The sequence below is a fragment of the Nonomuraea sp. NPDC049607 genome, assembly GCF_040675375.1.
In the GTDB taxonomy this organism is placed as follows: domain Bacteria; phylum Actinomycetota; class Actinomycetes; order Streptosporangiales; family Streptosporangiaceae; genus Nonomuraea.
Map to the genome: position 1 here is coordinate 338,748 of NZ_JBFAOV010000001.1, position 108,513 is coordinate 447,260.

A 108,513-nucleotide genomic window follows, 5' to 3' on the forward strand; every position below is an offset into this window, starting at 1 on the left:
GGGGCGCGACAACGTCGCGGACATGGTGGCGTTCATGAAGCTGATAGCGCCAAGACTCCTCACCAACAACGCAACGCCGTCGCCGGGTCCATCGCCGAAGAAGCGGAGCTGAACCGATGCCGGATATGGTGCCCAACCCTCTGCGGGAGGCGTTACAGGAAGCCCTACGGACGATCGAGCCCTTGATTCACGAAATGCGGGACGCGCTCAACACCCCTGCCAGGAACTTCCACACCGGCAGGATCTGGACAGGACCGGTGGCCAAGGTCTTCGATGGAGAACTCGACCGACACAACGGCAGGGTCCTGTACGCAGGCGAGACCATCCTCAACGATCTCCGCTATCAGATCACGCGCACCGCAACCGAGGTAACCGAACAGCAGGCACAAGACATCAGCCGCCGCTACGACCTGTAGCGACAGCACCTCTTAAGCGGTCAACGCATGCCCCCGAGCCTAGGTGTGCTGTGGGACCGCTCTTGCCGATGAAGGCGCAACAACCGCCTTGGACGAACGTGGACGGAACTGGAGCCGAAGCCTGGCAAGAGGCCGTTCAAGCAGACTGTTCTGCTCGCTGTGGATGCTCGTGGACGTCCTTGATCCTTCTAGCCTCATGGCTGGTGAATCGCGCTATCTCGTTTCACCTGATCACGACTGACTCGCCGCCGCCTCTACCCAGAAGGGCAAAAGTCCGAGGAGCGCCTACGTGTCAACACTCGATCTCGCCGAACTACCGCTTGACCGGACTGTCCTTCAAGTCGAACAGGATCTTGCTTAGCAGGTTCCTGATCTCTTCCAGATGTCCCGCGGTCTTCTTCGTGGCCTCGGCCTGCGCAAGAGTGGCCCAGACGAGGGCAGTCTCGGTGTTCCCCTTCTGCAAGGCTTTCCGAGCTTCGGTCTCATACCCGTTTCTTGCGAACGGCTCCATGGAGCCTCCTCTCAAGGCGCCGGACGCTGCCACTGTAGGTTGCTCAGCCCATGAGAACTACACGCTCGTTCGAGGCAAGACCCTGTCCCGTCGGCGAGTACGTACAGCTCTTGACTAGGTCTCCAACCCGCGTGTGAACCTAGGCCACGGAGAGTGCTGTACAGCAGCGCCGTACAGCAACACCGTCACATCCGACCACGCGGCACCGGCCCATATTCACCGCTTCACCAGGGCGGGAGGCCGCTGACGAGACATCTGCCCTTCCCTACGGATCAGAAGGTTGGGGTTTCGAGTACCTCCGGCCGCACACATGCGAAAGGTCCGCAACCAGGGGTTCCTGGGAGCGGGCCTTTCTGTTTGTCAGGACAATCTAGGGATCTTGCTAACACCTCTGCTAACACGGGTCCTTCTCACTCACCGATGGCTTCAGCGAAGATGTCCGCCGCTGATGCTTCGACGGCGCGGATCACGTGGCGTGAACCGGAGAGTGATTGACGGGTCAGTGTGTCCGAGGCGGGCCGCGACGACATGGACGGGGACGCCGGCCAGGAGCAGGATCGTGGCGTGAATGTGGCGTAGGTCGTGAAGCCGTGCATGGCGCAACGGCGTGCGGTGTTCGCTTGGTCATGCCGCTTGATCAAGATTGGGACGAGCGAAACGCCGAGCGCAAGAGGCGAGCTGTGTCCGCCGCAACTGGTGATGGTCAGATCATGCGTCCGGCGGGATCTCCGGCCCCGAGATGATCATTTCGCGAAGTTGAGCGTTCGAGTTGGTTGAGGTGGATGCGTGATCACCTCGCACACCATCGATCCAGGCAAAGCCCAGCGGACCGGCTCCTCCGCAGCAAGCCCGTGACAGCAAGGCCCGGGCCACCATGTGAGCGAGTCTCCACCGAACCCGGGATGATCGACATGCCTGGCCGTCGAGCAGTTGGACATCGCCGATCTGGATGTTGCCGTACGCGGTGTCGGCCTGGATGCCGACGAGGGCATATGGTCAATGACGGAATGTGTGGCCGGTATGGCTCAGCGGGACGTGGCTGGGCGGCCGCCAATGCATCGTCCGGTCTGCGGGGCGATGAAAGCGACAGTTGCCGCTATCAAGCCTCGCAAGTCATCCCTTGGGTCCTCGGTTGGGGCCCAAGGCGTGACCTTCGCCGCCAGAAGAGACGTTCGCGGAGGTCATACCCTGGCCAGGAGGGATGTCAGGAGGGTCCGGCGGCGCAGAATTCGGCTTCGAGGACGTTGGTGAAGGCGGCGATGGGGTTGTTCCAGTCGCCGTTGACGTTCTGGACGAGCATGCGTGTGGCGTCGCGGGTGCCGTAGGCGTATGACCACGAACCCGCGAGTGCGCCGCCCATGCCCCAGACCGTTGTGCCGCAGGACAGTTTCACCGACGACATGCCGAGGCCGTAGGTGGTGTTGGGTATCCACTTTCCGTCGGGGACCGGATTGGTGGCGAACATCTGGCGCTGCTGGGCCTGCGGCAGGAGCCGGCCCTTGAGCAGCGCGGCGAAGAACCGGTCGAGGTCGGCGGCGGTGGAGATGATGTTGCCGGCCGCCCAGCCGGCGGAGGGGTTCAGCTCGGTCACGTCGTAGATCGTGGGCTTCGGCTCCTGGGAGTACAGCGTGGAGTAGTGCCGGGCGTGGGGGCCGCGGATCCGCACTTCCTCGCCTCCGGGCACGTGGGTGCCGGTCAGGCCGAGTGGGCGGATGATCCGCTGTGAGACCTGTTCGGCGTAGGTCTCGCCGGTCGCCTTCTCGACGATCATGGCGGCGAGGACGTAGCCGGTGTTGGTGTAGGTCCAGCCCTGGCCTGGCTTGAAGTCGGGTGCGTTGGCCGTGCCGATCTTCACCAGTTGCTGGGGCTGGTAACGGTCATAGCGGTGTTTGAGGAAGCCAGGGCCGGCGAGGCGGGCCAGCATCTGCTTGTCGTTGAGGTGGTTGAACAGGCCGCTGGTCATGTTGAGCAGCTGCTTGATCGTGATGCGGCGGCCGTCGTTGCCGTTGCCGCGCACCAAGCCGGGCAGCCATTCTTCCACCGTGTCGTCCAGGCTGAGCTTGCCTTCGGCCGCCAGTTGCAGCACGACGGTGGCGGTGAAGGTCTTGGTGATGCTGCCGACGCGGAACCGCTCCTGCGGCAGGCGCTTGCGACCGGTTCGGGTATCGGCCACGCCTGCCGTACCGAACCACTGGTCATCGCCCTTGCGGACCGTCGCGAGGATGCCGGGAAGGCCGGTTTCGGTCACGGCCCGATCGAGCGCCTGCTGCACTCCGGGGTGGTCGGAGGTGGGGCCTGAGCCGGCCGCGGCTGCGGGGGCGGGTGCGGCCATGGCAGCGCCCGCAACCGCGGCGGCGGCGAGCAGGCCGATACCCGCCTGGGTCGTGCGCGAGCGGAACGCCTTGGGGTCGAAGGTGGTCATCTCAACTCCTTGTGGGGGCGAGTAAGCGAGTTCTCGCCTTGCCGATGGCGAACACGCTATATCGCGTTCGCTATTCATTCAATGCGAAAGTCCTTCACTCTGAATGAAATTCCAGGTAGAAGCCCATACTTTCTTGCAATGAGGTCGCAGTTAATGCACAATATTGGCGTCTTTGCAATGAGGTTCGAGTTAATGCATACTGTGCGGCAACACAGCGGCAGCGAAGGGGGCCACAGGTATGCCGGGAGACAGGCTGACCTACCAGGAGCGCCGGGACATCGCCGCCGGCTTGGCCGCAGGATTCACCTACTCCGTGATCGCCAGGGGCCTGCAACGCCCGGCCTCGACCGTCACCCGCGAGATCATGCGCAACGGAGGGCCCGTCGGCTACCGGGCAGACCAGGCCCATCAGGCCACCAAGCGGCGTGCCCGGCGGCGTACATCGGCCCCGCCGACACCGTCTCCGGCGCCACCAGCCGCCGCCGCGTATGGACGGACCGCCGAAGCCATGCATGATTTCCGGGAGCGCTTCGCCGCCGTGCTGGGCAGGGCCGGGATCCCGTCCATGATGAGCAGAGTGCTGGCCTGTCTGTACGCCACCGACACCGGCAGCCTCACCTCAGCCGAACTGGTCCAGCAACTGCGGGTCAGTCCAGCCTCGATCTCCAAGGCCATCGGCTACCTCGAAAAACGAGAACTGATCCAGCGCGAACGCGCCCCTCAGCGAGGGCGCGAACGCTACATCGTCGACAATGAGGCCTGGTATCAGGCGGTGCTGGACAGCGCCCGCGTGAACGCCGAACTGGCCGACATCGCCGAGCTGGGAGCCAAGGTCCTTGGCGCCACCACGCCCGGCGGCGCCCGCCTGCAGGAGGTGAGCCAGTTCCTCGGACACGTCAACCACGACATCGTCCACTCAGCCAACCACTGGCGGCGGCAGATCCACTTTCGCCGTACGACAGATAGTCAGAGCGGCAGAACGACCAACACAGCCAATGGCCGACGTATCTCATGAGCGGCATCCACCGCGCTGTGGCACGGCTCTCACAGGCAGGGGAGGGGTATTCGGCTGCGGCGGACATCGACGGAGGACGCGCAGCCGGTCTGCGGACCGTCTGGAGCGATATCGCAGCGTAGCGACAGCATCTCGCGAACAGTCAACGGCTTACTCCTGAGCCGGGCTCCCTCCGAAGTCGATCCTGCTAACGCAGGCGCTAACAACGGTCTCGGATGAAGGTGGACGGAGTTGGAGCAGAAGTCCCACGGGAGCCATTCGAGCAGGCTTTTCTGTTCGCTGTGGATGCTCGTGGACGTCCTTGATCCTGCTACGGATCAGAAGGTTGGGGTTTCGAGTACCTCCGGCCGCACAGCAGGTCAAAGGCCCTCCGGGATCATCCCGGAGGGCCTTTTTCGTGGGCGTACAGCAGCGCTGTACAGCAACGTGGGTTCGCGCAACCGGTCTTCCATAGGCACCGCGCGAAGACGACGAATCCCGTAGCGCCCTCGCGCTACTTGACGATCTCCAACGCCAGTCGGAGCTTCTGCCTGACCCAAGCCACCAGCGCGCCCATGCATCCGCTATCGGCCATATCAACGTGATCTTCTCGTACCGACCATGCAGGCGCTCCAACCCGGCCCCAGCATCCGCCTCCGGGCATACCCGCGATCAGCTTGTTCAAGGACACTCGGCAGGCTGCGCGATCATGTGGGCATGGTTCTCTCTGCCCCCTCCGAACGTCTCCCCACAGAGCCAGGCTTGATCAAACTGTGGTTTCAGTTCGTGCCCCGGGAAGGTTGGCTTCCCTACGACACCGAAGGACTTTGGGCCATGCCCTTAACCGAGGACACCGCCCGTGTGGCGAACGTCCCATTTCTGCAGGACGGGGTCGCCGAAGGCGACGTGGTGCGCTTCATCACCAATGATGACGGTCGCCACTGGGCCTGTGAGTGGGTGGAAGCATCGGGCAATTGCACGATCCGGGTTTTGCCGTCACCCAATGGACCGCTGGGGCGAAGCGCGCAGGCCGTGTACGAGCAGTTGGCACCGTTCGGCCTGGGCGGGGAATCCTTCAGCTCGGAGCTTCCCCTGGTCGCTTTTACTGTGCCGGCGGGCGCAGGGCTCGGGCAGATGAAGACGCTGTTGACGCGTGGCCAAAGGGATGGCTGGTGGCACTTCGAGGAGGCCTGCATCACCGACGCCTGGCGAAGCGCTTAACGATGGGTTCGTTTCACGGGCCGCGGAAGGTGCCAGCCTTGCTCAGGCACCGCCGAGGCCCTCCCGAAGACGGTGCACCCAGTCTGCGGGGAAGACCTGCTCAAGCCGCTCTTTGCTGATCTCCAGCATCCCTTCCTGCGCCAGGGGAAGAAGAGCGCCGTCCTGGACGGCCTTGTGATCCTCAGGTGCCGGGCAGATCAGAACGGCGAGGATCCGGCACGTCCGTTGGAGCTCCTCGATCCCGGCCGTATGGATCATGCTCTTGATGGGCTCCCACGCTGTCCGCACAGCGAGACCCACCAGAGCATTGAGGAGGGCTCCGCGTCCCTCGTTCTGCCGGGACTGCATAATGACCGTCGTCACGTACTCCGGAATTCGGTTCAGAGATTTCGAGAGCTTCTCAATGGCCTCGGCCATGGCAATGAGGAGATCGCACCAGAAGTGATTGGTGAGCTGCCTTCTCGCTTCTCTCGGCTCGCCCCCACCGAAGCTCTTATCGAGCTCCTGAACCACAGGGCCAGCAAGGGCATCTCCGATTTCTTGGATAAGGTCGATGGCGTCGGGGTTTTTGGATAGCCAGTCAACGAGGTCGACCGTGGCACTATCGGTGGCGGCTGCCTTTCGCTCCTTGAAAGGCTTTCGTCGCCCCATGGGAGGCCGACTTGCGGCCCAGGCCGCGTCGCTAGTGTCTCTCGCCGCTTCACGAGCCGCGGTCGAGGGGTCGCGAGCCAGCGAGAGAGCGTGCGTCCAGCCGTGCTGTGCCCCGCCGCACGCAGAACAGCCGCAGTGATGTCCCTTGGCCCGCTCGCAATTCACAGGGTGCGTCATTCGCCCTCCGCTACGTCTGGCAGGAGATGACCTGGCGCCTCACTGGAAGCCCCCATCCCTTTGAACCACATGCAACGAGATACGAAATGACCAACGCAGCTAGTGCTGCATATCCCTTAGGCTATGAGACAACCCCATGAACACGCTTAGGCCCTTTTGGGATACCCCAAGAGGACCTAAGTTTGGTACCGAGAGATTAGTTATGACTCGCTTGAGCGGTCGAGGCTCTGATTGAGCCTGTCTAGCGCCTTACGGGTTTCGGGACTGGGAATCTGGGTGTAGGCGTCCATGGTCATCGAGATCTGCGAGTGGCGCAGGATGCGCATCGCCACACGCGGGTGGACGTCCAGGGCGGCCAGAAGCGAGGCGCACGTGTGCCGGGTGTCATGCACACGGATGCGCGGGACGCCCGCTCGGCGGCAGTGGTTCTCGAAGGCCCGGTTGAAGTTGCGCGGCTCGATCGGCGTGCCGCGTGAACGTCAGGTCCGAGGTCTTCCATGCGTCCCCGGCCATCTTGCGGGCCTCCTACTGGACGCGCCGACGGTGCCTGAGTGCGGAAACGCACAGGCCGAAGAGCGGCAGCGAAGCCGTCGAGTCCTCTGTCTTGGTGGTGAGCTGGTGGGAGATCCAGACCTGTTAGCCGACGAGATCCACACACGTGAGACCAAGGAACGTAGCCTGCCCAGCCGTTCTTGTACGGGTGATCGAGCTTTCGTTGTTGGCCCGGGTACGACGGCCCGTACGCGGACGCTTGGGCTCCTCCGGGGAGGCGAGCGCGGTCATGGCGGGCATCAGACTGCCTCCTCACAGAGTCGGGTGACGTAGTCGTTCAGGGCGGCTTGAGGAATGCGGCGGCAGCGGACGCCTACGATGACCGAGCCCAGTTCGCCGGAGCGGATGAGGTTGTAGAGGGTCCACCGGCTGACCTGCAAAGTGGCCATGGCTTGCGGAACCGTGAGCAGTTCAGGCGTCATGCTGTTCCCCAGGTTCGGCACGCGGTGACCTGTGATGGCGGCGCGGAGTTCGCCGAGGGTGGTGGAGTAGTGGCGGCTCTTGGTGGAGAAGTGACCGCGGAAGCCGAGCATGTGAGCCCATTGGATGAGCCGCAGGTCGGCCAGGTCGGCGTTCTCGCCAAGGCGCATGCAGGCGGCGATCAGCCGGCGGGCGTGGTCGCGAACGGGTAGGGCGTCGAGATTGTCGAGGGGTTGGATGCGGCGATCCAGCGTCCCTACACATTCGGCGGCCTTGATGGCGTACTTGGCGATGTAGGCGGCGACGGCCTGCCCCCTCAACAGCCGCATCACCGGCGACACCTGGTGGGAAGCTATCCACGGCACCTTAAAGGCGCTGGTCCGGCTGTCGTTCGACGAGGATGGGCCCGAACAGCTTCGGTCCTAGACTCGGGTCATGGACAGGACTGACCGCGCCAGCCGGCTGATCGCGGCACCACCGGCGACTGTCTATGGCGCCCTCCTCGACCGGGAGGCCCTCGAAGCCTGGTTGCCGCCGGACGGCATGCGCGGGCGGATCGAGCGGTGGGATCCCCGGCCTGGTGGCGGGTTCCGGATGGTCCTCACGTACCTCGACCCCACCGACAGCCCCGGCAAGACATCAGACGCGACGGACGTCGTCGACGTCGGGTTCGCCGAACTGGTTCCACCGGAGCGCGTGGTGCAGCGGGCGGTGTTCGAGGCCGAGGACCCGTCGTACGCGGGCACCATGACGATGACCTGGCACCTAACTGCTGTCGGCGAAGGGACCGAGGTATCTGTCACCGCCACGGACGTACCACCAGGCATCAACCAAGCCGTGCACGAGGCCGGGATCGCCTCCTCGCTGGCCAACCTGGCGTCATACGTCGAAGAGGCCGGCTGAGTCAGGTCGGCTTGGGACCGAGGGGCCAGCCCCAGCCTGACCAGCATCGCCAGCACGAGAGAAGTCAACAAAACAGCAGGTCAGACGGAGTGCCTTACGGCCGGATGAGAACTTTCCCTACGGTTTTTGAGGCGAGCCGCCTTCGGCGTCTCGCCGCGCGTCGGGCGCTCGCTGGCCGCGCTGCGGCTCTTCAGCCAGTCGCGGCCAGCACCGCCCACGCGCTTTCGTTCACCAGGCGGTGGACCTCATGAGCTGAAAAACTCTTCGCCGATGTTGTTGTGGTGGCAGCTGTGACGATCGCTCACTTTGACGCGAGCCGTAGCCGGTCGGGGCGATCGACTGCCGCGCCGCTTCCGGTCCTCGGCCGTAGCCGGCCTGCGGTCCGGGTCGGCTTGCCACCGAGCGGTCGGGGTCGGCTTCGGCTTAGCTGCCGGTAGATGGCGACGGCCTCCTGCTCCACGGTTGCCGCCTCGGCATGGCGGTGCAGCCTCTTCAGCGGCCAGCTGAGGTTGTGCAGCGATACAGCTCACAGCCGGGCGCGGGCTGGACAGGACGCCCCGATTTATGCGAGGTCATCGGCTGCGGTGTTGAGGCGGGTGATCTCCGCTTCGTCAAGCGTGACGGCTGGTGCTGCCAGGAGCTCTTCGAGCTGCGCACGGGAGGTGGCGGAGGCCAACGGTGCCGTGACGGCCGGTTGGTGCATCAGCCAGGCCAGAGCGATCGTGGCGGCCTGAGCGTGATGGTCGTGGGCGATCGCGTTGATGGTGTCGAGCAGGTGGAGGCCCTCGGGCGTGAGCAGAGGTCGCACGCCGGCTCCCCTGGCTCGGTCCTCGGTGTCAGCCTCGGTGCGGTACTTGCCCGACAGGAATCCGCCACCGAGGGCCCGGTAAGGAAGTACCGCAAGACCGGCCTCGCTCGCAAGCGTGGCGAACTCCCCCTCGAACGGCTGGCGATGAACCAGGCTGTAGTGCGGTTGGAGCGCGACCGGTGCGGCGAAGCCGCCGCTGCCGGCGGTGTCGATCCACTCACGGACGGCGTCGGCGGTGAAGTTCGAGAGTCCGATGGCCCGGATCTTGCCGGCCTGGACCAGAGCGTCGAACCCTGCCACGCTCTCCTCGATCGGCGTCTGGTCGTCCTGGTGGTGCGCGAAGTACAGGTCGATGTAGTCGGTGCCCAGTCGACGCAGCGACTCTTCGACAGCAGCGGCCACGGTGGTCGCGGACAGTCCCTCGAAACGCGGGTGGTTGCCGCCCTTCGTCGACACCACCATCTGGTCGCGGTTCTTCCGGTCACGCATCCAGGCTCCAATGATGGCCTCCGATGCTCCGTCGGAGTAGGTGTCGACGGTGTCGACCAGCGCACCTCCGGCTTCGGCGAACGCATCAAGGACCCGATGGGATGCAGCGGCGCCGCGATCACATTTTCGCTCGCGCAAGAGTTCGTACTGCTCGTGGTGATGGCGCGGAGCGTCCGGCGGTCGAGCGACCACTCTGCCGCCCACCGCCCACGTGGACCGCTCCGATGAGCGGATCACCGCCCAGGATGTCCTGCAAGACCAGCGCCGTCATGCCGCACTGATCGCGGGCTGGGTTCCGGGGAGAACCCTCCTCCCGGCTGTCGGGGTAGCAGGTGTCGGCGCCGCACGCTGCTCGGAAGTATGGACGAAGCTCAAGTGCCATGCCGGCCGAACTCCTCAAGCGGTGGGCCACTGACCCCTTGGGGTTGATCACCCAAGGCCCGCCAAATTGGCAGGAGCCTCAGGGGCGACCGGTCGTTCGTGAACTGCGCGACCCTGATGACGGCGAAGACGAGTAGCCGGGCCTGGCGCTGGCTGGGGTGTTGGTCAGTTGCCTGGACGGCGGTGGCTGATCGACGGCGGCGATGCGGGCGGCGTAAACCCGGTGCGCCTTGCGGACGGGCGGTCCGGCGGCGTGGTCGGCCAGGGCGGCGCTCTGTTGTGGTGCGGCGTTCTGGCCGGCCTTTGATGGCCTTGCGTGCGGCTACGCCACCGGCGAGGTTGGGCCCTCACGCCACGAGCCGTTCGACGCCCGCCAACCCCTGGTCAGGATTTTCGCGATCGATCTGGTCCAAGAGCTCGTCCGCGCTGGGCGCGATCAAAGAGGTGGAGGCGCAGTCGCCGCGAAACTGTCGTGCTGTCGGATTGCTGACGACCGGCGTCCCGGAAATTCTGCAAGAAGTCCGGGAGGCGGTGTCGGATCGGGGCGGTGGCGTTCGTAGCAAGGGTGAGGCCGCCCGCAAGGGGGCGGCTCCGAGGCAAGGAACCGCGATATGAAGCTGACGACCATGACCCAGGTCACCATCGATGGCGTGATGCAGGGAAACGGCGCCGCGTCGGATGACCGCAGGAACGGATTCGAGCGCGGCGGATGGGCCCGGGGGAAGGGTGACGACGAGACCAGGACGTTCATCACGCAGGCATTTCAGCGCGCCGAGGCGTTCCTGTTCGGCCGGCGCACTTATGAGCTGTTCGCCGGCTCTTGGGGGGCAATCGACCAGATGCGTGCACATCCCATCGGCGTGGCCTTGCACGAGGCCCCCAAGTACGTTGCCTCGACCACGCTCACCGCCCCGCGTTGGCAGGACACGACCGTTCTCCGCGGTGACCTCGCGGCGGCCATCAGTGAGCTGAAGGCCAAGCCCGGGGGTGAGCTGCAGGTGCACGGCAGTGGCATCCTGATCCAGTGGCTGCTGGAGAACGACCTGGTGGACGAGATGACGCTGATCACCGTCCCGGTGGTCGTCGGCCAGGGCGCGCGCCTGTTCCCGGCGACCGGCCCGGACCTTGCGCTCGACCTGGTCGAGTCGCGGGTCGACTCCAAGGGTGTGTCGATCCAGGCCTTCCGGCCGGCCGGGCGCCCGCGGTATGCGACGGCCTGAAGTCCCTGGCCGTCGGACCACGCTGTCGTGACATCACAGGAGTTGATCTACAGATGCGGTACCTGGTTTCCGTGATCGAATGACAAGAGCGATCCCGGCAGCACGGACAGGCGGCCCGCCATCAGCGCGTTCAACGAACGGCTGATCGCCGAGGGCTACTGGGTCTTCTCGGGCGGACTCACGATCACACGCTGACACTCGTCAACTGCCCTCTGAGCTGGGCGACGCAAGGTCCAGGTGGTGACTGGCCCCCGTTCGCAGGCAGGAGTGAGGGACGCCAGTTCAAAGAAGAGCGCCCACCGCTCGGCGGGGAGATTCAGGAGGGAGAATCCCTCCAATCGTCCGGGCCCCCTGTCTCGTCTGCGGAGGGGGCGGCGATATCGGTCTTGGCACCCCAGCCTGTCAGGCGGGCGTCTACGACGTTGGAAAACGAGCGCTTGCCGATCTGTTCAGGCCAAGAGGTCAGGACCCGGCGTACCAATTGATCCTCTCCGAGCCAGAGTTTCCATGAGAGCTCTGTCTTCGGACTGGATGCCAGGATCTCATCAACGTTCACGGCGTCACGGAAGGCCTTCCGAAGCGCGGCCGCCCGTTCTCGCCGCCGTCGGCCCTCAGACCCCGGTACAGCTTGGTGATCGCGGCAGCCCGAACGGCCCGCAACCGCGGGTGGCCGCGCACCACTGCCCACCGACCGCACGTGGCCAGGCTCGGTACGTGCGGTCGGGGCGGCCCCTCGTCAATTGGCCAGAGGCCTACTCGGCATCGCAGGTCGTGGCCTCGGATCCGGTCGGTTCCGTAGACCTCGTGCCAGCACTCTCGCCTTTCCTGCCCGCCTCGATGGAGGCGTAGCGCCGCTGTTGGAGCTCGTCGCGTTCAACATCCGGGATTGTCATCGACTCGGCAAGCACAGCGGCAAGTGCGTTCACTTGAGTCTTGTCGGTGTCAGCGTGGAAGAGCCACCGGATGTTCTCGTCGCGCGTGATCAGGTCGATCGCCAAGCGCCCGCTTCTGTCCTGTGTGGTCGCTGCTCGGACGTATCGCACCCGGTCGATCGGGATGTCCTGACGGATCTCGCCTTGCTCAAGGAATGCGTTCGTCTTGGCCATGAGGATGCGGCGATCCGTGACGGCGACCAGTGTCTTTGCTGCCATTTTGTCCCTCGCTGCCGCCAGCTTCTCCTTCGCTCCGCTGAAGATCGCAGAAATTGGGCCGAGGGCGTCAAGCTGCTCGGGGAAGCCGAGGACACGTAGGGTCTCGCCGTCCTCGAAGAACCATCGCAGGATGCGAAGGTACGGCTCGAGATCCAGCGATTTGGTTGCGCAGACGACGCCCGGAGCCTCTAGCGGAGGGGCCGGCGGATGGAGAGCATCGGCAAGAGGCTCGATCGCCTCTAGAAGACGGACGGAGGTTCGGCGGGCTGCCTGCGCGTCCTTCCGCTTCCCCGTCAGTGACTGTGACAGTGTGTCGCGTCCGGGAAGCTCAGCGATGATTCGTAGCTCCCGCGTCAGCGAGTCGACGAGGCTCGTCGTCTCGGCCAGAGCAAAGTCGAGCTCCGTGCGAGTGTCGCGCGCAATGATGTCGACGAGACGTGCCTCGTCAGCGTCTTCGCGTCCGGCGGCTCTCGCCTTCGCGGCGCGGAGTGCCTGATACCCGGTCCACGCCTTGACGGAGGACAGAAGGGCGTTGGCGTCGAAGAGGATCGCCTCGGCGTTCGTCTGGAGATACTCGCGGCGGCGATGCGTGTCGGGCCGATCGATCTGCCCGACGTGGCCGCGGACGTTCCGTCGGTACAGGTCAAGCTGCTTATGCAGCGACGCTTCACTACCCGCGACGCTGTCCCACAAGGAGGTGGGGACCGATCCGACCTCTCGCGCCTGGTCAACTGCGCGATCGATGGTGGCGACGAGTCCCGTCAGTTCGGCCCACTGCTCGTTGCGGATGGTTGTGAGCACCTGGCTGGTCAGTGCGACGTTGGTCCTGACAAGGCTCGTGACCTCACTCAGCTGCATCTGAAGGGCGACCATGGCCAGCGCCGGCCCGACTGCGGCCGCGGTCTGCGCCGCGCTCACCGCAGTGACGGGGATGAAGCGGGCCTGAGCGAGGCCACTGGAGGAGATCACTGTTCCGAGTTTCGCGCCATCCTTGACGGCGAGCATTCCGCCGGCCTTCAGCAGGGCCTGTGTCGCATCGCTGATCCTGTAGAGCCCCTGCGCGCCGGCTAATGCGTTTCCGAGGTTGCCGGCCACGGTCGCCGTGTCTCCGATCGAGGCGAGGACTGTGGAGATCTGCTTGCGGTCGGCGGCCGACACGAGCCCAAAGTCGATCAGATCGGGCTTGAGTTCCGCCGGGAACTCACCGAAGACGACAGCAACCCCTGGGAGCACCTCCGCCAGCACCGTTGATGCCGTCGTTGAGCCGAGGTCCGAGTTGGGTGTCGGATCGTCCACAACAGGTGAGTCGGTGGTGTTGCTCCGGCCGTTCTCCTCAGGCTCGACGATCTCCATCGGGTCCGAAGGGTCCTGCATGCGATCTCCTCCCCCGGAGGGCGGGCAACCGCCGGACATCGTCGGCGTTCACTGCCGAAGTCTAGGGCTCGACGCCCTGCGGTTCAGTGGCAATCCACGTCCTGTCGCCCGCGTACGTCAGGATTCACCCGTGCCACGGCCATGCCGCATTCCGCGCCAATATCGAGGTGCGTGATTCCGCGAACGAACCGCCCGCGTCTGCCGCGAAGGCTTCGTGGGGCGTGCCCGGGGCGAGACCGGTAGCTGGGATCGTTGGTCAGGACGAGAACCGCACCGCTCCATCCCGGCTGCCGGTCAACGAACCGTTGACCAGACCGTGATCGTTGACGCATGGAAGACCTCCTGGAATCAGCGAGGCGTGGCAACCCGTTGAGGGTTACCCTGCGTCCGGGCCGTTTCGAGTCCCAGCGCGTGGTGCGGAAGTTCTGCTGGTTGTGTTCCTGGATGGTCGGTCAGCTGATCCTCTGCACGGTCGCACCCTGTCGGATGGCGCGGGGGATCTCGGCGACGGAGTCCACGATGTCGATCAGGTGGGTGATGCTCTCGGCTGGAGCAGTGGAGCTGACGTCGACGGTGTAGGTGATCCCGGTTGACCGCCAGCTCTCGGTGTCGAAGCCGCCGGCTGCGGAGACGCGCACTCCCAGGAGTTCGATTCCCAGTGCGGCGGCCTCCCGGTAGAGGTCGTTGAGGACGCATCCCGCCGCTGCGAGGTGAAGGAGATGTCCTCCGGTGAAGTCCGCTCTGACGCTCACGCCCTCGGGCGTCCATCGATGAGGGAAATGCACCGCGTGCTCGTCCGTCACCTTCAGCGATCCTGCGCTCACGATCGCGTTGAAACGATCATCCATGATTCGGCTCCCGGCACCTCGGGCGTACGGACATGATGACAAGAGCCGTCCTACACGTCGCAGCCGCCAACCGGCAACACCGCACTCGCTCGCATGGGGACAGCCGCTCATGCCGATGGGCCCTCTGACGGACGCGCGTGGCCGGTGACATTGGCCGTCACCGGAGATGTCTGATGGGATTGACACATGAAGACACGAGGACATGACATCGAGGTCACGCCTGCGTCGGACCATGTCGTGGTACGGGTCAAGGGCTCGGTCGTCGCGACCTCCTCCCGGCCGCTCGTACTCACCGAGACAGGCTGCCCACCGCGGTACTACCTGCCGCCGGACGATGTGAACATGGATCTGCTCCGGTCGTCGACGACGACGTCGCACTGCCCGTTCAAGGGTGATGCCGTCTATTGGTCGGTGGACACCGGTGACGGTCTGGCCGAAGACGTGGTCTGGTCCTACCCGGAGCCGTTTGCGGGGGTCGAACAGATCGCGGGACGGCTCGCCTTCTGGGCGGAGAAGTCAGGCGTCACCCTTGAGGTGAACGGGCAGAGTGCGTAAGCGTCGCCCGGTCCGGGAGTCGAGGAACGCTGCATGCGGCCAGACGTTCCTGCCGCAGTCGCTCAGCTGTTCAGGCAATCTGGGGATCACGTCAACAGGGGCTCGGCTCGGCCGTCGGCTACGCCTCCCGAACCATGGCTACGACCGCGTCCGTGACCTCAAGACTCGGCAGGATGTGGACAGCGCCGGCGTCGCGCAGGTCATCGGCGGAGCTTCGCCCTGACGCCACCGCGATCACCGGTACGCCGTTTTCCAAACCGGCCTCGACGTCGGCCGGAGTGTCTCCGATGAGCACCGCCTCGCCAGGCGCGACCGGCGCCCCGAACAGCGCGGCTGCCCGGCCCAACGCTATGCGCACCAGCTCGGCCCGCACGTCGTCGTCCTCTCCGAACGCGCCGATGTCCCAGCGGATACGCCCGTCCAGGCCGAAGACCTGGAGCTTGATCTCCGCTACGCTGCGGACGTTCCCGGTCAGGACGGTCTGCAGCACTCCGGGGGTGGCGCCCAAGGCGTCCAGAGCCGCGGCGGCACCGGGGAGGGCGTGACCGCGCTTCCGCAGGTCGGCAGCCCGCGCCAGGTGGGCCTTGGCGAGGGCCGCGGCGAAGCGCTCGAAATCGTACCGGTCGGTCCGCAGGCCATGGAGCTTCGCAGTCTCTCGGAAGATCACCGATTCGGTGAGGCCGTCGATCTTCGCCTGCTTGACCATGGGGACGTCCGTCACTTGCTCGAACGCCTGCGCCGAGAGCTCACGGCCGACACCTCTGGTGTCGATGAGGGTGTGGTCGATGTCCCACAACACGATTCGGCGACCCGCCATCGAATCCCTCCGCCCGTCGCCGCCCTCGCGGGAGGCAAATAAGTTCGAGCTGCACGGTGGTCACGGCTCGCACGCATGCGGTGAAGTCTGCCTCAGTCCACTGACATGGGATGTCAGTGGAACCGAAATAACGTCCCACACGTGGACATCGACATTGATATCGACCAGTTTGTCAACCGCTACGTCGCTGTATGGAACGAGACCGACCCGGTTGCGCGCCGAAATGCCATCGCTGGACTGTGGGACGCGGACGGCACACAGGTCACCGAATCCGCCCGATACCACGGTCATGACGCCCTTGAGGCCCGGATCACCCAGGCACACAACGATCTGGTGCGGGACGCAGGATTCGTCTTCCGGCCCGCGGGCGACGCGACCGGCCACCACGACACGGTCACCTTCACCACCCACATGGTCCCCGCAGCAGAAGGGAACATCGCCTGGGCCGGCCGGATCTTTCTCACCCTCGGCGGAAAGGGGCTGATCCGGCACGAGTACCAGTTCACTATGAGCACGCCGAACCAGGCGAGCACTCGTGCCACGACGGAGGAGTTCCTTCGCCGGCTGGGCGAGGGCGATCCGGACCGGATGGCCGAGTTGTTCGCCGAGCACGTCGACTGGCAACTGGACTGGCCGGAGGACGGCCATCCGGCGGTGCCGTGGATCCGTCCCCGGTACACCCGCGCCGACGTCGCCGACCACTTCCGGGAAATAGCCGCCTTCCACGTCCCCGAAGAGTCGGCCGGAGAGGTGTCCCGCGTCCTCATCGACGGAACGGAAGCGGCGGTGCTCGGCGACATCAAGCAGATGGTGAAGGCCACTGGGAGGCGATACGTGGCCCTGTGCGCGCTTCACCTCACCGTCAAGGACGGGCTGATCACCCGATATGCCGTCTACGAAGACAGCCTCACCGTCGCCGAGGCCCTCGCCGACCAGTCGGTCCACCCCTGAGACACTGGCCGATCGAGCACGGATGGCCAAGCCATGGGGACGACCGACAAGGGCGTTCCGCTGGAGCTGTCGAACGTGGGCAGCAGCGTGCCCGATGCCCCCGACCGGGGCGTGCGGCTGGGTGAGCGACGCAAGGGGCGGCATGCGGTGGAGGCCAGACAGCTTCGGCCTCTGGGTGAATGAGCCGGCGTTCCCGCTTCATCAGGGGCGCCGGTGACTGACGAAGCGTCCGCACTTCCCTGCCGATCAGAGGGTCAGGTGTCGTCCTGGCCGTCCCACGGTTCGTAGAAGCCGATGTTGTCCGGGTGGAACGGCGTCGAACACGACGGTGGTGAAGCCGCCCATCCGCCCGGGGCCGGAGACGCCGATGCCCAGCAGGCTCCGGACGGTGGAGTTCGCACCGTCGGCGGCGAGGACGTACCGGGCGCGCAGGCGGGTCCGGTCTCCGGGTCGAGAGCCACGAGAGGCACCGAGAGAACCACCGTGAGAGCCGCCGTGAGAGCCGCCGATCAGGGCCGCGACGCCGTCGGCCTCTTCGGTCAGGTCGACGAGCCCGGTGCCGAAGCGGACCGGTGACGACGCCCCGGCGAGCAGGATCGGTTCCAGACGGTCCTGGGAGGTGACCACGCCGGTCACAGGGCTCTCGGGCACCGGCGCGTTGATCCCGATCATCGCCGCCGTGGCGAAGTCGCGGTCCCGCATGGTGTCGCGGAAGCGGATGCGGCCGTACTCGGGGGTGAAGGCTGTGGCGGTGATCTCGGGAGCGAGGCCGAGCAGGCGGTAGATCTCCATCGAGCGCACGTTGAGCAGCCGGGCCCTGGGAAAGGGTGACGGCTCGCGGTGTCGCTCGACCAGCAGGGTCCGCACGCCCCAGCGTTCGAGCAGCGCCCGTGCGGTGAGCCCGACCGCGCCGCCACCGACGATCAGCACCTCCACCTCGTCGTCCGCCACGGGCACGCTACGAAGCCGTTCCACACCTCATCGTAATCACGCCGGTCAGAGCGGGCGGGCGCACCTCCGACGCGCCCGACGCGTTGCGCCGGCGCGCGTCGGCGAAGATGCGGTTGAGCAGTTTCTGCGCGGCGCATTGCCCCAGCCGGCAGCTCCGGTCCTTCCGAACCGTGGTCGGCGCGTCCCGCCAGGAGGCCACCACCGGGGCGAACGGCCTGCTCCTCACGTCCAGGAGTTCGTCGTTCACGAGTGCGGTCGCGTCCTGGACGAAGACGACCTCCTTGGGAAGCCCTTGTCTGTCCAGATGGGGCAGGATCGCGCCGGCGCCCGCTCCCGAGATGGTGACGTACAGCATGGGACGGCTTTTCACGGTGGCCACGGCGGCGCCCAGCCAGGGGTTCGCCGCCATGGATCTGGCGAACCGGTAGACCGTGCCCTTGAAGGCGTTCAGCAGCGGGGTGCTGTCGTCGGGGCGGATGAACGGGATCGTGTACCGGTCGATCGAGCCGTCGCATCGTTCGCAGACGCCTTTGTCGACGAGGCCGTCGGCACCGGCCGGGCGAAGGCGGTCTGAGTGTCGAGCGGGCAAGGCGTTCCGCTGGGCCGCGTGCCGGAGGCGGCACGGGCCGGTGAATCGTCCGTAAGCTGAGGATGTGTCTCCCTCACTGGTCCTCCTCGACGGCGTCCGGTGGCGCGGCGCGCACGTCGTGAGCGACCGCGCGCACACCCTGCTGGCCGTGCTGGCCCTCCAGGGACGCGCGGGGGTCGGCGACGACCGGCTGGTCGAGGAGCTGTGGCCCGACGGGCCGCCGGCCAACCCGACCAAGGCGTTGCAGGTGGTCGTCTCCCGTACCAGGGCGGCGACCTGCCCCGACGCCGTCGTGCGCGTCCCGCGCGGCTACCGGCTCGGGCTCCCCGCCGCACAGGTCGACGTGCTGCTGCTCGGGACGCTGGTGGAGCAGGCGCGGGCGGCGCTGGGCGAGGACGACACGGCGCTGGCGCGCCGTCGTGCCGAGGAGGCCATGGACCTCGTCGTGGCCGGCCCCGACGGCGCCACTGGCCCGCTCGCCGACCTGCGCGCCGTCGCGGCGAGGCAGGTGGCCGAGGCCAGGCGCGTGGCGGCGATCGCGGGCAGCCGCAGCGGCGCGCACGAGAGCGCGCTGCCGCTGCTGGAGGAGGTCGCGGCCGAACGGCCGCAGGACGAGGAGCTGCTGACCTGCCTGCTGCGCAGCGAGGCCGCCGTACGCGGGGCCGCCGCCGCGTTGGAGCGCTACGAACGTCACCGTTCGGGGCTGATCGACCGGCTCGGCACCGAACCGGGCCCCGGCCTGGCCCGCGTGCACGCCGAACTCCTCCACGCGGACCGGCCGGTACGCGTGGGCATCCAGTTCGACGGTTCCTCCCTGCTCGGCCGCGAGGACGACATCCGTGCGATCCACTCGCTGCTGCCGACCAACCGGGTGGTCTCCGTCATCGGCCCTGGCGGCCTGGGCAAGACGAGGCTGGCTCATGTCGTCGGCCGGAACGCCGCGCAGTCCGTCGTCCACTTCATCGAGCTGGTCGGCGTCTCCTCGCCGGAGGGCGTGGTGGGCGAGGTGGGGTCGGCGCTCGGGGTCCGCGACTCGGTCGGCGGCCGTCGTACCCTGACCGCCGAGCAGCGCGCCGACGTACGGGCCCGGATCGCCCAGCATCTCGACCAGGCTCCGGCGCTGCTGATCCTGGACAACTGCGAGCACGTGATCGAGGCCGTCGCCGACCTGGTGGCCTTCCTCACCGTGACGGCCCGCGACCTGCGGGTGCTCACCACCTCGCGGGCTCCCCTGTCGATCCCCGCCGAACGCGTCTACCTGCTCGGCGAGCTGCGCGCGGACGACGCCGCGGAGCTGTTCCGCCAGCGTGCCACGGCCGCCCGTCCGGGGGTGCGGCTGGACGGGCAGGCGGTCGGGGAGGTCGTCGCCCGCCTCGACGGGCTGCCGCTCGCGATCGAGCTGGCCGCGGCCAAGGTGCGGGTGATGTCGGTCGAGGAGATCGCGCGACGGCTGGCCGACCGGTTCGTCCTGCTGCGCGGCGGCAACCGTACGGCCCCCGACCGCCACCAGACGCTGCTCGCGGTGATCGACTGGTCGTGGAACCTGCTGGACGAGCCCCAACGGCAGGCGTGGCGCTGGCTGGCGCTGTTCGGCGACGGGTTCACGCTGGCCGCGGCCGAGCACGTACTCGGCCCGGACGCCCTGCACGTCGTGGACGCGCTCACCGAGCAGTCCATCCTCAGCGTCCGCGAGACGGCGTACGGCCTGCGCTACCGCATGCTGGAGACGGTCAGGGAGTTCGGCCGGATGCGCCTGAAGGAGGCCGGCGAGGAGGCCGCGGCCCGGACGGCGCAACGGGAGTGGGCGACGGCGTACGCCCACGCGTACGCCTACAAACTGTTCGGCCCCGAGCAGTACACGGCGGTCGACGCGCTGTGCGCGGAGGAGGGCAACCTCGCCGACCTGCTCCGGCAGGCGCTCGCCGAGTCCGATCCGGTCACGACGGTCCAGTTGCTGGCCGGTGTGGGCGCCCTGTGGTCGATCCGCGGCGACCACTCCCGGATCTTCGTCCACCGGGAGGCGATCGGGCAGGTGATCAAGGGTTGGGCGCCGCCGCCGCACCTCGTCGAGGTGACCCGGGCCGCCCTGCTGATCTCGCTGATGAACACCATCGCCGTGAGCGACCGCGCCCACGACCCTCTTCGCCTGCTCCTGTGCGAGCTGCCGGAGACCGGCGAGACCGATCCCCGCCTGGGGGCGATGAGCACGGTGGTGCTCTCGTGGGACCGGGACGACGCCTTCCGCAAGCTGATGGTGCTGCGCCGGAGCCCCGACCGCGACGTGGCGCTGGCGGCGGCGCAGGCGAGCATCCACGTCCTGGAGAACGTGGGAGCCGTGGACGAGGCGATCGAGGCCGCCGAGCAGACGCTGTCGTTGCTCCGCGGCGACGAGGGGCCGTGGATCTCCGCCATCACGCACACCGTGCTGGCCCATCTGGTCATGCAGCTCGGCGACCGCGGACGCGCGGTCGGCCACGCGCGGACCGCCATCCCGGTGCTGCGCCGGCTCGGCGCCGCCGACGACGAGGCCCAGCTCCGCTCGGTCCTGCTGGTCTCGGCGCTGGCCGACGGCGATCTCGACGCCGCCGAGGCCGAGCTCGCCGGCATCACCGGGATCAACGACGGTGACGCGATACTCGGCGGGGCGGCGATCGACCTGCTGTGCGCGGCCGAGATCGCGCTCGCCCGCGGGCAGACGGCCGCGGCGCTGGCGGAGTACCGCAGGGCGGTCGAGCGGGCGGGCGACCTGCGTCCGCCGGGGGTACCGCCCGAGGAGACCACGCCCTGGTCGATCGTCACGGAGGCGATCACGCTGACGGCGTACGCGCATCACGCCGGGCCGCGGGACGTCCGGTTCGGCGAGGAGCTGTTCGCGCGGGCGCGGCGCTACGACCTGCTGGTCGTGGAGAACCCCGTCCTCGACTTCCCGGTGTGCGGCACGATGTTGTTCGCGTTCGGGACCTGGGGGCTGCTGCGGGAGGCCATGGCGGCGCGCGACGCGATCAGGCTGCTGGTGCTGGCCGAACGGTTCACGTACAACAGCACGATGCCGAGCATGAGCTTCGAGCGGATCGTGCCGTACGCGGAACGGGCCGCGCCCGGCATGCTCGCCACCGTCCGCTCCGAGTACGGCGACCGGCGCGGACCGGACCTGCTCGACGAGGCGCGGCGGCACGTCGAGCAGGTCTTCGGCCCTGACCGGCGGCGCTCACATGTGCCGCTTGTAGCTGCGTACCGACAGGGGAGCGAAGATCGCCATGACGGCCGCGCAGGCCAGGAGCGTCCAGGCCACCTCGCCGCTGAGGGAGGCGCTGTTGGCGAGGTCCCGGGCGGCGGTGACCAGGTGTGAGACCGGGTTGACCCGGACGAACGCGGCCAGCCAGTCGGGCAGGGTCTCCACGGGGACGAACGCGTTCGACAGGAACGTCAACGGGAACAGGATCATCATCGAGATGCCCTGGACGGCCTGGGCGCTCCGGGCGATCGTGCCGACCCAGGTGAAGATCCATGCCAGCGACCAGCCCGTGAAGATGGCCAGCAGGATCGCGGCCAGGACGCCGACCGCGCCGCCGCCCGGCCGGTAGCCCATCACCAGGCCCATGCCGAAGGTCAGCGTGGCCGCGATCGTGTAACGCAGCAGGTCGGCCACCATCGGGCCGGCCAGCGGCGCGATCCGGGCGATCGGCAACGACTTGAACCGGTCGAAGACGCCCTTCTCCATGTCCTCGCGGAGCTGCGTGCCGGTGGCCATGCAGGTCGTCAGCACCGTCTGGGCGAGGATGCCCGGGATCATCAGCGGGAGGTAGTTCTGCACGTCGCCGGCGATGGCGCCGCCGAAGATGAAGGCGAACATCGCGGTGAACAGGATGGGCTGCAGCGCCACGTCGAAGAACTGCTCCGGGTTGCGGCGCATCTTCTTCAGCGCCCGCCAGGCCATCGACAACGTCTGGGCGACGGTCTCCCCCATGGTCACGCGCCGCCGGGCGGCCTCCACGCGGTCGGCGGCCCGTACCCGCTCACGGGTGGGGGCGATCATGGTGCTCATCGGTTCTCCTCCGTGCCGGTCGCGGCGTCGCCGTCCGTCTCGTGGCCGGTCAGTACGAGGAACACCTCGTCCAGGCTGGGCTTGGCCACGCTCACCGAGGAGATCGACACCCCGGCGGTACGCAGCGCGATCAGCACCTCGGCGGCCAGGTCCGCCTGGTCGAGCGCGACGTTGAGGCGGCCCTGCTCCGGGCTGAGCACCGGGTCGGAGCCGAGGACGCGCCGCACGACCTCGACGGCGGCGGGCACCTCGTCCGGGTCGGCGAGCAGCAGTTGGAGGGTCGAGTTGCCGACCGCGCTCTTCAGCTCGTCGGGGGTGCCCTCGGCGACCTTGCGGCCGTGGTCGATGACGGCGATGCGGTCGGCGAGTTGGTCGGCCTCGTCCAGGTACTGGGTGGTCAGCAGCACCGTGCAGCCGTCGGCGACCAGGTCGCGGATGGCGTCCCACATCTGGCCCCGGGTGCGCGGGTCGAGGCCGGTGGTGGGCTCGTCCAGGAAGATCAACGGCGGCCTGGTGATCAGGCTGACCGCCAGGTCCAGGCGCCTGCGCATGCCGCCGGAGAACTGCGAGATCGGCTTGTCGGCGGCGTCCTCCAGGCCGAACTGGCCCAGCAGCTCGGTGGCGATGCTCCGGGCGCGCGGCTTGGCGATGCCCTGGAGGCGGCTGAACAGCCAGAGGTTCTCGCGGGCGGTCAGGTTCTCGTCGACCGAGGCGTACTGCCCGGTGACGCCGACGAGCTGGCGGATCACGTGCGGGTTGGCGGCCACGTCCACGCCGAAGATCTCGGCGCGGCCGGCGTCGATCTTCAGGAGGGTGGCCAGCATGCGCAGGGTGGTGGTCTTGCCGGCGCCGTTGGGGCCGAGGACGCCGAAGATCTCGCCGGTGCGTACGTCCAGGTCGATGCCGTCCACGGCCCGGTGCGCGCCGAACGTCTTCACCAGCCCTTCGGCGCGTACGGCGAGTTCGGTGGCCCCGCTGAGGGGTGGGCCGACCCCGGTGTGCCCGATTTCTGTGATGCTCATGGCTCCACTGTCGGGGACGCCGGTTTCACGGTGCCCTCGACAAGGTTTCACCGGTTGCCGGGAGAATGGACGGATGCGTGCAGCGCCGTGGATGATCCTCATCGGTCCCGCCGCAACAGGCAAGAGCACCCTCGGCGAGGGCATGGCCTCACCGACCGGCACCTTGGCCACGACCGTCCTCCACACCGACGGCGAACCCCCTGCCCAGACCCTCGCCCGCCTCCTGACCAGCTGCCGTACGGGCTACCGCTCGGAGCCGTAGCGGTAGACCGTCGAGCTTCTGGCCCGGAAGCCGAGGCGCTCGTACAGGCGGTTGGCGGCTTCGCGGTCGGGGCGGGAGGTGAGGTCGACCGTACGGGCCCGCGCCTGTCCGGCCAGGTGCAGGGCGTGCCGGGTCAGCTCGGCGGCGACCCCGCGCCCTCTTGCCGAGGCATCGACCACCACGTCCTCGATGCGGGCGCGCATGCCGGTCGCCACCGGGAACAGGACCAGCGTCAACGTCCCGACGATCCGCCCGTCCAGGCGGGCGGTCAGCACGGTGATCGCCTCGCTGCGCACGACGCGTTCGAGCGCCGCCCGGTCCAGCGGCTCGGCGGACGCGGAGAGCTGCGGCAGCAGCACCCCGAAGGCGTCCACGAGCTCCTGGTCCACCTCACGCACCACACCCACCTCGACACCCATGCGCCCGACCCTATCGACGGCGTTCAGGCACCCGGGACGGCCTGCCGTTCCTGGCGGATGACGGACTGGATGTCGAGGTCGTAGTTGCACAGGATGACCCCCACCCAGTCGCGGTCGAGGTAGATCGACCAGTTCGTGTTGCCGCCGGCGATCCCGCCGCCATGGCCGATGTGCCGCTGGTCGCCGGTGATCACGGCGATGGGCCCGTACGCCTGGAAGGCTTCGGCCGCGGGCGCCGGGCCGGGGCCGGCGAGGGGTGGGCCGGACATCTTGGGGCTCAGGTAGAGCTGGGTGTAGGCGCGGTTCAGCAGCTTGTCGCGTTGCAGCGCGAGCGCGAACCGCACCAGGTCGGGGGCCGAGGAGAAGCCGCTGCCGCCGCCTGAGCCGATGAAGGCGCGGGCGGCGTTGGTGCCGGGCCCGCCGTTCAGACACGGCCCCCGCCTCCAGGTGGCGGACGCCGTCGGTTGCGCCGCACGTACTCGTGGAAGGGCAGCCCGGACAGGGTGGCGACGAGCTCGCCGAGGATCTCGTAGCCGGAGCTGCTGTAGGTCTTGTCGGTCCCGGGGGTGTAGGCGGGCTTGAGCAGGCGGGTGCGCGTACTGATGAACCGGGTCTGCTCCTCGACGCTGTGGGTGACCCGCTTGACGTCGTCGGGGTCCTGGACGGTGAAGTCCGGCAGGCCGGAGCTGTGGGTGAGGAGCTGGTGCACGGTGACGTGCCTGGCGACCTCGTCGGGGAACCCGTCCAGGGGCACGGCCCCCAGCAGGCCCAACGTCGTCCGCCGTGACGGCTGCGGGAATCCGGCTCCACTCATTGCACACCTCTCCTCGGGCGGTTCCAGGAGAGGAATGCAAGCGCCGGCGCCGTTTCCCCGGCGTTTCCAGGCGCGATAGTCTCATCGGAAAATAACCGCCTGCATTAATGTGGCGACTGTGAGTCATGGGCCCGTTGTCGGTACGCCCCCACGTCGCCGTACCCTCACCCGAGTCCTCCGCCGCATCGGGAGGCGGGGCGCCTCCTTGACGTTCGTCGGCCTGCTGAGCCTGGCCATCGCGGCCTCGCTGGCGTTCGTGCCGGGCAGCCAGCGCGGCACCCCCGGCTACGCCACGCTGGCCGTCATCGCCCCGCTGCCCGCCTGGGCGGCGGTCTGGTGCGCGCTCGGCCTGCTCTGCCTGACGCAGGCGTTCATGCGGTCCGACCGGATGGCCTTCGCCGCCGCGACCGCGGTGCTCCTCACGTACGGGCTGATCTATCTGCTCTCGACCTTCACCGGCGACAACCCGCGCGGCTGGGTCGGCGGGGCGGTGTGGCTGGCCTTCGGCGGCTGGATCGCGCTGATCGCCACCTGGCCCGAGGCCGTCGTGATCAACCGCCTGCCGGGCCGGCGCGCCGCGTCGTCGACGGCCGTCATCGTGGCCGACTCCTCGGGGACGATCCAGTCGTGGAACCCGCAGGCCGAGGCCCTGTTCGGCTGGGACACCGACGAGGCGGTCGGCAGGTCGCTGACGATCCTGATGCCGCCGCGCTTCCGCGACCCGCACACCGACGGCCTGGCCCGGGTGCTCTCCGACGGCCACTCCGAGCTGGCCGGCCGGATCATCCCGCTGGTCGGCCTCCATCGCGACGGCAGCGAGTTCGCGATCGGGCTGACGGTCAACGCCTGGTACAGCGACGACGGCGTCACCTACACAGGGGTGATCCGTCCCTTGGGGGGCCACCATGTCCGGTCTGAGTGACATCCTGGTCCAGCTCGGCGTCGGCGTCGTGCCGCTCGGCGTGGCCTACCTCGCCTTCCGGTCCGCGACGGACGCCAGCAAGAAGTCCCAGCAGAGCGCGTTGCTCCAGGTCGAGCACCAGGCCGAGGTCGAGCGCTCGAAGGTCGACGCCGAGGCCTTCATCCGCGCCAAGACGATCTACGAGGACGCCCTGGCGCAGATGGAGAAGCAGATGACCAGGATGCAGGGCCAGGCGAGCCAGCTCGGCGCGGAGCTGGTCGACGAGCAGAGCAGCTCGGTCGCGATGCGCGACCAGATCCGCCGGTTGCAGGCCCAGATCCGGGCCCTCGAACGCACGGTGCTCGCGTTGCGCTCCCAGCTCGTCGACGCCGGCTTGTCGCCCGCGCCGCCGTCCGACCTGACCGGGCCTCACCTGCTGAGGCCGCAGCGCTCGGCCGACTAGGAGGCGGCGCCCGCGAGGCCGTGGGCGGCGGCCAGCAGCTCGATGGAACGCAGCCACGCCTTCCTGTCGGGCGCCGAGGAGACGACGATCAGCTCGTCGGCCTGGGCGTGCGCGGCGAAGCGGGTCAGATAGTCCTCCACCTCGGCGGGCGTGCCGACGGCGGAGTACTGCATCATCCGCAGGATCTGCTGCCCGGCCGCCGATTCGAGCACCATGTCGGCCTCCTCCGGCGTGAACGTGCGTCCGCGCCCGAGGAACCGGCTCACCCGGTACCGCTTGGCCGTCAGCAGCTGCTCCTGCGCCTCCTCGCCGGTGTCGGCGGCGATCACGTTCACCCCGGCGATGACGTAAGGCTCGGCCAGCTGCTCGGACGGCTTGAACTCGCGCCGGTAGAGCGCCACGGCCTCCTCCAGCGCGTCGGGCGCGAAGTGCGAGGCGAACGCGTACGGCAGCCCGAGCGCGGCGGCGAGCTGGGCGCCGAACAGCGACGAGCCGAGGATGTACAGCGGCACGTTCGTGCCCTTGCCCGGCGTGGCGTCCACACCGGGGATGCGCGACTCGCCGGTCAGGTATCCCTGTAGTTCGAGGACGTCCTGGGGGAAGGTGTCGGCGGCGCCGGGGGTGCGCCGCAGGGCGCGCATGGTCTGCTGGTCGCTGCCGGGGGCGCGGCCGAGGCCGAGGTCGATGCGTCCGGGGTGGAGGGTCTCCAGGGTGCCGAACTGCTCGGCGATGGTCAGCGGGGAGTGGTTGGGCAGCATGATGCCGCCCGCTCCGAGACGGATCGTCCTGGTGTGGGCGGCTACGTGGGCGATGAGCACGCTGGTGGCCGAGGAGGCGATGCTCGGCATGTTGTGGTGCTCGGCGTACCAGATGCGGTGGTATCCCAGTTCTTCGGCCCGCTGGGCCAGGCCCACGCTCGCGGCCAGGCTCTCGCTCGCCGTCTCTCCGTCGCCGATGTGCGCCAGATCAAGGATGGAGAGTGGAACAGTCATGGGGTACGAGCCCTTTCGCCTGGACGGTGGCCATCGGCGAGTGCAACCGTAACGGCTCTCCGCTTATTTCCCCGCCGGTTTCCCCGGCGCCCCTCGCGACGGTGCGCGAGGGGCGTGGGCGGGCGTCAGGACGCGGTGCAGGTGAGCGCGGGTGGGGTGCTGGTGGCGGCGTTGCCGTTGGCGAGGAGGCCGAACGTGGTCGTCGCGCCGCCGGCCAGGGCGCCGTTCCAGCTCAGGTTCGTCACGGTGGCGTTGCCGGACAGGGTGCCGTTCCAGAGCTGGCTGATCGTCTGGCCGCCGGGGAACGTCCACTGCACCTTCCAGCCCGCGGTCGGCGACGAGCCGGTGTTCTTGACGGTGACCTCGGCCTGGAAGCCGCCCTGCCACTGGCTGGTCACCTTGTAGGCGGCCGAGCAGCCGGCCGGGCCGGTGGTGGGCGTGACGGTCGGCGTCACAGTGGGAGTGACCGTTGGCGTGACGGTCGGGGTGGCGGTCGGTGAGGGCGCGGCCATGGCCAGGTCGTACGCCCGCTGCGGCACGAACTGCCCGGCCGCCGCGATGCACCCGTCGGCCTCGCCCGGCGGCTTGACCCACAGGTAGGCGTCGATCGCCGGGTCACCGGTGTTCGTGGTGCTCCAGAGGCCGGTGGCCCGGCCGGCGGGGTCGCACCACTCGCTGCCCGCCGGGCCGTTGCCGTTGCGGCTGGTGTCGATGACCGCCTTCAGCCTGGAGACGCCGGTCGCCGCGATGACGCTCTTGGCGTACGACACCAGCCCCGGCGTCGAGCGGTAGTTGGACGTGTTGAGCGCGATGCCGTCCGCGCTGCCCCCGACGTCGGCGCCGTTGAGCCTGGACGCGGCCTCCGAGGCCGACAACCACGCGTCGTGACCGATGTCGAAGTACACCTTGACCTGCGACGACGTCGCCTTGAACTTCTTGCCCGCGTACGCCATGGACGCCTTCACCTCGGCCTGCTGCGAGGCGTTCATGCAGTTCGTCATGATGGCCAGCGCGTCGGGTTCGAGCACCACGGTCGCGGCCCGCCCGCCCAGACCGGCCGCGATCTGGTCGATCCACGCCCGGTAGGACGCGTGGTCGGGCGCGCCGCCCGCGCTCGCGCCGCCGCAGTCGCGGTTGGGCATGTCGTACACGACGACGATCGGGACCTTGCCCGCCGCCGCGGCGGCCCCGACGTAGGAGTCGACCTCGCTCCGGACCGTCGCGGGGTTGTACGTGGCGAACCATCGGCCCTGGGGCACGGCGGCGATCCGGTCCCTGATCACCGCCGTACGGCTGTCGCCCGGGTTGGCGGCGACCCACTTGGCGGCGTTCGTCAGGGGATCCACGTAGAAAGCGGAGTCGGCGGCCTGGGCGGTGGACGAGGCGAGGACGACCGCTCCCGCCGCGGCCATGGCGGTGGCGGCGAGGAGCGCCGCGAGCGCGGGCTTTCTGCGAGACATGAGGTTACTCCGTCCGTAGTGTGGGAGTGGGAGCGCTCCCACGATGTCTGGATCGTAGGTAGCCCGGCTGTCCCGCAGAAAGACATCGGACCGCTGCGAACCGGCTTTTCCCAGGCCACAGCCGGTCAGAGCGATGAAAGTTTCACTCCGCCAGACACGCCTCGAACACCGCGGTCAGCCGCTCGACGTCGGCCGCCGTGGGCTGCTCCGGGCCCAGGCGGCGGCGCATCGCGCCGATGCCCAGGAAGACGGCCGTCGCCATCCTGGCCCGCGCCTGGACGTCCGGGCCGTCGAGCTGCGCGGCCAGCGGATCGAGGATGGACGTGCGCAGGCGCTCGCGCACGACGTCCTGGATCTCCGGATGGGCGGCCGAGCGTTCGAGGGTGCGCAGGACCGGGCTCTCGGGGTCGTGGTGCATACGCTCGGCCGCGTATTCGGCCAGGCGGCGCGGCAGGCTCCCGGGCTCGCCGGCCAGCAGGGCGACGAACGTGGGCTCGCCTTCGAGCACCGCGCCGAAGAGCCCGGCCTTGGAGCCGAAATAGCGGCCGACCAGCGCGATGTTGGCCTCCGCGGCCGCGGCGATCATGCGGACGGTGACCTGCTCGTACCCGTGCTCGCCGAACAGCACGCGTGCCGCGTCAAGGATGCGCTGCCGGGTGGCCTCGCGTCCGCGGGGCCGGGCGTCCGTCGTCTGGGCGTCCATGTTTCGAACTCTACTCAGGAATAAAGTCACTTGCCGCGCGGCTAGTAAACATGCGTATACTCAATCTTGGACAAGTGCGTATGAAGGGGATGTGGTGTCTTGGTAGCCCAGGCACAGGCCGCTCCCCCCGCCCGAAGGCAGTACACCCACCGCGAGATCCTCGAGGTCATGTCCGGGCTCATGCTCGCCATGCTGACGTCGATGATCTCCACTTCCGTGGTGGGCACCGCGTTGCCGACGATCGTGGGGGAACTCGGCGGTCAGGACCAGTACTCATGGGTGGCCAGCGCCACCATGCTGACGATGACGGTCTCGACGCCGTTGTGGGGCAAACTGTCCGACCTGTTCGGACGGAAACTGCTCTTCCAGACCGCTCTCGGTCTGTTCGTGGCGGCTTCACTGGTGGCCGGTCTGTCCCAGAACATGGGACAGCTCATCGCGGCACGTGCCGTACAGGGCCTGGGTGTGGGTGGTTTGTCGGCCCTTGCGCAGGTGATCCTCGGAGACATCGTCTCGCCGCGTGAACGCGGCCGGTACTCCGGTTACATGGGGGCCGTCTTCGGGATCTCCACCGTCGCGGGACCGCTGCTCGGCGGGTTCATCGTGGACACCGACTGGCTCGGCTGGCGCTGGTGCTTCTACGTCGTGGTGCCGTTCGCCATCGTCGCGTTCGCGGTGGTGCAGAAGGTGCTACGGCTGCCCAAGGTCAAGCGGAACACCTCGATCGACATCTGGGGCGCCACGACCATCACGGCCAGCGCGGCCTCGCTGATGCTGCTGCTGACGCTGGGCGGCACCGAGTTCGAGTGGAACTCGTTCTGGACCTACTTCCTGGGCGCGTTCGCCGTGCTCATGCTGGCCCTGGCGGTGCTCGCCGAGCGTACGGCGCGCAACCCGATCCTGCCCCCGCGGCTGTTCAGGAACCGCACGTTCGTGCTCACCAGCGCGGCCTCGCTGTTCGTCGGCATGGCCATGTTCGGCGCGATGATCTACCTGCCGCAGTACCTGCAGATCGTCAAGGGCCTGAGCCCGACGAACTCGGGCCTGATGACGCTGCCCATGGTGGTGGCGCTGTTCCTGGCGGGCGTGATCTCCGGCAAGATCGTCACGAACACCGGCAAGTGGAAGATCTTCCCGGTGGCGGGCCTCGTGATCGTGGCCGTCGGCCTGTTCCTGCTCTCCCGGCTGCACGTCGACTCCAGCGAATGGCTCATCGGCTTCGACGTGGGCGTGCTGGGCATCGGCCTCGGCCTGTCCATGCAGATGCTCATCCTGGCCGCCCAGAACGGCTCCGAGCTGCGCGACATGGCCTCGACCACGGCCGGCGTCTCGTTCTTCCGCTCGCTCGGCGGCGCGATGGGCGTCGCGGGCTTCGGCGCGATCCTGACCAACCGGCAGGCGAGCGAGTTCGCCGACCTCGTGGCCAAGGCCCGCCTCCACCTGCCCGGCACCGGGCAGAAGCTGGGCAGCCCCGCCGCGATCCAGCACCTGCCCGAGCCGCTGAAGGGCATCATCCTGGAGTCCTTCACCCGGGCTCTGGAGACGGTGTTCCTGGTCGGCGTGCCGATCGCGCTGCTCGGGTTCATCGCGGCGCTGTTCCTGAAGGAGCTGCCGCTGCGCGGCACGACGATGCCGGCCGGCCCCAAGCCACTCGGCAAGGACGACCTGGTCCTGGCCGGGCTGCTCCTGGAGCTCATCGCCCAGCGTGTCGAGCGGTCGAACGGCCAGCCGTCCGCGCTGCTCTCCGCGGTCGCCAGGATGGCGCCGCCCGACGGCCGCCCCGAGCGCGAACGCGCCTGGACGGTCGCACAGAACGTGCTTCGGCCCACCTCGCGCGCCCTCATCGCGCAGGCCAGGCCGGCGCAGCAAGACCTCGTATCCGGAGGAGTCTCTCAATGATTCGCAAGTTCGTGGGCGCCGTAGCGGCGGCCCTGGCGGTCATGGCCGGCCTGTGGCTGATGATCGCCCCCTTCGCCCTCGGCACGCAGCCCGAGAACGCCGACTGGGCCGACCCCACCACGACCGAGTTCTTCTCGGGCCTCGGCGTGACCGTCTTCGGTCTCGTGGGCGTCGTCGGCTTCGTCCTGGCCATCCACGAAGAGCTCGTGGTGCGCGGCCTGGTGGCGGTCAAGCAGCGCGTGAAGCCGGAGCCCGAGCCCGAGCCCGTGCCCGTCGCGCCGCAGGCGTCCTCCGCCGAGCTGGCCAGCCTGCTCGCCCCGCTCGTGGAGGCGCTGCGCGAGGACATGCACAACCCGAGCCGCGGCGGTGAGCACCGTCAGAACGGCAAGACCACCCTGGTGGGTCTGGAGGAGTCCCGATGAAGGCCAAACTGGGCATCGCCGCCCTCGTCCTGCTGTTCCTGACCGGGTTGTGGCTGGTCGCCGCGCCGTTCGCGGTCGGCTACCAGCCCCGGGGCGCCTCGTACGCGAACGCGACGGTCAACGACCTGTGGGTCGGTGGCGGGCTCGCCGCCGTGTCGTTCGTCGCCCTGGTGATCTACGCCGCCGACTCCCTGCGCGAGCTGGCCCGCCGTGGCAAGCACGCGGACGCCTGACGCGAGTCATGCCGTGTTCGGCGGTAGCACAGACTCCGGCTGGGAGCCACTGGAGGGCCGGCTCCCCGCGGGGCAGTTCGAGATCGGCAAGGACGGCGCCGGACTGCTCGTCGTCGGCTTCGACGGGTCGGACCCCAGCCGCAACGCGCTCGCGTACGCGGCCGGGCTGGCCCGTCGGGACGCCGCCGCGCTGCTCGTCGCCTTCGTGGAGCCGATCAACAGCACCACCATGTGGTTCTTCGCCGGCTCTCCGGTCATCCCCGACTCCGCGGCCGACCTCACCGACGACCTTCGGGACGAGCTGAGAGGCGCGGGCGTGCCCTGGCAGTTCGTCAGCGTCCGCGGGGACACCGCCCGGGAGCTGGAGGCACTGGCCAGCTCCTACCGGGCCGACGCCATCGTGGTCGGCAGGTCGCGCTCCTCCTGGCACGCCCTGGGCGGCTCGGTGGCCGTCGGCCTGGCGAAACGGGCTCGCCGTACCGTGCTGATAGTCCCCTGACCTGGCATGACGTCGCATATGGTGGCCAGATGAAACGTACAGCCGCCATGGCGTTCGTGGTGCTCACGTCCGTTTCGTGCGCAGGGCAGGAGCCCGTCGCCTCGTCCGGCGCCACGCCCACGCCTTCCGCGCCGGCATCCGGGACGATCTCGCCCACGACCTCACCGACGAGCGAGCCGAGCCCGACGGCTCCGCCGCCGTTCACGTCGAAGGTCACGAAGGTGGCGCGCGAACGGCTGCCGTACTCGTGGCGGCCCGGGTGCCCGGTCTCCTACCAGGACCTCCGGCTCGTCACCATGTCGTTCTGGGGCTTCGACGACAAACCGCACACGGGCGAGCTGGTCGTCCGCAAAACGGTCACCGACGACATCGAGACCGTCTTCCGCAAGCTGTACGACTGGCGCTGGCCCATCAGGCAGATGAAGCTGGTCGACGTCTACAAAGGCGACGACTTCGCCTCCATCGAGGCGGACAACACCTCGGCGTTCAACTGCCGTCGCGCGACCGGCTCCAGCAATTGGTCGAACCATGCGTACGGCCAAGCCATTGACATCAATCCCCGCGAGAACCCATATGTCACTGCAAGTGGTGGCACCGCACACCAAAATGCCAAGAGGTACACCGAGCGCCCACTGAAGGGTAAAGGTGTGGTAAACCCTGGAGACAAGGTCGTAAGGGCCTTCGCCGACGTCGGCTGGGAGTGGGGCGGCTACTGGGCGGGTGCCAAGGACCTGCAACATTTCAGTAAGGGCGGAGGCTGAGACAATCCCTCATGGCGGCTAAGGACGGCGACGGCTGGGCCGAATGCGGGCTCGGACACAGACATTGGGGCATCCACGGAGCATCGGGCCTGCTCCTCGTCCATCATGACCCGCTCGGCGTGCCCCACGTGCTCATGCAGGAACGCTCGCTGTGGAGCCACCACGGCGGCACCTGGGGCCTGCCCGGCGGCGCCCGCGACAGCCACGAGGACGCCGTCACCAGCGCGCTGCGCGAGGCCCACGAAGAGGCAGCCCTCGGCGGCGACGGATTCCGCGTGCAGGGCGTCTACCTCGACGACCACGGAGGCTGGACCTTCGAGACGGTGATCGCCGAGTCCGCCGAGCTGGTCCCGGCCAGGCCCGCCAACAGCGAGAGCACCGACCTGCGCTGGCTGCCGTTGCCCGAACTGGCCGGCCGCAAGCTGCACCCCGGCTTCGCCGCCACGTGGGACCGCGTCCAGGCCGCCATCCGCCCCGAGACGATCGTGCTCGACGTCGCCAACATCATCGGCGCGCGCGCCGAGCACGGCTGGTGGAAGGACCGGCTGGGCGCCACCACGCGCCTGCTCACCGAGGTGGCCGAGCTCAGGCTCACCCATCCGGTGTTGTCGCAGTGGTTCCCGCGGGTGGTCGCGGTGGTGGAGGGCGCGGCCAGGAGCACCCCCGAGATCCCGGGGCTTCAGGTGGTCGCGGCCACGGGCAGCGGCGACGACGCGATCGTGGACATCGTGGGCCAGGTGAAGCCGTGGGAGCGGGTGCTCGTCGTCACGGCCGACCGCCGGCTCAAGGAGCGGGTGGCCGAGCTCGGAGCCGAGACCGAGGGCCCCCGCTGGCTGCTGTCACAGCTCGGCCGAGGCTAGACCGCGAGCACGCCGTCGGAGGCGGCCGCTCGCAGACCGGTCGGAGCGCGCGCCTCGACCTGGGCCTCCGGATCCGCCGCCTCCTGAACGTACTCCCCTGCCACCACAGCCGCTATCGTGGTGTGCGCACAGGAGGGTTCGCATAGTGGACGAGTGCAGCCGCCTTGAAAGCGGCCAGGTCAGCGATGGCCTCGTGGGTTCGAATCCCACACCCTCCGCTCACTCGCGCATCCCCGCGAACCCGTCGCCCACGCTGGCGGCGAGCTGCAGGTAGGCCTCCCTGGTCGCCTCCTGGAGCCGGTCGAGGTCGATCTCCGCGCCCTCCTCCAGGTGCGGGTCGTACGGCACCCTGATCACCGCGCGGCACCTGGCGGCGAAATGGGCCTCCAACTTTCTGATGTCCACCGCCGACTTCGACCGCGGCCGGACGCTGCACAGCACCACGGTCGCGTTCTTCACCAGGTCGGCGTAGTGGTGGGCCTCCAGCCAGTCGAGGGTGGCCGAGGCGGCCCTGGCGCCGTCCACGGAAGGGCTGCTGACCAGCACGATCTGGTCGGCGAGCCCGAGCACGCCGCCCATGGCGGAGTGGAGCAGGCCGGTGCCGCAGTCGGTGATGCAGATGGAGTAGAAGTTCTCCAGCACCTGGGAGACGGCCTGGTAGTCGGAGCCGCTGAACGCCTCCGACACCGACGGGTCGCGGTCGGAGGCCAGCACCTCCAGCCGTGAGGGCGCCTGCGAGGTGAACGCCCTGATGTCCACGTACCGCTTGACCTGGTCGCGCTCGTTGAGCAGGTCGCGCACGGTGGCGGAGGTCTCCAGCACCAGCTTGTCGGACAGCGTGCCCCGGTCGGGGTTGGCGTCGACGGCGATCACGCGGTCGCCGCGCATCTGCGCGAGCGTCGCGCCGAGGCCGACCGTGGTCGTGGTCTTGCCCACGCCGCCCTTCAGGCTCAGCACGGCGACCCGGTGGTGGCCGGTGGTCACAGGGGTGCGTGCCCTGGTCACCAGCTCGCGGCGACGGCGCACCTCCGGCGCCTCGCCCGGCTTGATCCAGCCGCCGGACGCCTTGTAGACCAGCCGCCGCCAGCCCTTGGAGGGCGCGTTGCGCCTGCCGCGCAGCAGCGACTCGGGGTCGAGGCTGTCGGCGGTGGGCCTGCCGGTGAGCGGCGGCCGCTGTGGCGCGGTGAACACGGGGATGGGCGCCGGACGTCGCCGGCGCTCGTGCGGCGGCGGGATCTCCCGCTCGGCCGGCCGCCACTCCTGGCGGTCGCTCCACTGCGGGCGCTCGTCCCGCGGGGCCTCCTGAGGGGCTGGGGCGGGCTCGCCGTGCGTGATCTCGGGCGGCTGGGGGCGGCCCTCGCGGAAGGAGGTGTCGGACCACTGCGGCCGCTCGTCCCAGCGGGGCCGCTCGTCGGCCGGGGCCTCCTCGACCGGCTCTCTCTGTACGCGCTCCTCGACCGGTTCGGGTTCCTCGACGGGCTTGGGCTCCTCAAACCCCCTGGGCTGCTCGAACGTCTTCGGCTGCTCGAACGTCTTCGGCTGCTCGTCGAAGGCCCTGGGCGGCTCGGTGCGGGCGGGCACGTCGAACACCTGGGGCAGCTCGGTGATCATCGGCTGCGTCTCGCTCGACTGCTCGGCGGGCCGCGACCAGTCGGCGGGGGACGGCCAGCCCGGCTCCTCGTCCTGCTCCTCGGCCTTCTCCCCGCTCTCCGCCTGCTCGGGGGACGTGAACGACAACGGGTAGCTGTCGGTGTCGTCAGGCCGCGGCAGCGGCTTGAGCGGCGCCAGGAAGGGGTCCTCGGACCGGCCCAGGCTCACCGGCGGCGCGGCGGGCTCGCCCACGGCGCTCTCCTGCTCCGTGCCGCCCTCCTGCGTGCCGGCCCGGTCCAGCCACTCCGCGGCCTCGCTCTCCTCCTCGGGCAGCTCCTCGGCCGCCGCGTGGCCGTACACGGAGTCGACGGCGGCGCGGAACAGCGGCGGCGTCGGCGTGTCATGGGCCGGTACGAGCAGCCACGGGTCCTTGGGGTACGGCGAAGCGACCGGCTCGTCCACGGATGCGGACGAGGCTCCGACGGAGACCGGCGTCTCCTCCGTCTCCTTGATCGCGTCCAGCCAGGCCAGCTGTTCCTCGAGAGATTCTTCTCGATCGTGTCTTGCCACCGTGTTCCCCCTCGGGTGGGTCTAAAGGGGCAGCAAATACTTTGCAGGTTAACGCCACGCGTTCCCGCGCAGCTCGGCAACCCACAACTTCTTTGCCCGGCTACCGTGGATCGCATGCGAGCCATTGAGATCACCGAACCGGGTGGACCCGAGGTCCTGGAGTGGCGTGAGGTGCCCGATCCGTCCGTCGGGCGCGGCGACGTCCTCATCGACGTGGCCGCCTCGGCGGTGAACCGCGCGGACGTCCACCAGCGGCACGGCTTCTACGACCCGCCTGCCGGCGCGCCCCCGTACCCGGGGCTGGAGGTGTCGGGCGTGGTGGCCGCCGTGGGCGCGGACGTCGAGCAGTTCAAGGCCGGGGACGAGGTGTGCGCGCTGCTCGCCGGTGGCGGTTACGCCGAGCGCGTGGCGGTGCCCTGGCAGCAGGTCATGCCCGCGCCGCAGGGCGTGCCGCTGGAGGAGGCGGCGGGGCTGCCCGAGGCGGCGTGCACGGTGTGGTCGAACGTCTTCATGGTCGGCCGGCTGCGCCGCGGCGAGACCCTGCTGGTGCACGGCGGCGCCAGCGGCATCGGCACGTTCGCGGTGCAGCTCGCCAAGGCGCTCGGCTCGCGGGTGGCGGCCACGGTCGGGTCCGAGGCGAAGGCCGAGCAGGTCAGGAAGCTGGGCGCGGACGAGGTCGTCAACTACCGCGAGGAGGACTTCGCCGACCGGGTGGAGGCCGACGTCATCCTCGACATCATGGGCGCCAAATACCTGGCGGCCAACGTACGGGCGCTGCGCACCGGCGGCCGGCTGGTGGTCATCGGCCTCCAGGGCGGCGGGAAGGCCGAGCTCGACCTCGGCGCGCTGCTGACCAAGCGGGCCGCCGTCCACGGCACCACGCTGCGCGCCCGTCCGGTGGACGAGAAGGGCGTCATCGTGCGCAGCGTCGTGGACAACGTGTGGCCGCTGGTCGAGGCGGGTGCCGTACGTCCGATCGTGTACGCGAGGGTGCCCATGGCGGAGGCGGCCGATGCACACCGAATGTTGGATTCGGGAGAGCACGTCGGCAAGATCCTGCTAGTACGGTGAGTGTTATGAATGCTGAGGACAACAACACCCCTCACATCGTGGTGGTGGGGCCCGACTTCCAAGGTCAGGGCGACAGCGGTGAAGAGGAGCGCTCGGTCACCAACCTGGTCGAGCAGCCCGCCAAGGTGATGCGCATCGGCAGCATGATCAGGCAGCTGCTGGAGGAGGTGCGCGCGGCCCCGCTCGACGAGGCCAGCCGCAAGCGCTTGAAGGAGATCCACGAGTCCTCCATCAAGGAGCTTGAGGACGGTTTGGCGCCGGAGCTGGTCGACGAGCTGGAACGGTTGTCGCTCCCGTTCACCGACGACAACGGCACGCCGCCCAGCGAGGCCGAGCTGCGTATCGCGCATGCCCAGCTCGTGGGCTGGCTGGAGGGTTTGTTCCACGGTATCCAGACCACCCTTTTCGCCCAGCAGATGGCGGCCAGGGCGCAGTTGGAGCAGATGCGTCGGGCGCTGCCCGGTGTACCGCAGGGTGACGAGGGCCACCGGCCGCCGAGCGGTTCGGGCCCCTACCTGTAGAGCCGCTCCAGCACCTGAGCGACGCCGTCCTCGTCGTTGGACGCGGTCACGTGATCGACCGCCGCCAGCACGTCGGGGTGGGCGTTCGCGACGGCGTACGACGTGCCTGCCCAGCTCAGCATGGGCAGGTCGTTCGGCATGTCGCCGAATGCGATCACCTGGGCCGGCTTGATCTCGTGCCGCCCGGCCAGCGCGGCCAGCGCCGTGGCCTTCGTCACGCCCTGGGCGCTCATCTCGACCAGGCCGCCGGAGCTGGAATGGGTCGCGGTCACCAGGTGCCCCACCAGGTCGTGCACGGCCGCGTGCAGCTCGTCGGCGCCCATGTCGGGATGAAGGGCGAGCAGCTTGGCGCATGGCCGGGCAGTCAGCGCGTCCCGGTCAATCCGGACAACTCCGACACCCTTGCGATCCAGCCCGCCGAGCCTGAAATCTGACTCATGCGCAAAACCACCTTCATACTCGACCGAAAATGCGAGATCGGACACGTTCGCTCGTAGCTGAGCGACGACTTCCCCGAGTACGTCGGCTTCGATCAGGTGAGATTCCACTATCCGTTCGGTATGGAGATCGTAGATCAGTGCACCGTTGGCGCATATGGCCAGGCCACGGTGCCTTACGGCGCCCGCGACCCCGCTCATCCACCTCGGCGGCCGGCCGGTCACGAAGACCAGCGCGGCCCCGGATTCCTCGACTTTCGCGAAGGCCGCAGCCGTCCGGGGAGACACGGTTCCGTCGGCGCGCAGAGCGGTGCCGTCGAGGTCGGTGGCCACTAGGCGCGGCGGTGCAAGGCTTCGCATAACAGGTTCCAGTTTGCCCGGTGATGCCGCCTGACAGAAATCTTCGTAGGGACGGGAACACCAACGCGCCAGAATGGTGTTAGATATGATGGCGTTGTATTAGCTGATCCCGTAGTGAAAACCAGCATGACTTTGTCTGAGCCACCCCGGGTGCTTGCTGTACGACACACCGGGATCCACGAGGTGTGGATCCCATAGATTCACATCCTGAGGGAGAGCTTTTATGGCTCAGGGAACCGTCAAGTGGTTCAACGCCGAGAAGGGCTTCGGCTTCATCGCCCCGGACGGCGGTGCGCCGGACGTGTTCGTGCACTTCTCCGAGATCGTCGGCAACGGCTACCGCAGCCTTGAAGACGGCCAGCGGGTCGAGTTCGAGATCACGCAGGGACAGAAGGGGCCGCAGGCCTCCCAGGTCCGTGCCCTCTGACCTGTAGTTCGTAGTTCGACAAGTAAGACCGGGGTCCGCATTCCAGCGGACTCCGGTCTTTTTGCTTCTCACCCCGACCGTGCTTCCGGACAACCGCATCCATGCCTTCGGGGTGAGCCTCACAACGCCGTGGTGCCCCTGACGGGTGTTATCCGGTCTCCTGCATTGTCCAGACATGTGCTCGCGCGTAAGGGCCGCCTGAAGCCCTCACAGGGCCGGTTCGCCACACAGGCATTGTTCATCCACAGGTGCGCGTCACCCTGTGGAAAACTCCTGCCGTGACCGGGAAGCCTCACAAGTCAGTCACGGCCTTGCGGAAGGCTCAACTTCCCGCCACTCTCCGCCATCCACCCGTATATGAGGTACGCGTGGTTATGTCACCCCGTGACCATCACCGGGGTCATCGTGCTCTTGGTCAACGACCACCTTCTCAAACCGCTCTGGCCGGGCTTCCTCACCGGCAAGCTCAGTGACCTGGCCGGACTCGTGGTCGCCCCCGCCCTGGCGGCACTGCTCCTCGGACGCCGCGCCGACCTGGCGGCCACCGTCCTGACCGGCCTGCTGTTCACGTTCGTGAAGACCACCGGGACGGGCGCCGAGCTCGCCTCCCAAGCCTGGAGCCTCGTCGCCGGGCCCTCGCGCGTCCTGGCCGACCCCACGGACCTGATCGCCCTGCCCGCCCTCGCCCTGGCCTGGTGGGTACGGCGGCGCAGCGCCACCACGGACTCCCCACGCCGGCGGATCCTGGTCACCGTGCCCCTGGCCCTCCTGGCCGTGACCGCCACGGCCGCGCCCGTCTCGCCGCTTGAGGCCGTGTCCGTGGACGTGACCGCTTCGGGCAAGATCGTCGTACGGACGACCGCCGCCATACATGACTCCCGCCTCTCCGACGACGGCGGGACCACCTGGACCGACGGCACGGCCCCGGCCTCGACGCGGACGCCGATCAGCGCCCAGTGCGTCCCCGGCCACGTGACCCGCTGCTACCGCGTCCGCCAGGACCGCCTGGGCGTGGACCAGTCCGACGACGGCGGCCGGACCTGGCAGCCCTCCTGGCCGCCGTCCCCCGGCGCCCAGGACCGGCTGGCCAGGCAGTACGACGTGGACGAGAGCTCGCTCAGGTCCTACGACCTGGCGGTGCAGGCTAGGCCGGGAGGGCACGTCGTGGTCGTCGCCAACGGCGTGGCCGGCATCCTCGTCCGGGACGTGTCGGGCGCCTGGCGCCGCCTCGGCTGGTCCTACAGCGCCGACGCCGTGCAGGCCGACGAGGTGGACCTCACGCCCGAACGGAACATCGCGCTCTTCCTGGCCGTGTGCATGCTGCTCGGCGGCGTCGGCGCCGGGATGCGCAGGCGCCAGGGCTGGTTCGCGGGATCAGGGGTGATCGGCGCGCTGGCCATGTACGCCGCGCTGGACAGCGAGACCCACAAGGTGCTGCTCGTCAACCTCACCGGCTTGTTCGGCTGGTCGGTGGCGCTGGCGTCCGGGGTGGCATGCGTCATGTTCGCCTGGGACGGAAAGCCGCGGGCGGTGAGCGCGACGGTCGGCGTGGTGGCCGCGCCGCTGGTCCACGCGGCCGTCTACCTGCCCTTCCGCGGCTGGGCGATCGGCACGCCCGAGACCCATGGCACCGCCGCCGCGCTGGCGGCCGTGCTGACCTGCCTGGTCGTGGTGGCGGGCGCCGCCGTCATCGCGATCGACGCCCGCCGCCACCCCTACTTGGACGGCTCCAGCACGTCGAGCCCCACGTAGGGACGCAGTGCCTTGGGAACCACCACCGAGCCGTCGGCCTGCTGGTGGTTCTCCAGGATCGCCACGATCCACCGGGTGGTGGCCAGCGTGCCGTTGAGCGTGGCCAGATGCTGAGGCTTGCCGTCCTTGTCCCGATAACGGACGGCGAGCCTGCGGGACTGGAACTCGGTGCAGTTGGAGGTCGAGGTCAGCTCGCGGTAGCGACCCTGGGTCGGGATCCAGGCCTCGCAGTCGAACTTGCGCGCCGCCGACATGCCGAGATCGCCCGCCGCCGTGTCGATGATCCGGTAGGGGACCTCGATCTTGGCGAGCATCTCCTTCTCCCAGGCCAGCAGCCGCTGGTGCTCCTCGTGCGCGTCCTCGGGACGGACGTAGGAGAACATCTCCACCTTGTCGAACTGGTGGACCCTGATGATGCCCCGGGTGTCCTTGCCGTACGAGCCGGCCTCGCGCCGGAAGCACGACGACCAGCCGGCGTAGCGCAGCGGCAGCTCGTCGCCGCTCACGATCTCGTTGGCGTGGTAGCCGGCCAGCGCCACCTCGGAGGTGCCGACCAGGTAGAGGTCGTCCTCGGGCAGGCGGTAGATCTCCTTGTCGTGGGCGACGTGGAAGCCGGTGCCCTGCATGGTCTCCGGCTTGACCAGCACCGGCGTGATCATCGGCGTGAACCCGGCCTCGATCGCCTGCTGCATCGCCATGTTGAGCAGGCCGAGCTGGAGCCGGGCGCCGACGCCCTTGAGGAAGAAGAACCGCGAGCCGGACACCTTGGCGCCGCGCTCCATGTCGATCGCGCCGAGCGCCTCGCCCAGCTCCAGGTGGTCCTTCGGCTCGAAGTCGAACTCGCGCGGCGTGCCGGACGTCTCCAGGACGACATAGTCGTCCTCGCCGCCGGGAGGGGCGCCCTCCTCGACGATGTTGGGCACCGTCTGCATGAGCTCGTCGAGCTCGGCGGCCAGCTTCTCCGCCTCGGCCTCGGCGGCCTTGACCTGGCTCGCGAGGTCCTTGGCCCGCTGGAGCAGCGCGGCCTTCTCCTCGCCCTGCGCCTTGGAGACCGACTTGCCCATGCTCTTTTGCTCAGCGCGCATCGACTCGAACGAGGTCAGCGCGGATCGGTGACGCTCATCGAGGTCGAGCAGCGTTGCGACGACGGAGTCGTCCTCACCGCGGGCACGCTGCGACGCCCGTAGCCGGTCGGGATCCTCACGAAGGGTACGCAGGTCAATCACAAGGAAAGGCTACCGGCGCGCGCCCCCGACCCGCCCCCGGATTCCCCGGCACGCCGCTCGGAAGCCGGACGGCCCGCCTGAACGCACCCCCAGGCGGGTCAGACCTGCCCGGACCGGATGCGGGCCAGCCAGTCGGCGGCCCCGGCGAACTCGGTGTCGGCCGTGCCCCTCTTGATCTGCGGCGCGACCCCGTCGGCGCGGGGGTAGCTGCCGAGGAAGCGCACCTCGCCGCAGATCCGGTGAAGGCCGGAGACGGCCTCGCCCACCCGCGCGTCGGCGATGTGCCCCTCGAAGTCGAAGTGGAAGAAGTAGCGCCCGATGCCGTCGCCCGTCGGCCGCGACTCGATGCGGGTCAGGTTGACCCCGCGCACGGAGAACTCGGTCAGCATCTCCAGCAGCGCGCCCGGGTGGTCGTCGGCGAGGAAGACCACCAGCGTGGTGCGGTCGGACCCGGTCGCCTCGGGCAGCGGCCCCGGACGGCTCACCTTGACGAACCTGGTCACCGTGTCGGACCGGTCGCCGATGTCGCCGGCCAGCGGGACCAGCCCGTAGTGCTCGCCGGCGATGCGCGCGGCGATGGCCGCGTCGTACGGCGAGCCGGGCAGCGAGACCTCCTGGGCCGCGGCCGCCGTCGAGGGCGCGGCGACCACCACGGCGTCGGGCAGCTCGCGGGCGATGTAGGCGCGGCACTGCGTGATGGCCGCGGGGTGCGTGTAGACCCGCTTGATGTGCACGATCTCGGTGTCGGGCCTGGCCAGCAGCGAGAACTGGACCGGGAGCAGCAGCTCGGCCGTGATCGTCAGCGGCTCGCCCCAGGCGAACTCATCGAGTGTCGTGGTGATCGCGCCCTCGATCGAGTTCTCCAGCGGCACGACGGCGCCGTCGGCGTCACCGGAACGGGCAGCGTTGAGCGCCGCGCTGACCGTGGCGCACGGCAGGCGCTCGGCGGCGGGGTCGAGGAGCCTCAGGGCCTCTTCGGTGAAGGTCCCTTCCGGTCCGAGATAGGCGAGTCTGGGCATGCATCCAGAGTATCCGCAGGTGGCCGCAGCACGCCGTCCTTTCGCCGACCGCGTACGGCACCCGTCCGGACACTCAGTGTGAGCTCTTGAGCATCCGCGGCGGGACCAGCGGCCCCAGCCCCAGCCGGGCCGCCCGGACCGCCTGCTCCTCCTCCGGCGACAGCGGCTGCTGCCCCTTGCCGCCCACCACCGGCCGCACGTACGTGCGCGTCTCGCTGGTGCCGTTGATCGAGGTCAGGACGATGCCGTCGCCCAGCCCGTTGATCATGGCCACCGAGAACGAGAGCCTGCCGCTCATCTCGGCGAGCGCGTCGTAGCGGCACACGGCCACGTCCCTGATGGCCTTGAGATCGCCGGCGCCCTCGCTCGTCTGCCTGGCCACCCTGCGCAGGCAGTCGTCGACGGCGGACCTCGCCTGCCTGAGCCCCATGTAGCCGATGAACACGCCACTCACCCCGGCCACGAGACCCACGACTACCCACGCGGTAATGAGCACGCCACAGAGGGTAATACTTCGGTCAAGCCAATTGCCGCCGTTTGGGCAACCAGGACGCCAGCAACCAGACCAGGACCAGCGCCCCGAGCCCGAACCCGTCCTGGACGATCTTCCCGAGCACCAGGCTCACCCCCGGGATCTTGGCGGCGATCAGCGAGACCCCCCACCACGGCACGGGAACCACGTAGAACAGCCAGACGCCCGCGGCCACCCGCAGCCTGACCGGATCGCGCCCGTCGCCGACGATCGCCCCGAGCACCACGACCACCCAGGCCAGATGGTGGATCCAGGCGACGGGCGAGAGCAGCACCGCCATCAGCGACGTGAGCGCGACCGCCGTCAGCTCGTCCTTCGCCTGGTACGCCGCCCGCGCCGCCCGGAACCCGTACCAGGCCACGGCCGCCACGATCACGGCCCAGATCACGAACGTCAGCGAATCCGGCATGTACAGCCGCAGCAGCATGCCCCGGATCGACTGGTTCGTGGTGGCCGTGTTCGCCCCCAGCCGCTCCGGATCGAGCAGCGCCGAGAACCAGAAGGCGGACGCGTCCTGCGGGATCACCACGAACGGCAGCAACGTCAGCACCGCCGCCACGAACGCCGCCATGAAGAACGGCCGCCACTGCTTGGTGACCAGGAAGTAGATCAGGAAGACGCCCGGCGTCAGCTTGACGGCCGTGGCCAGCCCGACCAGGAACCCCCGGGGCAGCCAGGGCCGCCGCGCCACGCAGTCCACCAGGCACAGGGCGACCAGCAGGATGTCCACCTGACCGAACCGCACCTGGTCGCGGATCGGCATCAGGTACGTGCAGGCCACCATGAGCAGCGCGAACACCCACGGCACGTAGGCCCGCAGAGCCTGCCGGAAGGCGAACCAGACGGTGACGGCCAGCGCCACGAAGATCCCGGCCGTCCACACCCATTGGGCGGTGCCCCAGGACATCTCGGCCAGCGCCACGGCCAGCATCGCCGCGACGGGCGGATAGGTGAAGGGCAGCAGCTGGGGCGCGGGCGTGAAGAAGTCGTACACCGGACGGCCGTCGAGCAGCATCTGGCCGCCGGTACGGTAGACGTCGAGGTCGACGAGCCGCTGGTCGTCCGGGTTGGTCAGCCACGTGTGCACCAGGGGCGCCGCCGCCGCCGCGACGACGAGCGCCACGACGACCCACGCCCACCACTGCCGCCGGATCACCCGCACCTCGCCTCTTGTCACGATGTGGCACGTTACCGTGGCTGTTCATCGAGGGCGCAGACACTGGGGGTTCCGTACATGCCTTACGCCACGCTCGGGGCCGAGCACCAAGAGCCCCGCGTACGCCCCACGCCCCACCCTCTGCCACCCCTCGCCCCGACCTCGGACGCCCCCGCCCCCGGCTTTCTGCCGCGCCTTCGTCCGACTTCGGATGTCCCCGCCCGCCGGCGGCGGTTCGGGACGGTGGGACCTCGCGCAGGCCGCCCGCTCGTCACCGTGATCCTCGGCCTCCTGCTCGCAACCGTCCTCCTCCCCGGCCCGGCCACCGCCGCAACGACCTCAGGCAGCTTGGACGGCCCAGCCACCGCAACGGCCGCAGGCGGCATGCACGTCCCAACCGGTCCGGAGGGTCGGCGGGTGGCGCTGGTCGGGGTTCCCGGCCTGCAGTGGAGCGACTTCAGCCAGTCGGGCACCCCTACCCTGTGGAAGCTCGTCACCCAGGGCAGCTCGGCATCGCTGTCCACCCGCGCCGTCCCGCCCCCGGACCGCGGCATCACCTGTCCCATCGCCGGCTGGCTGACCATCTCCGCAGGCCAGCGCGCCGGCGCCCCGGGCCGAGGATGCCCCTCCCCGGCGGCCCCCCAGCCCGCCGGCGAAGGCGCCACCGTCCCCAACTGGCGGGACCTGGTGGCCTTCCAGGCCGACACCGGCTACGCGGCCCAGTTGGGCACGCTGGGCCAGTTGGTGACCGACGGCGGGGGCAAGGTGGCGGCGATCGGCCCCGGTGCCGCCCTCGCCGCCGCCGACAAAGCCGGAAAAATCACTAAATACACCCCCACCCTCGACGGCCTGAACGACCTGACCCCCTACAACCTGATCGTCTTCGAGGCCGCCGACCTCGCCACCGCCTGGACCAAGGGCGTGCCCGACGAGGCCGGCGTCCCGGGCTCCCTCCCGGCCGCCGAACGCCAAGCCGCCGCGACCCGGGCGGACCAGCAGATCGCCGCCCTGATCGGCAAGCTGCCCCCGAACACCACCCTCCTGCTCGCCGGGACCTCCGACGTCAGCCCCAACGCCCACCTCCACGCGGCCATCGCCACGGGACCGTCCCCGACCGGGCAGCCGTACCCGCAGGGCTACCTCACGGCCTCCTCCACCCGCCAGGACGCCCTGGTCACCATCACCGACCTCACCGCCACCGCAATCCAGCTCCTGGGCCTGACCGCCCCCCGCGACGTGGTCGGCCGCGCCTGGCAGCCCGACGGCAACGCCCCCGACCCGGCCGCCGCCACGGTGACGCGGCTCGCCGACGGCGATCTGGCCAGCCAGGTGCTCCGCGACGTGCGCGGGCCCTTCTTCACCGTCCTGGTCACCGTCCAGCTGATCTTCTACGCCCTCGCCGCCCTGGCGCTCCGCCGCCGCCGCTCCACCCGCGCCGGGAAGAGCACGCCGTCCACCGACGGCCACGCGCCCCCGGCGAAGGACCACTCGGCCCCTCAAACGGACGGCGAGCCGGCCGACGCCTCGAAGCTGCTGGCGGCCATCCAGGTGGTGGCGACCGTCAGCGGCGCCGTCGCCGTCTCCACCTTCCTGGCCCAGCTCGTGCCGTGGTGGAGCCTGCCGATGCCGATGGTCTCGGTGATCATGACGATCCTGGCCATCGCCGCGCTGATCACCGCCCTCGCCTTCGCCGGCCCCTGGCGTACGCACGTGCTCGGCCCGCTCACCGTGGTCGCCGCCGTCACCTCGCTCGCCCTCCTCATCGACGTGATGACCGGCTCAGCACTCCAGGTGAACGCCGTAACCGGCTACGAACCCGTCACCGGAGGACGGTTCTACGGCTTCAGCAACATCGCCTTCGCCGTCTACGCCACCGGCACGATCCTCGGCCTGGCCGGCGTGGCACATTGGCTGCTCGGCAGGGGCGTCTCCCGGACGATCGTGGTGGCGCTGTGCGGCCTGTACGGCGCGTTCGCCGTCTTCGCGGACGGCTCACCCTCGTGGGGTGCGGACTTCGGCGGCGTTCCGGCGTTCGTGATCGGGGTGGCGGTCTTTCTCATCCTGCTGTCCGGCAGGCGCGTGTCGGTGCTGAAACTACTCCTCGTCGGAGCGGTCGCGGTCGCGCTGATCGCCGCCATCTCGTTCGTCGACTGGATGCGCCCCGCGGACAGGCGGACCCACCTCGGCGCCTTCGTGCAGCAGATCATCGACGGCCAGGCGTGGACCGTCGTCGGACGCAAGTTCGGGGCCATGATCGGCGTGACCGTGGGCAACTGGCCGCTGACCCTTCTCTCGCTGGTCGCGCTGGCGTTCCTGTTCCTGGTGCTGGCCCGTCCGTCGCGGTGGGGCGCCTCGGCGCTCGGTCAGGCGTACGCGCTGGCTCCGCCGCTCAGGGCCGGCCTGCTCGGGACGCTCACCTGCGCCTTCCTGGGCTTCCTCATGAACGACTCGGGCATCGCCATCCCGGCCATGGCGCTCACGGTGGCGGTGCCGCTGACGCTCGCGGCCTGCGTACGGGCCCTCCAGCTCGCCACGCCCACACCACCAGCAGGACGGTCAACGCCAGCAGCGCCCACGCGATCTGAGGCCTGAGGACGCCGCTGAGCCATTCGACGCCCGGCGGCTGCCCGTCCACCCGGGCGGGCAGGTAGGCCAGGGACAGGACCAGCAGGTGGGCGACCATGAACCCGTCGACGGCCGAGGCGCCCACCAGGGCCAGCATCCCGAACGCCAGCCCGTCGTACCAGGGCAGGATGTACGGCGTGGCGAACAGGTAGGCCACGACCAGCGCCGCCGCCACGACGGGCGCCTGCAACCCCCCGGCAGCCGCCGCGCCCTGACCGGCCGAGGCCCGCCGGGACGCCAGCCGGAGCAACGGCCAGGCGACGAGGGCGAGCACCACCAGCGCGCCGACCTGGATCTCCCCCCGGTACGCGCTCCCGGGGGCGACCAGGGCCCAGAGCCACCCCTGCACCAGCTTCCAGAACGAGGCGTGCGAGATCGCCTTGCTGGTCGTCGTCACCGGCGCGATCGCCTCGGGCCCGACGATCGTGTAGCCGACGACCACCACGGCCAGCGCGCTCACCGCCATGACGGCCAGCCGCCCCGGACGGCGGCGCAGCTCCCACGCGGGCCCCAGCGCCACCAGCCCCGCGTTGAGCTTCGTCGCCACCCCGAGCCCGAGCAGCACCCCCGACCTCACCGGATGCGCCCTGGCCAGCAACGCGGCCACCATGCAGGCGATCGCGAGGGTGTCGGCGTGCATGCCCGCGACCAGGTGGTAGAGCAGCAGCGGATTGACCGCCCACAACAAGGCGGCACGCGTCCGGCGGGCGGGGTCGTGCCTGGTGAACCGGTCGATCAGCAGCGCCGTGACGACGAAGGCCGCGACGTTGAACACCGCCAGCACGAAGATGGTCAGCCGGAGCGAGTCGCCGCCGACCCAGCTCGCCAGCGCCTGGAGAGCGGTGGCGACGGGCCCGTAGACGCTGGGCTCCTCGCGCCAGGGACGCTCGACGGCGTCGGCGATCGGATCACCCGGCAGGTCGTCGGCGCCGTGCGTGTAGGGGTTCACCCCCAACGTGACCATCCGGCCATATGCGGCGTAGTTGAGATGGTCGCCGGAACCCGAAGGGGGCAGGAACGCGAGCACCCCCGCGGCGAGACACCCGAGAAGCACCAGGAGCCGGGGGCTCGGCACAGGACGCGGACCGGCCGCCAGCGCCGCCAGCAACCCGAGCCCGCCGATGACCACGGCCGCAGCGGCCAGCACGATCACCGCATACGGATCAGGCCCGGCCGCCAGCGAGTACGGCGGCTGCCACCCCGGCCCGCCCAGCGCGGGAACCATGGGAGAGGGCCCGAGCAGCCCGATCGTGATCGTCAGCAGCACCGAGACCGCGATCATCATCAGCCCGGGGAACGCCAGCCGCTCCCGGACCGCGCCGACCGGCCGATCCCGCCGAGGCGCGGCGGCCCACTCACCCGCGCCGGACATCCGGGCCATCGGGACCGGCGAGAACCGGCGCCCGTCGCCGTCGGCGAGGAGGCCGGACATGGTCGTCGTGCCGCCGGACCACGGAAGACGCAGCGATCTCACCCAGAAGGGTCGCGCTTGTGCCTGTTCGCGGCGTCTCTCCGAAGTCACCCGCAAATTCCAGCACACTCATGACGACCCCAGCCCCAGATCATCCACGCCTGTGGATAACCCGGAGCCCGAAATCAGCGCTTCGGAAGAAGTTTGCCAAGGTTTTCCACGACCACCGGCTCGCGACTCGCCAGAGCCAGCGCCACATCCCGCAGCTGCCGGGCCCGGTGCAACTGGGCGCGCCAGTCGTTGCCGGTGGCCCGGTGGGACATCTCCACCTCGACCTCGACGACCCTGAACCCCTTGCGCAACAGGTCGATCGTCAGCGCCGTCTCCACACCGAACCCGTGCGCCAGCGGCCGCGCGGCCTCGAAGGCGGCTCTGGTCAGGCAGCGCTGGCCGTTGAGCGGCTGGGCGGCCTCGAAGCCGGTGGCGCGACGGATGCCGTCTCTGGACACGCGCACGACTAAGCCGTGGCCGCCGAGCTTCACCCGCGTGCCGAACACCGCGATCGTCATGTCGGCCTTGCCCTCGCGCACAGGCTCCACCAGCGGCGCCGCGGCGCGCGCCGTGTCACCCAGGTCGGCGTCGAGGAAGAGCAGGTGGCGAGGGGTACGGTCCTCGTCGAGGAGGCGTACGGCCTCCGCACCCGTCTCCATGGCCGCGGCCTTTCCCCGGTTGCGGCTGTGGCGGACCACCCGCGCCCCCGCCGCCCGCGCCACCTTGCCGGTGCGGTCCGTCGAGCCGTCGTCGACGACCACGACGAGATCGACACCGGGCAGGCCGGCCGCGGCGGCGACGGTGGCCGCGATGCGGTCGCCCTCGTTCACCGCGGGAATGACGACAGCCGTGTCAGCCTGCGTCATGATCCCTCGGTGATGAGGAACTCCTGCGGCAGCTCGTCATGCACGGTGAACACCGAGACGAGCCCCGTGACCTGCAGGATCTTGCGGACGGCCGGACGCGGCGCGGCCACCTCCAGCACGCCTCCCCGCTCTTTCATGCGCTTGAGCGCCGAGAGCAGCACGTTCATCCCCGTGGAGTCGCAGAAATCCACGGCGGACATGTCGATGACCACCCGGCTGGGCCCGTCCTGCAGCAGCCGAGTGAACTCGGCCTGCAGGTGAGGCGCCGTATAGAGGTCGATTTCTCCGGTGATGGCAACGAGTGCGCACCCGGCATGTGATCGAGTCGAGACCTTGAGCTCCACATGGGCAGGCTAGCGGCGCGGAGGCTTCCGGTCACGTTGTCACGCCGAGAGGGGAACGACAGGTTTTTGTCCTCCGTTTGGGCTCCATCAAAACGGAGAGTACGCGAAGCTTGACAGCGTGACACCGGAACCGGCAACGCTTCACGGAGAAGGAGGGGCTGGGGCCCGCCCCATGGGCCTCGTATCGATGAATGCAGAGAAACCTGAAGATCCACAGCGTCAGGGGCTCCGGGAGCGTCTGGAGACCATCCTCATCCGTACAGAAAAGGCCACGTCATGGCATGACGAAGCGGCGCGCCTGCGCGGGCTGCTGAACCACGAGGGCTACGTCCCGATCCGCACCAGGCTGGCGAGCGAAGACCTCGACTTCCTGGCCGGCTCACGCGCCGACCTGCTCAGGTTCGCCGAGCTCGGGCTACGGCTGCTCGACCTGCACCAGCCGCGCGACGCGGGTGGCATCACGAGCGACACCGCCAACCCGATCCTGCGGTGCCGGAGCTGCATGTGGCGCTGGCCCTGCCCGACATTCCGGGCGATGTCAGAGTCGTTCGGCCATCGCGACACGGCGCTCCCCGAACCCGCCTGACCCCGCAGCCAGACGGGGCAGCCCACGATCGAGGAGCGGAGCCACAAGCGGAAGATCGAGGCAGGACACCGTGCGGGAACGTCAACTTCCGGGCACCAGGGGCAGGCGGATCTCGAACCGGCACCCCGGCCCTTCGTTGACCACCCCGATCATCCCATCGTGCGCCTCGACGATCCCCTGGGCGATCGCCAGCCCGAGCCCGGCGCCGCCGTCGGCGGTGGGCGTACGCGCGGCCTCCCCCCGGAACGCCACCTCGAACACCCGAGGCAGATCCTCCTCGGGAATCCCCCCGCAACCGTCGGCCACCGACAGACAGGCCATCCCCTGCCCGTCCACCGCGGCCCGCAGCACCACGGCCCGGTCAGAGGGCGTGTGCCGGACGGCGTTGACGACCAGGTTCCGCAGGGCCCGGCCCAGTGCGGCCGCGTCGACCTCCACGGGCACGGCCCCCGCCGCCTCCGCCGTGAGCACCACCCCCTTGGCCCTGGCCAGCGGCTCGACCCCGGCCAGCGTGTCGGCCACGAGGTCGGCGAGCCCGATCCTGGCCCGCGAGAGCCGCAACGCGCCCGCGTGGATCCGCGACAGCTCGAACAGGTCGTCCACCATGGCCGAGAGCCGTTCGACCTCCAGCTTGATCTGGGCGTGGTAGCGCGTGACCGTCGCGGGGTCGGCCACCACCTCGTCCTCCAGGGCCTCGGCCATGGCCCGCAGGCCGGCGAGCGGCGTGCGCAGGTCGTGGCTCACCCAGGCGACCAGCTCCCGGCGCGCGCCCTCCAGGGCGCGTTCCCGCGCGTACGCCTCCTCAAGGGTGCCGGCGATCTCCTGGAGCTCGGCCGGCAAGCCCTGCGGCGCCCTGAACGGCACCTCCCGCACGGCCGCCACCAGCCGCCTGCTCTCGCCCACCACCCGCCTGGCCAGCACGAACGCCACCCCGAGCCCCACCAGGCCGCCCACAGCGACGACGCTGAGCACGAAGTCCTTGACCGCGCCCTCGATGATCATCTTCATGGTGATCGCGACCACGCCCGCCAGCGTCGCCGCCACGGCGACCACCACGACGACGGCCAGCATCACCCCGATCGACCTGGTCCGCAGCCGTCCCATCGCCCACACGCCGGCCGCCGCGACCAGCAGCCCCAGCACCGCCGAGACGGCCACCACCATGGGCAGCTCGCTCACGGACACCACGACCTCCGGGCACGTCTCCAGCAGACACGGCTCGGCGGGTGTCACCGCGCGATCTCCAGTGGCTCGTACCGGTATCCGACGCCCCAGACCGTGACGATCCGCCGCGGCTGCGTCGGGTCCGCCTCGATCTTCTCCCGTAACCGCCGCACGTGCACGGTCACGGTCGAGGAGTCGCCGAACGACCAGCCCCACACCTGGTCGAGCAGCGCCGACCGGCTGAACGCCTGCCGCGGGTTGCGCATGAGGTAGGCCAGCAGGTCGAACTCCCTGGCCGTCAGCAGCACCCGATGGCCGCCCAGCAGCACCTCGTGGGCCCCGACGTCGACGACGAGATCGCCGTCGCGCAGCACGCCGGTCCCGGCCGTGACGGACGCCCCCCGCGCCCGGCGCAGCACCGACTGGACGCGCAACGCCAGTTCCCGCGGGCTGAACGGCTTCGTCACGTAGTCGTCGGCCCCGGTCTCCAGGCCGACCACCCGGTCGATCTCCTCGCCGAGCGCGGTCAGCATGATCACCGGGACCGGCCACCGCTCCCTGAGCTTCCTGCACACCTGGAGGCCGTCGATCCTGGGCAGCATCAGGTCGAGCACCATGAGGTCGGGCGGATCGGCCAGCGCCCTGCGCAACGCCTCGGCGCCGTCGCCCACGCACTCGACCTCGTGCCCGTCGCGCTCCAGATAGCGCGCCACGACCTCGGACACGGTCGGATCGTCGTCGACCACCAGGATGCGGGTGTTCACCGTCTCACCGTACGGCTGAGCCCCACGTAGGGGACATGTACGTCACAGGTTCGTAAGCCTCGCGGATCATCCTCGGAGGACGTACGGTGGCCTCATGAGTAGAGTCGTCATGCTCGTTTTAGGGGCCATCCTCGGTCTCTTCGTGCTGTTCACCTTCGTTCTGCCCCTGCTGGCAGGTCTGTTCAAGCTCGTCCTGATCGTCGGTGTGGTCGCACTGATCGTCTTCATCGCGGTCACCATCGTCGGTAAGTCCCGTTCGTCACAGTGACGTCGTTCCTGTTCGATCCGTGGCTGGTGGGGATCACCATGATGGCGATCCTCCTGCTGGCCACGTGGGCAGCCACGTTGCTGCCCGCACTCGGCGGTGAGCACTCCGGCTTCCCGCTGACCTACGCGCGCCGCACGGCCTTCCAGCGGCTGCGCGATCCCGACGCGGCCGGACGCCCGCGTCCACGAGCGCCTTAGCCGAGCCCCGCTTCCGGTCAAGCGGGGCTCATCACACGTGAGCCCTGATCCGTCGTCATGTCTGAAGGGCTCATGATCGATTCACTTGTCACGTTCGTCATCGGCGTGTCCGGGGGTCACGCCGCGCTCGCCATCGTGCTGTTCACCCTCGCCGTACGCCTGGTCCTGCTGCCGCTCAACGTCCGCCAGGCGCGTACCAACCGGGTCAAGCAGCGGCTCGCGCCGGAGCTGCGGGAGCTGCAGAAGCGTCACGGACGCGATCCCGAGCGGTTGTCCAAGGAGCTGACCGCGCTGTACGCCCGGGAAGGCACGTCGCCGTTCGCGGGGATCTTGCCGATGCTGGCGCAATTGCCGTTCATGTGGCTGATGTTCAGGGTGGCCACGCATCCGACCGCGCTGGCCGGGCACACGCTGTTCGGAGCTCCGCTGGGGCAGCAGATCGCCGGCGTGGTGGCCAATTTCGGTCTGATCAGTTGGCCGGTTTCGGTCTTCGTCGTCGTGATCGCGGGGCTCGTGCTGCTGGCATGGCTGTCGGCACGCTCGATCAAGGTCTCGGAGGACCAGCCGGAGCTGCTGCGGAAGGTCATGCCGCTGCTTCCGTACGGCTCGGCGCTGGCCGCGCTCGTACTCCCCCTGGCGGGCGGCCTGTACCTCCTGGTCTCCACGGCTTGGGCCGTCACCGAACGGGCCGTGCTCGCGGCCAGGGCCGCCTAACCGGCCTCCTTCAGGGCCGCGACCTGCCCGTTCACCGACGCGCCGTTGGGTGCGGGCAGGATGGCCCACACGGTCGTCGTGTCCCCGTCGTGACGAACCCCCCAGCTCTCAGCCACGTATTCGACGATTCCCAGCCCCCGGCCCCCGAGCGAAGACAGGGTCGGGCGGCCCGCCCGCGGCTCTGTCGCCGCACCCCCGTCGCTCACCGCCACCTCGATGTGATCGTCGCTACGCATCCAGGCGACCCTCACCATGCCTGAAGGCAGCGGATGCGCGTGCCGCAGCGCGTTGCTCAGCAACTCGCTCACCACCAGCACGGCATCGTCGATCGCGGCGGTGTAGACCCCACAATCCTGCAGGTCAGTGCTCAGACGCTGGCGGGCGACGGCGACGCTGGACGGCGCGTACGGCAGCAGCACCACGCTTGACACACCCACCTCCCCGTTCCCTGTGCCCCCCGCGGGAACACTCCCCGGTACGACCGAAATGCCCCGTTAGCCAATCGCAGAAACCGCATCTCGATCACAGCTTGTACACATTGGACGATAGATCAGCTCAACTGTGACCACCTCGTTACCGCATCGGTGTGTCGGATCGGATAGTGGAAGCGCGCCTCAGCACCAACCGCATCCTCGTACCCCCTCCGGACCTCGGTTGAGCACTCACTTCTCCCCCCTGCGCCCTGGCCAGACTGCGCACGATATAGAGCCCGAGCCCCACTCCACCAAAGCGCCTCCGGTCCCCGCTGTCCACCTGGACGAAGCGCTCAAAGATCCGTTCGCGGTCAGGCGGTGAGATTCCGACCCCCTCGTCATCCACCACTACGACCACGTCGTCGCCCTCGGACCAAGCTTCAACACAGATCAATCCACCCATTGGGGAATATTTAAACGCGTTCTCCAGCAATTGCCCCAAAACGATGTCGGTTGCCAGGGCGTCGCCCAGCACCGGGGGCAATCCGTCCGGGATGCGGACCTCGACGCGGTGGCGGTCGGACAACACGGGAAGGCCGAGCGTGGCCGCGTGGATGCGGGCGGCGAGGTCGAACGCCTCGATCCGCACCGCCAGCTCGTCCGCGCCCGCCCTGGCCCCCAGCAGGAGATGGTCCATGAGCTGACCCAGCGAGCCGGCCCGCTCGGCGATCGTGTGCACGGCCGAGCGCCGTTCGGAGTCGCTCATCTTGTCCCAGCGCGCGTCGAGCGTGCTGGCGAACCCCCGCACGATCGTGATCGGCGTACGCAGCTCGTGGCTGGTCGTGGCCAGGAAGAGGTCCTTGGCCTCCTCCAGCTCCTTGGCCTGGGTGACGTCGCGGAAGTCGATGACGACCTCGCCGGTCTCCTCGATCTTCGCGCTCACCACGTCCAGCCACCGGCCGTTCTCCATCTGGAACGTCAGCTTCTCCCCGGGGCTGGGCAGCGGGAACGGCGGCGGCCCGCCGATCACGACGTCGGCCGGGAAGGCGGTCAGCTCGGCCGCGGCGGGGTTCCAGCGCACGACCCGGCCGGCGTCGTCCAGCACGGCGATGCCGTCGGCGCTGGCGTCGAACACGGCCCGCTCGTGCGCCCGCTGCCGTACCGCCTCCTGGTAGGCCACCGCGTTGCCGACCGCGATGCCGGCGTGCCCGGCCAGCAGTTCGAGGAGCTCCAGCTCCAGGTGCCCGGGGGCGGCCCCGGCGAACAGCGCGTAGAGGGCGCCGTAGGGGCGTCCGCCGACCGCGGCCAGGCCGAGCGCGATCGTGTGCAGCCCGTTGAGCCTGGCCCACACCAGGTCGTCGAGCCCGTGGGACTCCAGCATCACGGTCTTGCCCGTGCGTAAGAGCTTGTCCACCAGGCTCGTCCGCAGGCCGGTGGTGGTGCCCCTGAGCGTCTCCGGCAGCCGGTATGTGCTGACCAGCCGCAGCCGCTCCCCCTCGATCAGCACGAAGCCGCCCGCGTCCGCGCCCGTCAGCTCGGTCAGGCTGGCCGAGATCCGGTCGAGCACGGCCGGCAGCTCCAGCTCGGAGTTGATGTCGCCGACCACGTCGGTGAGCCGGCGCACCAGCCTGGCCCGGCGTTCCATGCGCAGCCCGGCCACCTCGTCGGCCCGGGCGGGATGGTGGACGCAGACGTAGCCGACCACGGAGTTGCCCAGGCGCAGGGCGTTGATGTCCACCCGCAGGTCGAGCGCGCCGCCGTCCTTGTGGACGCGCTTGGTGCGCAACGACACCTGCCCCCCGGTCCGTACGCGCTCCAGCACCGCGTTGTGCTCGGCGGTCAGCTCGTCGGGGACGATCGGCGCCCGGCGCCCCAGCATCTCGGCGGCCGTCCAGCCGAACAGCTGCTCGGCCGCCGCGTTCCAGACCAGCACGCTCTGGTCGCGGTCGAGCGCCACCACGGCGTTGGGGGAACCGGCGAGCACAGCGCGAGCGATCTCCTCGTCACTGCCGACCCATGTGTCCCCCACACCTCCATAGTGCACGTGGCGTGGTGGGTCTGACGGGCGATCCGTCCGATACGCTGCGCTCACGAAGATTCCGGTGGCTGAAACGGGTGAGAGGCATGTCGAGCAGCGACCTCGATGCCCTGCTGAGAGTGACCTCCAACACCTACAAGGGCGAGGGCCCGCCGCACATCGCGTTCGGCACCTACGACGGCGCCGTGGGCAGGCTGGTCCTGGCGGTCACCGGGAAAGGCATCGCGGCCTGCAGTTTCGAGTCCGAGAACGTCGTGTACGAGCGGGTGGCCAAGGAGGTCGGCACGTTCATCGGGCCCGACGCCCGCCGTCTCGACCCGGTGCGCCGGGAGCTCGACGCGTACTTCTCCGGGCGGCTGCGCACGTTCGCCACGCCGGTCGACCTCGCGCTGGCCACGCCGTTCGCCCGTAGCGTGCTGCAGAAGACCATGGCCGTCCCCTACGGCACGACCACGACGTACGAGGAGATCGGCGCGAGCATCGGACGGCCGCGCGCGCTGCGCGCGGTCGGCAACGCGGTCGGCGCCAACCCCGTCTGCGTGATCGTGCCCTCCCATCGGGTGGTCCGTGAGGACGGCGAGCTCGGCGACTACGCCGGAGGCGTGGCCGCCAAGCAGCACCTGCTCAACGTCGAGCGCCGCGTCTCAACGGCCCGCTGACCGGCGCAGGCCCCTGGTGAGCCCACCGGTCAGCCCACCGGTCAGCCCACCGGTCAGCCCACCGATCAGCAGGGTCACCAGGGCGGCGACGAGCGCGCCGCCGAGCGCGCCGTTCATCCACGTCTCCCGTGTGAAGCCGACCGCGTCGCGGGCGGCCGCCCAGAAGTCGTCCCAGCCGGCGACGGTGGGCGTCGAGGTGGTGAACCAGTAGGCGGCGAAGCCGAGCGCCCACGGCAGCAGCATCAGCCAGCGCGAAGGCGCGTCCTCGGCGGTGTTCCAGCGGGCGGCGCCGCCGAGCACGAAGTAGTCGACGGCCAGCACCGCGAACATCGGCACGAACACCGCGCCGATCACGCCGAGGAACGCGCCGTAGGAGGTGACGTCCACGACCAGGGCGATCGCGGTGGTGAGCACGCCGATCGCGGTGGAGACGACCCGCCGGTCGACCTTCGGCATGAGGTTCTGGAGCGAGACGGTGGTGGAGTAGACGTTGGCGAAGGACTGGTCGGTCTCGCGCAGCACCAGGATGCCGAAGAACAGCGCGCCCAGCGGCGCCACGACGAACGGCTGGAACACGACCATGCCGTCGGCCTGGACCGCCTGGGCGCCCGCGATGGCCACCGCGTACACGCCGAGGGCCAGGCAGGCCACCTGGGCGACGGTGTAGCCGCCGACGACGCCGGTGAAGGCGGCCCGGCTGGAGCGCGAGTGCCTGGCGAAGTCGGCGGCCATCGGCACCCACGACACCGACAGGGCGATCACGTAGTCGACGGCCGGGGCGAAGGCCGTCCACGACCCGCCCGTGTACGTCGGCGCCTCGCCCAGGAACGACACGGTGAACCAGATCAGCGACACGATCACGCCGATGGTCACGTACCGGCGCAGCAGCCTGATCGACCCGAGCGGCCAGACGGCCAGCGCGGTGGTCAGCACGCCCGCCACCACGACCCACATTTGGTACGGGACGTCCCCGAAGATGGCGTTCGCGGCCTTGGCGATCACCCAGAGCTCGAAGGCCCCCCAGCCGAGCATCTGCACGATGTTCAGCACGGACGGGACGTACGACATCTTCGCCCCGAACAGCCCGCGCAGCAGCACCATCGCCGGCCGCCCGGTCTGCGTGCCGGGAATGGCCGACAGGCCCACCATGGCGGTGCCGATGAGGCTGCCGACCACGGCGGCCGTGAGCGCGGCCACGAGGCTGAGCGGCGCGCCGCCCAGCGGGTCGATCAGGATGAGCGCCCCGGAGAAACCGAGGAGGCTGACGCCGAGGTTGGCCCAGAGCGCGCCCTGGTCGAGGACGCCGAGGGTCTTGGGGGGCGCGCCGTCAAGGGTCAGCGGTACTTCGTCGACGACATGCGTCATCGCACACTCCCTACGCCGGCATTACCCGGACAGGTTCAGGCGGTCGGCAGCGGCTGTGTTGCTGCCCTCTCAGCCCGGCACCCCGAGCTCCCGCGACTATGCAGTTGGCGCCCTCATCATGCCTCAATGGCGGCAGAACCGCCACAGTGGGGCATTCAGGCCACGAACGGCTGCTGTCCGGTCTCGCTGACCATCGGACGGCGGGCGAACTCCCACGACTGCATGCCGCCGCCCACGTTGACGGCGTCGCGCCCGAGCTGGTTGAGCCACGCCGTGACCTGCATCGACCGGCCGCCCACCCGGCACACCACGTAGACGGTGCGGTCGGCGGGCACCTCCTCGACGCGGCCCTGGATCTGCGACATGGGGATGTGCACGGCCTCGGGGGCGTGGCCGGCGAGCCATTCGTCCTGTTCGCGGACGTCGAGCAGGTAGGCGTCGTCGGGAACGGCGGTGGCCTCGATCTCTGGAACGGTCATGCTTCCATCATCCCGCGCCCGGGACCCTACTTGAGCAGGCGCGACATCCGCCGGTCGGCCAGCGGCCTGCCGCCCGTCTGGCAGGTCGGGCAGTACTGGAGCGAGGAGTCGGCGAACGACACCTCGCGGATCGTGTCGCCGCACACGTCGCACGGCTGGCCCGCCCGGTTGTGCACGCGCAGCCCGGACTTCTTCTCCGCCTTGAGGTCCTTGGCCGCCAGCCCGTGCGCCCGCTCGACGGCGTCGTGCAACGTCGTCACGATGGCCTCGTGCAGGTCGGCGATCTGCGCGTCGGTCAGCGTCGCCGCGATCTTGAACGGCGACATCCTGGCGGCGTGCAGTACCTCGTCGGAGTAGGCGTTGCCGATGCCGGCGATCACCTTCTGGTCGCGCAGCAGGCCCTTGATCTGGGCACGGTTGCCGCCCACGATGCGCTTGAGCGCCTCGACGGTGAAGGCGTCGTCGAGCGGGTCGGGGCCCAGGGCGGCGACGCCCGGGACGTCCTCCGGCTTGTCGGTGACGTAGACGGCCAGCCGCTTCTGCGTGCCGGCCTCGGTCAGCTCGAACCCGGGGGCCAGGCCGTCGTCGTCGGGCGCCAGCCGTACGCGTACGGCCAGCGGCCCCTTGCCCGGCCGCACCGGCCGCGCGCCGGACAGGTCGTCACGCCAGCGCAGCCAGCCGGCGCGGGCCAGGTGGATGATCAGGTGCAGGCCGTCGCAGTCGAGGTCGAGGAACTTGCCGTGCCTCGACACGCCCGTGACGGTGAGCCCGCCGAGCGCGGTGACCGGCGGGTCGAACGTCTTGAGCGCCTGGAAGGCGACGACGTCCACGCCCGCGATCGAACGGCCGACCGCCCGCTCGCGCAGGAAGTGGGTGAGCGACTCCACTTCGGGAAGTTCCGGCATGCCACCAGGGTATGGCGCGCGCCGGGCCGTCACGCGACTACGGCACGTCCCAGAAGGCGAGTTCGTGGGCCATGCCCTCGGCGAACAGCGCCTCCGCCCGTACGGGGTCGGGGTCGGCCTCGTCGATCATCTGCCCGATCCGTACGGTCAGCGCCGCGAAACCGGGATCGGCGTACGTGTCCACCCAGGCCCGGTAACGCGGCTCGGCGGGCGGGTTCTCCGCAAGGATCTTCCCAAGACTCGAATATCCCCACATGCACGGATAAAGCGCGGCCAGCCCCTCCCCATAAGACCCCGCCGCCTCCAACAGGAACGCCGTGTACGCCACACACGCCGGCCCCTTCACCGCGTTGTCCAGGTCGGCCCCGAACTCCGCCGACAACGACCGATGCAGGCGCAACTCGTCGTGGTACGTCGCGTGCGCCAGATCCACCAGGTCCCCCAGATGCCCGTCCGGCGCCTGCCAGGCCAGCCTGGAGAACACCCGCACGTAGTCGAGCAGGTACAGGTAGTCCTGCTCCAGCCAGGACCGGAAGACCGGCTCCGGCAGGTCGCCACGCCCGATCCCGGCCACCGTGGGATGGTCGAGCTGCGCCTGGAGCAGCGGACGTCCGATCGCGTGAAGTTTTTCCGAGATGCTCATGCTGGGAGGTTAGTGTCGAGGCATGACCGTGACGATCGCCGAAGAACTCCTCCTGCTCGCCTACAGCGAGGAGGAAGGCAGGCAGCTCATCGGGGGCATCCAGCTCGACCCCGCGCTCGGCGGCGCGATCCTCGCCGAGCTGGCCGCCGCGGGCCGCGTGGAACTGGCCGACGACAAGGTGACGGTCAAGGACCCGGCCCCGCTGGGCGACGAGGAGCTCGACGCCGCCCTCGCACGCATGGCCGAGGACGGCAAGGCCAGGAAGCCCGCGTGGTGGGTGCAGCGGTTGCAGTCGGGCAAGCTGCGCTGGCGGCTGCTCACCAGGCTCGCCGAGTCGGGCGTGCTGGCCGAGGAGCGCAGGAAGGTCCTGGGGATCTTCCCGACCACCCGCTGGCCGGAGTCCGACCCTCAGGTGGAGGCCGACGTGCGCGAACGCGTGACGGCCGTCCTCGCCGGCGCCGAGCCCGACCAGCGCACGGCCACCCTGATCGCGATCATGTACGCGGCGAAGCTCGACCTCAAGGCGTTCCCCGGCGCCGACCGCGGGCGCGTCAAGGAGATCGCCGAGGGCGAGTGGGCCGGCCAGGCGGTCGCCAAGACGATCAGCGCCATCACGGCGGCCGTCATCCTCACCACCACCACCGCCGCGACCGTCGCCGCCACGAGCTGATCCGCAGTCCTGTGAGGCGCGCCGGGAGCGCGCCTCAGGGGACGGGTCAGCCCGCGTCCACGATCTCCTTCGGCACCGGCTTGTCGGCCTTCAGGGCGTCGAAGAGGGCCAGCGCCTTGAGCCGGTCCCACTTGACCGCCGCGCCGCCGCCCGCGACGATCTCGTTCCCGCCGAACGGCACCACGGTCGTGACCGGGCTGTCGCCCATGGCCAGCCCCAGCGAGAGCATGTCGAACGCGCCCGTGCTCGAGTCCACCTCGACGGCGTCCGTGGCGCTCATGGCCAGCGGGATCGACGTGAACGGGTTGATCAGCACACCGGGGCTGGCGGCCTTCTTCACCACCGCGCCGAGGAACTGCCGCTGCCGCTTGGTGCGCTCGAAGTCCGGCAGCGCGCCGCCCTTGCGGGTGCGCACGTAGCCGAGGGCCTGGGAGCCGTTGAGCACCTGCTTGCCCTTCTTCAGCTTGAGCCCGGCCTTGGGGTCGTCGACGTCGGCCCGGACGTTGATCTCGACGCCGCCGACGGCGTCCACGATGCCCACGAACCCGGCGAAGCCGATCTCCATGTAGTTGTCGACGTGCACGCCGGTGACGGTCTCGACCGTGCGCACCAGCAGCTTCGGCCCGCCGGACGCGTACGCCGCGTTGAGCTTGTCGCGCCCCCGCCCCGGGATGGTCACGGCCGAGTCGCGCGGCAGGCTGACCAGGGTGGGCTTGTCGCCGTTGTCGGAGATGTGCAGCAGCATCATCGAGTCGGTGCGCTGCCCGACCGCGCGCCCGGTGGCCAGCTTCTTGCGCTGGGCCGCGGTCAGGCCCTTGCGGCTGTCGGAGCCGACCAGCAGCCAGTTGGTGCCGGGTGTGTCGGCGGGACGGCCCTCGTACTCGTCGAGCACGCCGTCGATGCCCGCCAGTCTGGAGTCGACCCAGAAGAACAGGCCCACGGCCGCCACCAGGAGCAGCGCGACCAGGCCGGCGACGATCTTCAGCACGGTCCTGCCGCGCACCCGTGGCCTTCTGGGTCCGCGCGGCCCCTCCGGCGCGGGCTCGTCCGACGACCTGAGCGGTTTGACCGGGCTGTTCCCGGCGCGCTCCCGCCCGTAGACCTTGCCGCCCGAACTGGGAGGCGGCGGGGACTGCTGCTCGTCGGAGTAGGCGGGCAGCTTGTGGGTGGGCGCGTTCGGCACGCCCGGCGGAACCTGGTGGGCGGGTGCGCCACCGGAGCGGGGACCGTCGCCGGGCCTCGGTGGCAGCGGGCGGCCGTCGCCCGGCGAGCGCATGGCCCGCGTACGGTCGTCCTCAGACACTTCGCCTTCTTCCCTTCGATTTGCCATAGACGCTACGTCCAACCCCCTTGCAGTGAAGACATCTCACCAAGTTTCTCCCACGGACAAGTACACAGAACTAGCGGAGAGTCACTGCGGAAACATAGACGCGGACTGCGTCGTTAGCGTTATGGACGACCTCTATCGAAGGGATGATCGTGTCCGCTCCGGACTCGTGGAGTCTTGGCCCGTGCCTCGGCACGGGTTCCTCTGAGGGCTCACTCTGGTGAGCGCCTATCTCGGCCTGCTGGCCCTTTTCCTCCTCACCGCCGCCACCGGCTACTTCGTCGCCCAGGAGTTCGCCTTCGTCGCCGCCGACCGGGGTCTCCTGCGCGAGCAGGCCGCCGCCGGTGACCCCGCAGCCGAAAAGGCACTGCAGGTGACCTCCCGGCTCTCGTTCATGCTCTCGGGCGCCCAGCTCGGCATCACCGTCACGGCCCTGCTCGTCGGTTTCCTGGCCGAGCCCGCCATCGCCGTCCTGGTACGGCCCTGGCTCGGCACCACGGGCCTGCCCGACGCCGCGATCACGGGACTGTCCGTGGCCGCCGGTGTGTTCGTGGCGACCGTGGTGCAGATGGTGCTCGGCGAGCTGGCGCCGAAGAACCTCGGCATCGCCAGGCCCGAGACCGTGGCCAAGTTCCTGGCCGGGTCCACGCTGGTCTACCTGGCGGTCGTGGGGCCGGTCGTCAAGCTGTTCGACTCCGCCGCCACCGGGCTGCTGCGCCGCGTCGGCATCGAGCCGGTCGAGGAGGTCGAGCACGGCGCGACCCCGGAGGAGCTGTCCCGGATCATCGAGGAGTCGACCCAGGCGGGCGAGCTGCCCCCGAGGCTTTCGGAGCTGCTGGAGCGCGCCCTGGAGTTCGGCGACCACAACGCCGAGGAGATCATGGTGCCGCGCCCCCGCGTGGTGGCGCTGCGCGACTCCCAGCCCATCTCCGACCTGCTTGAGGTCATGCGCGAACGCGGCCACTCCCGCTACCCCGTGGTCGGGGACGACGGCGACGTGGTGGGCGTGACGGGCGTGCGCGAACTGCTGGAGTCCGGCCTGGACGAGGGCCTGGTCGGCAGCGTCACCCGTCCCGCGCTGCTGGTGCCCGACTCGTTGCCGCTGCCGGCCGTGCTCGACCGGATGCGCGCGGCCAACGACGACATCGTCTGCGTCATCGACGAGTACGGCGGCCTGGCCGGCGTGCTGACCGTCGAGGACCTGGCCGAGGAGCTGGTCGGCGAGCTCGTCGACGAGAACGACCCCGAGCCGGCGGGCGCCGTCGAGCGTCCCGGCGGCGTCTGGGAGGTGCCCGGCTGGCTCAGGCTCGACGAGGTCGAGCGCGCGACCGGCGTCGCGCTGCCGGAGAGCGACGACTACGACACCCTCGCCGGCCTGGTGCTGGCCAGGCTGGGCCGGATGCCCGACCCCGGCGACGTGGTGACCGTCCCGATCGAGGGGGACACCGACCCGTTCGCCGACGACGCGGCCGAGCACCTGGCGGAGCTGACCGTCATGTCGCTCAACCGCCGGGTCCCCGAATGGGTGCGGCTCGCGCCCGTGCAGCACGCGGAGGCGTCCCGATGACGATGATCCTCATCAGCCTCGCGCTGCTGTTCTTCAACGCGCTGTTCGTGGCCGCCGAGTTCGCGTTCGTCTCCGCCAGGCGGCACCGCCTTGAGGAGATGGCCTCGGGCGGCAACCGCCTGGTCAGGGTCGCGGCCAAGTCGGCCGTGGGCGGCGGGCGTCAGCTCTCGCTCATGCTGGCCGGCGCGCAGCTCGGCATCACGCTGTGCACGCTGGGCCTGGGCCAGGTCACCGAGCCCGCCATCGAGCACTTCCTGGAGCCGGCCTTCGCGGCCGTCGGCGTGCCGGAGTCGTTGCGCATGCCGATCGCGTTGACGATCGCGCTGGCGCTGGTGACGTTCCTGCACATGGTGGTGGGCGAGATGGCGCCCAAGTCGTGGGCGCTGACGCACCCCGAGCGGGCGGCGCTGGTCCTGACGCTGCCGTTCCGCGGGTTCACGCAGCTCATGCGCCCGCTGCTGTCGTCGCTGAACGCGCTGACCAACCTCATACTGCGGCTGTTCGGCGTGCAGCCGCGTGACGAGCTGGCCACCACCCGCACTCCCCGGCAGCTCGCCATGCTGGTGGGCGAGTCGGGCCGGATGGGCCTGCTCGACCGCGAGGAGCACGACCTGCTCACCCGCGCGCTGCGGCTCCAGGCCGAGGGCATCGAGCGCCTGATGGTCCCGATCGACCGGGCCGTCAAGGTGCTCCCGACCGCCGGAGCGGCCCAGATCAGGGCCAGGGCGGCGGGCAGTGGCCACCTGCGGCTGCTGGTGGGCGGCCCCGCCGGGATCGAGGGCGTCCTGCACGCCCGCGACGCCCTCCTGCAGCCCACGCTGACGGCCGGGGAACTGGCCAGGCCGCTGCCGAGGCTCGCCTGCGTCACACAGGTCCCCGAGGCTGTGACGGCCCTTCAGGAAGCCCGTGCGCACCTGGCGCTGGTCACCGGCCAGGGCGGCGCGGTCATCGGCATGGTGAGCCTCACGGACCTGCTGGGCGAGCTCCTGGACACCAAGGCCGCCTCGCGCGCCTACTCCCCGGCGGCGAACCCGTCGAGGTAGGCGGCGTGCTGGGCCCGCTCGGACTCGATCAGCGCGTGCGGCTCGGCGTAGACGTGCTCGAACATCGCAGAAGGGACGGGGTCGGGCAGTTCGAGGCAGCGCCTCCGCAGCTCGGCCCCGATCTTGGCGGCGTCGGCCTCGACCTCGTCGAAGAAGTCCTCCCCGGTGCCGGCCGCGGTCAGGTACGCCCTGACCCGCTCGATGGGGTCGCGCCGCCGCCATGCCTCCACGTCGTCCTTGGCCCGGTAGCGGGTGGGGTCGTCGGAGGTGGTGTGCGCCCCCATCCGGTACGTGAACGCCTCGACGAGCGTGGGCCCCTGCCCTGACCGCGCGTCCGCCAGCGCCTTGCGGGTGACCGCGAGGCAGGCCAGCACGTCGTTCCCGTCGACCCGGACGCCGGGGAAGCCGAAGCCCTCGGCCCTGCGGTACAGCGGGATGCGCGACTGGCGTTCCTGCGGCTCGGAGATGGCCCACTGGTTGTTCTGGCAGAAGAACACGATCGGCGCGTGGCAGGCCCCCGCGAAGACGAACGCCTCGTTCACGTCGCCCTGGGACGTGGCGCCGTCGCCGAAGTAGGCGATGGTCGCCCCGGCCTTGTCGGTGCCGATGACGCCGTCGCGCTGCATGCCCATCGCGTATCCGGTGGCGTGCAGCGCCTGGGTCCCGATCACGATCGTGTAGAGGAAGAAGTTGTGCCGGGCCGGGTCCCAGCCGCCGTGGTTGACGCCCCGCCACATGGCGACCACGTCGAGCGGGTCCATCCCGCGGCAGTAGGCGACCCCGTGCTCCCGGTACGAGGGGAAGACGGCGTCCAGATCGCCGACGGCGCGCCCGGAACCGACCTGGGCGGCCTCCTGACCGAGCAGGGACGTCCACAGCCCCAGCTCTCCCTGCCGCGCGAGCGCGACGGCCTCGGAGTCGATCCGCCGGACGATCACGAGATCCCGATAAAGACTGCGAATCTCATCATCCGAGATAAGCAACGGATATTCCGGATGCTCCACGCGCTCGCCGGAGGGCGTGAGCAACTGAACCATCGAGTCATCCATGAGCGGCAACCCCCCTGAACGGAACCCAGCGGCCACAGTTTGCCGTAGCCCCCAGGATCACCCGAACCCGCCCACCAAACCAATGTGACCTAAATCACGCAAGCCACGCGAAAGCCCCCTGCAAGGACCCCGATCTAAAGTCGTTTGAGCCACGTCACAAGAAAGAAACCACAGGACCCTTGCGAACCAAGACACGGTACGAAACGGTGGGCCAGTCCAAAAGAGGCGAGAGGGCAACCACCATGAACGGGGGCCCGGAAGAGAATCCCCCGAAGCTTGTCCCCTGGGGGTCCGGGGGTCGTCCCCCGGGCAGATATGACGAGGGGACCCGAGGAAGCCGACCTGTAAGGCCGGCGACCAAGGATCCCCTAGTCACCAAGTGGGCGAGGAGGGATTTGAACCCTCACGTCCTTTCGGACACACGGACCTGAACCGTGCGCGTCTGCCGTTCCGCCACCCGCCCGTTTGTGGGTGCGGAGAAACAGTAGCACGGAACAGCCACTGGTACTGAACCCGGATACGATCGCAGAAGACACGGAAGCGGAGGAGCTGGGCGCGACTGGCAACGAGCGTCACGACGCCGCCACGTGGGACGAGCGGAAACCGGGCGCCGGAAGCGTCTGGGGCCGCGATCATATGCAGGGAAGAAGGGAGGTACCCGGTGGGAGTCCTTCAGCGCTTCGAGCGAAGGCTCGAAGGCTTGGTTGAGGGGGCCTTTGCGCGGGCGTTCAAATCTGACCTTCAGCCGGTCGAGGTCGCCAGCGCGGTTCAGCGGGAGATGGATGAGCGGGCGGCGATCGTCGCACAGGGCCGCACGCTCGTGCCCAACGACTTCGTGGTGGAGCTGTCCACGACCGACAGCGAGAGGCTTGAGGTCTACGCCGACAGCATCAGCCACGAACTGGCCAACCTCGCCAGGGAGTATGCCAAGGAACAGGGCTATTCCTTCGTGGGACCGGTCCGGGTGCGCTTCGAGACCGCCGGAGACCTGGCTGTGGGCCTGTTCCGCATCCGGTCGGGCGTCATCCGCGGCGCGACGGTCGAGCAGGACGAGATCCGCCAGCCGGCGAGCGACCTGCCCCCGTCCAGGCCCGGGGCCTTCAACGGGCGGCCCAGGCTGCTCGTCTCCACCCAGGACGACCCGCAGGGCGACCGCTCCTACGAGCTCACCACGCCGGTGACCTTGCTCGGCAGGGGCACCGACTGCGATCTTCGTCTTGTCGATCCGGGAGTGTCGCGGCATCATGCGGAGCTGCGCGTCGAGGGCCAGCTCGTGGCCCTCGTCGATCTCGGTTCGACGAACGGCACCTTCGTCAATGGCCAGCCGGTACGCAGAATCGAGCTCCAGAACGGCACGCGAGTGACGCTGGGACGCACGACTCTGGTGTTCCGGCGCGATTAGGGGTAGACAGACGGTCCATGTCCGAGCTCACGCTGCTGCTGATCCGGCTCGCCTTCCTGGCGGTGCTGTGGTTCTTCGTCATTGCCGCAGTCGGCGTGATCCGGACTGACTTGTTCGGTTCACGCACGGCTCCCGCGGGCCCACGGAAAGCCGTGAAGCCCGCCAAACCGGTGGCCAAGCCCAAGAGCAAGAAGGGCGAGCCACGCCAGCTCATCGTTACCGGTGGCCCATTGCAGGGCACCACCATTAACCTCACGGAGACGCCCATCACCATTGGCCGGGCGAACGACGCCACGCTGGTAGTCAGCGACGACTACGCATCCAGCCGGCATGCCCGGCTCTTCCCTCAGGACGGTCAGTGGATCGTGGAAGATCTCGGTTCGACCAACGGCACGTATCTCGACCGCTCGAAAGTCACCCGTCCGACCCCGGTGCCGCTCGGTGTTCCGATCCGTGTCGGCAAGACAGTCATTGAATTGCGCAAATGACCATCGCACTCCGCTACGCCGCCCGCTCGGACGTCGGCCTCCTCCGCGAAGGGAACGAGGACTCGGCGTACGCTAGCGGCCGCCTGCTGGCCGTCGCCGACGGCATGGGCGGGCACGCACACGGCGAGGTGGCGAGTTCTGTCGCCATCGCCGCCATGGCCTCTCTGGAAGAGGCCCAACAGGGGGGTGACCTGCTCAACGCCATCGAGGCAGCGGTACGCGACGCCAATCGCCGGCTGCACGAGATGGTCGGGCGGGATCCCAGCCTCAAAGGCATGGGCACGACGCTCACCGCCATGCTCTGGAACGGCACCCAGGTCGCCCTGGTGCACGTGGGCGACTCGCGCGCCTACCTCCTGAGACGCGGCGAGCTCTACCAGATCACCCATGACCACACCCTGGTGCAGCAGCTCGTCGACGACGGGCGCATCACGCCCGAAGAGGCGGCCACGCACCCCCAACGATCGATCCTGCTGCGCGCCCTCGACGGCAGCGGCGAGGTCGACCCCGACCTCACGCTGCGCGAGGCGCAGGTGGGCGACCGCTACCTGCTCTGTTCCGACGGCCTGTCGGGCGTGGTGAGCGCAGAGACGCTGCACGCCACGCTCACCAACATCGACGACCCCGAAGAGGTGGTCCGCCAGCTCATCGATCTGGCGAACCGGGGCGGCGGGCCCGACAACATCACGTGCGTGCTCGCCGACGTGCTGGAGATCACCGACGGCCAGGAGGTTCCCGCGGAGCCCGCGGTGGTCGGCGCCGCGGGGATGACCAGGCTACGAGGAGGCGCCCCGGAGACCCAGCCGGGGCGAGTGAGCGCGGTGACCGCACCCCAGCCGGCGATCACCGACGGCGACGACTTCGATGAGCCGGTCGCGCAGGCGACCCGGCGTTCGGGGCGGCGTCGTCGTGTGTGGCCCGTGCTGGTCACCGTGCTCGGGGTGGGCGTCGTCGCCTTGGGCGCCGGCGGTTACCTCGGATGGCAGTGGACCCAGGACCAGTTCTTCGTCGGTGCCAGGGGCGACGAAGTGGTCATCTTCCAGGGGATCAAGCAGGAGGTGGGCCCGATCGAGTTCTTCCACGTGGAGAAGCGCACGGGCCGTCCGCTCTCCAAGCTGTCCCCGGCGGACCAGGCCCTGATCAAGAGCGGCATCCCCGTCACCGACGTCGACGAAGGCGTGACGAAGATAAACGGATTGAAGTTCTCCCAGGACGACAAGGGCGACACGGGCGACACGACCTCCACCACGGCCACGTCCCCGACTCCCTCCGCCACCAAGACGAAATCGCAATAAATGGCAGAAATGCTCGCGACCCCCGTCCCGATGCCGGCCAAACGGCGGATGGCCCAGCTGGTCCTGCTCGCCTTGGCGGTGCTGATCATCATGGGCGCCTACGCCAACGTCGGCCTGGCCGTCGACGGCAAGGTTCCCGCCGGCATGCTGGCCTACGGGCTGGGCCTGGGCGGCCTGATGCTGGCGGCCTACCTGGTGCTGGCCAAGTTCGCACCGTGGGCCGACCCGCTGATCCTGCCGCTGGTGACGCTGATCAACGGTCTCGGGCTGGTGATGATCTACCGGCTGGAGTCGGCCGACATGGGCGGCGCCTCCACGACCAACCAGATCATGTGGACCGGGGTCGGCGTCGTGATGTTCTCGATCACCCTGGTCGTGCTGCGCGACCACCGCATGCTGCAACGCCTGACGTACACGGCGGGCGCGGTGGGCCTGGTGCTGCTGGCGATCCCGGCGCTGCTGCCCGGCTCGCTCAGCGAGGTGCAGGGCGCGAAGATCTGGATCCGCATCGGCGGCTTCTCCATCCAGCCGGGCGAGTTCGCCAAGCTGGCGCTGGTGATCTTCTTCGCCGGCTACCTGGTGGCCAAGCGTGACGTGCTGGCCCTGGCCGGGCGGCGGTTGCTCTTCATCGACCTGCCGCGGGCCAGAGACCTCGGCCCGGTCCTGGTCACCTGGGGGCTCAGCCTGCTGGTGCTGGTCTTCGAGAAGGACCTGGGCACCTCGCTGCTGGTGTTCGGCACGTTCATCGCGATGCTCTACATCGCCACCCAGCGCACCTCGTGGGTGCTCATCGGCATCCTGCTCTTCGTCGGCGGCGCCTTCCTCGCCGGGCAGGTCTTCGACCACGTCGGCGCGCGTTTCGCCGCCTGGCTCGACCCCAGCAACCCGGTCTTCTTCGGCACGGCCCCCGTCTGCCTGGAGGACCCGCCGGGCGACCCGATGTGCAGCAAGAGCTACCAGATCATGCAGGGGCTGTTCGGGTTCGGCGCGGGCGGCATCCTCGGCACCGGGCTCGGCCAGGGCCACCCCGACCTGATCCCGCTGAGCTTCTCCGACTTCATCTTCGCCGCGACCGGCGAGGAGCTCGGGCTGACCGGCCTGATGGCGCTGCTCATGCTCTACGCCCTGCTGGTCGAACGCGGCCTGCGCACCTCGCTCGTGGCCCGCGACCCGTTCTCGAAGCTGCTGGCGGGCGGCCTGTCGTTCATCCTCGCCTGGCAGGTGTTCATCATCGTCGGCGGCGTGACGAACCTCATCCCGCTGACCGGCCTGGTCACCCCGTTCATGTCGCAGGGCGGCTCGGCCCTGCTGGCTAACTGGATCCTTATCGCGCTCCTGGTACGCATGTCAGACGCGGCGCGACGGCCCCCGCCCCAGGCGATCCAGAACGAAGGACTCACCCAGGTGTTCCAGCGATGAACAGCACTCTGAAGCGCGCGGCCGTGGCCTGCCTGGTCATGTTCGCGCTTCTGATGATCAACGTGAACATCCTCCAGGCGGTCCGGGCCGACGACTACCGCTCCAACCCGAGCAACCGCCGCAACTACTACGAGCGCTACGCCGTCGAGCGCGGCCGGATCACCGCCGGCGGCAAGGTGATCGCCCAGTCGGTGGAGACCGACAACAAGAACTTCCGGTTCATCAGGAAGTACGCCGACGGGAAGCTCTACGCGCACGTCACGGGCTACTTCTCGCCCGAGAGCGCGAGCGCGATCGAGGGCACCCAGAACAAGCTGCTCGACGGCTCCAGCGCCGACCTGCTGCTGCGGCGGAGCATCGACCTGTTCACGGGCGAGCCCACCAGGGGCGCGAACGTCGACCTCACGATCAACCCCAAGGCGCAGAAGGCGGCCTACGACGCGTTGCGTTCGAGCGGCAAGCGCGGCGCGCTGGTGGCGCTCGACCCGAAGACCGGCGGGATCCTGGCGATGGTGTCGCTGCCCACCTTCGACCCCGCCGAGCTGTCGGGCACCGACAAGGGCAAGGTGTTCGGCCGCTACAACGAGCTGGACAAGGACAAGAGCCAGCCGCTGCTCAACCGGGCCATCGCCCAGACGTACCCGCCGGGGTCGACGTTCAAGGTGGTGACGGCGGCGGCGTACCTGGAGGACGACTCCTCGCGCGGCCCGAGCACCACCGTCGAGGCGCCGCAGCGGCTGCCGCTGCCCAACACCACCATCAGCCTGCCCAACTACGGCGGCGCGGCCTGCGGCGCCGGCCAGGTCCAGCTCGTGTACGCGCTGGAGAAGTCCTGCAACACGCCGTTCGCCAAGATCGGCATGCAGCTGGGCTACGACAAGCTCAACGAGCAGACCGAGAAGTTCGGCATGGGCAAGCAGATCGGCGTGCCGATGTCGGTGGCCCAGAGCGACTTCGGCAGCAAGTACGACGACGCGGCGCTCGCCATGGCCTCGATCGGCCAGCGCGACAACCGGATGACGCCCCTGCAGATGGCCATGGTGGCGGCCGGCATCGCCAATGACGGCAAGGTGATGAAGCCGTACCTGGTGAACAAGATCACCGACTCCAAGAACGACGTCATGGAGGAGGCCAAGCCCGAGGAGCTGACCGAAGCGGTCAGTTCCGAGACGGCGGGCAAGCTGCGCGACATGATGGTGAGCGTGGTCAACAACGGCACGGCCAACCTCGCGCAGGTGCCGGGCGTCCAGGTGGCGGGCAAGACCGGCACCGCGGAGACGGCCGACGGCGCGCCGCCGCACGCCTGGTTCATCTCCTTCGCGCCTGCCGAGGACCCGAAGGTGGCGCTGGCGGTCATCGTCGAGTCCGGCGCCGCCAACGTCGGCGCGGAGGCCACGGGCGGCCACACCGCCGCCCCGATCGCAAAGGCTGTGCTGGAGGCGGTGCTGAACAAGTGAATGACGGTAACGTGCTGGGTCATGCGGCTCCGTAACCGCTATCTCCTGCTCTCCCGCATCGCCACGGGCGGTATGGGAGAGGTGTGGCGCGCCCGTGACGAGCTTCTGGGCCGCGAGGTCGCGGTCAAGATCCTGCGCAGCCACATGCACGCCGACCCCACGTTCCGCGAGCGCTTCCGCAACGAGGCGCGCCTCACCGCCGCCCTGGCCGACCCCGGGGTGGCCCAGATCTTCGACTACGGCGAGCAGAGCGACCTGGCCTACCTCGTGATGGAGCTGGTGCACGGCGAGCCGCTGTCGGCCATCCTGGCGCGCAACGGCGCGCTCGGGCCCGAGGTGGCGCTCGACGTGGTGCACCAGACCGCCAAGGCGCTGCACGCGGCCCACTCCTCCGGGATCATCCACAGGGACGTCAAGCCCGGCAACCTGCTGGTCACCCGCGAGGGGACGATCAAGGTGACCGACTTCGGCATCGCCCGCGCCCTGGAGGCCGCGCCGGTGACGCAGACCGGCACGGTGCTCGGCACGGCCCAGTACGTCAGCCCCGAGCAGGCCCAGGGTTTCCCGCTCACCCCCGCGACCGACCTCTACTCGCTGGGCGTGGTGGCCTACGAGTGCCTGGCGGGCCACACGCCGTTCCGGGCCGACAGCCAGGTGGCGATCGCGCTGCTGCACCTCAACGAGCAGCCGCCGCCGCTCACCGCGGACGTGCCCGTCCCGGTGCGCGATCTGGTCATGACGCTGCTGGCCAAGGAGCCGGGGATGCGTCCGGCCTCGGCGCTGGAGGCGGCCGACCGGGCGTACGTGCTGCGCCAGTCGCTGGTCGAGGGCGTCGAGCAGGGCGCCGTCCTCAGCATGTTCACCGATCCCGCGGGTTTCCGGGTGCGCGAGCCGGCCACGGAGGACCAGCAGGCGACCGAGAACCTCGCCCCGGCGACGACGGTCCAGAGCCCGCCCGAGCCGCCGGCCCGCAGCCGCCGCGGCGCGAGGACGCTGGCGCTGGTCGCCACGGCCGGCTGCGTGGCCGCGGTGGGCCTGAGCGCGATCACGTTCGCCAATCGCGATACGACGCCGCCGCCGCTTCCGGAGATCGCCGAACCCAGCCACTCCCCGATGCAGTCGCCTGAGCTGCTCAGGCCCACGCGGACGAAGAAGCACACGCGCCGACCACCCGCGCTTCCGGTGAAGTCGACGCGGCCGGTACCCTCGCGGTCGGCTACGGTAAGCAAGTCGGCTGCACCTACGAAGAAGCCGTCACCGAAGCCAACCCCGACCACCCGTACCCCGACTCCCACCCCCACCACCCCAACGCCCAGCAGGACACCGACAACTCCGACACCAACCGCTTCGCCGGACCCGGGTGGTACAAACCCGCCGCAGGAGGAGACGTGATGCGCTACGGGGTCGATGATGGACACCGGCGGCCCCCCGAGCAGGCCGGTACCCAAGATGAACGGTAAGGGACAGTGCAGGAAATGACTCAGCCTCGGCTACTCGGAGGTCGTTACGAGCTCGACGGTGTCGTCGGGCGCGGCGGCATGGCCGAGGTGTATCGCGCCCGAGACATCCGGCTGGACCGCATAGTCGCGATCAAGACCCTCCGCTCCGACCTGGCGCGCGATCACACCTTCCAGGCCCGTTTCCGCCGTGAGGCGCAGTCGGCGGCCTCGCTGAACCACCCCGCCGTCGTCGCCGTCTACGACACCGGCGAAGACGTCACCGACGGCACCCCCGTGCCCTACATCGTGATGGAGTACGTCGACGGCAGGACGCTGCGCGACCTGCTGCGCCAGGACCGGCGGCTGCTGCCCGAGCGGGCGGCCGAGCTGGTCGACGGCATCCTGCGCGCGCTCGACTACAGCCACCGCGGCGGCATCGTCCACCGTGACATCAAGCCGGCCAACGTGATGATCACGCGCGCCGGCGACGTCAAGGTGATGGACTTCGGCATCGCGCGCGCGATGGCCGACTCGGCCGCCACCATGACCCAGACCGCGCAGGTGATAGGGACCGCCCAGTACCTGTCGCCCGAGCAGGCCCGCGGCGAGCGCGTCGACGCCCGCAGCGACATCTACTCCACCGGCTGCGTGCTGTACGAGCTGCTCACCGGCCAGCCGCCGTTCACCGGCGACTCCCCGGTGGCGATCGCCTACCAGCACGTCCGCGAAGACCCGATCCCGCCCTCGCAGATCGACCGCGAGATCCCGGCGTGGGCCGACGCGATCGTGCTCAAGGCCATGGCCAAGGACCCGGCCCACCGCTACCAGAACTCCGGCGAGATGCGGGCCGACATCCAGCGCGCCATGTCCGGCATGCCGGTCGACGCGCAGACGATGGCGATGACCGGGAACTTCAACCAGGGCACTCGCATGATGACCGCCACCCAGGCGGCCCAGGGCCCGGCCACGCAGCGCACCGGCGCGATCCCGCCGTACGAGTACGAGGGCGGCGACGGCGGCAGCCGCGTGGGGCGGCGCAGGGCGTCCGGCGGCGGTGGTGGCAACGCGCTCAGGACCGCGCTGTGGATCGTCATCCCGCTGCTGGTCATCGGCGCCTTCGTCACGGTCGGCTACCTGGTGTTCGGCACCAAGGCCACGCCCACCGACGCCGGGATCCCCATCCCGGCCCTGGCCACGCAGAAGCTGGAGCCCGCTCAGCGCGCGCTCATCGGCCTGGGCCTGAAGCCCGAGGTGGTGCAGGAGGCCAGCGACGAGTTCGGCAAGGGCACGGTGATCAGGACCGAGCCCGCGGAGGGCGAGAAGGTCGACAAGGGCGCCACGGTCAAGCTGTTCGTCTCCAAGGGCAAGGAGAAGGTCGCCGTCCCCGACGGGCTCATCGGCATGACCACCACGGAGGCGATCAAGGCCCTCGACGACGTCGGGCTGAAGGGCGTGGTCAAGACCAAGCAGTCCAGCAAGCCGCAGGGCAAGGTCTTCGAGACCAAGCCGGCGGCCGGCACCGAGATCGAGAAGGACACCAGCGTCACCCTCTACGTGCCCTTCGAGCTGACCGAGCTGCCCGACGTGACCGGCTACACCCAGCAGGACGCCACCGCCACGCTCAAGGGCGCCGGCTTCAAGGTGAAGGTCTCGCCGCAGGCCAACGACCAGGCCGAGGGCACGGTCATCCAGCAGAACCCGCCCGCGGGCCAGAAGCTGATGCCGGGCACGACGATCACGATCGTGGTGTCCACCGGTCCCGAGACGGCTCCGCCGCCCACCAACGAGCAGCCGACCGAGCAGCAGCCGACCGACGACCAGACGGACTTCCCGTCCGACGAGCCGACCGAGGACAACCCGATCGGCGACGACGAGTTCTGACGGCTGACGAAGCATGACGGGCCGCCTTTCCCCACGGGGAGGGCGGCCCTCGTCGTTCTCCCGGAAGGGTTCCGCGGCGCCGGCCGTCCAGCGGCGGGCGCGAAGAGCGCCCCCGCCGCTCGGGGGCAACGGCGGGGGCGCTCATTTGGTAGTCGCTCTGCGCGAGCCGGGCGTTACACGATCCCGCGCAGCCAGTTCCCCAGCAGCCGGTGACCGTGCTCGGACAGCACCGACTCGGGGTGGAACTGAATCCCTTCGATCGGCGCGTGGCGGTGGCGCAGGCCCATGATGACCCCGTCGTCGGTGCGGGCGGTCACGTCGAGGACCTCGGGGACGGTCTCCGGCAGCACGGCGAGCGAGTGGTAGCGGGTCATCGGCACCGGCGACGGCAGGCTCTCGAAGACGCCCTTGCCGTCGTGGAACACCGGGCTGGTGCGCCCGTGGACCAGCTCGGGCGCGCGGGCCACGGTGGCGCCGAAGGCGACCGCGATGGCCTGGTGGCCGAGGCAGACGCCGAGCAGGGGAGTGCCGCGCTCGGCGGCGCGCAGCACCAGAGGCACGCTCACGCCGGCCGCCTCCGGCGTGCCGGGCCCCGGGCTGACGAGGACGCCGTCGAAGCCGTCGCCGTCGCGCACGCCGACGACGTCGCGGGGGCGGACGTCGCAGTCGGCGCCCAGGACGCGCAGGTACTGGACGATCGTGTGGACGAAGCTGTCGTGGTTGTCCACGACCAGCAGGCGGGTCATCTTCTTACGGTCACCTCGTCGAGCGTCACCGCGGGCTCCAGGAGCGGGAACACGGCATACCAGAGTACGACCCCCACGACCACGACCAGCAAGGCGGCCGTCAGCACCTTGGTACGGGGGTCGCCGGGCAGGTTGCGCCAGATCCAGCCGTACATGTCATTCCTTTCTGAGCTCGGTCTTCTTGAGGACGCCGTACACGATGAGGCGTTGGGCGGCGGAGTACTCGGGGTGGCAGGTGGAGAGGGTGATGTACGCGCGGATGGGGCGGATGTCGGGCTTGCCGGGCACGGGGGCGAGCACGTCCACCTCGGTGGGCTCCACGATGTCCTGGGACGTGACGCGGTAGGTGTAGCGGGCCTCGGGGGCGTCCACGATGATCTCGTCGCCGCGTTCGAGCTCGTCGATCTCGTTGAACGGGGCCGCGTACGTGGTCCGGTGGCCCGAGAGCACGAAGTTGCCGATCTGGCCGGGCATGGCGCTGTCGGGGTAGTGTCCCGGGCCCTTCTTCAGGTGCTCGGCGTCCACGCCCTCGACGATGGCGTACCGGTAGTCGTGGCCGAGTCTCGGGATGCTCAGCATGGCGACGGCCTTGCCGAGCTCGATCTTGTCGATGCGGCCGCGGTCGTGCTCCGCCTTCTCGGCGGCCAGCTCGCGCTGGAGCAGCAACTGCTGGCTCTTGGTGTAGGCGCCCGTGCCCCAGAGCAGGTAGGCGCAGAACAGCATGAGGACCAGGCCGGCGGTGATGCTCAGCTCCCCCACGGCCCGGAAGATGGACCGCATGTCGTCAGCGTATTCGTCACATCTCCCGACGCGGGGGATCGCCATGGCGTGCGCGTGGCGACTATCCTGGGGCACGCTTCAACTACGCTTAACGAAGAGCCTGTGGACGATCCGGAAGCCCAGGCCCTCAGCAGGAGTTACCCAGTGCCCAAGTCCAAGGCTCGCAAGAAGGCGGTTTACACGCCGCCGCAGAAGTCCCAGCAGATCAAGGTCAGCCCGCGCTGGCTGGCGCCCACCATGGTGGTGTCGTGGATCATCGGCATCCTGTGGATCGCGATCTACTACGTCGCCCCGCAGGCGCCCTTCTTCAGCGACCTCCAGAACTGGAACCTGCTGATCGGGTTTGTGTTCATCATCTTCGGTGTGGTTCTTTCCACCCGCTGGCGTTAGTTCTTTCCACAGTCTTTTCCACAGCCTGGGGAAGTCAGATCGAGCTCAGGATCGCCGAGGTCCGGGCCATCACGAGCACGGCTAGCACGGCCAGCGCTCCCACGATCGCCAGCACCTGCCACAGGGTCCTGTTGTTCTTGGGGGCGTAGGCCATCGCTCCCGCCAGCAGCGAGCCGGTGATCAGGCCGCCGACGTGCCCGGTCCAGCTGATACCGGGGAACACGAAGGTGATCACCAGGTTGATCACGATGAGCATGGCGATGCCGCGTACGTCCATGTTGAGCTTGCGGCTCACCACGAAGATGGCGCCGAACAGGCCGAAGATGGCTCCGGACGCGCCCACCGTCGGCTGGCTCAGCGGGTCGAGCCAGAGGCTGAGCGTGCTGCCGCCGACGGCGCTGATGAGGTAGAGCGACGCGAAGCGCACGTGGCCGAAGGCGCGCTCCAGGTAGGGCCCGACGACGTAGAGGGCCCAGCAGTTGAACAGGATGTGGAAGACGCCCGCGTGCACGAACGCGGCGCTGACCAGCCGGTAGTAGTCGCCGAGTACCGCCACTCCGGCCGGCCACATCTGCAGCGTGCCGGTGACCGTGGGCATGACGTATTGGGCGCCGAAGACGAGGACGTTGAGGGCCAGGATGGCCCAGGTGACGTACGGCGTGCTGACGACCTGGCCGCCGAAGGTGGAACGGGCCTGGCGGAAGCCCTGGTTGCCCTGGGCGACGCATTCGGGGCACTGGAAGCCCACGGCGGCGTCGCGCATGCAGTCGGGGCAGATGGGCCGGTCGCAGCGCTGGCAGCGGACCCAGGTCTCCCTGCCGGGGTGCCGGAAGCACGTGGGGACCGCCTCGGCGGGCTGCTCGGGCTGCGAGGGCGGGCTGGGCGGCTGGCTGGTCATGTCCAGAGCCTATGACGTACCAGACCCAGCTGTGTGCCGTCGATCAGGGGTTCTGGGGCTTCCCCAGGGGGCGGGACCCGAGAGTGGCCCGCCCCCCGCAGGGATCGGCTCAGCCCTGTACGCGCTCGATGGTGACCGACTCCAGGACGACTTCCTGGACGGGCCGGTCGCGCCGGTCGGTGTCGGTCTTGGCGATGGCGTCGACGACCGACTGGCCCTCGACGACCTCACCGAAGATCGTGTGCTTGCCGTTGAGGTGCGGCGTGGGCACGACCGTGATGAAGAACTGCGAGCCGTTGGTGCCCTTGCCGAACCGCACGCCCGCGTTGGCCATGGCCAGCAGGTAGGGCCGGTTGAAGTAGAGATCCGGGTGGATCTCGTCGTCGAACTCGTAGCCGGGGCCGCCGATGCCCTGGCCGAGCGGGTCGCCGCCCTGGATCATGAAACCGGAGATGACCCGGTGGAAGACGGTCCCGTCGTACAGACGGGCGGTGCTCTTCTCGCCCGACTCCGGATGGGTCCACTCGCGGGTGCCCTCGGCGAGCTCCACGAAGTTCCGGACGGTCTTCGGCGCCTGGTTCGGGAAAAGCTCGACCTTGATGTCGCCGCGATTGGTCTTCAAATTAGCGATCAGCTTCTCAGCCACGAGACAGCTGCCCCCCTCTATGTACAGGGTTGTATGTGATGTCCTGAGGAATATGGCCGTTCGGCCTCCTCGGCCATCCTCCCATGGACCGCCATGATTGAGCCGCCTTGTCCAGGGAACGTCAAGCGCGGGGCCCCAACGACAGGGGAGGTTGTCGTGTCCCTGACACTGAAGAGACGCCGCGTGGTAATAGAGGTACCCGCCACGTGGATGGGCCGAATGAAGGCCCAGGCCGTCAAGACCGGCCATCGCATGGCGCCAATGGCGGACCAGGCCAAGGTGGCCACCGCCCAGCGCATCGAAGACGCCCGTTACTGGGCGGCGCCTAGGCTCGACGCCGCGGCGCACGGGTTCGAGGATCAGGTCGCTCCCAAGGTCAGCAGGATGCTGACGGCGGCGGCCAAGCGAATCGACCCGAAACCGTCCCGGTCACGGCGGTGGCCGACGATGGTGCTGCTGACCGGTCTTGCGGTCGGCGCGATCGGTTACATGGCCTACCGCCGCAACGCCCAGCAGTGGACCGAGCACATGAAGGACTCTGCCTCCGATGCGTCACGCTGGGTCAGCGAGAAGGCGGACAGGTCCGCGCAGTCGGCGGACCGGATGGCGTCCAACGTGCAGAACAAGACGGATCAGGCGTCTCACCACAGGCCCTGATCCGGCTCGAAAGCGCGCCCCCGCTCTCGTGAGAGCGGGGGCGCGCTTCGTGTTCCCCCGGCCTGTTGACGGCTAACCAAGCGCTTGTTACAACTCCGGGCATGGCGCTGTCACCGCTCGACGATCACCCCGTGCACCAGACCGCCCAGGTCATGCGGCACGTCGCCACCTCCGACCGCAACTTCTACGACCGCTACTACTTCAACTGCCACGCCGGCACCGACGAGCTCATGCTGATCGTCGGCCTCGGCCAGTACCCCAACCTCGGCGTCACCGACGCCTTCGCCTGCGTACGGCACGGCGACCTGCACCGCGTCGTACGCGCCTCGCGCGAGCTGGGCCCCGACCGGATGAACACCGGGATCGGCCCGTTCCGCGTCGAGGTCGTCGAAGGGCTCAAGCGGCTCCGCGTGATCCTGGAGCCGAACGAGCATGGCCTGTCCTTCGAGCTCGACTGGGAGGGGACGATCCCGGCGACCCTCGAACCCCGCCATTTCCTGCGATGGCAGGAGCGGGTCATGTTCGACTCGGTACGGCTCGCCCAGACCGGCCGCTGGACGGGCAGCATCACCATCGGCGACCAGGTGATCCCGGTCACCCCCGACCGCTGGCTCGGCACCAGGGACCGCTCCTGGGGCGTCCGGCCGGTCGGCGAGCCCGAGCCGCCCGGCATCCAGGCGAACAACTCCGGCACGTTCTACTGGCTGTACGCGCCGATGAGGTTCGACGACCACGCCATCCTGTGCATCGTCCAGGAGGACGAGCATGGCCGGCGGCTGCTGGAGGAGGCCGTGCGCGTGTGGTCGGACGGGCGGGAGGAGGAGTACCTCGGCCGGCCGGACTACCGCCCGGTCTACGCCCCTGACACCCGGGACGTCGTGGAGGCGGTGATCGCCTTCTCGCCGCCGGGCGGCAGACCGTTCGAGGTGCGCTGCACGCCGGTGCTGCCGGTCCATCTCATGGTCGGCACCGGGTACGGGTTGGAGCCGGACTGGAGGCACGGCATGTACCAGGGGCCGGGGCCGGTCGTGCAGGGAGTGACGTACCGGCTGCCCGACGACGCCGCCAGGATGTGGGGCCTGGTCGACGCCGTCGGCCGCTTCGAGTACGACGGGCTCGTCGGCCACGGCCTGTTCGAGTACTGGGCGCTGGGCCCGCACCCGTCGTTCCCTGGACAGAACTAGTCGACGGGCTTCGCCTGCGCGCAGACGATCTGGACGACCTTGCTGGGGTCGTCCGCGTTCACGGCGCCCGGCGGGAGCTCGGTCGCAGGCAGCGCGGGGACCGCCCGAACCGTCTCGCCCTCGGGCAGGGTGGCGCTCGGCGCGTCCTCGGGGGTGGCGGGAGCGATGGGCGCGGCTTCGGGGGCGCCGGGCGCGCCCTCAGGGGCGGCGGGGGCGCTGGGGGTGGTGGGGGCGGCCTCGGTGGTGGTCAGGGGGGAGATCTCGACCGTGACGCCCGGCTCGGCGTCAGGTGCGGGCGCGCCGTCCTTGCGCTCGCCCTTCTCGTCGCGGGCGACGAACACGCGGGCCGCCACGCTGTGGACGAACTTGACCTCCTTGCCGTCCGGCGTCCGGCAGGACACCCCGGCCATGGTGGGGGCCATGGTGGGGGCCGCAGTGGCGGCCACGGTGGTGGCGGCCACGGTGGTGGCTGCGGGGACGTCGGGGGCGGGGGGCGCGTTGGCCAGGGCGGAGCCGCCCAGGACCGCGAGCGCGAGCACCCCCACCGTGCCGAGGACCGCGAGACGTCGCTTGAACATGCATTCTCCTCAGTCGAATCCAGTCGAATTCAGTCGCATCCATCCGAACGCCCCGATCGTGCTCGCCCACACCTGAAGCGATCCTGAACGCGCCCAAAATGATCTTCAGGTTGGCTTTAGGTTCACTCAGGCACTCTGGACGTCGTGCGAGTGCTGCTGGTGGAGGACGAGGAACGGCTGGCCGGCCTGATCAAGGGCGGGCTGGCGGGCGAGGGCTTCGCGGTCGACGTGGCCCACGACGGGCGCGACGGCCTGTGGATGGCGACCGAGAACGCCTACGACGTGATCGTCCTGGACGTGATGCTGCCCAGGATGAACGGCTACACGGTGTGCTCCCGGCTGCGCGAGGCGGGCGACTGGACCCCGATCATGATGCTCACCGCCAAGGACGGCGTCCACGACGAGGCCGAGTCGCTCGACAACGGCGCCGACGACTACCTGGCCAAGCCGTTCTCGTACGTGGTGCTGCTGGCCCGGCTGCGCGCCCTGGTGCGGCGCGGCGGGACCGAGCGGCCGGTGACGATCACCGTCGGCGACCTGGTGGTCGACCCGGCCGGCCTGCGCTGCCGCAGGGGCGGGGTGGAGATCGGGCTGACGCCGAAGGAGTTCGCGGTGCTGCACGCGCTCGCCCGGCGGCCCGGGGAGGTGGTCTCCAAGGGCGAGCTGCTGGCCCAGGCGTGGGACTTCTCCTACGACGGCGATCCGAACATCGTCGAGGTCTACATCAGCGCCCTGCGCAGGAAGATCGACCTGCCGTTCGGCCGGACGTCGCTGATGACCGTCCGTGGGGCGGGCTACCGGTTGGAGCCGGCGTGAGGGCCCCGCTCGGAGCGCGGCTCAACCGGCTGCGGGTGAGCTGGGGGCACCTGAGCCAGGGCCGGGTGAGCTGGGGCCCGGCGAGCTGGGGGCGGGTGAGCTGGGGGCGGGTGAGCTGGGGGCGGGTGTCGGCCGGGTTGTCGTCGGTGCGGTTGCGGGCCACCGTCGCGGCCACGCTGGTGGTGGCCCTGGCGCTCGGCGTCGCCGCCCTGGTGCTGGTCATGGCGTTGCGCGGCACGCTGGAGGGCAACGCGGGCGAGGAGGCGGCCAGGCGGGCCGCGGCGGCGGTGTCGTACGCGGAGACTGTGCCGTACGCGGCGTTGCCGGTCACCGAGACGTTGCCGGCCACCGAGACGGTGCCGGTCGCGCCGGAGGGGGCGACGCCACCGTCGAGGACGACCTCCGGCCAGGCGAGCGAGATCCTGGCGGAGGACGCGGCCGTGGTCCGGCTCGCCGATCCCGACCTCGTCCTGGCCGGCCGGGCCACCGGCTCGCCCGCCCTGTGGGCGCAGCCGGCCAGCTACGCCGTCGCGGGCCTGCAGGTGACCACGCCGACCGGCCCGGCCACGCTCTGGTCGCGGGTCTCCCTGGACGGCGTGCGGAAGGCCGTCGAGGCCCTGTACAGCGCCTTGCTGCCCGGCGTGCCCGCCCTGCTGCTCGTGGTGGCCGGCATGACCTGGTTCTCCGTGGGCCGCGCGCTGGCCCCCGTGGCCGCGATCAGGGCCAAGGTGGCCGACATCACGGCCCGCGACCTGCACCAGCGGGTGCCGGTACCCGGCTCCAAGGACGAGATCGCGGCCCTGGCCACCACCGTGAACGGCACCCTCGACCGTCTGGAGACGGCCGTGGGCCGGCACAAGCGGTTCGTCGCCGACGCCGCGCACGAGCTGCGCAGCCCGATCGCCACCCTGCGCGCCCGGCTCGAACTGGCCGAGCAGAGCGAGCTGACCCGCGAGGCGCTGGCCGACGTCGAACGCCTCCAGGCGCTGGCCGCCGACCTGCTCATGCTGGCCAAGCTGGACGCCGGCGAACCGCTGCGCACCGGCGAGCTGGACCTGGGTCAGGTGGCGGCCGAGGAGTCGCTGCGCGCCCGGCGGCGGCCCGAGGTCCGGGTGGAGCTGGACATCGAGCCCGACGTGGTGCTGAACGGCTCCCGCGCCCACCTCGACCGGCTGGTCACCAACCTGGCCGACAACGCCGTACGGCACGCCGCCTCGGCCGTACGCGTACGGGTGCGCGCCGAGGAGGACCAGGCCGTGCTCGAAGTGCAGGACGACGGCCCCGGAATCCCGCCGGAGCACCGCGAGGCCGTCTTCGGCCGCTTCACCCGCCTGGACGAGGCGCGGGCGAGGGACGCGGGTGGTGCGGGGCTCGGCCTGCCCATCGCCAGGGACATCGCCCACCTGCACGGCGGCACGCTGACGTACACGGACGCCGGGTTCGTGGCCCGCTTTCCGCTCGCGGAGGGGGCGCTCAGTCCGGCTTGACGGCCAGGGCGTAGTTCGAGCTGCGTTCGAAGATCTCGAACCCGGAGCGGGCGTAGACGCTGACGGCTCCCGTGGGGTTGTCGGCGTCGACGCCCAGCGCGGTCGTGTCGAACCCCTGCGCGCGGAAGGCGGCCAGGGCGTGCGCGATCAGCGCGCTGGCCACGCCCTTGCCGCGCCACTCCCGGAGCGTGCCGATGATCTGGATCCAGGCCCGGCGCACGCCGGCCTGCTCGTTGTAGCCCTCGAAGGTGTGGGTGATGAGCACGCCCACCGCCCGCCCCTCGTGCAGGGCCACGAACGACGATTCCGGCAGGAAGTTCCGGGAGCCGACGATGTAGTCCTGCCAGCTCTCGGGGGTGTGCGGGACGCTGCCCCAGTGGTCGAGGAACGCCTCGTTGCGCACGTGGCGGGCGTCCTCGTCCAGCTCGGGCGACCAGGGGGTGACGGACACCCCGGCGGGCGGCGTGAAGGCCGGCAGTTCGCCCGACAGCGGCCGTCCCATGTGGGCGAACCAGCGGTTGGCGGCGAAGCCGGCCCTTTCGGCCAGCGCCTTCAGCCCGAGGTTGGTGTCGGGCACGTACAGATGGATCTCCAGCGGGACGCCCGGGAAGGCCTTCTCGCTCAGCTCCGGCGCGACGGCCAGGCTCCAGTCGATGATCCGCCGGCCCAGCCCGCGCCCGCGATGGCCGGGGTGCACGCCGCCCGACAGCCGCATGACGTGGGTGTCGGTGGCGGACTGCCGGACCGGCAGGTAGCCGTAGGCGACGATCTCGCCGCCCTCCCTGGCCGCGAGCGTGCCCGCGGCCAGGTCGATCAGGCGGTGGCCGAGCTGCTCCCTGACGTCGTCGAGGTCGTGGACCTCGCCGATGCGGTCCTCGGCCTCGATCGCGGCCAGGAGGTCGGCGAGCGCCTCGGTGTCGTCAAGGGTCAGCGGTTCCCACGCCAGGCTCATGGCCAGCAGCCTAGGCCAGCCTGGTGAAGCACCCCAATTGTTTTCCGACCCCTGCGATCCGCTCGGCGAACGCCTCCCGCGTCCGCCGCCCGAACCCGATGAAGAACCGGTTGGCCAGGGCCACTCCCCAGCCTCCCCACCCGGCCACGTCGTAGACGCGGTGCTCCACGCGGGCGCCCTCGGGGTGCGGCAGGACGGTCCATTCGCCCCGGTACCACCAGCCGCCCTGGTAGGCGACGGTGTGCCCGTCCTGCTCGACGGTCATCGGGTAGGCGGGCGGCGAGCCGGTCAGGGCCTGCCACACCTGCTCGACCGGGGCACCGATCACCCCCGCCACCTCGGTGATCAGCCGTTTCCTCATGGCTTGCTCACCCGGCTGTTCTGGAAGGAGGCGAACAGCCAGCCCTCCGGCGTGCGCAGCGCGGTCAGCGTGACGACGGACGCCCTCGTCGGGTCGGGCACGCCGTCCACCGACGAGGTGCCGCCCGCGATCACCAGCGCGACGTCGTCGGTCAGCGGCCTGACGGTCGGCGCGGGGCCGCCCTCGGCGAGCTTGATGGACGTCCTGAACAGCGCGCGGTGGGTCTCCTCGATCGCCTTCCTGCCCTTGAGGTGCAGGCCGAAGAAGGTGATGTAGTCGGCGTCCTCGGTGAACAGGCCGGCGTAGCCGGCGGAGTCGCCGGCGTTCCAGGTCTCCGTCATCCGCTCGACCAGGCGGGTGATCTCTTCGGACATGGCACAGCTCCCTTCGTGGCGGCGCCTATCCTGGGAGTTGCGCGTCCGGGCAGGGCAGGCGCCGTGTTCGGATGTCGGCCGCCGGGGTGTTGGCTCACCCCGGCGGCCCTTGTCATCTCACCCCTCGGCCGTGCTCGTCCAGGTGAGTTCGCCCTGGTGGAGCCGGTCGAGAAGCCTCCTGATCCAGGCGAGCTCGGCGGCGTGCAGAGCCTGCTCGCACTCGACCTCCAGCATGAGGATCTCCGGCAGGCCACTGTCGTTCATGGCCTTGATGTGCCCTTCCATCCCGGCGAGCGTGCCTTCGAGCGTGGCGGCGCGGGCACGCAGCGCCCGCTGCGCCTCGGACGGCGGCAGGCAGCCGATCAGCGAGATGGCCGCCACGAAGGCGCGCCGGTCGGGGTCGGGCTGCTCCAGCAGCCGCCGGAGCCGGGTGATCAGCTCCTGGCGGCCCTCGTCGGTGATCTCGTAGACCGTGCGCTCGGGCCGGCGGCCCTCACGGTCGGTCTTGGCGGGGACGATCAGCTCGTCCGCGGCCAGCCGCTCGACCGCGTGGTAGAGGCTGCGCGGCAGGCCGGTGATGTAGTCCTTGTGCGTGTCGATGATGAAGCGGTGGAGCTCGTAGGGGTGGCTCGGGTGCACCGTGAGCAGGGCGAGCACGGTCAGGTCGACCAGGCCCTTGCGTTGCGCCATGTTGCCACCCTCCATATTGCACTTTGCAATATAGCCTAGCCGTCGAGCTGGAGGAAGGCCCGCTCGATCGCCTGCCGCGACACCTCCTCCGGGTACGGGAACCGCGTGATCGAGTCGCGCAACCCCTCCACGTGGGCCTTCGCGGCCAGCTCCGCCACCAGCTCCAGCTCGGCCCGCTGCTCCTGGACGAACGCCCGGCCGACCACCGCGCCGTGCCCCGGCACGAACACCTGCTCCGGCAGCGCGTCGAGCATCGCGCCCGTCGTGACCGGCCAGTCGAGCGGGTAGGAGTCGCCGAACGCCGGCGGCGCGCCCTCCTCGACCAGGTCACCGGCGAACACCACGCCGGCGTCCGGCACGTGCAGGACGATGTCGTTGCTGCTGTGCCCGAGCCCGAAATGCCGCAGGTGCACCATGCGTCCGCCGATGTCGAGGCTGGCCGAGGCGGTGAAGGTGTGGTCGGGCGGCACGATGGCGATCTCCTCCATCTCCGCGCGGCGGTCGGGCAGCCGTTCCAGGACGTCCGCGCGATGCTGCTCGCCGTAGACGTCGATCTCCTCGGCGCACCGGACGTGGCTCCAGATCTCGGCGGGACGGAAGAGCGCGTTGCCGAAGTAGTGGTCGAAATGTGAGTGACTGTTCACGACCGTCCATGGATGGCTGGTGATCGTCCTGATCGCGTCGATCAGGTCGGCCGCCTCCCGGTGGGAGCTGCGGGTGTCGAGCACCAGACAGTGCCCGTCGCCCACGATCAGGCCCGTGTTCATGTCGAAGGACTCATGGCGGCGCACGTAGACCCGGTCGCCGACCTCCTGCCACCGCTCGCTCATGCCAACGAACCTTACTTTTCGGACTTCCTGCCGGTCATCCCTGAAGGTAGGCCAGCACGGCCAGGACCCGGCGGTGCCCGTCGGACTCGGGTGGCAGATCGAGCTTGGTGAAGATGCCGGCGATGTGCTTGGCCACGGCGGCCTCGGTGACGACCAGCTCCCTGGCGATCGAGGCGTTCGCGCGGCCCTCGGCGATCAGGCCGAGGACCTGCTGCTCGCGCGGGGTGAGCCGGGCCAGCGGGTCGCGCCGCCGCCGCAGAAGCTGGCGCACCACCTCCGGGTCCACGACCGTGCCGCCCGCGGCCACCCGGTCGAGCGCGTCCACGAACTCGCGCACGTCGCCGATGCGGTCCTTGAGCAGGTAGCCGACGCCCGCGCCGTCGCCGGACTCCAGCAGCTCGGCCGCGTACGTCTGCTCGACGTACTGGCTGAGCACGAGCACGGCCAGGCCGGGATGGCGGCGGCGCAGGTCGAGCGCGGCGCGCAGGCCCTCGTCGGTGAAGCCGGGAGGCATCCGCACGTCGGTCACCACGGCGTCGGGGCGGTGCTCGGCGACCGCCGCGACCAGGGCGTCCGCGTCGCCGACCGAGGCGGCCACGGTGTGGCCGAAACGTTCGAGCAGCCCGACCAGCCCCTCGCGGAGCAGGACGGCGTCCTCGGCGATCACCACGCGCACGGGATCTCCACTCTCACCAGGGTCGGGCCGCCCGGCGGGCTGGACACCGACAGTCTTCCCTCCACCACGGCCAGCCTGTCGGCCAGGCCGGTCAGCCCGGTCCCCCTGGCCGGGTCGGCGCCGCCCACGCCGTCGTCGCGGACCTCGACGGCCAGCGTGCCGGCCGCCGTCCGGGCGGTGACCGCGGCCCTGGTGGCCGCGCTGTGCCTGGCGACGTTCGCCAGCGCCTCGCTGACCACGTAGTACGCGGTGACCTCGACCGGCGCGGGCAGCCGGCCCAGCCCGTCGACGTCCACGTCCACGGGCACCGGCGAGCGTCCGGCGACGTCGCGGACCGCCGCGCCCAGCCCCCGGTCGGTCAGCACCTGCGAATGCACGCCCCTGATCAGCTCGCGCAGCTCGGCCAGCGCCTGCCTGGCCTCGTCGTGCGCCCGGCCGAGCGTCCGGGCCATCGGGGAGTCGTCGAGCACGTCCAGCCTGGCCAGGCCGAGCGTCATCGACAGCGCGACCAGCCGCTGCTGCGCGCCGTCGTGCAGGTCCCGCTCGATCCTGCGGCGCTCGGTCTCGAACGCGTCCACCAGGCGCGCCCGCGACCGCATGACCTCGCTCAGCTCCGACCCGGTGGGCGCGAGCACCGCCCTGACCATCGCGCCGCGCGCCCCGCCCCACGCCGTGATCGTGTACGCCGCCACCGGCAGCAGCAGCACCCCCGCCACGCTCGCCACGAGCCCGGCGGCCGGCACGACCTCCGGCTGCACCACGGGCGACAGGATCAGCAGCACCGGCCCCCCGACGGTGAACCCCAGCATGAGCAGGTCGATCCACCACATCGCGAACACCGTCATGACGGCGACCCCGGCCTCCCGCCTGCGCCGGTCGGGCACCGGCGGCAGCGGCACGGTGTCCACCAGACGCAGCCGTACGCGCTCGAACCGGGCGATCAGCGGCACGACCAGCGCCGGCAGCACCGGCACGAGCAGCAGGCTCACCGGCGGCCCGGCGAGCCCGACCACCATGACGCCCAGGCCGACGGCCGCCCCCGGGACCACGCTGCCCAGCAGGTACGCCACGCACCGCCACGTCCAGGCCGACCGGAGGAAGGCGGGCGGGCGCTGCGTGAGCGCTTCGAGCGCGGTCCTGTTTCCCACCCGGTGACCGTATCGGCGGCGGGGAACGGCGCGCAGTAGTGCGGGGTCTACCTTCGGCGGCTCAGCCCGCCATCAGCGGCTCGGCGGCCGTACGCAGCTCCGCGCTGAACGGCGCGGGCCGGAAGGTCTGCGGGTCGAGGTTGACGTTGACGCGGTAGCCCTCGGCGTGCACGACCGAGCGGTCGCCGGACAGGACCCGGAAGCCGTAGACGCCGCTGGTCCGGCCCATGCGGTCGATCCAGAAGTCGACCAGCACCTCACCCGCGCCCATGACCGGCGCGTTGTAGGTGATCTTGAACTCGCGGACGGCCAGGTAGAGGTCCTTGAACTTGGAGATCGCCGGGTCGAAGCTCCAGCCCTGCTCGGCCCAGTAGGCGGAGATGGCGCGCTCGACCAGCAGGGCGTAGCGCGAGTTGTGCAGCAGGCCCATCGCGTCGAGGTCGTCGAAGTGCACCTGGGCGGGTCGGGTCTGGGTCACACGGGCTCCTTCAGTCGGTCGTGGACGGCGCGACGGGACCGCTCGTAGGCGGCCCCGCCCCTGCCGAGCAGGCGGGTCTGGGTGACCACGGACTCCCCCAGGGCTTCGATCTCGTACGCGAGCTGCGCCGGGTCGGTCTGCGGCGGCAGCTCGCCCAGCTCGACCGCCTCGCGCACCAGCCGCTCGATGAAGGCGAGCCAGTCGGCCGCCGCCTCGGCCACCCGGTCCCTGACCGGGCCGGGACGGTCGTCGAACTCGACCTGCGCGGTGTAGAAGAAGCACCCGCCGGGGAGGACGCCGGTCTCGTAGAAGCGCAGCCGGGCCTCGTGCAGGGCCAGGACGCGGGCCACGCCGGGCGGGGCCTTGAGCGCGGGCCTGACGATCTCGTCCGTCCACTGGCGGACGGCCCATTCGACGGTGTCGAGCTGGAGCTGCTCCTTGTCGCGCCAGTGGGCGAAAAATCCGGATTTGCTGACCCCGGCGGCTTCGGCCAGCCGGCCCAGGGTCAGCCCGTCCAGGCCGTGCACCGAAGCCAGTGACACGGCCTGCCCGAGGATCGCCTCACGGCTGCGCTGCCCGCGCGCCCGGCGACCGTCTTCCTTCACGTCGGCCATGCCGCTCAGCATACATTAACGACCGATCGTTCAGATTGAAGGGGTCAAACCTTCCCGTAGCGCACCGCGACCGAGTCGAACATCAGGACCGCCTCCGCCGCGTCGGCCTCCGCCAGTGGGCGGCCGAGCTGGGGATCGCTGCCGGCCAGCCCCGACTCCCGCTCGACGATCCGCGCCACCTGGTACATCAGCTCCACGACCCGGCCGGCGGCGTCACCGTGCCACCAGAACGGCACGCTGATCCCCCAGCCGCCTTCCCAGTGGTTCACCGAGATGCCGGTGCCCTCGTGTTCGAGGTCCCAGTTGGGCGGGTCCTCGAAGATCTTCACCTCGCCAAGGAGCGCGCGGGCCTGGGTGACGACGTTGTTCCAGGCCACCAGGTCCGGTGGACGCGGCTCGTCGTCCTCCGAGCCGAAGTACAGGTCGTAGCTCATGGTGCACGAAACTAGTGCCAACCCCCCACGAACCTGCGCAAAATACGCCGTACGACCACAACCAACGCGAGCACCACCCCGACCCGCACCGCCACGGAACCTCCCCGGCGCGGCGCCGCCGCCACGGACGCCGTCCCGCCGGCGGTCACCTCGGAGTAGACGTCGTCGACGATCAGGTTGAACCGGCGCTCCCTGCGCGACCCGGCGCTCGTCATCCGCAACGCCCGCACCTGCCGCCAGAACCCGCCGCCGATCGGCCCGGCGAGCACGGTCGCGGCGACCTCCCGCAGGTGGGCCTCGGTGATCGAGCGCAGCTCCCACATCAGCAGCCAGTGGTTGAGGATCATGTTCACGTACAGGTGGGCCCGCTGGCCCTCCTCGTCGCCGGAGGCGAAGAACGCCCCCCAGCACGCCCGGTAGAGCGGGTCGTCCATCGCCATCTTCATCAGGTCGCCGTGCAGCGTGCGCAGCGCCTGCTCCCTGGCGGACTTGGCCTCCCTGGCCTGGAGCACGAGCGAGAACGCCACGCCGATCAGCGCGAGCACGGCCAGGATGGCCGAGGCCGCGCCGTAGGTCTGGCCGATGTCGCCGAGCACCGACCAGTCGCCGCGGCTGCGTCCCAGGGCGGCCAGGAAGAAGGGGGAGGCGACGACCAGGCCGGCGGCGGCGACGACCGACAGCAGGAGCAGGATGGTCACCCAGTAGCGCCCGAACGACCGTCTGTTCACCGGGCTAGAACGTGGCCGAGTGGCGCAGCGGCGGAGGAAGCACGTCGCGTTCGGCGGTCATGTACGGAATGAGCTCCGCGCCCTGGCCGAAGAGCTTCTCCATGTCGTCTCCGCAGCTCTCGATCAACGACCGGTCGAGGATCTTGCGCGCTCCGGTCAGTGTGCCGTCCTGGCTGTAGAGCACCTCGTACATGACCGTCGTGTCAAGGATGACCACCTCGGGCAGCGCCTCGGAGAAGCCGAGCGCCGCCAGGCCGTCGGCCTCGAGGACGCGGATGTGCTCGCCGGCCAGGGCCCGCAGGCGGATGTAGTAGAGCTCCCACTGCAGGTAGGAACTGAAGGGCCGCTCGACGAGCCGGACCCGCCGCATCGCGAACCCCCCCGCCTCGCGCAGCGGCCGCTGGATCTCCTGCCGGCGCTCGTCGATGAGCCGGATCGCCTCGCCCCAGTCGCCGGCGTCGAGGGCCAGCCAGCTCGGCTCGTCGGGCTCACGGTAGCTCTGGCGCGTCTCAAGCTTCCAAAACACCCGTTCGAGACCGCGGAAGTACGGCCAGAAATCAGCGAAATACTCATCGGGCGTGAGCTGCTGGGACTTGGCCGCAGCGACGTTTCTAAGCATCAGGGATATCCGGCTTGGCGGCTACGAGCATCTTGCGGGGAATGACGACCAGGCGTTCGTCACGGGCAATACTAACCCCGGCGGGCAGCCGGCCCCGGTAACTGTCCGTAAGGTCGCGTCCGATTATCGCGATATCGCCGTTGGACAGTTCCCAGATATCAGGACATGAGGGACTTGCGGTGGTATCGCCAAGCTCAAGGGCCGACCTCCCCAGGCGTCGTCGCAGCTCGGCCGATGCGTCAGCTTCCCATGGACGCGCCACGGCATGACCCCTTTTCCCTGGTGGCGTTACGCATGAGTGTGACATCGAATACGATGGCCGACAATGTCCGGTCACGGAAGAGTGAATTCACCGGCAGGGCAGTAATGCTTCCAGGGGACCGATCGGGTCAATCTCCCTCTGCGCGCTTGCGGAACTCCAGCCCCTCGAACGCGCCCGACGTCCGCCACCCGTCGATATACGCGAAGTACGCCATTGCGCCCTGCGGGTGACCGATGTTCAGGCGGCCTTTCCTGCCCGGATCGCGGCCCTCGTTGTTGTAGTAGCCGGGTGTGCAGTCGGCGGAGGCGCCGAGGATGCTTCCGGGGCCGGACAGCAGCAGCTCGATCCAGGCGTCCTCGGCCTCCTCGGTCACCTCGATCTCGTCGAAGCCGTGGGCGAGCGCGTGGCCGATGGTCAGGGCGATCGTCCGGGCGGCCTCGGTGAGGTTGTGCGGGATGTTGGAGATGAGGTTCGCGCCCTGCGCGGGCTGGACGACGAAGGCGTTCGGGAAGCCGTGCGCGTGGATGCCGTGCAGGGTGCGCATGCCGTCCGCCCAGTGGTCGGTGAGCCGGACGCCGTCGCGGCCGGTCAGCTCGTAGCCGGCGCGCCGGGTGTAGTCGGTGGTCACCTCGAAGCCCGAGGCGTAGATGACGCAGTCGACCTCGTACTCGACGCCGCCGGCCACCACGCCGCGCTCGGTGACGCGCTCGACGCCCTTGCCGTCGGTGTCGACCAGGCGGGTGCCGGGGACGTTGAAGGACTGCAGGTACTCGTCGTGGAAGCAGGGACGCTTGCAGAGCTGGCGGTACCAGGGCTTCAGCTTCGCGGCGGTCTCCGGGTCGCGGACGATCGCGTCGACGCGGGCCCGGATCTCCTCCATCTTCTCGAAGTCGGAGTCCTCGTACGCCTGCGCCATCTTCTCCGGGGTCAGGTCCTCGGGCGGGAGCGCCGTGATGCGGGCACGGATCCGCCGGGCGATGTCGGTCCAGCCGTCCATCACCAGGTCCTCGTCGGTCAGGCCGCCGGTCTGGTTGCCGGTGAAGTTCTCCAGCCAGCGCCGCTGCCAGCCCGGGGTCGCGATCCCGGCGAACCAGGCGGGGTCGGTGGGCCGGTTGTCGCGTACGTCCACCGAGGAGGGGGTGCGCTGGAACACGTACAGCTCGGCGCAGGCGCGGGCCAGGTGCGGCACGCACTGCACGGCCGTCGCGCCCGTGCCGATGACGGCGACGCGCTTGCCCGCCAGCCGGTCCATGGGCGCGCCCGTGGGATCGCCGCCGGTGTAGTCGTAGTCCCATCGGCTGGTGTGGAACGAATGCCCTAGGAAGTCGTCGATGCCCGGGATGCCGGGGAGCTTGGGCACGTGCAGCGGGCCGATCCCCATGACCACGAACTGGGCGGTGAACGCGTCGCCGCGGTTCGTGCGGACGGTCCAGCGCGACCGGGACGCGTCCCACTCCAGGTCCTGGACCTCGGTGTGGAAGAGCGCGTTGTCGTACAGGCCGTAGTGCTTGCCGATGCGGCGGCAGTGTTCGAGGATCTCGGGGGCGTGCGCGTACTTCTCCGTCGGCATGTGGCCGGTCTCCTCCAGGAGCGGCATGTACACGAACGACGCGGTGTCGCACTGTGCTCCCGGGTAGCGGTTCCAGTACCAGGTGCCGCCGAAGTCGCCGCCCTTCTCGACGATCCGCACGTCGTCGATGCCCGCCTCTTTGAGCCGGGCGCCGGTGACGAGCCCGGCGAACCCGCCGCCGACGAAGGCCACCGTCACGTGGTCGGTCTTCGGGTCGCGCTCGGTCCTCGGCGTGTACGGGTCGTCCAGGTAGTGGGCGAAGCGGCCGGTGAGGCGGACGTACTGGTCGTCGCCGTCCGGGCGCAGCCGCTTGTCGCGCTCTTCGAGGTATTTGCGGCGGAGGGCTTCCTTGTCCATGCGTCCTCCGGGGACGAGGTTCCGAATTCCAGAATGTCATTCGCGAATCTCGTTCGACAAGGGCCGCGATCGGCCCTCTACGGACGCAGCGCCGTGAGCGCGCTCTCCCAGACGTAGGTGTCGTTGCCGTCGCCCGTGCTCGGGGCGTGCGGCTCGAACTGCCCCTGGCCGATCAGGACGCGCACTCCCTCCGACCGCAGCTCCTCGACGCTGCGCCGGAAGGGCGCCCGCCCGGCGAGCGCACTGTTGACGAACGGCAGGACGACCACCGGGATGCCCAGCCCAGGGGCCTCGGCCAGCACCCCCAGCGCGTAGGTGTCGGCGACACCCATGGCGAATTTGTTGATCGTGTTGTACGTGGCCGGGGCGACGACGATCGCGTCGGCCCTGGGCGGCTTGGGCTCGTGCGGCTTGCGGTAGCGGCTGCGGACCGGACGGCCGGTCAGGCGCTCCAGCTCGGGCACGTCGATGAAGTCGAGCGCCGACGGCGTGGCGACGACCTGGACGTCCCAGCCCTCGCCCTGGGCCGGGACGACGAGCCTGGCCACGTCGCCGGCCGGGCCGGCCGCGCACACGATGACGTAGAGGGTCCTGCCGGAGGCGGTCACGGTTGAGATCGTACGGCGCTCTCCGCGTCGCCGCCGCTCTCCGCATCGACGGCGCTCTCCATGTCGACGGCGCGGACGCGGGCGGTGACCTCCGGCGTGAGGTGGCGGGCCAGCACGTCCAGGGCGGCGGCGACCTCACGGACCGCCTCGGGGCCCGGGTCGGGGAGCGCGGCGGCGAGGGCGTCGTCGATCGTGGCGGCCCTGACCTCGGCGACCCGGGCCGACGGCGTCGCGGCGGGACGGATGAGCCGCCGCCGCCGGTCGGCCGGATCGGGCACACCCTCGACGGACCCCGTGGACTCCAGCCGCGCGACGGCCGTGGACACCTGGCTCTGCGGCAGGCCGGTCCGCGCCGCGATCTCGCTGACCGTGGTGCCGGGATGGGCGACCACGTCCCCGAGGACCACGAGCACCGTACGGACCGAGCCGCGCGGGCCGTCGCCCTTCGGCTGGGGCATCGCCTGCTCGCCGATCTTCATGAGGGTGCGGCCGAGCAGGAACAGTTGGACTCCGTTCATGAGGACATGATACATCTATATCAATGCATCGATTTAGATGCTTTTCGCAGAGGAGACCGATCATGAACGCGCTTTCCGTCCCGGGTGCCACCCTCCACTTCCAGGTCGAGGGCGACGGGCCCGTCCTCCTGCTGTCCCAGAGCGGCGAGGGCGACGCCGACCGCACCGCCGACCTGGTGCCGCTCCTGGCCGACGCCTTCACGGTCGTCACCTACGACCGGCGCGGCCTGTCGCGCAGCGCCCTCGACCCCGGCGCGCCGCCCGTCACCATGGCCGACCACGCCGACGACGTCGTGCGGCTGCTCGCCGAGGTGACCGACGGGCCCGCGCTGATGGCCGGGTTCAGCATGGGAGGCGCGATCGGCCTCCAGGTGGCGGCGCGGCACCCCGGCGTGCTCGGCACACTGATCGCGCACGAGCCCGTGACGCCGAACCTGCTGCCCGCCGCCGGCCGGGCCGAGCACGTCTCCGAGCTGACGGCCATCCAGCAGGCGTACGCGTCCGGCGGGCTGCCGGCGGCCTTCCCCGCGATCACCCGGCACCTCGGCATCGACCCGGCCCACGACGAGACCGAGGAAGGGCTCACCCCGCAACCGCTCACGCCGAGGCGGCAGGCCAACTTCGGCTTCTTCATCGGGACGGAGTTCACGGCGGTCATGGCGGACGACCTCGCCCCGGCGGAGCTGACGCACACCGGGACGCGGGTGATCCCGGCGATCGGCCGTACCACCCGGCCTTCGGTGCACACCTACCGCTGCGCGCTCGCGCTGGCGGAGCTGCTCGGCACCGAGCCGGTCACGCTCCCGGGCGGCCACAACGGCAACACCGCCTTCCCACGCGCGACGGCGGAGGCGCTCAAGGCGGTGTTCGCCGGGCAGGCGTGAGCGCGACCGCCCGGCTACCCGGCCTCCGCCATCGGGTGGCCGGCTTCCGGCATCGGGTACCCGGCTTCCGCAAGGTCCTCGGCGAGGTCCTGGAGGGTGAGCTCGGCGTTCAGCGCGGCCACGACGGCGGGGGTGAGCGGGCGGAGGGCGAAGACGTGCCGGACCGCGTCCAAATCCACCAAGATCTCGTAGTGGTCCTCGGCGAACCGCCGGAACGCCTCCGGCGAGGGGTCCGTGAGCAGTGCGAACAGGCCCGACGCGCCGTCGGCGTCCTCGGCCGCGTCCGGGTAGGCGATGTCGCCCGTGCGCCACTCCCCGTCGCCGGTCTCGCGCCAGATGCAGGCGGTCACGAGTGGCAGGCCGTCCTCGTCGCGGAACGCGGGTTCACGTACGCAGTCGAGGAAGACGTCCGGGACCGAGTCGAGCACGCCGGGCCACGGCCCGTCGTTCGCGTACGGGCTCATCTCGGACTCGTGGTCGAAAGCACGGATGTAGGCGCCCTTCGAGGAGAAGACGATCGAGTAGTCGTCGCCGGAGCCGTTCCGCAGGGAGGCCATCTCCTCACCCGGGCTCCAGTGGGCGTCGAAGGAGTGGAAGCGGTCCTCCCACTCCGGGCTCAGGACCGCCTCCAGCACCGCCATCGATCGGCAGAGGTCACGCAGCACGGGGATGTCGGGCAGCCTCCGGGCCACCTCGTGAGCAGTCATGCACCCCATCCAACCGCTGATCAACAGCAGTTTTGTCAGGATTCATCCCCGTTTCTCCCGTTCTGGGTCAGCGCCCACAGGTCCTGAGCATGTTGGACAGCGCCTTGCGCTCGCCGCGCGTCACGAACAGCCGATAATGGTGTTTCACGGTGATCCACGAGGTCGCGTAGCGGCACCAGTAGGCGCGGCGGCGCGGACGCCAGCTCTGCGGCCCCTGCCCGCCCTTGGCGATGTTGGCGGAATGGCTGACGGTGACCAGCTCAGGACGGGTGAGGTCGTTGGCGAAGGCCCGCCGCCGCGCCTGGCTCCACCTCTTGGCGCCCGAGCGCCAGGCGTAGGCCAGCGGCACGACGTGGTCGACGTCCACCAGGCGCTCGCTCTTCAACCGCCTGCCGTCGTACGGGCTGTACCAGACGCCCTTCACCGCGCGGCAGGCGGCGTTCCTGCGCACCCGTCGCCCGTCGCGGGCCAGGACGGTCTCCCGTACGTCGCACCTTCCCTTGTGACGTCCCCACCGGGGCTGGAACCGGCGATGGCTGTAGCCGCGCAGCGACAAGGGCCTGGCGACGCGGAGCTGGGCCAGCATGCGGCGGGCCCGTGCCGCACCGGCCTGCGCCTCGGCGCGGGACTGCGCCGCGGCCGGCTGCGGACCGGCGACGACCTCGGTGATCGGGATGACCAGGAAGGCGAGGAGGACCATCAGGACGGCCCGTCTCAGGAAGATCATGCTTTACCCCATACCCACCCGAGGCGGACGTCCTCCAAGTGGATGGCCAGCCCTCCGCAAGTGGGGGTGCGTACCTTCCCGAACCATGAGAAAAAGCCTTCTCCTTCTCGCCGTCCTGACCTCGGCGGCCGTACTGCCCGCGACCGCGTCCACCGCGTCGGCCTCCTCGTCCGCGCAGGTCAGGACCGTCTCCTTCCGTGGCATGACCCTGAGGATCCCCGCCGACTGGCAGGTGCGCCGGTCGGGCGACCACGTCGTGGTGGTGACCGGGTTGTTGTGCAAGAAGGCGGAGCCGTTCGCGCCCGACTGCGAGAGCTTCTGGATCTTCGGGCCGAAGGAGTACACGAACGTGCCGGTCGGCGGCGGTTCCTTCACGTACACGGGGAAGGAGCAGTTCCATCCGTTCAGCGGGGTGATCCCGTGCCCGTACAACTCCAAGCTGAGCTGGTACCCCGGCGAGAAGGCCTCCTACCGCGGGCTGCGGCCGGTGGGCGCCGGGCACAAGGCGCAGTACACCACCTGGCCGAACCGCTGCGTGACGAACGACACCGGCCGCACGACCTCGAAGTGGACGCAGCGGGAGTGGTTCCTGCCGCAGTCCAGGATCCTGGTGGTGGACGCCTGGAACACCTACGGGCTGGCCGGGGTGCTCAAGCGCGCCACCTGGAGCTGATCCCGCCGATGACCCGGGCCCGCGGTTCGGGACGGTGGAGCAGCATCGCCTGTGAACCGGTGCCGCGGCCGACGTCCACGATCGTGTCGCCGGTCTTGAACGAAACGCTCGAACCGGCGGCCGCCCTGTCTCAGCGCAACTCGCATTCCCTGGTCCAGGACCGGTGATTCTCAAGCCCGTACTCTAGCCAGAACCGCACTCCTTCGGCCAGACACCCCAGATTGTCCACCTGGCTCACCCCCGGCATGCCCGCCAGCCGGTGGCCCCAGGAACCGGGATTCCCCTTCGGCCGGACCCACAGCCGATATCTCATGGGCAGGTCCGACATCCTGGTGGCCAAGATCAGGGACTCGTCGTCCGCGTACGTCTCGACGAAGTTCCGATACGCCGTCTGCTGATCCTCGAACACGTACGATTCCAGGCCGGGAATCCGCTCGATGGCGGCGACGATCGCCTTCTTCTCCTTCGCCGTGGCAGCCGCGTCGTTCGCACTGCCCCGCCCGCGCTTGCACCCCTTCGTGAACGAGGTTCCCGTGCAGAGCAGCACAGAGAAATCCTCGTTCCAGGACGGCTGGGTCTTGAAACGGCCATCCGCCTGGTCGACGACCCACCACACCCCCGGCCGCGATTCCGCCGCGGCCAGAACGCGAGCCCGATCGGCCACCCCCGACACCCGTACCCGGAACGACTCCGGCAGGTCCTTGGCCCGCACCCCGGCCAGCGTCTTCTTCCGGCCGGCGAACTCCCGCCGGAACGCCGCGTACGCCGCCGCCCGGCTCACGAACCGCACCTCGGTCACCTCGGGCACCGACTTCAGGAACACCCCGAGTTCACGACGCTGCTTCGCCGTCGCGTACCGCTTGTGACACCTGGCCGCGGACGGCGCGCACAGGAAGACCGCGATCTCCAGGTTGTCACCGACACCGCCTTCGTGACCGGGCGCCGCCACGGCCTGTCCCGCCATTCCTGAGAACGCCACGACAAACGCGACCAGCACCCGCTATAACCAGTACTTCACCGAACTCCTCGTTCCACCGATCAGCCCCGGAAACGGAGTTCCGTGCGTGACGGAATTCGTTCACCCGCGCCTGCGCGCACGCCGCTGACGTAACGGCGCGGTTCGGGAATCATAACCGGACCATCGCAACAGGACGATGGACAGGCCGACGACCGTCGTCACCGTCCCGGAAATGGTCGCCAGAAACGCCAGGACGGTTTCGGCGTCGATATCGTCCACCTGGGCGCGTCCCTCGACCCATCGGCCCATGGCCCACGCCTGAGTGGCGACAAGCACTCCGAAAAAGGTGGTGACGGTCCCCAACAGATAACCCGGCGTACGAGCCCACACCCCTCTCGCGGCGAGCACGAGCCCCCCGACCAGCGCGACCGGCACGGTAACGAACTGCCCTACCCCCAGTGCCAACAGTGCCGCGATCCGCGCATGCTGAAAGCCGTCCGCGCGTTCCAGCCACAGGAGCGGGAACGCCACGACACCGGCAAGAAACCCGATTGCCAACAACCGAAGCATCGCCACAGGCAGCATAATCCCGGACCAAACCCCCGAAATGCCACCAAACCCGCCCTTTAGCCGTCAGGAATATCCAGCACCAACCCGAGGACGCATCCGCTCCAAACCGGATGGTACGGTAGGCGTCATGCGGATGATCCACTCATTTCTCGGTTGGTGGCGCCCCTAACAGGGCGGCACTGCTCATCCGCGCAGACCCAACACCAAGCGGCCGCCCAGTCCCGGGCGGCTCGTCGGTGTCCTCGTACCTCGGCCGGTCCCAGGACGAGAGGCGGCTCCCGACCTGAGGGAGCTCCACCGATGCCACGACGTCTCACAGGCTTCACGCCGTCCGGCGACCTGCACCTCGGCAACTACTTCGGCGCCATCGCACCGATCATCGCCGAACAGACCACCACGGACACCGTCGTCTTCATCTCCGACCTGCACGCGCTCACCCTGGACCACGACCCCGCCCAGGTGCACCGGCGGACCCTGGAATTCGCCACCCTGCTGCTCGCCGCCGGCACGGACCCCGAGTCCTGCCTGTTCCTGGTCCAGTCGCACGTACCGGAACACACCGAACTGCACTACCTGCTGGAATGCACCACGGGCTACGGCGAGGCCCAGCGGATGATCCAGTTCAAGGAGAAGTCCAGCCGCCAGCAGCAGGTACGCATGTCCCTGCTGACCTACCCGATCCTCATGGCCGCCGACATCCTGCTGTACGACACCGACCAGGTCCCCGTCGGCGAGGACCAGCGTCAGCACGTCGAACTGGCCAGAACCGTCGCCCAGCGGTTCAACACCCGATATGCCCCGGTCTTCACCGTCCCCACGACGGTCAATCCGCCGGTGGCCGCCCGCCTCATGGACCTGACCTCCCCCACCGACAAGATGAGCAAGTCAGCCGCCACGCCGGGCGGCGTCCTGCGCCTGCTCGACGACCCCGACGTGCTCCGGCGCAAGGTGATGCGCGCCGTCACCGACGCGGACAACACGGTCGCGTACGATCCCGACCGCAAACCCGGCGTCTCGAACCTCCTGGCCATCCTGGCCGCCTGCACCGACCGCGCCCCCGCGGACCTGGCGTCCCAGTTCGACCGCTACGGCGAGCTCAAGCAGGCGGTGGCCGACGCGGTGGTGGCCACCCTCACCCCGATCCGCGACCGCTACCTGCACCTGTCGGAAGACCCGGGCCACGTCCAGAAGGCCCTGCGCTCCGGCGCCGAACGAGCCCGCGACCTGGCCGGCACCAAGATCCGCCAGACCAAGGCAGCCATCGGCCTCCTCCCCGCCTGACTGCCACTCACCTCCCCGTCACGCCGCCTCCGGCCCTGCTCCGGAGGCGGTCACGTCGCGGGTCATCCGCCGATCAGGACACTGGGCCCGTCGGAGCCTTCACACGTCCGGCCGAGCACCCGCAGGAAGAGACGACCGTGCGGATACAGGTGGGTCCCGGGCAGCCAGCCGGTGGTACGACCGACACCGGCCCCTTGAAGGTCCTGACGGACGCGCCGAGCGAGCATCCCGACGACAGCCTGCCCATGACGGGTGCGGGTGACGAGGAAGTCGGTGAACCTGCAGGCGTCAGGTGACGGCTGCTGGAACTGGATCTCCACCGTGCCGAGCACTTCTCCGGCCGTCAGATCGCCCGGCGGACGCTTCTCGCAAGACCATCGGCGGAGGTCCCACACACGTGGTTCGTCGTGAGGTCGAGCCTCTCGTACGTTCGGGCAGCGGCCCGTCGTGCACGGCAAGGCCCACCGCTCCGGACTTGCCGCGACCGCGATGTCGTCGACGAGACAGTAGGCGACGTCATGGTCGAGCCCCTTGGCCAGAACGCGAACGCTGTGCGCGTCAACGTTGCACTGGGATACGTCCGGGAGCCGTGTTCTGGCCAGGGTGCGGAGTTCCTGCATGGTCTCGGGAGCCGAACCTCCCTCCGAGAAGAGCCACCGCAGCCCGTAGACCTCCGCGCCCAACTCACGTACGAGCCGGTCATCGATGTCCTGGGCGGTGGCGTCGTTCCAGACCCTGCGGACCCACTCCAGCACCGTCGGCTCAGCCAGACGCCGGACCGACTTTCCCAGTAGTCCCTGGTTCCCCGATCGATGGACCACGTACACCGGGCCTCCAACAGCTGAGCGAACAGGGACACCGGTCCTGCCCAAGAACCGGCCGACTGTCTTCTGCGCCAGGAACAGCGCTCAAGATACAGGGATGGACGAACTCGCCGGCCAGGCGCTGACGGCGGGTCCCGCTGAGCTGCTCCTCCGGCTGGACGGCCCGGATCGCCGATCCCGTCGCCGCCGCGTTCGCTCAGATGTGTCGTGTGGCGGGCAGGACGGCGCTGACCGTGACGCCGCCGCCGGGGACCGCGTTCATCGACAACCCGCCGCCCAGTTCCGCGAAACCGGTGCGCCTGACGCGCAGGCGGTCGGCGAGCCGTTCCGGCTGCAGGCCCGCGCCGTCGGCGCTCACCACACCGGCCCAGCCGTCGAGCTCGGACCGCGGGACGGCGACGAGCGATGTCGGGCGGGGACAACAGAGGCGACGCATGAGGGGCAGGGTCGGCGGAATCCGACCTGCCGAACCCGCCACGCGTAAGCGCCTGTGCGACGGCCGTCAGACGAGTGCCCGCGCAGGCTTCCGCCTCAGCGTCGCGACGCCGACGGCCGCCACCCAGATGGCGGCGATGCCGTTGAACATCGCGACCGCACCCCAGCCGTTGGAGGCGTAGAACTCCGACGAGTTGAAGCCGAAGAACATCGACGGCACCCCGGCCAGGTGCAGTGCGGCGATGCCGAACGACGACCAGCCGACCCACCGTGAGAGGGCGCCGGTGCGCAGCACCGCGTACCCGAAGGCGACACCGAAGACGACGAGCATCAGGTGGCTCATGGAGCCGTAGAGCAGGTAGGTGGGCACGGTACGGGTCGGGTCGATCTCCTCGACGGCCTTGATGGCATTGCTGCCTTCGATCCCCTTGGCGACCATGTCGATGATCGTCCACGCCACGCCGGCGGTGCCGGCGACCGCCCCGAACCATTCGTAGCGGGCGTCGGCCCGCGTGATCAGGGGTCGGACGCCGCTCATGAACACCAGGAACAGCGTGAGCGCACAGAAGTTGAAGAGCGTACGGGTGAGGATCAGCCAGTCCGGCATGAGCGCGCCGGTCTCGACGCTGCAGGCCGGAGGGTCACATGCAGGCACGACGAAGTAGAGCGGGAGCTCGGCCATCGCGAAGACGGCGCCGAGGATCGCGGCCACGCCGATCCAGCGGCGAGCCGTGGGCGGAAGCGGAATCTGTGTAAGCAATGAAGTGTTCATGGCATGCACAGTAACAACAACTGTGTAAGCCGTCTACTATTTCTCTCAGATCTTCGAGAGGATGCCGGCCATGACCCCACGCAAGAGCCCCGGACCCGACTCTGCGCGAGATCGCGCGAACGCCGACGACGCCGACTTCGGGGCGCTGCCGCCGGGCCTGGCCGCGGCCTGGGGCGTCGTCGACACCGGGGGGCGGCGCGGCCCGAAGCCGGCGCACAGCGTCGAGAAGATCATCGCGGTCGCGACGGAACTGGCCGACGAGGAGGGCATCGCCGCCGCCTCGCTGCCGAGGGTGGCCGCCCGGATCGGCGTCACCACCAACGCGCTGTACCGCTACGTCAGCTCCAAGGACGAGCTCATCGTGCTCCTGGCCGATCGTGCCTGGGGCGACCCACCTGCACTGCCGGACGGCGACTGGCGAGAGGCGGCCGCGCTGTGGGCCCGCCAGCTGTTCGAACGCTTCCTCTCACGCCCTTGGCTGCTGGACGTGCCGACGACCGTCTCCCTGACCCCGCACAACGCGGCCTGGCTGGACGCCCTGATCACCGTGCTCGGGTCGACCGGAATGGCGGCCCAGCAGACGCTGAACTGCGCGTACCTCCTCGACAGCCACGCCCGGTACGGCGCCAACCTGCGGCGCAACACCCCGACCCCGGCCGCGCTGCGCCGAGCGAACCCCGACCAGCAACGAGCCGTACGCGCGGTACGCGTGTTCCTGGACAGCCAACTCCGCTCCCGCAACCTGAACGCCGTCGCGGACGCGATCGAGGATCCGATGTTCCTCGCCGACGAAGCCCCGCTCGACGGCTTCGAATTCGGCCTTGCCAGGATTCTTGATGGCATCGAGGCATATGTGCAGCGATGAGAATCCCACGGCAGTCGGCCTGGTGTGACGGGACGTCGCCGTGTCATCAGGTTGCACTGGACCGGCCGCAAGCTTCTGGGGGTCTGCCCCGCCCCTGAGCGGGCAAGGCCTACGACGACGCACCGCCGCCCCTCTTCCGGCCCTGCCCGCCGCAAGTGAGTCAGTCCTTCTTCACTGGCAGTTCCGGACGCTCGTCGGTCCAGCCGATCGCCTGGAACGAGGTCGAGAGACGCAGCTCCGCCCGCCGCCCGTTCTCAAGCTTGGTGGTGTTCGTCCGCACTTCGGCGAGAAGCTGACCGGCGCCGGGGTCGACCACGAGCTGAACCTGGGCGAACACGCCCGGCTCGATCTCCTCCTGATAGGCGAGCGTCTCCCCGCGCCGGCCCAGCGGATCGGTCATCTCCCCCTCAGCCCGTATGCCGGGCAGCGACGCAAGGATCCGGTACGCGGACGCACGGGTCTCGGGCGAGGCCGGCAGCGTACTGATGATGTCCACACAGTTCCGGAGGAGGATGTGCGCCTTCGCCTCCTCCACGTCCATGCCGGATCCGGTCAGGTCCAGCTTGCCGATGCGCTCTTCCAGGTAGGTCCGGAGTGGCTCGGGATCGCTCGGGATCGCGCTCGCCTCCTCCCAGGTCAACGGTTTCCCTGCGAGCTCACCGACCATCTTCCAGTGAAGCTGTTCGCCGGTCCGCTCGCCTGCCGCCGTCTCCAGCGGCTTGGACGGGACGGAGAACAGGTTCTCCGTCCTCATGTCCTTGGGGTATCGCCAGCTGGTGGGCGCCCCCGCGTCCCGCCAGGCGGCCTCGTCCTGTGGTGTCGCGGGCTTGACGCCGAGGTCCTGCCAGACGCGCCAGCTCCGCAGATCCGGCCGCTTCGCCAGCCACACCTCCTTGGAGCGTCCTCCCTCAAGGACGTAGCTGCGGGTGGGGTCGGTCAACATCCACCGGTCGACGGTCGCGGTACGCCAGTAGTCGCCGCTCGCCGGGGCCTTCTCCACGGCGACGGCGGCGGCGAGCAGGATCTGCCGGGCGGTCGGCTCGCCCGTCACGGACACCGACGTACTGGGCCGAGGCGCGACAGAGATCGTCCTGTCGGACGACGTCGCGGGGACGATGACCGCCACCGCGGCGGCGGCCGCGGCCAGGCCGAGCAGAGAGCGGCCAGGAGAGAGCAGGCGCCGCCGCCGAGCTGGGACGCGCTCCGGCGCGTCCGTCCCCCCGACCTCCGTGGACGGCCGCGCGGTCGCGGCCGCGATGATCCGATCGAGCCGTTCCGGATCGTCCGCCGGCTTGAGCGACGCCGGACGAGTGGCCGCGAGCGACTTCATCACATCGGTCTTCTTCACCGGGTGGACTCCTTTGCAGATGGCAGCGGTCGGGAGGAGAACACAGTGCCTGTGCTCGCGTGGGGCTCTGCGGCGGCCAGTGCACGCTGGAGCCTGCGTCGGGCGCGATGCAACCGGACGAAATACGTGGCCGTGGAACAGCCGACGACCTTCGCCGCGTCCGCGGCTCGCAGACCATGCCAGGCGACCAGCGTGAGCAGTTCACGATCCTCATCGGAGAGCGCAGCGAGCCCCCGCAAAATGGCTGCCCTCTCGGTGACCGACTCGGCGACGTCGCGCACCGTCAGCTCCGTGGCCGAACTCCAATCCGCCAGTTCGTTCTCCAACGACTGACGCCGGGCCTCCGCCCGGTAGGACTCCCGCAGCACGTTGCGGGCGACGCCGAGCAGCCACGGAAGCGCCTCGTCCGGCACGTCGTCGATCCGCCGCCACGCGACACAGAACGTCTCACTCGCCACCTCCTCCGCGAGCTGCCGCCCCGCACGGCTGACGGCGTACGCGTACACGCTCGAATAGCAGGAGCTGTACAAGACGGTGAACCGGTCACGAAGACCAGGTTCGATCATGCGTCCTCCCTTCCCCTCAGTGGGCAACTACCAGGGAAGTGCGCAAACCGCCCGACTTCTTACACCCCGCAGGGATTTCGATCATGATCAGCTGAACGCGCACCATCGCGAGACCCCAGCAGAGGAGCCGGCATGACCTTGGACGTGGAAGCTGTGACCGCCATCGACCAGTACTTCGCCCGGTATGGAAGACGGCGCCACAGACTGACACGCCTGTATCGCGACATAGTGGAGTTCACGGTCGCCGATCACGGGATAGAGATCCTTGACCGGATGGAGATAGACATCCAGTGTCCATGCTGCGACGAGGAACAGGACCGCAGACGAACGTCTCACACGGGGTTCAGTTCAGGCGCCACTCGTCGGCCGGAATGCAGTCGTCCATGGTGTTGGCCCAGTCGTCGGGCCTCCCAAGAATCAGCCGGGTGAGCAGGATGTCGCCGGCTCGCTGCGCACGAGGGATCATCCCCAGCTCTTCTGAGCCGATGTCACCCTCAGCGGTGAAGCTCGCTTCTCTGCCGGATCCCTCCAGGTAGGCGCCGAGCTCGGCCGAAAGCTCTGAAGGCAGCCGACCTACGAGCCGGATCCCGTCCAATGAGACCTGAGGTCCGGACAAGGCGTCGGCAACAACACAGGTCAGTCCCTTCGAGCCGAGGTAGTAGGCCACCACATCCACCCGGTACATCGGAGCGTCCGCGGCGCGAAAGCGCGTGCGCAGCTGTTCGAAGGGGCCGACCTTACCGACCTGGGAGACGGCATCGGAGGTGAATCCCCGTACCTCCATCGCGGCAATCGCTTCCTGCGGGCTCATGCCGAAACGCAGTGGACCGACACGCTCAAGCGGCGCAAAGTCCCATCGCGCTCGATCAGCTTCTCCTACGACCGTCCACAGATCAGGCCACACGCCGGCAACTCCTTCGAAGCCATCCGGAACCAACCGCCCCCCAGGCCGCACGCCGCGGTGAACTCGTGTCGTAACGGCACGACGATCAGAGCTCTGATCCATTCGCCCACGGAGCCGCACGCATGAGCTTCAGAGCGCGACCCGCGAGAACTCTCAAACGCGCCCAAGTGGGATGACTCCGCAGCCCCTCGGAGGTCCACGGCTCCGGTCCTTCCTCCGTCAACTCTGCGAGGAGCCGATCGATCTCATCCAGATGCCCGGACAGCTCGTCGCCGATCCAGCCGGCCTCCCGCGCCATCCACGAGACCCTGTACGCGTGATCGAAATCCAGAGCAAGCTCATCAGGGCACATCACGGATCCGAGCCACGCGATCTGATCAGACGCCGGCCACGCCAAACGTTCCAAAGCCCCATGCAGTAGCCGCCAAGCCCCCATTCGCGCCTCGTCCTCGCCCGGCTGCCGCACCGGTTCATTCTGCCAAGCTCACCCGCCGACTGACACTTTACGAGGCCAAGACCAGTCCTGATCTGCAAACATCTCCTCATGGTGGATGCCCACGGCTCGGCGCGAATGATCGGCTACTGGTGGAGTCCCGAAGCTCCGGAACGGCCTCGTCCGCACGAGTTGATCGATCCCGACTGGGACCCCGAGGAGCGCGACCTGCTCGCTCTCTACCTGGAGAGCGGTCAACAGGCTCCCTACAGAGCAACAGGCCCTTCACCATGCCGGATCTGTAACGAGCCCAGCGGCAATCTGGAGCTCACGGACGGCGTGTTCCTGTGGCCGCAAGGGCTGGCCCACTATGTAAGAGACCACTCTGTACGCCTTCCCGCCGAGATCGTCCTGCGCGCCCAGCAGTGGGCCGAGCCTACGGAATGGGACGAGGACGAAACATGGTGGCGGGAGCCGAACCCATACGACGATCAGCCACCCGGCTCAGTGGGCCAGCGCTGACCTTTCACTTCTACAAGTGGCCAGCCCCACATGTGCGATCGCAGGACAGCGTCTGCGCGGCGACGTCACAATCCCGGCCCATGCGCTCCGTCGATACGGCGAACAGGCAGAAGGTCCGGAGCACGCCGCCGCGCCCAAACGCACAATCCGACCCCCTCAAAGCCGTCCCGTCTCGCTCCCCGAACGCCGCCACTCCACCGCCGCCGGAGACCTGATCAGGGATCTTCCGGTCGGGCCGCCTGGAGGTAGGTGAGGACTGCCAGGACGCGCCGATTGCCGTCCTGGGCTTGGAGGCCAAGTTTGGCGAAGATGTTGCCGATGTGCTTGACGACCGCGCCCTCGGTGACGTGCAAGCCTGCGGCGATGTGGGCGTTGCTCTCCCCGGTCGCCATCCGGCCCAGGACCTCGTGTTCGCGCTCGCTGAGCATGTCGAGCGCGTGCGGGCGCCCGGAGGACATGAGGTGCCCGATGACCTTGGGGTCGATGACGATGCCGCCGCCTGCGATGACGTCGAGGGACTGCATGAAGTCGGCGACCCTGCCGACGCGATCCTTGAGGAGATAGCCGGCGCCACCACGGCGAGGCCCGTTCGCGGGCTCGGCGATCAATTTGGCCGCGTAGGCGTCACCGAGATACTGCGACAGCACCAGGATGCCGATGTCCGGATGCTCGGCGCGGATCGCCAGTGCGGCCCGCAGTCCGTCGTCGACGTTGCGGGGCGGCATCCGTACATCGGTGATCACGACGTCGGGGCGGTGGCCGGCGACGGCCTCCAGCAGTTCGTCCGCGTCCTCGGCCGCGTGCACGACCTGGTGGCCGAAGCGTTGCAGCAGTGCTACCAGGCCTTCCCTCATCAGGGCCGCGTCCTCGGCGATCACTACACGCATGGTGCCATTGTGCGTCATGTTGATCAGTACGGACGTGGGATGTCGGCGATGATCCTCGTCGGCCCGGCCGGTGGGCTGTCGACGATGAGCTCGCCTGAGAGCAGGACGGCCCGCTCGTACATGCCGACCATCCCAGTGCCGTGCGCCGAATTCGCGCCACCGAGGCCGTCGTCGGACACCGTCAGCCTGATCCTGTCAGAAGTCTCTGCCAGCTCGATGTGAATGTGGTCCGGCGTAGCGTGCTTGATCGCGTTGGTGACGGCCTCGCTGGCGATGTAGTACAGAGACGACTCCACCGGCAGGGAGAAGCGCCCGACGCCCTCGGCGTCGACGGTGGTTTTGACGGGTACGCGACGTGCCAGCTCGCGCAGGGCGGCGCCGAGGCCGTCGTCGATCAGCGTGCGTGGCCG

General features: G+C 69.5%; 121 protein-coding genes, 2 tRNA genes, 2 pseudogenes and 1 riboswitch (2 of these 126 running past the window's edge). Of the genes and pseudogenes, 50 read left to right on the top strand and 75 right to left on the bottom strand.

Annotated elements, in window-relative coordinates; genetic code table 11:
- A protein-coding gene (locus tag AB0J97_RS01690; protein WP_364083204.1) for a hypothetical protein crosses the window boundary here: on the top strand, positions 1-112 show its final stretch. Its footprint begins 476 nt before the window's first position; the window shows 112 of its 588 coding nt (coding positions 477-588); the start codon falls outside the window, past its left edge; its stop codon occupies positions 110-112.
- A 4-nt stretch (positions 113-116) separates the two neighbouring features.
- Complete coding sequence (locus AB0J97_RS01695; RefSeq protein ID WP_364083207.1) at positions 117-416, top strand: hypothetical protein; 300 nt, start codon at positions 117-119, stop codon at positions 414-416.
- A gap of 313 nt (positions 417-729) precedes the next feature.
- On the opposite strand, the gene AB0J97_RS01700 is transcribed toward AB0J97_RS01695, so the two are convergent.
- The 3 genes from AB0J97_RS01700 to AB0J97_RS01710 all read right to left on the bottom strand — a co-directional run bounded on the left by AB0J97_RS01700 (position 730) and on the right by AB0J97_RS01710 (position 3,349).
- Positions 730-927: a hypothetical protein gene (locus AB0J97_RS01700; protein ID WP_364083210.1), complete on the bottom strand. Its 198-nt coding sequence runs from the start codon at positions 925-927 to the stop codon at positions 730-732.
- A 426-nt stretch (positions 928-1,353) separates the two neighbouring features.
- A complete protein-coding gene (locus tag AB0J97_RS01705; RefSeq protein WP_364083213.1) occupies positions 1,354-1,530 on the bottom strand; it encodes a tyrosine-type recombinase/integrase in 177 nt (58 codons plus the stop codon).
- Positions 1,531-2,131: 601 nt separating this feature from the next.
- The gene (locus tag AB0J97_RS01710; protein ID WP_364083216.1) at positions 2,132-3,349 is read right to left on the bottom strand and encodes a serine hydrolase domain-containing protein; all 1,218 of its coding nucleotides are present in this window, start codon (positions 3,347-3,349) and stop codon (positions 2,132-2,134) included.
- A 238-nt stretch (positions 3,350-3,587) separates the two neighbouring features.
- Between AB0J97_RS01710 and AB0J97_RS01715 the strand changes: the two genes are divergently transcribed.
- Positions 3,588-4,364: a helix-turn-helix domain-containing protein gene (locus AB0J97_RS01715; RefSeq protein ID WP_364083219.1), complete on the top strand. Its 777-nt coding sequence runs from the start codon at positions 3,588-3,590 to the stop codon at positions 4,362-4,364.
- A gap of 741 nt (positions 4,365-5,105) precedes the next feature.
- Positions 5,106-5,564, top strand: coding sequence for a DUF4265 domain-containing protein (locus AB0J97_RS01720; RefSeq protein ID WP_364083222.1), 459 nt, complete (start codon positions 5,106-5,108; stop codon positions 5,562-5,564).
- 42 nt (positions 5,565-5,606) lie between these two features.
- Here the strand turns inward: AB0J97_RS01720 and AB0J97_RS01725 are convergent, their stop codons facing one another.
- From AB0J97_RS01725 to AB0J97_RS01740, 4 genes and pseudogenes are all read right to left on the bottom strand, one after another.
- The gene (locus AB0J97_RS01725; RefSeq protein ID WP_364083225.1) at positions 5,607-6,215 is read right to left on the bottom strand and encodes a hypothetical protein; all 609 of its coding nucleotides are present in this window, start codon (positions 6,213-6,215) and stop codon (positions 5,607-5,609) included.
- Positions 6,216-6,592: 377 nt separating this feature from the next.
- A complete protein-coding gene (locus AB0J97_RS01730) occupies positions 6,593-6,853 on the bottom strand; it encodes a tyrosine-type recombinase/integrase (protein ID WP_364084218.1) in 261 nt (86 codons plus the stop codon).
- 64 nt (positions 6,854-6,917) lie between these two features.
- Entirely contained in the window at positions 6,918-7,019 is a 102-nt protein-coding gene (locus AB0J97_RS01735) for an MYXO-CTERM sorting domain-containing protein (protein ID WP_364084221.1), read from the bottom strand.
- Positions 7,020-7,183: 164 nt separating this feature from the next.
- Positions 7,184-7,675: pseudogene (locus AB0J97_RS01740) on the bottom strand (helix-turn-helix domain-containing protein); the annotation flags it as partial.
- A 124-nt stretch (positions 7,676-7,799) separates the two neighbouring features.
- Here AB0J97_RS01740 and AB0J97_RS01745 point away from each other — a divergent pair.
- The gene (locus tag AB0J97_RS01745; RefSeq protein WP_364083228.1) at positions 7,800-8,267 is read left to right on the top strand and encodes an SRPBCC family protein; all 468 of its coding nucleotides are present in this window, start codon (positions 7,800-7,802) and stop codon (positions 8,265-8,267) included.
- Between the two features lie 562 nt (positions 8,268-8,829).
- On the opposite strand, the gene AB0J97_RS01750 is transcribed toward AB0J97_RS01745, so the two are convergent.
- Positions 8,830-9,702 carry an aldo/keto reductase gene (locus AB0J97_RS01750; RefSeq protein WP_364083230.1) on the bottom strand — a complete coding sequence of 291 codons (873 nt, stop codon included), beginning with the start codon at positions 9,700-9,702 and terminating at the stop codon, positions 8,830-8,832.
- Between the two features lie 854 nt (positions 9,703-10,556).
- On the opposite strand from AB0J97_RS01750, the gene AB0J97_RS01755 reads away from it, so the two are divergent.
- A complete protein-coding gene (locus AB0J97_RS01755; protein ID WP_364083233.1) occupies positions 10,557-11,165 on the top strand; it encodes a dihydrofolate reductase family protein in 609 nt (202 codons plus the stop codon).
- Positions 11,166-11,917: 752 nt separating this feature from the next.
- Here AB0J97_RS01755 and AB0J97_RS01760 read toward each other — a convergent pair.
- On the bottom strand, positions 11,918-13,690 hold the full coding sequence (locus tag AB0J97_RS01760) for a hypothetical protein (RefSeq protein WP_364083236.1): 1,773 nt from the start codon (positions 13,688-13,690) through the stop codon (positions 11,918-11,920).
- Between the two features lie 452 nt (positions 13,691-14,142).
- Positions 14,143-14,538 (bottom strand): OsmC family protein, encoded by a 396-nt coding sequence (locus AB0J97_RS01765; protein WP_364083239.1) that lies wholly within the window; start codon positions 14,536-14,538, stop codon positions 14,143-14,145.
- A 186-nt stretch (positions 14,539-14,724) separates the two neighbouring features.
- Here AB0J97_RS01765 and AB0J97_RS01770 point away from each other — a divergent pair, with 186 nt between their 5' ends.
- A complete protein-coding gene (locus AB0J97_RS01770) occupies positions 14,725-15,093 on the top strand; it encodes a DUF427 domain-containing protein (protein WP_364083241.1) in 369 nt (122 codons plus the stop codon).
- Between the two features lie 118 nt (positions 15,094-15,211).
- Here the strand turns inward: AB0J97_RS01770 and AB0J97_RS01775 are convergent, their stop codons facing one another.
- A complete protein-coding gene (locus tag AB0J97_RS01775; protein WP_364083244.1) occupies positions 15,212-15,910 on the bottom strand; it encodes a haloacid dehalogenase-like hydrolase in 699 nt (232 codons plus the stop codon).
- Positions 15,911-16,051: 141 nt separating this feature from the next.
- Here AB0J97_RS01775 and AB0J97_RS01780 point away from each other — a divergent pair, with 141 nt between their 5' ends.
- Entirely contained in the window at positions 16,052-16,861 is an 810-nt protein-coding gene (locus AB0J97_RS01780; protein ID WP_364083247.1) for a nuclear transport factor 2 family protein, read from the top strand.
- 33 nt (positions 16,862-16,894) lie between these two features.
- Positions 16,895-17,044, top strand: a complete 150-nt coding sequence (locus tag AB0J97_RS01785; protein ID WP_364083250.1) for a hypothetical protein — start codon at positions 16,895-16,897, stop codon at positions 17,042-17,044.
- A gap of 63 nt (positions 17,045-17,107) precedes the next feature.
- On the opposite strand, the gene AB0J97_RS01790 is transcribed toward AB0J97_RS01785, so the two are convergent.
- On the bottom strand, positions 17,108-17,836 hold the full coding sequence (locus AB0J97_RS01790; protein ID WP_364083252.1) for an FAD-dependent monooxygenase: 729 nt from the start codon (positions 17,834-17,836) through the stop codon (positions 17,108-17,110).
- A complete protein-coding gene (locus tag AB0J97_RS01795; protein WP_364083255.1) occupies positions 17,820-18,401 on the bottom strand; it encodes a hypothetical protein in 582 nt (193 codons plus the stop codon). The genes AB0J97_RS01790 and AB0J97_RS01795 overlap by 17 nt, the downstream gene beginning before the upstream one ends.
- 343 nt (positions 18,402-18,744) lie before the next feature.
- Between AB0J97_RS01795 and AB0J97_RS01800 the strand changes: the two are divergent.
- A pseudogene (locus AB0J97_RS01800) lies at positions 18,745-19,929 on the top strand (BTAD domain-containing putative transcriptional regulator); the annotation flags it as partial.
- A gap of 1,680 nt (positions 19,930-21,609) precedes the next feature.
- Here AB0J97_RS01800 and AB0J97_RS01805 read toward each other — a convergent pair.
- Positions 21,610-22,446, bottom strand: coding sequence for an ABC transporter permease (locus tag AB0J97_RS01805; protein ID WP_357693043.1), 837 nt, complete (start codon positions 22,444-22,446; stop codon positions 21,610-21,612).
- Complete coding sequence (locus AB0J97_RS01810; protein ID WP_364083259.1) at positions 22,443-23,468, bottom strand: ATP-binding cassette domain-containing protein; 1,026 nt, start codon at positions 23,466-23,468, stop codon at positions 22,443-22,445. The genes AB0J97_RS01805 and AB0J97_RS01810 overlap by 4 nt, the downstream gene beginning before the upstream one ends.
- A gap of 73 nt (positions 23,469-23,541) precedes the next feature.
- On the opposite strand from AB0J97_RS01810, the gene AB0J97_RS01815 reads away from it, so the two are divergent.
- Positions 23,542-23,730, top strand: coding sequence for a hypothetical protein (locus tag AB0J97_RS01815; protein ID WP_364083262.1), 189 nt, complete (start codon positions 23,542-23,544; stop codon positions 23,728-23,730).
- Here the strand turns inward: AB0J97_RS01815 and AB0J97_RS01820 are convergent.
- The 3 genes from AB0J97_RS01820 to AB0J97_RS01830 form a co-directional block, all read right to left on the bottom strand.
- Positions 23,712-24,149, bottom strand: a complete 438-nt coding sequence (locus AB0J97_RS01820) for a GNAT family N-acetyltransferase (RefSeq protein WP_357693049.1) — start codon at positions 24,147-24,149, stop codon at positions 23,712-23,714. The two genes, AB0J97_RS01815 and AB0J97_RS01820, sit on opposite strands and share 19 nt — an antisense overlap.
- 23 nt (positions 24,150-24,172) lie before the next feature.
- The gene (locus AB0J97_RS01825) at positions 24,173-24,493 is read right to left on the bottom strand and encodes a hypothetical protein (RefSeq protein WP_364083265.1); all 321 of its coding nucleotides are present in this window, start codon (positions 24,491-24,493) and stop codon (positions 24,173-24,175) included.
- An 80-nt stretch (positions 24,494-24,573) separates the two neighbouring features.
- On the bottom strand, positions 24,574-24,963 hold the full coding sequence (locus AB0J97_RS01830; RefSeq protein WP_364083268.1) for a serine hydrolase domain-containing protein: 390 nt from the start codon (positions 24,961-24,963) through the stop codon (positions 24,574-24,576).
- Between the two features lie 205 nt (positions 24,964-25,168).
- On the opposite strand from AB0J97_RS01830, the gene AB0J97_RS01835 reads away from it, so the two are divergent.
- The gene (locus AB0J97_RS01835; RefSeq protein WP_364083271.1) at positions 25,169-25,885 is read left to right on the top strand and encodes a PAS domain S-box protein; all 717 of its coding nucleotides are present in this window, start codon (positions 25,169-25,171) and stop codon (positions 25,883-25,885) included.
- Positions 25,869-26,327 (top strand): hypothetical protein, encoded by a 459-nt coding sequence (locus AB0J97_RS01840; RefSeq protein WP_357693055.1) that lies wholly within the window; start codon positions 25,869-25,871, stop codon positions 26,325-26,327. Before AB0J97_RS01835 ends, AB0J97_RS01840 begins: the two co-directional genes overlap by 17 nt.
- Here AB0J97_RS01840 and AB0J97_RS01845 read toward each other — a convergent pair.
- The 3 genes from AB0J97_RS01845 to AB0J97_RS01855 form a co-directional block, all read right to left on the bottom strand.
- Entirely contained in the window at positions 26,324-27,319 is a 996-nt protein-coding gene (locus AB0J97_RS01845) for an LLM class flavin-dependent oxidoreductase (RefSeq protein WP_357693057.1), read from the bottom strand. The two genes, AB0J97_RS01840 and AB0J97_RS01845, sit on opposite strands and share 4 nt — an antisense overlap.
- A 125-nt stretch (positions 27,320-27,444) precedes the next feature.
- Complete coding sequence (locus AB0J97_RS01850) at positions 27,445-28,779, bottom strand: glycoside hydrolase family 6 protein (RefSeq protein ID WP_364083275.1); 1,335 nt, start codon at positions 28,777-28,779, stop codon at positions 27,445-27,447.
- A 142-nt stretch (positions 28,780-28,921) separates the two neighbouring features.
- Positions 28,922-29,482, bottom strand: a complete 561-nt coding sequence (locus AB0J97_RS01855; protein ID WP_357693060.1) for a TetR family transcriptional regulator — start codon at positions 29,480-29,482, stop codon at positions 28,922-28,924.
- A 99-nt stretch (positions 29,483-29,581) separates the two neighbouring features.
- Here AB0J97_RS01855 and AB0J97_RS01860 point away from each other — a divergent pair, with 99 nt between their 5' ends.
- From AB0J97_RS01860 to AB0J97_RS01890, 7 genes are all read left to right on the top strand, one after another.
- Positions 29,582-31,381, top strand: coding sequence for an MDR family MFS transporter (locus AB0J97_RS01860; RefSeq protein ID WP_364083278.1), 1,800 nt, complete (start codon positions 29,582-29,584; stop codon positions 31,379-31,381).
- Positions 31,378-31,803, top strand: a complete 426-nt coding sequence (locus tag AB0J97_RS01865) for a hypothetical protein (protein ID WP_364083281.1) — start codon at positions 31,378-31,380, stop codon at positions 31,801-31,803. The genes AB0J97_RS01860 and AB0J97_RS01865 overlap by 4 nt, the downstream gene beginning before the upstream one ends.
- A complete protein-coding gene (locus AB0J97_RS01870) occupies positions 31,800-32,036 on the top strand; it encodes a hypothetical protein (protein WP_364083284.1) in 237 nt (78 codons plus the stop codon). The genes AB0J97_RS01865 and AB0J97_RS01870 overlap by 4 nt, the downstream gene beginning before the upstream one ends.
- Before the next feature lie 13 nt (positions 32,037-32,049).
- Positions 32,050-32,535: a universal stress protein gene (locus tag AB0J97_RS01875; RefSeq protein ID WP_357693068.1), complete on the top strand. Its 486-nt coding sequence runs from the start codon at positions 32,050-32,052 to the stop codon at positions 32,533-32,535.
- Between the two features lie 29 nt (positions 32,536-32,564).
- Positions 32,565-33,296, top strand: coding sequence for a M15 family metallopeptidase (locus AB0J97_RS01880; RefSeq protein WP_357693070.1), 732 nt, complete (start codon positions 32,565-32,567; stop codon positions 33,294-33,296).
- A gap of 11 nt (positions 33,297-33,307) precedes the next feature.
- Positions 33,308-34,156: an NUDIX domain-containing protein gene (locus AB0J97_RS01885; protein ID WP_364083288.1), complete on the top strand. Its 849-nt coding sequence runs from the start codon at positions 33,308-33,310 to the stop codon at positions 34,154-34,156.
- A gap of 131 nt (positions 34,157-34,287) precedes the next feature.
- Positions 34,288-34,374, top strand: a tRNA-Ser gene (locus tag AB0J97_RS01890).
- Between the two features lies 1 nt (position 34,375).
- Here AB0J97_RS01890 and AB0J97_RS01895 read toward each other — a convergent pair.
- Complete coding sequence (locus AB0J97_RS01895) at positions 34,376-36,316, bottom strand: AAA family ATPase (RefSeq protein ID WP_364083291.1); 1,941 nt, start codon at positions 36,314-36,316, stop codon at positions 34,376-34,378.
- A 114-nt stretch (positions 36,317-36,430) separates the two neighbouring features.
- Between AB0J97_RS01895 and AB0J97_RS01900 the strand changes: the two genes are divergently transcribed.
- Together AB0J97_RS01900 and AB0J97_RS01905 are read left to right on the top strand one after the other, a co-directional pair.
- Complete coding sequence (locus tag AB0J97_RS01900) at positions 36,431-37,387, top strand: NAD(P)H-quinone oxidoreductase (protein ID WP_357693076.1); 957 nt, start codon at positions 36,431-36,433, stop codon at positions 37,385-37,387.
- A 5-nt stretch (positions 37,388-37,392) separates the two neighbouring features.
- Positions 37,393-37,908: a bacterial proteasome activator family protein gene (locus AB0J97_RS01905; RefSeq protein WP_357693078.1), complete on the top strand. Its 516-nt coding sequence runs from the start codon at positions 37,393-37,395 to the stop codon at positions 37,906-37,908.
- Here AB0J97_RS01905 and AB0J97_RS01910 read toward each other — a convergent pair.
- Positions 37,899-38,678: an HAD family hydrolase gene (locus tag AB0J97_RS01910; RefSeq protein ID WP_357693080.1), complete on the bottom strand. Its 780-nt coding sequence runs from the start codon at positions 38,676-38,678 to the stop codon at positions 37,899-37,901. The genes AB0J97_RS01905 and AB0J97_RS01910 overlap by 10 nt on opposite strands.
- A gap of 250 nt (positions 38,679-38,928) precedes the next feature.
- On the opposite strand from AB0J97_RS01910, the gene AB0J97_RS01915 reads away from it, so the two are divergent.
- Together AB0J97_RS01915 and AB0J97_RS01920 are read left to right on the top strand one after the other, a co-directional pair.
- Positions 38,929-39,132, top strand: coding sequence for a cold-shock protein (locus AB0J97_RS01915; protein ID WP_080043977.1), 204 nt, complete (start codon positions 38,929-38,931; stop codon positions 39,130-39,132).
- Positions 39,133-39,516: 384 nt separating this feature from the next.
- Positions 39,517-40,884: a hypothetical protein gene (locus tag AB0J97_RS01920; protein ID WP_364083296.1), complete on the top strand. Its 1,368-nt coding sequence runs from the start codon at positions 39,517-39,519 to the stop codon at positions 40,882-40,884.
- On the opposite strand, the gene serS is transcribed toward AB0J97_RS01920, so the two are convergent.
- From serS to AB0J97_RS01940, 4 genes are all read right to left on the bottom strand, one after another.
- Positions 40,848-42,110 carry a serine--tRNA ligase gene (serS, locus tag AB0J97_RS01925; protein ID WP_357693085.1) on the bottom strand — a complete coding sequence of 421 codons (1,263 nt, stop codon included), beginning with the start codon at positions 42,108-42,110 and terminating at the stop codon, positions 40,848-40,850. The two genes, AB0J97_RS01920 and serS, sit on opposite strands and share 37 nt — an antisense overlap.
- A gap of 98 nt (positions 42,111-42,208) precedes the next feature.
- Positions 42,209-43,129 carry a prephenate dehydratase gene (gene pheA / locus AB0J97_RS01930; RefSeq protein WP_364083299.1) on the bottom strand — a complete coding sequence of 307 codons (921 nt, stop codon included), beginning with the start codon at positions 43,127-43,129 and terminating at the stop codon, positions 42,209-42,211.
- A 73-nt stretch (positions 43,130-43,202) separates the two neighbouring features.
- The gene (locus AB0J97_RS01935; protein WP_357693089.1) at positions 43,203-43,625 is read right to left on the bottom strand and encodes a DUF4446 family protein; all 423 of its coding nucleotides are present in this window, start codon (positions 43,623-43,625) and stop codon (positions 43,203-43,205) included.
- A 22-nt stretch (positions 43,626-43,647) separates the two neighbouring features.
- Positions 43,648-44,838 carry a glycosyltransferase 87 family protein gene (locus AB0J97_RS01940; protein ID WP_364083304.1) on the bottom strand — a complete coding sequence of 397 codons (1,191 nt, stop codon included), beginning with the start codon at positions 44,836-44,838 and terminating at the stop codon, positions 43,648-43,650.
- Positions 44,839-45,234: 396 nt separating this feature from the next.
- Between AB0J97_RS01940 and AB0J97_RS01945 the strand changes: the two genes are divergently transcribed.
- Positions 45,235-47,409, top strand: coding sequence for a hypothetical protein (locus AB0J97_RS01945; RefSeq protein WP_364083307.1), 2,175 nt, complete (start codon positions 45,235-45,237; stop codon positions 47,407-47,409).
- Here the strand turns inward: AB0J97_RS01945 and mptB are convergent.
- The 3 genes from mptB to AB0J97_RS01960 form a co-directional block, all read right to left on the bottom strand.
- Positions 47,294-48,916, bottom strand: a complete 1,623-nt coding sequence (gene mptB / locus AB0J97_RS01950) for a polyprenol phosphomannose-dependent alpha 1,6 mannosyltransferase MptB (protein ID WP_364083309.1) — start codon at positions 48,914-48,916, stop codon at positions 47,294-47,296. The two genes, AB0J97_RS01945 and mptB, sit on opposite strands and share 116 nt — an antisense overlap.
- A 122-nt stretch (positions 48,917-49,038) precedes the next feature.
- Complete coding sequence (locus tag AB0J97_RS01955) at positions 49,039-49,770, bottom strand: glycosyltransferase (RefSeq protein ID WP_364083312.1); 732 nt, start codon at positions 49,768-49,770, stop codon at positions 49,039-49,041.
- Entirely contained in the window at positions 49,767-50,114 is a 348-nt protein-coding gene (locus AB0J97_RS01960; RefSeq protein WP_357693099.1) for an STAS domain-containing protein, read from the bottom strand. Before AB0J97_RS01960 ends, AB0J97_RS01955 begins: the two co-directional genes overlap by 4 nt.
- 172 nt (positions 50,115-50,286) lie before the next feature.
- Here AB0J97_RS01960 and AB0J97_RS01965 point away from each other — a divergent pair, with 172 nt between their 5' ends.
- Complete coding sequence (locus AB0J97_RS01965; RefSeq protein WP_357693101.1) at positions 50,287-50,700, top strand: hypothetical protein; 414 nt, start codon at positions 50,287-50,289, stop codon at positions 50,698-50,700.
- Positions 50,701-50,781: 81 nt separating this feature from the next.
- On the opposite strand, the gene AB0J97_RS01970 is transcribed toward AB0J97_RS01965, so the two are convergent.
- Together AB0J97_RS01970 and AB0J97_RS01975 are read right to left on the bottom strand one after the other, a co-directional pair.
- Entirely contained in the window at positions 50,782-51,933 is a 1,152-nt protein-coding gene (locus tag AB0J97_RS01970; protein WP_364083316.1) for a HAMP domain-containing sensor histidine kinase, read from the bottom strand.
- The gene (locus tag AB0J97_RS01975) at positions 51,930-52,628 is read right to left on the bottom strand and encodes a response regulator transcription factor (RefSeq protein ID WP_364083319.1); all 699 of its coding nucleotides are present in this window, start codon (positions 52,626-52,628) and stop codon (positions 51,930-51,932) included. Before AB0J97_RS01975 ends, AB0J97_RS01970 begins: the two co-directional genes overlap by 4 nt.
- Positions 52,629-52,722: 94 nt before the next feature.
- Between AB0J97_RS01975 and AB0J97_RS01980 the strand changes: the two genes are divergently transcribed.
- The 3 genes from AB0J97_RS01980 to AB0J97_RS01990 all read left to right on the top strand — a co-directional run bounded on the left by AB0J97_RS01980 (position 52,723) and on the right by AB0J97_RS01990 (position 53,807).
- Positions 52,723-52,896: a hypothetical protein gene (locus tag AB0J97_RS01980; protein WP_357693107.1), complete on the top strand. Its 174-nt coding sequence runs from the start codon at positions 52,723-52,725 to the stop codon at positions 52,894-52,896.
- Complete coding sequence (locus tag AB0J97_RS01985; protein WP_364083322.1) at positions 52,893-53,093, top strand: DUF6412 domain-containing protein; 201 nt, start codon at positions 52,893-52,895, stop codon at positions 53,091-53,093. The genes AB0J97_RS01980 and AB0J97_RS01985 overlap by 4 nt, the downstream gene beginning before the upstream one ends.
- A gap of 72 nt (positions 53,094-53,165) precedes the next feature.
- Positions 53,166-53,807, top strand: a complete 642-nt coding sequence (locus tag AB0J97_RS01990; RefSeq protein ID WP_364083325.1) for a YidC/Oxa1 family membrane protein insertase — start codon at positions 53,166-53,168, stop codon at positions 53,805-53,807.
- Here AB0J97_RS01990 and AB0J97_RS01995 read toward each other — a convergent pair.
- Together AB0J97_RS01995 and AB0J97_RS02000 are read right to left on the bottom strand one after the other, a co-directional pair.
- Complete coding sequence (locus AB0J97_RS01995) at positions 53,804-54,229, bottom strand: ATP-binding protein (RefSeq protein WP_357693112.1); 426 nt, start codon at positions 54,227-54,229, stop codon at positions 53,804-53,806. The genes AB0J97_RS01990 and AB0J97_RS01995 overlap by 4 nt on opposite strands.
- Positions 54,230-54,380: 151 nt before the next feature.
- On the bottom strand, positions 54,381-56,249 hold the full coding sequence (locus tag AB0J97_RS02000; protein WP_364083328.1) for a PAS domain-containing sensor histidine kinase: 1,869 nt from the start codon (positions 56,247-56,249) through the stop codon (positions 54,381-54,383).
- A gap of 95 nt (positions 56,250-56,344) precedes the next feature.
- Here AB0J97_RS02000 and AB0J97_RS02005 point away from each other — a divergent pair, with 95 nt between their 5' ends.
- Positions 56,345-56,917 carry a methylated-DNA--[protein]-cysteine S-methyltransferase gene (locus AB0J97_RS02005; protein ID WP_357693116.1) on the top strand — a complete coding sequence of 191 codons (573 nt, stop codon included), beginning with the start codon at positions 56,345-56,347 and terminating at the stop codon, positions 56,915-56,917.
- On the opposite strand, the gene AB0J97_RS02010 is transcribed toward AB0J97_RS02005, so the two are convergent.
- The 4 genes from AB0J97_RS02010 to AB0J97_RS02025 form a co-directional block, all read right to left on the bottom strand.
- Positions 56,903-58,282: a cytosine permease gene (locus AB0J97_RS02010; RefSeq protein WP_364083331.1), complete on the bottom strand. Its 1,380-nt coding sequence runs from the start codon at positions 58,280-58,282 to the stop codon at positions 56,903-56,905. The genes AB0J97_RS02005 and AB0J97_RS02010 overlap by 15 nt on opposite strands.
- Positions 58,273-58,386: riboswitch (TPP riboswitch) on the bottom strand. Its footprint overlaps the gene before it by 10 nt.
- Positions 58,387-58,437: 51 nt before the next feature.
- A complete protein-coding gene (locus tag AB0J97_RS02015) occupies positions 58,438-58,761 on the bottom strand; it encodes a rhodanese-like domain-containing protein (protein WP_357693120.1) in 324 nt (107 codons plus the stop codon).
- A 26-nt stretch (positions 58,762-58,787) separates the two neighbouring features.
- The gene (locus AB0J97_RS02020) at positions 58,788-59,666 is read right to left on the bottom strand and encodes a DNA-formamidopyrimidine glycosylase family protein (protein ID WP_357693122.1); all 879 of its coding nucleotides are present in this window, start codon (positions 59,664-59,666) and stop codon (positions 58,788-58,790) included.
- Between the two features lie 37 nt (positions 59,667-59,703).
- Positions 59,704-60,309: a TenA family protein gene (locus AB0J97_RS02025; RefSeq protein ID WP_364083336.1), complete on the bottom strand. Its 606-nt coding sequence runs from the start codon at positions 60,307-60,309 to the stop codon at positions 59,704-59,706.
- Positions 60,310-60,331: 22 nt separating this feature from the next.
- Here AB0J97_RS02025 and AB0J97_RS02030 point away from each other — a divergent pair, with 22 nt between their 5' ends.
- Positions 60,332-60,979, top strand: a complete 648-nt coding sequence (locus AB0J97_RS02030; RefSeq protein ID WP_364083339.1) for a GPP34 family phosphoprotein — start codon at positions 60,332-60,334, stop codon at positions 60,977-60,979.
- 46 nt (positions 60,980-61,025) lie between these two features.
- On the opposite strand, the gene AB0J97_RS02035 is transcribed toward AB0J97_RS02030, so the two are convergent.
- On the bottom strand, positions 61,026-62,282 hold the full coding sequence (locus AB0J97_RS02035) for an LCP family protein (RefSeq protein ID WP_364083342.1): 1,257 nt from the start codon (positions 62,280-62,282) through the stop codon (positions 61,026-61,028).
- Between the two features lie 244 nt (positions 62,283-62,526).
- On the opposite strand from AB0J97_RS02035, the gene AB0J97_RS02040 reads away from it, so the two are divergent.
- Both AB0J97_RS02040 and AB0J97_RS02045 read left to right on the top strand, forming a co-directional pair.
- Positions 62,527-63,873, top strand: coding sequence for a hemolysin family protein (locus AB0J97_RS02040; RefSeq protein WP_364083345.1), 1,347 nt, complete (start codon positions 62,527-62,529; stop codon positions 63,871-63,873).
- Entirely contained in the window at positions 63,870-64,916 is a 1,047-nt protein-coding gene (locus AB0J97_RS02045) for a hemolysin family protein (protein ID WP_357693132.1), read from the top strand. The genes AB0J97_RS02040 and AB0J97_RS02045 overlap by 4 nt, the downstream gene beginning before the upstream one ends.
- Here AB0J97_RS02045 and pdhA read toward each other — a convergent pair.
- Both pdhA and AB0J97_RS02055 read right to left on the bottom strand, forming a co-directional pair.
- Positions 64,886-65,965 carry a pyruvate dehydrogenase (acetyl-transferring) E1 component subunit alpha gene (gene pdhA / locus AB0J97_RS02050; protein WP_357693134.1) on the bottom strand — a complete coding sequence of 360 codons (1,080 nt, stop codon included), beginning with the start codon at positions 65,963-65,965 and terminating at the stop codon, positions 64,886-64,888. The genes AB0J97_RS02045 and pdhA overlap by 31 nt on opposite strands.
- Positions 65,966-66,345: 380 nt before the next feature.
- A tRNA-Leu gene (locus AB0J97_RS02055) sits at positions 66,346-66,428 on the bottom strand.
- A gap of 198 nt (positions 66,429-66,626) precedes the next feature.
- Here AB0J97_RS02055 and AB0J97_RS02060 point away from each other — a divergent pair.
- The 7 genes from AB0J97_RS02060 to pknB all read left to right on the top strand — a co-directional run bounded on the left by AB0J97_RS02060 (position 66,627) and on the right by pknB (position 75,346).
- Positions 66,627-67,367, top strand: coding sequence for a DUF3662 and FHA domain-containing protein (locus AB0J97_RS02060; RefSeq protein WP_125640997.1), 741 nt, complete (start codon positions 66,627-66,629; stop codon positions 67,365-67,367).
- A 17-nt stretch (positions 67,368-67,384) separates the two neighbouring features.
- Positions 67,385-67,855 (top strand): FHA domain-containing protein, encoded by a 471-nt coding sequence (locus AB0J97_RS02065; RefSeq protein WP_357693136.1) that lies wholly within the window; start codon positions 67,385-67,387, stop codon positions 67,853-67,855.
- Positions 67,852-69,150, top strand: coding sequence for a Stp1/IreP family PP2C-type Ser/Thr phosphatase (locus AB0J97_RS02070; protein WP_357693138.1), 1,299 nt, complete (start codon positions 67,852-67,854; stop codon positions 69,148-69,150). The genes AB0J97_RS02065 and AB0J97_RS02070 overlap by 4 nt, the downstream gene beginning before the upstream one ends.
- Complete coding sequence (locus AB0J97_RS02075; protein ID WP_357693140.1) at positions 69,151-70,569, top strand: FtsW/RodA/SpoVE family cell cycle protein; 1,419 nt, start codon at positions 69,151-69,153, stop codon at positions 70,567-70,569.
- Positions 70,566-72,026, top strand: coding sequence for a penicillin-binding protein 2 (locus AB0J97_RS02080; protein ID WP_357693142.1), 1,461 nt, complete (start codon positions 70,566-70,568; stop codon positions 72,024-72,026). The genes AB0J97_RS02075 and AB0J97_RS02080 overlap by 4 nt, the downstream gene beginning before the upstream one ends.
- A gap of 21 nt (positions 72,027-72,047) precedes the next feature.
- Positions 72,048-73,418, top strand: a complete 1,371-nt coding sequence (locus AB0J97_RS02085) for a protein kinase (RefSeq protein ID WP_357693144.1) — start codon at positions 72,048-72,050, stop codon at positions 73,416-73,418.
- Between the two features lie 83 nt (positions 73,419-73,501).
- Positions 73,502-75,346: a Stk1 family PASTA domain-containing Ser/Thr kinase gene (gene pknB / locus AB0J97_RS02090; protein ID WP_364083354.1), complete on the top strand. Its 1,845-nt coding sequence runs from the start codon at positions 73,502-73,504 to the stop codon at positions 75,344-75,346.
- 173 nt (positions 75,347-75,519) lie between these two features.
- Here the strand turns inward: pknB and AB0J97_RS02095 are convergent, their stop codons facing one another.
- Genes AB0J97_RS02095 through AB0J97_RS02105 form a run of 3 tightly spaced genes read right to left on the bottom strand, consistent with a single transcriptional unit; the run spans position 75,520 to position 76,872 of the window.
- The gene (locus tag AB0J97_RS02095) at positions 75,520-76,092 is read right to left on the bottom strand and encodes a gamma-glutamyl-gamma-aminobutyrate hydrolase family protein (protein ID WP_357693148.1); all 573 of its coding nucleotides are present in this window, start codon (positions 76,090-76,092) and stop codon (positions 75,520-75,522) included.
- Positions 76,089-76,247, bottom strand: coding sequence for a hypothetical protein (locus AB0J97_RS02100; RefSeq protein ID WP_364083357.1), 159 nt, complete (start codon positions 76,245-76,247; stop codon positions 76,089-76,091). Before AB0J97_RS02100 ends, AB0J97_RS02095 begins: the two co-directional genes overlap by 4 nt.
- 1 nt (position 76,248) lies before the next feature.
- Positions 76,249-76,872 carry a class E sortase gene (locus tag AB0J97_RS02105; RefSeq protein ID WP_357693152.1) on the bottom strand — a complete coding sequence of 208 codons (624 nt, stop codon included), beginning with the start codon at positions 76,870-76,872 and terminating at the stop codon, positions 76,249-76,251.
- Between the two features lie 144 nt (positions 76,873-77,016).
- On the opposite strand from AB0J97_RS02105, the gene AB0J97_RS02110 reads away from it, so the two are divergent.
- Entirely contained in the window at positions 77,017-77,262 is a 246-nt protein-coding gene (locus AB0J97_RS02110) for a cell division protein CrgA (RefSeq protein ID WP_357693154.1), read from the top strand.
- 34 nt (positions 77,263-77,296) lie between these two features.
- Here the strand turns inward: AB0J97_RS02110 and AB0J97_RS02115 are convergent, their stop codons facing one another.
- Complete coding sequence (locus AB0J97_RS02115) at positions 77,297-78,160, bottom strand: rhomboid family intramembrane serine protease (protein WP_357693156.1); 864 nt, start codon at positions 78,158-78,160, stop codon at positions 77,297-77,299.
- A 109-nt stretch (positions 78,161-78,269) separates the two neighbouring features.
- Positions 78,270-78,806, bottom strand: a complete 537-nt coding sequence (locus AB0J97_RS02120; RefSeq protein WP_357693158.1) for a peptidylprolyl isomerase — start codon at positions 78,804-78,806, stop codon at positions 78,270-78,272.
- Between the two features lie 219 nt (positions 78,807-79,025).
- On the opposite strand from AB0J97_RS02120, the gene AB0J97_RS02125 reads away from it, so the two are divergent.
- Both AB0J97_RS02125 and AB0J97_RS02130 read left to right on the top strand, forming a co-directional pair.
- Positions 79,026-79,463, top strand: coding sequence for a hypothetical protein (locus AB0J97_RS02125; RefSeq protein WP_357693160.1), 438 nt, complete (start codon positions 79,026-79,028; stop codon positions 79,461-79,463).
- A 101-nt stretch (positions 79,464-79,564) separates the two neighbouring features.
- Complete coding sequence (locus AB0J97_RS02130; protein ID WP_364083362.1) at positions 79,565-80,647, top strand: hypothetical protein; 1,083 nt, start codon at positions 79,565-79,567, stop codon at positions 80,645-80,647.
- Here the strand turns inward: AB0J97_RS02130 and AB0J97_RS02135 are convergent.
- The gene (locus tag AB0J97_RS02135) at positions 80,644-81,225 is read right to left on the bottom strand and encodes a hypothetical protein (protein WP_364083365.1); all 582 of its coding nucleotides are present in this window, start codon (positions 81,223-81,225) and stop codon (positions 80,644-80,646) included. The two genes, AB0J97_RS02130 and AB0J97_RS02135, sit on opposite strands and share 4 nt — an antisense overlap.
- A gap of 144 nt (positions 81,226-81,369) precedes the next feature.
- On the opposite strand from AB0J97_RS02135, the gene AB0J97_RS02140 reads away from it, so the two are divergent.
- Both AB0J97_RS02140 and AB0J97_RS02145 read left to right on the top strand, forming a co-directional pair.
- Positions 81,370-82,041 carry a response regulator transcription factor gene (locus AB0J97_RS02140; protein ID WP_357693166.1) on the top strand — a complete coding sequence of 224 codons (672 nt, stop codon included), beginning with the start codon at positions 81,370-81,372 and terminating at the stop codon, positions 82,039-82,041.
- On the top strand, positions 82,038-83,528 hold the full coding sequence (locus tag AB0J97_RS02145) for an ATP-binding protein (protein ID WP_364083368.1): 1,491 nt from the start codon (positions 82,038-82,040) through the stop codon (positions 83,526-83,528). The genes AB0J97_RS02140 and AB0J97_RS02145 overlap by 4 nt, the downstream gene beginning before the upstream one ends.
- On the opposite strand, the gene AB0J97_RS02150 is transcribed toward AB0J97_RS02145, so the two are convergent.
- The 16 genes from AB0J97_RS02150 to AB0J97_RS02225 form a co-directional block, all read right to left on the bottom strand.
- A complete protein-coding gene (locus AB0J97_RS02150; protein WP_364083371.1) occupies positions 83,515-84,480 on the bottom strand; it encodes a GNAT family N-acetyltransferase in 966 nt (321 codons plus the stop codon). The two genes, AB0J97_RS02145 and AB0J97_RS02150, sit on opposite strands and share 14 nt — an antisense overlap.
- 10 nt (positions 84,481-84,490) lie before the next feature.
- A complete protein-coding gene (locus AB0J97_RS02155; protein ID WP_357693172.1) occupies positions 84,491-84,841 on the bottom strand; it encodes a hypothetical protein in 351 nt (116 codons plus the stop codon).
- Positions 84,838-85,215: an SgcJ/EcaC family oxidoreductase gene (locus AB0J97_RS02160; RefSeq protein ID WP_364083374.1), complete on the bottom strand. Its 378-nt coding sequence runs from the start codon at positions 85,213-85,215 to the stop codon at positions 84,838-84,840. The genes AB0J97_RS02155 and AB0J97_RS02160 overlap by 4 nt, the downstream gene beginning before the upstream one ends.
- Before the next feature lie 117 nt (positions 85,216-85,332).
- Entirely contained in the window at positions 85,333-85,905 is a 573-nt protein-coding gene (locus tag AB0J97_RS02165; protein ID WP_364083377.1) for a PadR family transcriptional regulator, read from the bottom strand.
- A gap of 35 nt (positions 85,906-85,940) precedes the next feature.
- On the bottom strand, positions 85,941-86,735 hold the full coding sequence (locus tag AB0J97_RS02170; RefSeq protein ID WP_364083380.1) for an MBL fold metallo-hydrolase: 795 nt from the start codon (positions 86,733-86,735) through the stop codon (positions 85,941-85,943).
- 34 nt (positions 86,736-86,769) lie between these two features.
- Positions 86,770-87,411 (bottom strand): response regulator transcription factor, encoded by a 642-nt coding sequence (locus AB0J97_RS02175; protein ID WP_357693180.1) that lies wholly within the window; start codon positions 87,409-87,411, stop codon positions 86,770-86,772.
- Positions 87,399-88,559 carry a histidine kinase gene (locus tag AB0J97_RS02180; RefSeq protein WP_364083384.1) on the bottom strand — a complete coding sequence of 387 codons (1,161 nt, stop codon included), beginning with the start codon at positions 88,557-88,559 and terminating at the stop codon, positions 87,399-87,401. Before AB0J97_RS02180 ends, AB0J97_RS02175 begins: the two co-directional genes overlap by 13 nt.
- 61 nt (positions 88,560-88,620) lie before the next feature.
- On the bottom strand, positions 88,621-89,037 hold the full coding sequence (locus AB0J97_RS02185; RefSeq protein ID WP_357693184.1) for a thioesterase family protein: 417 nt from the start codon (positions 89,035-89,037) through the stop codon (positions 88,621-88,623).
- The gene (locus tag AB0J97_RS02190; RefSeq protein ID WP_357693186.1) at positions 89,034-89,651 is read right to left on the bottom strand and encodes a TetR/AcrR family transcriptional regulator; all 618 of its coding nucleotides are present in this window, start codon (positions 89,649-89,651) and stop codon (positions 89,034-89,036) included. The genes AB0J97_RS02185 and AB0J97_RS02190 overlap by 4 nt, the downstream gene beginning before the upstream one ends.
- A gap of 44 nt (positions 89,652-89,695) precedes the next feature.
- Positions 89,696-90,085, bottom strand: coding sequence for a hypothetical protein (locus AB0J97_RS02195; protein ID WP_364083388.1), 390 nt, complete (start codon positions 90,083-90,085; stop codon positions 89,696-89,698).
- A gap of 11 nt (positions 90,086-90,096) precedes the next feature.
- Positions 90,097-90,813, bottom strand: a complete 717-nt coding sequence (locus AB0J97_RS02200; protein ID WP_364083391.1) for a DUF6082 family protein — start codon at positions 90,811-90,813, stop codon at positions 90,097-90,099.
- 4 nt (positions 90,814-90,817) lie between these two features.
- The gene (locus AB0J97_RS02205) at positions 90,818-91,432 is read right to left on the bottom strand and encodes a DUF6879 family protein (protein ID WP_364083394.1); all 615 of its coding nucleotides are present in this window, start codon (positions 91,430-91,432) and stop codon (positions 90,818-90,820) included.
- Positions 91,425-91,694: a hypothetical protein gene (locus AB0J97_RS02210; RefSeq protein ID WP_357693194.1), complete on the bottom strand. Its 270-nt coding sequence runs from the start codon at positions 91,692-91,694 to the stop codon at positions 91,425-91,427. The genes AB0J97_RS02205 and AB0J97_RS02210 overlap by 8 nt, the downstream gene beginning before the upstream one ends.
- A gap of 127 nt (positions 91,695-91,821) precedes the next feature.
- A complete protein-coding gene (locus tag AB0J97_RS02215) occupies positions 91,822-93,621 on the bottom strand; it encodes an NAD(P)/FAD-dependent oxidoreductase (RefSeq protein WP_364083397.1) in 1,800 nt (599 codons plus the stop codon).
- A 77-nt stretch (positions 93,622-93,698) separates the two neighbouring features.
- Positions 93,699-94,229 (bottom strand): flavoprotein, encoded by a 531-nt coding sequence (locus AB0J97_RS02220; RefSeq protein ID WP_364083400.1) that lies wholly within the window; start codon positions 94,227-94,229, stop codon positions 93,699-93,701.
- Entirely contained in the window at positions 94,226-94,747 is a 522-nt protein-coding gene (locus AB0J97_RS02225; protein ID WP_364083403.1) for a helix-turn-helix domain-containing protein, read from the bottom strand. The genes AB0J97_RS02220 and AB0J97_RS02225 overlap by 4 nt, the downstream gene beginning before the upstream one ends.
- Positions 94,748-94,809: 62 nt before the next feature.
- Here AB0J97_RS02225 and AB0J97_RS02230 point away from each other — a divergent pair, with 62 nt between their 5' ends.
- On the top strand, positions 94,810-95,631 hold the full coding sequence (locus AB0J97_RS02230; protein WP_364083406.1) for an alpha/beta hydrolase: 822 nt from the start codon (positions 94,810-94,812) through the stop codon (positions 95,629-95,631).
- A 14-nt stretch (positions 95,632-95,645) separates the two neighbouring features.
- Here AB0J97_RS02230 and AB0J97_RS02235 read toward each other — a convergent pair whose 3' ends face one another.
- A complete protein-coding gene (locus AB0J97_RS02235; RefSeq protein WP_364083409.1) occupies positions 95,646-96,338 on the bottom strand; it encodes a hypothetical protein in 693 nt (230 codons plus the stop codon).
- Between the two features lie 67 nt (positions 96,339-96,405).
- Positions 96,406-97,065 (bottom strand): HNH endonuclease family protein, encoded by a 660-nt coding sequence (locus AB0J97_RS02240; protein ID WP_364083412.1) that lies wholly within the window; start codon positions 97,063-97,065, stop codon positions 96,406-96,408.
- Positions 97,066-97,150: 85 nt separating this feature from the next.
- Between AB0J97_RS02240 and AB0J97_RS02245 the strand changes: the two genes are divergently transcribed.
- Positions 97,151-97,738, top strand: a complete 588-nt coding sequence (locus tag AB0J97_RS02245; RefSeq protein ID WP_357693208.1) for a hypothetical protein — start codon at positions 97,151-97,153, stop codon at positions 97,736-97,738.
- Positions 97,739-97,868: 130 nt separating this feature from the next.
- On the opposite strand, the gene AB0J97_RS02250 is transcribed toward AB0J97_RS02245, so the two are convergent.
- Both AB0J97_RS02250 and AB0J97_RS02255 read right to left on the bottom strand, forming a co-directional pair.
- Positions 97,869-98,702 carry a permease-like cell division protein FtsX gene (locus tag AB0J97_RS02250; RefSeq protein WP_364084224.1) on the bottom strand — a complete coding sequence of 278 codons (834 nt, stop codon included), beginning with the start codon at positions 98,700-98,702 and terminating at the stop codon, positions 97,869-97,871.
- A gap of 114 nt (positions 98,703-98,816) precedes the next feature.
- Entirely contained in the window at positions 98,817-99,272 is a 456-nt protein-coding gene (locus tag AB0J97_RS02255; protein ID WP_364083415.1) for a hypothetical protein, read from the bottom strand.
- 294 nt (positions 99,273-99,566) lie between these two features.
- On the opposite strand from AB0J97_RS02255, the gene trpS reads away from it, so the two are divergent.
- Positions 99,567-100,547, top strand: coding sequence for a tryptophan--tRNA ligase (trpS, locus tag AB0J97_RS02260; RefSeq protein WP_364083418.1), 981 nt, complete (start codon positions 99,567-99,569; stop codon positions 100,545-100,547).
- Positions 100,548-100,609: 62 nt separating this feature from the next.
- On the opposite strand, the gene AB0J97_RS02265 is transcribed toward trpS, so the two are convergent.
- From AB0J97_RS02265 to AB0J97_RS02275, 3 genes are all read right to left on the bottom strand, one after another.
- Positions 100,610-101,302 carry a hypothetical protein gene (locus tag AB0J97_RS02265; protein ID WP_364083421.1) on the bottom strand — a complete coding sequence of 231 codons (693 nt, stop codon included), beginning with the start codon at positions 101,300-101,302 and terminating at the stop codon, positions 100,610-100,612.
- 265 nt (positions 101,303-101,567) lie between these two features.
- Positions 101,568-101,807 carry a hypothetical protein gene (locus AB0J97_RS02270; RefSeq protein ID WP_364083424.1) on the bottom strand — a complete coding sequence of 80 codons (240 nt, stop codon included), beginning with the start codon at positions 101,805-101,807 and terminating at the stop codon, positions 101,568-101,570.
- Positions 101,808-101,873: 66 nt separating this feature from the next.
- Complete coding sequence (locus tag AB0J97_RS02275) at positions 101,874-102,578, bottom strand: hypothetical protein (RefSeq protein ID WP_364083427.1); 705 nt, start codon at positions 102,576-102,578, stop codon at positions 101,874-101,876.
- A 70-nt stretch (positions 102,579-102,648) separates the two neighbouring features.
- Here AB0J97_RS02275 and AB0J97_RS02280 point away from each other — a divergent pair, with 70 nt between their 5' ends.
- The gene (locus AB0J97_RS02280; protein ID WP_364083430.1) at positions 102,649-103,443 is read left to right on the top strand and encodes a TetR/AcrR family transcriptional regulator; all 795 of its coding nucleotides are present in this window, start codon (positions 102,649-102,651) and stop codon (positions 103,441-103,443) included.
- A 160-nt stretch (positions 103,444-103,603) separates the two neighbouring features.
- Here AB0J97_RS02280 and AB0J97_RS02285 read toward each other — a convergent pair whose 3' ends face one another.
- The 3 genes from AB0J97_RS02285 to AB0J97_RS02295 form a co-directional block, all read right to left on the bottom strand.
- The gene (locus AB0J97_RS02285) at positions 103,604-104,791 is read right to left on the bottom strand and encodes a CU044_5270 family protein (protein WP_364083433.1); all 1,188 of its coding nucleotides are present in this window, start codon (positions 104,789-104,791) and stop codon (positions 103,604-103,606) included.
- Positions 104,788-105,357 carry an RNA polymerase sigma factor gene (locus AB0J97_RS02290; RefSeq protein WP_357693224.1) on the bottom strand — a complete coding sequence of 190 codons (570 nt, stop codon included), beginning with the start codon at positions 105,355-105,357 and terminating at the stop codon, positions 104,788-104,790. Before AB0J97_RS02290 ends, AB0J97_RS02285 begins: the two co-directional genes overlap by 4 nt.
- Before the next feature lie 343 nt (positions 105,358-105,700).
- Positions 105,701-106,261, bottom strand: a complete 561-nt coding sequence (locus tag AB0J97_RS02295) for a hypothetical protein (protein WP_364083436.1) — start codon at positions 106,259-106,261, stop codon at positions 105,701-105,703.
- Positions 106,262-106,805: 544 nt separating this feature from the next.
- Here AB0J97_RS02295 and AB0J97_RS02300 point away from each other — a divergent pair.
- The gene (locus AB0J97_RS02300) at positions 106,806-107,216 is read left to right on the top strand and encodes a hypothetical protein (protein WP_357693228.1); all 411 of its coding nucleotides are present in this window, start codon (positions 106,806-106,808) and stop codon (positions 107,214-107,216) included.
- A gap of 215 nt (positions 107,217-107,431) precedes the next feature.
- On the opposite strand, the gene AB0J97_RS02305 is transcribed toward AB0J97_RS02300, so the two are convergent.
- Both AB0J97_RS02305 and AB0J97_RS02310 read right to left on the bottom strand, forming a co-directional pair.
- On the bottom strand, positions 107,432-108,103 hold the full coding sequence (locus AB0J97_RS02305; RefSeq protein WP_357693230.1) for a response regulator transcription factor: 672 nt from the start codon (positions 108,101-108,103) through the stop codon (positions 107,432-107,434).
- Positions 108,104-108,126: 23 nt separating this feature from the next.
- Positions 108,127-108,513: the final stretch of a sensor histidine kinase gene (locus AB0J97_RS02310; RefSeq protein WP_364083439.1), read on the bottom strand. 813 nt of this gene lie beyond the right edge of the window; the window shows 387 of its 1,200 coding nt (coding positions 814-1,200); its start codon lies off the right edge, out of view — the gene reads right to left on this strand; its stop codon occupies positions 108,127-108,129.

Excerpts from the sequence above, each read along its gene's own strand:
- AB0J97_RS01915 (WP_080043977.1), top strand. The coding sequence starts at position 38,929 with ATGGCTCAGGGAACCGTCAAGTGGTTCAACGCCGAGAAGGGCTTCGGC.
- AB0J97_RS01755 (WP_364083233.1), top strand. The coding sequence starts at position 10,557 with ATGAAGCTGACGACCATGACCCAGGTCACCATCGATGGCGTGATGCAG.
- AB0J97_RS02165 (WP_364083377.1), bottom strand. The coding sequence starts at position 85,905 with ATGGCGCAACGCAAGGGCCTGGTCGACCTGACCGTGCTCGCCCTGCTC.
- AB0J97_RS01900 (WP_357693076.1), top strand. The coding sequence starts at position 36,431 with ATGCGAGCCATTGAGATCACCGAACCGGGTGGACCCGAGGTCCTGGAG.
- AB0J97_RS02230 (WP_364083406.1), top strand. The coding sequence starts at position 94,810 with ATGAACGCGCTTTCCGTCCCGGGTGCCACCCTCCACTTCCAGGTCGAG.
- AB0J97_RS02305 (WP_357693230.1), bottom strand. The coding sequence starts at position 108,103 with ATGCGTGTAGTGATCGCCGAGGACGCGGCCCTGATGAGGGAAGGCCTG.
- AB0J97_RS01880 (WP_357693070.1), top strand. The coding sequence starts at position 32,565 with ATGAAACGTACAGCCGCCATGGCGTTCGTGGTGCTCACGTCCGTTTCG.
- AB0J97_RS02250 (WP_364084224.1), bottom strand. The coding sequence starts at position 98,702 with ATGGCGGGACAGGCCGTGGCGGCGCCCGGTCACGAAGGCGGTGTCGGT.
- AB0J97_RS02075 (WP_357693140.1), top strand. The coding sequence starts at position 69,151 with ATGGCAGAAATGCTCGCGACCCCCGTCCCGATGCCGGCCAAACGGCGG.
- AB0J97_RS01765 (WP_364083239.1), bottom strand. The coding sequence starts at position 14,538 with ATGGATGATCGTTTCAACGCGATCGTGAGCGCAGGATCGCTGAAGGTG.
- AB0J97_RS01745 (WP_364083228.1), top strand. The coding sequence starts at position 7,800 with ATGGACAGGACTGACCGCGCCAGCCGGCTGATCGCGGCACCACCGGCG.
- AB0J97_RS02135 (WP_364083365.1), bottom strand. The coding sequence starts at position 81,225 with ATGTTCAAGCGACGTCTCGCGGTCCTCGGCACGGTGGGGGTGCTCGCG.
- AB0J97_RS02130 (WP_364083362.1), top strand. The coding sequence starts at position 79,565 with ATGGCGCTGTCACCGCTCGACGATCACCCCGTGCACCAGACCGCCCAG.
- AB0J97_RS01830 (WP_364083268.1), bottom strand. The coding sequence starts at position 24,963 with ATGAGTGGAGCCGGATTCCCGCAGCCGTCACGGCGGACGACGTTGGGC.
- AB0J97_RS01725 (WP_364083225.1), bottom strand. The coding sequence starts at position 6,215 with ATGGGGCGACGAAAGCCTTTCAAGGAGCGAAAGGCAGCCGCCACCGAT.
- AB0J97_RS02160 (WP_364083374.1), bottom strand. The coding sequence starts at position 85,215 with ATGTCCGAAGAGATCACCCGCCTGGTCGAGCGGATGACGGAGACCTGG.
- AB0J97_RS02065 (WP_357693136.1), top strand. The coding sequence starts at position 67,385 with ATGTCCGAGCTCACGCTGCTGCTGATCCGGCTCGCCTTCCTGGCGGTG.
- AB0J97_RS02170 (WP_364083380.1), bottom strand. The coding sequence starts at position 86,735 with ATGAGCGAGCGGTGGCAGGAGGTCGGCGACCGGGTCTACGTGCGCCGC.
- AB0J97_RS01700 (WP_364083210.1), bottom strand. The coding sequence starts at position 927 with ATGGAGCCGTTCGCAAGAAACGGGTATGAGACCGAAGCTCGGAAAGCC.
- AB0J97_RS01785 (WP_364083250.1), top strand. The coding sequence starts at position 16,895 with ATGGGGACGACCGACAAGGGCGTTCCGCTGGAGCTGTCGAACGTGGGC.
- AB0J97_RS01845 (WP_357693057.1), bottom strand. The coding sequence starts at position 27,319 with ATGACTGTTCCACTCTCCATCCTTGATCTGGCGCACATCGGCGACGGA.
- AB0J97_RS02225 (WP_364083403.1), bottom strand. The coding sequence starts at position 94,747 with ATGAACGGAGTCCAACTGTTCCTGCTCGGCCGCACCCTCATGAAGATC.
- AB0J97_RS02025 (WP_364083336.1), bottom strand. The coding sequence starts at position 60,309 with ATGAGCATCTCGGAAAAACTTCACGCGATCGGACGTCCGCTGCTCCAG.
- AB0J97_RS02030 (WP_364083339.1), top strand. The coding sequence starts at position 60,332 with ATGACCGTGACGATCGCCGAAGAACTCCTCCTGCTCGCCTACAGCGAG.
- AB0J97_RS01990 (WP_364083325.1), top strand. The coding sequence starts at position 53,166 with ATGATCGATTCACTTGTCACGTTCGTCATCGGCGTGTCCGGGGGTCAC.
- pheA (WP_364083299.1), bottom strand. The coding sequence starts at position 43,129 with ATGCCCAGACTCGCCTATCTCGGACCGGAAGGGACCTTCACCGAAGAG.
- AB0J97_RS02105 (WP_357693152.1), bottom strand. The coding sequence starts at position 76,872 with ATGCGGTCCATCTTCCGGGCCGTGGGGGAGCTGAGCATCACCGCCGGC.
- AB0J97_RS01775 (WP_364083244.1), bottom strand. The coding sequence starts at position 15,910 with ATGGCGGGTCGCCGAATCGTGTTGTGGGACATCGACCACACCCTCATC.
- AB0J97_RS01870 (WP_364083284.1), top strand. The coding sequence starts at position 31,800 with ATGAAGGCCAAACTGGGCATCGCCGCCCTCGTCCTGCTGTTCCTGACC.
- AB0J97_RS01805 (WP_357693043.1), bottom strand. The coding sequence starts at position 22,446 with ATGAGCACCATGATCGCCCCCACCCGTGAGCGGGTACGGGCCGCCGAC.
- AB0J97_RS02290 (WP_357693224.1), bottom strand. The coding sequence starts at position 105,357 with ATGATCGAACCTGGTCTTCGTGACCGGTTCACCGTCTTGTACAGCTCC.
- AB0J97_RS02245 (WP_357693208.1), top strand. The coding sequence starts at position 97,151 with ATGAGAAAAAGCCTTCTCCTTCTCGCCGTCCTGACCTCGGCGGCCGTA.
- AB0J97_RS02095 (WP_357693148.1), bottom strand. The coding sequence starts at position 76,092 with ATGACCCGCCTGCTGGTCGTGGACAACCACGACAGCTTCGTCCACACG.
- AB0J97_RS01770 (WP_364083241.1), top strand. The coding sequence starts at position 14,725 with ATGAAGACACGAGGACATGACATCGAGGTCACGCCTGCGTCGGACCAT.
- AB0J97_RS02280 (WP_364083430.1), top strand. The coding sequence starts at position 102,649 with ATGACCCCACGCAAGAGCCCCGGACCCGACTCTGCGCGAGATCGCGCG.
- AB0J97_RS02020 (WP_357693122.1), bottom strand. The coding sequence starts at position 59,666 with ATGCCGGAACTTCCCGAAGTGGAGTCGCTCACCCACTTCCTGCGCGAG.
- AB0J97_RS02155 (WP_357693172.1), bottom strand. The coding sequence starts at position 84,841 with ATGAGGAAACGGCTGATCACCGAGGTGGCGGGGGTGATCGGTGCCCCG.
- AB0J97_RS01715 (WP_364083219.1), top strand. The coding sequence starts at position 3,588 with ATGCCGGGAGACAGGCTGACCTACCAGGAGCGCCGGGACATCGCCGCC.
- AB0J97_RS02125 (WP_357693160.1), top strand. The coding sequence starts at position 79,026 with ATGAAGGCCCAGGCCGTCAAGACCGGCCATCGCATGGCGCCAATGGCG.
- AB0J97_RS01905 (WP_357693078.1), top strand. The coding sequence starts at position 37,393 with ATGAATGCTGAGGACAACAACACCCCTCACATCGTGGTGGTGGGGCCC.
- AB0J97_RS02195 (WP_364083388.1), bottom strand. The coding sequence starts at position 90,085 with ATGAGCTACGACCTGTACTTCGGCTCGGAGGACGACGAGCCGCGTCCA.
- AB0J97_RS02300 (WP_357693228.1), top strand. The coding sequence starts at position 106,806 with ATGGTGGATGCCCACGGCTCGGCGCGAATGATCGGCTACTGGTGGAGT.
- AB0J97_RS02010 (WP_364083331.1), bottom strand. The coding sequence starts at position 58,282 with ATGACGCATGTCGTCGACGAAGTACCGCTGACCCTTGACGGCGCGCCC.
- AB0J97_RS01695 (WP_364083207.1), top strand. The coding sequence starts at position 117 with ATGCCGGATATGGTGCCCAACCCTCTGCGGGAGGCGTTACAGGAAGCC.
- AB0J97_RS01885 (WP_364083288.1), top strand. The coding sequence starts at position 33,308 with ATGGCGGCTAAGGACGGCGACGGCTGGGCCGAATGCGGGCTCGGACAC.
- AB0J97_RS01955 (WP_364083312.1), bottom strand. The coding sequence starts at position 49,770 with ATGACGCAGGCTGACACGGCTGTCGTCATTCCCGCGGTGAACGAGGGC.
- AB0J97_RS01855 (WP_357693060.1), bottom strand. The coding sequence starts at position 29,482 with ATGGACGCCCAGACGACGGACGCCCGGCCCCGCGGACGCGAGGCCACC.
- AB0J97_RS01815 (WP_364083262.1), top strand. The coding sequence starts at position 23,542 with ATGCGTGCAGCGCCGTGGATGATCCTCATCGGTCCCGCCGCAACAGGC.
- pknB (WP_364083354.1), top strand. The coding sequence starts at position 73,502 with ATGACTCAGCCTCGGCTACTCGGAGGTCGTTACGAGCTCGACGGTGTC.
- AB0J97_RS02070 (WP_357693138.1), top strand. The coding sequence starts at position 67,852 with ATGACCATCGCACTCCGCTACGCCGCCCGCTCGGACGTCGGCCTCCTC.
- AB0J97_RS02100 (WP_364083357.1), bottom strand. The coding sequence starts at position 76,247 with ATGTACGGCTGGATCTGGCGCAACCTGCCCGGCGACCCCCGTACCAAG.
- trpS (WP_364083418.1), top strand. The coding sequence starts at position 99,567 with ATGCCACGACGTCTCACAGGCTTCACGCCGTCCGGCGACCTGCACCTC.
- AB0J97_RS02045 (WP_357693132.1), top strand. The coding sequence starts at position 63,870 with ATGACGATGATCCTCATCAGCCTCGCGCTGCTGTTCTTCAACGCGCTG.
- AB0J97_RS02270 (WP_364083424.1), bottom strand. The coding sequence starts at position 101,807 with ATGCGTCGCCTCTGTTGTCCCCGCCCGACATCGCTCGTCGCCGTCCCG.
- AB0J97_RS01865 (WP_364083281.1), top strand. The coding sequence starts at position 31,378 with ATGATTCGCAAGTTCGTGGGCGCCGTAGCGGCGGCCCTGGCGGTCATG.
- AB0J97_RS02085 (WP_357693144.1), top strand. The coding sequence starts at position 72,048 with ATGCGGCTCCGTAACCGCTATCTCCTGCTCTCCCGCATCGCCACGGGC.
- pdhA (WP_357693134.1), bottom strand. The coding sequence starts at position 65,965 with ATGGATGACTCGATGGTTCAGTTGCTCACGCCCTCCGGCGAGCGCGTG.
- AB0J97_RS02275 (WP_364083427.1), bottom strand. The coding sequence starts at position 102,578 with ATGAACACTTCATTGCTTACACAGATTCCGCTTCCGCCCACGGCTCGC.
- AB0J97_RS02205 (WP_364083394.1), bottom strand. The coding sequence starts at position 91,432 with ATGCTTAGAAACGTCGCTGCGGCCAAGTCCCAGCAGCTCACGCCCGAT.
- AB0J97_RS02015 (WP_357693120.1), bottom strand. The coding sequence starts at position 58,761 with ATGACCGTTCCAGAGATCGAGGCCACCGCCGTTCCCGACGACGCCTAC.
- AB0J97_RS02215 (WP_364083397.1), bottom strand. The coding sequence starts at position 93,621 with ATGGACAAGGAAGCCCTCCGCCGCAAATACCTCGAAGAGCGCGACAAG.
- AB0J97_RS01710 (WP_364083216.1), bottom strand. The coding sequence starts at position 3,349 with ATGACCACCTTCGACCCCAAGGCGTTCCGCTCGCGCACGACCCAGGCG.
- AB0J97_RS02005 (WP_357693116.1), top strand. The coding sequence starts at position 56,345 with ATGTCGAGCAGCGACCTCGATGCCCTGCTGAGAGTGACCTCCAACACC.
- AB0J97_RS01820 (WP_357693049.1), bottom strand. The coding sequence starts at position 24,149 with ATGGGTGTCGAGGTGGGTGTGGTGCGTGAGGTGGACCAGGAGCTCGTG.
- AB0J97_RS02150 (WP_364083371.1), bottom strand. The coding sequence starts at position 84,480 with ATGAGCCTGGCGTGGGAACCGCTGACCCTTGACGACACCGAGGCGCTC.
- AB0J97_RS02115 (WP_357693156.1), bottom strand. The coding sequence starts at position 78,160 with ATGACCAGCCAGCCGCCCAGCCCGCCCTCGCAGCCCGAGCAGCCCGCC.
- AB0J97_RS02240 (WP_364083412.1), bottom strand. The coding sequence starts at position 97,065 with ATGATCTTCCTGAGACGGGCCGTCCTGATGGTCCTCCTCGCCTTCCTG.
- AB0J97_RS01840 (WP_357693055.1), top strand. The coding sequence starts at position 25,869 with ATGTCCGGTCTGAGTGACATCCTGGTCCAGCTCGGCGTCGGCGTCGTG.
- AB0J97_RS02235 (WP_364083409.1), bottom strand. The coding sequence starts at position 96,338 with ATGACTGCTCACGAGGTGGCCCGGAGGCTGCCCGACATCCCCGTGCTG.
- AB0J97_RS02080 (WP_357693142.1), top strand. The coding sequence starts at position 70,566 with ATGAACAGCACTCTGAAGCGCGCGGCCGTGGCCTGCCTGGTCATGTTC.
- AB0J97_RS01980 (WP_357693107.1), top strand. The coding sequence starts at position 52,723 with ATGAGTAGAGTCGTCATGCTCGTTTTAGGGGCCATCCTCGGTCTCTTC.
- AB0J97_RS01810 (WP_364083259.1), bottom strand. The coding sequence starts at position 23,468 with ATGAGCATCACAGAAATCGGGCACACCGGGGTCGGCCCACCCCTCAGC.
- AB0J97_RS01965 (WP_357693101.1), top strand. The coding sequence starts at position 50,287 with ATGGGCCTCGTATCGATGAATGCAGAGAAACCTGAAGATCCACAGCGT.
- AB0J97_RS01850 (WP_364083275.1), bottom strand. The coding sequence starts at position 28,779 with ATGTCTCGCAGAAAGCCCGCGCTCGCGGCGCTCCTCGCCGCCACCGCC.
- AB0J97_RS01760 (WP_364083236.1), bottom strand. The coding sequence starts at position 13,690 with ATGCAGGACCCTTCGGACCCGATGGAGATCGTCGAGCCTGAGGAGAAC.
- AB0J97_RS02190 (WP_357693186.1), bottom strand. The coding sequence starts at position 89,651 with ATGGCCGACGTGAAGGAAGACGGTCGCCGGGCGCGCGGGCAGCGCAGC.